The following is a 115,343-nucleotide window of genomic DNA, read 5'->3' as shown; positions in this document are numbered from 1 at the left end:
CCTTGTTTCCTCTATCGAAAGTTCTTCACAGCCTTTATAAATTGGTGCTAATTCTACATCTTTTAATACCATTCTATCATTAGAATCATAATTTGCTAATCCATCATTATGGGATACTATACTGCATAAACTTAACAAAGCTTGCTCTTCATTTTCTGTAATATTTCCTTGCGCCATAATCTGCTCTTGTACAGCATTGATTTTTATTATTAATTCGCTTTCCATTTTATTTGTAGAGCTCGGAGTTTCATTACAAGAAAAACACGCAAGAATAATAGCAAATACTGACAAAATTATTGAACCAAGTAATCTTCTTCTTTTTAAATAAAATTTCATAAGACTTCTTTTAGTTGGTTTCATTTGGTTTTAAACTCCATTTATAAGTCAAAATACCTATACGTGCCACTGTAAATGAAAATAACCCAAATGTAATGGTCAGTAAAGACACTTTTAGACCACCTGAAAATAATGCTGGATTTACATCTCCAAGGGCTTCTACCATATCAAACAACTGTATAATTCCTACAACTGAAGCTAAGCACCCAACTACCAAGGCTATGAGACTACACTCAGCAGCGAGACTAATCATCTTTTGAGCTACTAAACTGTCTTTCTTTCGTTTTACGAAGGCGATAACGACAAAGGTTAACGAAAGCAGGAAGACTAATAATATAATATACATTGCTGGCCCACCTTCTTGCAAGCGATTTCCTAAAAGAATTAATGAAAACATATTTTTTTATTTAATGGTTAAACTTAAAACAAACCTACAAGAAGTATAGTCTCAAAAATTTAAAATGCGACGAATTACCATTTTAGTTATGGTTATAACCTTAATGTTAAAACCAGCCCTAAATCTGTCATTCGTCTACAAAAGATAGTTTCTATTTAAATTTAGGTTATTATTGTAATATCATCATTATTTGAGCATTGAACAGCGTCCTTATCTATAGAATAAAACAAGTACTCCTGCACATTATATTTTGGATTTTAGTGCTTTTACTTTTTGCTTCAGTATTTGATGTTGATAATTCTCTAGATAGCAAAGTTATCTATTTCTCAATGTTTTTAATGCCTGTAACTATTGCAACAACCTATGTATCTATCTATAAGCTTATTCCAGACTATTTAATTACTAAGCGTTATTTACATTTCTGCATTTATAGCTTGTACACTGTAATTATTTCGATTTTTGGCATATGCCTTTCTATATTTTTTGCTTTAGCATATCTCACAAATTTTAAATTTGAAAAGGTGAATACCATAGGCAAAAGCGCTTTGTTTATTATTACAAGTATTTATTTAATAGTTATTGTAGTGAGTGCCTTCAAACTTTTAAAACTCAACTTAAAACAAAGTCGAATTACAAAAAGCCTAGAAACAAAAATTTTAGAAACCCAACTAAAACTAAAAGAGCAGGAACTCAAATATTTAAAAATGCAGATTCATCCTCATTTTTTATTCAATACATTAAATACAATGTATGGTTCTGCGTTAAAAAAATCTGATGATACACCAGAAATGATTTTAAAATTGTCTAATCTCCTAGACTACCTACTCTATCAAGTTGATAAGCCTTTTGTAAGTTTAGAGGACGAAATACATCATATTGAAGATTATATTGCGTTAGAAAAAACACGCTTTAGCGACACCTTAAATGTTTCATTTTCAAAGGATATTCAATCAAAAACTATTCATATTGCTCCAATGTTATTTATTCCTTTTGTAGAGAATAGTTTTAAACATGGCACTTTAAAAGATGGCGTTTTAACCATGAATATAAACTTAGTTGCAACTGCCAAAACTATTGTTTTTAAAATCAGCAACAGTAAATCTAATACAAACCATTACAATGAAGGTATTGGATTACAAAACATAAAAAAACGATTAGAACTGTTATATCCAAACAGATACAATTTAAATATCATTCAGGATGATTCTATGTTTTATGTAGATTTAAAGCTGAATATAAACTCTAAGCCCACAAATGACTAAACCTATCTCTTGTATAATAGTTGATGATGAAAGTATGGCTAGAGACATCATTGCCACACACTTAGCTCAAATACAAAATATTGAAGTCATTGCACAATGCAAAAATGCCATTGAAGCGTTCAATTTTATAAATAATAATGACGTTGACTTGATTTTTCTAGACATCAATATGCCAGAAATCTCAGGTATTGCCTTTGCTAAATCCATTAACAAAAACATAAAAATAATTTTTACAACCGCTTACAGAGACTATGCTGTAGAAGGCTTTGATCTTCAAGCTGTAGATTATTTATTAAAACCTATACCTTTTGAGCGATTGCTAAAAGCTGTAAATCGTTATTTTGAAGTTAAAACAATTCAGTCAGGCATTGAATTAAAACCTACAGACAATATTGACTTTATTTTTGTGAGGTCTGACAGACGTATGCTAAAAATTACTTTTAGCGATATTCTATATATCGAAAGTTTGAGCGATTATATTAAAATTCACCTAAGAGATCAATGCATTGTTACCAGAGAAACCATAAGTGCGATTGAAGCTAAACTACCTCAAAAGGATTTTTTAAGAATTCATCGATCATATATTGTAAGCTTAAACAAGATTGAATCTTTTACAAATGAAGAGATTACAGTTAATCGAAAAGCATTACCTATTAGTCGAAGTTACAAGAAAGATGTTTTAAATCATCTCGAAAATTATTAACTTTAGGTAAATAAAAGTCCAAATCTATCGTTATCATAGTCTCTAGACTATGTTATTAACCGCTTAATGAGTACACATCTTCATAATACCATCCCTAATTTAAAACCGTTTGATTACGATCGTCATCACGATTCTCACTTTATAAATCAGCAATGGGTTTTAGTAAATGGTATTTCTAAAAAGAAGGCTATTTATACGTTTAGGGAAGATAATATCTTAGAAATTGAGAGGAAAGATGCTACTATTACAACATCTTGGACTATAAGCATTCAAAACATTTTTACTATAGAAACTGAAGACGGTGTTATTACTGTTAAGGCTTATTTTAAGGACGATGATATTTTAGTTTTAAATCATCAGGACAAGGAAGAGTTTGCCATGTATATAAATACTACAAATTACTCTGAAGAACTAAATTCTATTGAAGACATTCAGGAATACTTAAAAACAAAATACAAAAAGAAGGTTAATAAGGTTATACACAAACACGAATTCTACTACATTTCTAAATCTAAAGAATTTGGCCCAAACACAGTTGAAGAACTGAAAGAAAAGGTAGAAAACGAAGCTATTAGCGCCTATTGTTTTGTTAGAGATGTTAACGAAGACAGCTATGCCAAGCGATTAAGAATTATTGATTTAATGCAAGAGTTATAATCCTTTTACTTTACTTAAAGCGTTTACTGGAAAGTATTTGTTTAGCTTTATTCTTAACTCCGCTACTTGCACCTGATTGCATTAATGTTTCCACAATAACTTTTGAAACATCTGCACAATCCAGAATTAACTCTTGAAGTTTTTTATGGTTAGACGACAATATTTTTTCTGCAATTTCTTCTGTTAAACCATTGGTTAAAAACTCTTGTCTTATAGCTTCATTAGGCTCATCTACAACACCAGGTTTTAGCAAAATGCGTGTATCTGTATAAGGCTTTAAATAAAACAGTAGATGATTTAACTTATCAACTAGTTCTAATCGGTTTTTGGTAGAAAATTCTAACTCTGGTGCCTCCCAGACACCTTCATAATCAAGTGTATTGGTTTTTGTATTGAATTTTGGAAGTAAATAAATAACCTGTAGTTGGTATGCACCGTTAATGTCTCCCTCTGGCCGCCATGATACATCAATAGCTTTTAGTCGTGTATGCGAACTGATAAGCAATAAAGAACTACCCGTAAAGTCGTGTATAGTGTCTTCTGTTGGATTTGTATCGGTTAACAAATTCCAATCAACTGACCATCCTGATGGTATTTTTAAGGGTTGAAGGTTCATTTGTAAAAAATTAATAACAAAAAAGCGAACTATTTTGAGTCCGCTTTTTTGATTCTGATCAATTTTAAATGATAATATTTCTATTTAAACATGTAACGCTCTATCGTCTGTTGCTGCTAATGCTGCTTCTTTAACAGCTTCTGCAAAGGTTGGATGTGCGTGAGAATATCTAGATATATCTTCTGCAGATGCTCTAAACTCCATTGCTGTTACTGCTTCTGCTATTAAATCTGCACAACGTGCACCAATCATGTGTACGCCTAAAACTTCGTCTGTAGTTTTATCTGCTAATATTTTTACAAAGCCATCAATATCTCCACTTGCTCTGGCTCTTCCTAAAGCTCTAAACGGAAACTGACCTACTTTATATTCAGTACCTGCTTCTTTTAATTCTTCTTCTGTTTTACCTACTGCTGCAACTTCTGGCCAAGTATAAACTACTCCTGGAATTAGGTTGTAATCTATATGCGGTTTTTGACCTGCTAAAGTTTCTGCTACAAAAACACCTTCTTCTTCAGCTTTGTGTGCTAACATTGCTCCTTTAACAACATCTCCTATTGCATAGATGTTAGACACATTGGTTTGTAAATGCTCATTAACTTCTACTTGTCCTCTGTCGTTAAGTTTTACACCAGCTGCTTCTGCGTTTAATCCATCTGTATATGGACGACGACCAACTGATACTAAACAGTAATCTCCTTTAAACTCTACAACTTCTCCTTTTTTGTTTTCAGCCTTAACTACAACTTCATCTCCATTACGTTCTACAGACTGAACTTTATGAGACACCATCATGCTGCATTTTGCTTTTTTAAAGACTTTATTAAGCTCTTTAGACAAACCTGCATCCATGGTAGGTAGAATTCTGTCCATATACTCAATTACAGTCACCTCAGCACCAAGACGACGGTAAACTTGTCCTAGCTCTAAACCAATTACTCCACCTCCAATAATCATCAAATGCTTTGGTACTTCTTTTAATTTTAAAGCTTCTGTAGATGTGATAATTCGTTCTTTATCAATATTGATAAAAGGAAGGTTTGATGGCTTAGAACCTGTGGCTATAATGGTATTTTTAGCTTCTATCTCGCCAGCATCTTTTCCTTCAATTTTAATATGTGTAGCATCTTTAAAAGATCCTAAACCTTCGTAAACATCAATATTATTTTTCTTCATTAAGAAATCTATGCCTCCTGTTGTTTGGTCAACAACAGCTTGCTTACGCGCTATCATCTTTTCAAGATTTACTTTAATTTCTCCTGGTATTTCTATACCGTGTTCTTCAAAGTGTTTTGTAGCTTCTTCGTAATGGTGCGAAGAACTTAATAAGGCTTTACTTGGAATACATCCTACATTAAGACATGTACCTCCTAGTGTAGAATATTTTTCAATAATTGCAGTTTTCATACCTAGTTGCGCACAACGTATTGCTGCCACATATCCACCAGGACCAGAACCTATTACTGCTACATCGTATGATTTCATAAGTGTTTTTTTGATGTTAATTTTATCTTACACAAAAATACAATATTGATTAATGATTAACGAAAAGTATAGGACTATTTTTAATTATGGAGCTGTTAATAAAAAAGCCCATTATTAAAAGATCAAAATCTAATTAAAATGGACTCTTTATTCCCTAAAAGTTAATAGCATTCAAAATTGGTGAATAACTGACATACTTACAATACTCAATTTGAGTATTTTTTCTATAACCAATGTGGATTTAGCTTTAAAATCCCAACCAATTCGCCTGTAGATGTTATATCTAATTTCTTTAGAATATTACGTCTGTGGGTATCTACAGTATGAGAGCTAATATTTAATTTTTCTGAAATTTCTTTACTGGTTTTATCTAAAATTAATAGACGAATAATATCGCGCTCTCTGTTGGTTACGCCATCATGTAATAGCTTTTGAGAAAAGCTATTAAAATAAATGGTTTCATATTCTTGTTCACTATTAAGTAGCTTAGCCGAAGCCGTAATATCTAATTTTACATCTGGATGCAAAACGGTATAATGCGCCAAACCAATGATGGGTTTGTTTTCTGAATCAAAAATTAATGGAGTCGTATTTTGAATAATATTAACGTATGTACCTTGTGCGTTTTTAAACCTAAAATTCCAAGTGTAACTTGCATCCTTTCTTTTCTCTTTTGGAATTTCACTTAAGGTAAATTTCATAAGACTATTTAAGGCCTGCAACCAAGATTCTATATCCTCTGGATGTATTCTACTCCAGAAATAACGCATCCCCTTTTCCTTTATTTCTTTAGCATCTAAACCCAAACATGCATTATAGTTTTTACTCACATACTCAAAGGTTAAATCTTGAGTATTTGTAATACAAAAAAAAGTTGAACTATAAGGTAGAAACTGATCCATCTCTATGATTTTTTCTATATGCTTTTGTAGAGATGGCTTGTCATAAGACTCAAATATAAATCTATATAATTCTTTTATTTTTGAATATTTCATAACCTATCGATTCTTTTAATTTGGGAATCCCAACATCTCACCCATACCTACCGTAAATAACCAACTGCCATAAATAGCATGTTCAATAGAAACCAAAAGTGTTGACTTTGTTTTTTTGAATGTTAGCGCAAACAAAATACCTCCTATAAACGTTAAAATCATCACCAAAGTATTCTTAAAAAAGATATGTGCTAATGAAAATAACGCTGCGTTTACCATTATAAACAATGCATTACTTCTAAACAAGGATTCGTAACGTTGAAAGAAAAATGTTCTGTAAACCAATTCTTGTGGATATACCGAAAAAACAGAATATATAAATAAAATTATTGCCCATAACAAGGGTTTAGACTTTATAACAACGAACAGATTTTTATAATCTATAATATACATGTACCCAATAGTAACAAGAGCTATTACCAGAAACTTAATGGTTGTTCGTTGCCAAAACTGTGTCCAGTTAATATGTTGCCTTATTTTAAACTTATTATTTTCTACCTTAAGAAGTACGTAAATCACATAAATAAAGCCTGATACACCAATAGCTAGCTTAACCCATAACTGAAAATTAAACACAAAACTCATCGGTATTAAAACAAATACAACAAAAAACTCAATAAGTCTATACCTTATGCTTTGCATATTATAATGTTATTGCTGTAGTATACTTTACTTCACTAATCATAAACATACTGTGTGTGCTACCTATATGGTTTATATTGGTGAGCTTCTTAACCATAAATTCTCTAAATGCTTCCATATCCTCAACCAGTACTTTTAACAAGTAATCGTAGTCTCCACTGATATGATAACATTCTAGTACTTCGTCTAATTTACGAACTTCTCTCTCAAATTTCATAACATAGTCTTGAGAATGCTGTACTAATTTTACATGGCAAAAGGCAACAAAAGCCTTATTTACCTTTTTTTTATCTATAAGCGCAACATATTTACTTATAATTCCATTTTTTTCCAGCTTCCTAATACGCTCATATACAGCTGTAACAGACAATCCTAAAGCATGAGACAGTCCTTTATTAGTTTGCTTACTATCGTTTTGAAGAAGTTTTAGTAACTCTTTATCTATATGATCTAACATTAGCTTAATATTTTTCGGAATCTATCAACGTTTGAGCAAAAATAAAGATTATTATTCCACAAAAACAACTATAAACAAAATAATTATCTACAAAATATATTATAAGTTGATTTTTATTCTAATAGTTTTCAAATTTGTATATACCAATTTTAAATATTTCAAAAATGAAATTTAAACCTGCAAATAACATACAAGACTTACAGTACTTTGGAGAGTTTGGTGGTGTAAATCCATCGATTTCCGACTCTTCAACATACACTTTTTTATCGGCAAAGACTATGTTTGATACGTTTGAAGGTAATGCTGATGGTTGTTACTTATACTCTCGTCATTCATCCCCTTCAAATTTATATTTAGGCGAAGCACTTGCTGCAATGGAAGGCACAGAAACTGCAACAGTTACAGCCTCTGGAATGGGAGCTATTACACCTGTATTAATGCAATTGTGTAAAGCTGGTGAGCATATTGTAAGTAGCAGAACAATCTATGGAGGTACTTATGCATTTTTAAAAAACTTTGCTCCAAGACTAGGCATTGACACAACGTTTGTAGATATCACAAAGTTAGACGTTGTAGAAGCTGCCATTACACCAAAAACAAGAGTACTTTACTGCGAGTCGGTTAGTAATCCATTGCTTGAAGTTGCTGATATTAAAGGTTTAGCAGAATTAGCAAAAAAACACAACTTAAAACTGGTTGTTGACAATACATTCTCACCGCTATCTATATCTCCAGCAAATTTAGGCGCTGATATTGTTATTCATAGTTTAACAAAATTTATTAACGGTTCTTCTGATACTGTTGGTGGAGTTGTATGCGGCACACAAGAGTTTATAGATCAGTTAAGAAATGTAAACGATGGAGCTGCTATGTTATTAGGCTCTACAATGGATAGTCTGCGTTCTGCTTCTGTATTAAAAAACTTAAGAACACTTCATATTAGAATGCAGCAGCACAGCCATAACGCAAATTATCTTGCTGAAAAATTTGAAAAAGATGGACTTAAAACCGTTTATCCTGGTTTAGCATCTCATCCATCTCATGAGTTATTTAAATCTATGATGAATTACAAGTATGGTTTTGGCGGAATGCTAACTATTGATGTAGGCTCACTCGACAAAGCAAATGCGCTAATGGAATTAATGCAAGAGCGCAACTTAGGTTATCTTGCTGTTAGCTTAGGATTCTACAAAACATTATTTAGTGCGCCAGGAAGCTCTACATCATCAGAAATACCTGAGGACGAACAAATAGAGATGGGATTAAGCGATGGACTTATTCGTTTTTCTATAGGCTTAGATGCAGATATACATCGTACCTACGAAATGATGAAGTCATGCATGGAGGAACTAAATATTCTGGAAGTTGAGTTGATCTAAAAAACGAATATTTATAAAAAAGCCTGATTTTAAAATCAGGCTTTTTTGTATCGCTAAATATTTCTATTAAACTTTTAATGACGGCAAAATTTAAATTGAGTTAATATCTAGTTGTTTATATTTATTTAAAATCTTTGTATTTCTTAATATTTGAAGCTCAATACCTTCTTTTAGCTTATTAATTTCCTCTAAACGCTTTGGATCTTTAATTATATGCACATCTGCTCTTAAAAGCGTAATGTAGTTTAGAGTTCTTAAATTTCTTTTTAGCTGTTTTTGTTGTTTTTCTATCCCTTGCTGAATCTCTAATTTTTTTCTTACCATGTTCTCTTTACCTTCATTACATTTTGATGTGGAAAAAAGTGAGGCATTAGAATTAGATTTGGTATTATAAATATCCAAACTCTTTTCAGAAGAATCACCATTAAAAGCTATTGGATTTAATTCTATAAATATAAAATAAGCACCAATTGAAAATACTAATAATGTAAAAATTATAAAATAAGTAACTAAAGACATAACACATTTAATATTTGGATTAGATGCTTATAAGACACAGATAACCATATCCTTAGTCACTACTTTTCGATGAAATACACACTATACATTTTAAAATGATTAAAATCATAGATGAACTGCAACAATTATGAATTTTTGATATAAGTAATGAAAGTTGTAACATTACAGAGATAAATAAGATAATCTATGGAGAGTCAAAATATTAAACCAAGACAACCACAAGACGAAAATATAGTAGAAAATAAAGAGCTTAATATTTGGGAAGCTTTATTACCTGTGTTTGCATTGGTTGGCATGTTAGCCTTTAATGTATATGTTTATGGCGATAATGCTTTAAATGGCAGCAATCAATTTATATTATTATTAGGCGCTGCAGTAGCAGCAGTTGTAGGCTTTTTTAATAAAGTTTCATTTAATCAAATGGTTGAAGAGGTTGCTGAAAACATAAAATCTACAGCAGGCGCAATTTTAATTCTATTAATGGTTGGTGCTTTAGCAGGTACATGGTTAATTAGTGGTATAATACCTGCTATGATATATTATGGCTTACAAATTCTAAACCCTACAATATTTTTAGCGGCTTGCGTTATAATTTGTGCTATTATATCAGTTGCAACTGGTAGCTCTTGGACCACATCAGCTACGGTTGGTATCGCATTAATAGGGATTGGTGAAGCTTTAGGAGTTCCGATGGGAATGACTGCTGGCGCTGTGCTTTCTGGCGCATATTTTGGAGATAAAATGTCGCCTTTAAGTGACACCACAAATTTAGCTCCTGCTATGGCTGGAGGTGAATTATTTTCACATATAAAATATATGACCTACACCACAGTTCCAACTATTATCATTACGCTTATTGTATTTGTTATTTTAGGGTTTACCCAGAATACTGAAGGCGCAGCTGAAACCTCTACCTTAATTAACGATATTGATAAAACTTTTAATATTTCGGGTTGGTTATTTCTGGTCCCAATATTCGTTATATTCTTAATAATTAAGAAAACCTCACCTCTAATTGCATTACTGATTGGTACCATTTTAGGAGGCATCTTCGCTCTAATTTTTCAACCTCAAATTGTAGCACAAATTGCAGGTGTAGAATCTTTAACGGTTAAATCCGCTTACCAAGGAGTAATGGATGCTATTACTGTAAGCACTACTATTGAAACAGACAATGAAACTCTAAAAAGCCTATTCTCAGCTTCTGGAAAAGGTATGAAGGGAATGCTTGGTACGATATGGCTAATTTTATGTGCTATGACGTTTGGCGGTGTGATGGATGCTATTGGCGCACTTGCTAAAATTAGCAAAGCACTTTTAAGCTTAGCCACTTCAGTATTTGGACTATTTGCTAGTACAGTAGCTAGCTGCTTAGCATTAAACGTTACTGCATCTGACCAATACTTAGCACTTGTTGTTCCGGGTAAAATGTTTAAAAAAGCATATGAGGATAAAGGTCTAGCTCCAGAGAATCTTAGTAGAACACTAGAAGATTCTGGTACTGTAACCTCTGTTTTGATTCCTTGGAATACTTGCGGTGCTTATCAAAGTGGTGTTTTAGGAGTTGGAGTTGCCGAATATTTCTTTTATGCTATTTTTAATTGGCTCAGCCCATTTACGACTCTACTTTTTGCTGCATTTAGGATTAAAATTAAATATTTATTGAAAAAGTAAAAATTTATTTTTCAAGTAAAATGGACCTATTTTAAGAGGTTCGTATTTTACGCTATCCTATTTTATCATTATCATAAATTTAAAGGTGCTTTTTTGAAGCCATACACTTACACTATAATTGCATTGATTTATAATAAATAATTGCTATAAAAACATACTCAGGTAATAGGTACTTTTGTAGTAAACTATTAATAAATTAAAAAATATACAATGGCATTTGTAGGAAAACAATTCCCAGATTTAAACGTAAACGCAATGAACGAAATGGGTGATACTTTTAAGCTCAACGTTCTTGAAGAAGCAAAAAACAACAACAAAAAAGTAGTATTATTCTGGTATCCGAAAGATTTTACTTTTGTATGCCCAACTGAATTACATGCCTTTCAAGCTGCTTTAGGTGAATTTGAAAAACGTAACACAATTGTTATTGGAGCATCTTGTGATACTGCAGAAGTTCACTTTGCTTGGTTAAGTACCGCAAAAGATAATGGTGGAATTGAAGGTGTAACATACCCTCTTTTAGCCGATTCAAATAGGAACTTAGCATCTACTCTAGGTATTTTAGACATCTCTAACGAAACTTACAATGAAGAAACTGGTGTTGTAACTGTAGACGGAGATAACGTTACTTACAGAGCTACTTACATTATTGATGAAGAAGGTGTTGTACAACACGAAAGCATCAACAACATGCCTCTTGGTAGAAATGTAAATGAGTACTTAAGAATTATTGATGCTCTAACACACGTGCAAGAAAAAGGAGAAGTTTGTCCTGCAAACTGGGAAGAAGGTAAAGATGCAATGCAAGCTAACGCACAAGGTACTAGAGAGTATTTAAAAGCACACTTAAACTAATTACTGGTTATGATTCAAGAATTAGATCAAGATAATTTACAAAGCTTAGTTTCTGAAAACGAAACTGTTGTTGTACAATATTCAGCAACATGGTGCGGAAACTGTCGTATAATGAAGCCTAAGTTCAAGAAATTAGCAACAGAGAACGAAAATGTAAAATTTGTTATTGCTGATGCTGAAAAATTTCCTGAAAGCAGAAAATTAGCAACAGTAGATAACTTACCTACCTTTGCTACTTTTAAAAACGGTGAGTTCAAAAATCAAGTACAAACAAACAAGTTTGACGTATTAAAAGACCTTGTTTCTGAAGTAATTTAAATATGAAATTACCTGTAATAAAACAATTAACCCAGTTTATCGAAGAAAACGATGAAGACTACGTAATTGAAACTATTGAAACCTTAGAAAACCTAACTGAAGTACCATCCTTAAAAGATGAAGAGTTAGATGTTATAGGCGAATTAATTTCTAATATGTATGGTGCAATTGAAGTACATAAAATGGTAAAAGATGGCACACCAAAAAAGGAAGCTTTAAATTCATTTATGTCTCGTGTTCTCGGATCTATTGATAAGTAAAAGTATTAATTGAAAAAGAAGAATAAAAAACCACTTCTAAATTTAGAAGTGGTTTTTTGCTTTTAATTAAGTAGCTCAATTATCTCGTTTAATTCTTTTTCTTTAGCATAATCTAATGCTGTTTTTCCTTCATTATCTTTAATGGTTTTATCAGCATCATGTCTTAGCAACGTTTCTACTATAGTTTTTTGATTGTACTGTGTAGCAAAGGATAATGCAGTTGTTCCGTTTTTATTCTGAATATTTACACTAGCATTATGAGCTAAAAGCAAATCTACTAAATCTTTATTACCCTTAAAACTTACTCCAATTAAGGCTGTATTTCCTGATGCATCTTTTGCGTTTATGTCAGCACCTTTTTCAATTAACAATTTTGCAATCTCTTCTTGACCAAAATACGTTGCAAATATTAAAGGAGTAAATCCTCTAGAATCTTTAATATTGGCCAAATCTGGATCTCTATCTAACTGAAGTCCTAAATTTTCAACATTGCCTGATTGTATTGTTCTAAAAAACAGTTCGTTTTCGTTCATTTTTTTTCATTTAAAAAAAAGGAATGTGCTAAAACACACATTCCTTTTTCATACTCTATTAACTATCAATCAATTATTATTTCAAATCAAATCTATCAGCATTCATTACTTTAGTCCATGCTGCCACAAAATCGTTTACAAACTTCTCTTCTGCATCATCAGCTGCATAAACTTCACAAACCGCTCTCAGCTCTGTATTAGAACCAAAAATTAGGTCTGCTCGCGTTCCTGTAAATTTCACTTCACCTGTTCTACGATCTCTACCTTCAAAGTGCGTTTCTTCTTCTGAAGTTGCACTCCACGTGTAGGTCATATCTACAAGGTTTTTAAAGAAATCGTTAGTCAGATGACCAACATTATCAGTAAATACACCATGTTTTGAACTGTCATAATTAGCACCTAATACACGCATACCTCCAATAAGAACAGTCATTTCTGGTATTGACAATGCCATTAAATTGGCTTTATCAATCAATAAGTCTTCAGCTTTTACACTAACATTAGCGTTCATATAATTTCTAAATCCATCTCCAATAGGTTTTAAATAATTGAATTGCTCAATATCTGTCTGCTCTTGTGTAGCATCTCCTCTACCTTGTGCAAATGGTACCGATACACTATGACCTGCATTACTTGCCGCTTCTTCAATAGCTGCATTACCTGCCAATACAATTAAATCTGCCATAGAAACTTCGCCACTAAATTCTTTCTGAATGCCCTCTAAAACACTTAATACTTTATCTAACTCTTCAGGATTATTGACTTTCCAGCTTCTTTGAGGCTCTAATCTTACACGTGCACCATTTGCGCCACCACGCTTATCAGAATCTCTATATGTTGAGGCTGAAGCCCAAGCTGTTCTTACCAATTCTGAAATAGTTAACCCAGAAGCTAAAATCATTTTCTTTAATAATTCAATATCAGAGTCACTTAATGTGTAGTCTACTTTTGGAATTGGATCTTGCCAAATTAAATCTTCTTTTGGCACCTCTGGACCCAAATAACGATCTTTTGGCCCTAAATCTCTGTGCGTTAATTTATACCAAGCACGTGCAAAGGCATCTTCAAAAGCTTTAAAATCTTTATGAAACTTTTGAGAGATTTTTAAGTACTCTGGATCTGTCTTTAATGCTATATCTGCAGTTGTCATCATTAAAGCTTGTTTTCCATTTGGATCACCAGCTTTTGGAGCCATACGTGCTTTAGATTCTGCCGTTGGTGTCCATTGATGCGCTCCTGCAGGACTTTTGGTCAACTCCCAATCATAATTTAAAAGTACATCAAAATAATCTGCATCCCATTGTGTAGGATTTGGCGTCCAAGCGCCTTCAATTCCACTTGTAATGGTATCATCTAAGACTCCACTTTTATACGTATTTTTCCAACCCGTACTCATTTCTGCCATAGGTGCACCGTGTGGCTCAGCACCAACATATTTTCCTGGATCTGCTGCTCCGTGCGCCTTACCAAAAGTATGACCACCTGCTACTAAAGCAACAGTTTCTTCATCGTTCATTGCCATACGACCAAAAGTTTCTCTAACATCTTTAGCAGAACCCATAGGATCTGGCTTACCATCTGGACCTTCTGGGTTTACATATATCCAACCCATCATTACAGCCGCTAGAGGATCTTCTAAATCTCGCTCCGCATAATTATCGCTATTTCCGTAACGCTCTTCATTTGCTCCCCATTCTGTTTCACTTCCCCAATAAACATCTTGTTCTGGCTCCCAAATATCTTCTCTACCACCTGCAAAACCAAATGTTGGGAATCCCATTGATTCTAAGGCTACATTACCAGCCAAAATCATTAAATCTGCCCATGAGATTTTGTTACCATATTTCTTTTTAATTGGCCACAAAAGCAACCTAGCTTTATCTAAATTTCCATTATCTGGCCAGCTATTAATTGGCGCAAATCGCTGATTACCTGTACCTGCACCACCTCGTCCATCACCAACTCTGTATGTACCAGCACTGTGCCAAGCCATACGTATCATAAAACCACCATAATGTCCATAATCTGCTGGCCACCAATCTTGAGAATCTGTCATCAACTTCGTTAAGTCCTGCTTTAATTCATCATAATTGATACTATTGAATGCCTTAGCATAATCAAAATCTTCACCGAGTGGATTAGATTTAGCAGCATGTTGTCTTAAAATGTTTAATTTTAATTCGTTTGGCCACCAATCTCTATTCTTAACACCGCCTCCTCCGACAGTTGTTTGCTTACCACTTAAGAATGGGCATTTACTTGCATCGCTTTCGTTAAGCTCAAATGTGTCTGTGTTGTTATTATCCATTATTTTAGTTTTTGATTGTAATTTTCACAGTTTAAAGTTAATAAATTATAAATTCAATAATAAGTCTAATTATTTTTTAAACTTATCTTAATATAGATTAAGTCTATGATTAATCATTTTTTAATAATTAAAAATTATTTTAATGATTTTTAATAGTTTATTATTGAAAAAAAAACGTAACTTATATAAGATTTTAAATCCTATAAATATGAGCACATCAGAATACACAAAAGTTTACTCAGGCAACTTTATTCTTGTAACCAGAGTTAAAGACGAATTAGAAGCTAAGGGCATTATACCTATAATTAAAGACGAAGGTGAATCGCAAAGATTAGCAGGATATGGCTCCTTGAATCAAGGCTTTCAGGAAGTATTTGTTCATAATGACGAACTAAATAACGCTCTTGCTATTGTTGAGCAGGTTAAATCTGAGATGGAGTCTACCTCTTCTGAATAAAAAAAAGTTTTGTTATGTAAACACATAACAAACCTTTTTTGGTATGACAAAAAACAATTGACTATTAAAAAATTGTCTTTATTAAATTTAAGAGGACTTATTAAGCAGTAACACCATACATCTTCTCTCTCTGCTCCTTAATCTTCTTATCACTCATATATTCATCAAATGTCATGTAACGATCTATTACTCCATTTGGTGTTAATTCTATAATTCTGTTACCAACGGTTTGTGCAAACTCATGATCGTGCGTAGTTAACATTACTGTGCCTTTAAAGTTTTTTAATGCATTGTTAAATGCTGTAATACTTTCAAGGTCTAAGTGGTTTGTTGGTTCGTCTACCATAACAACGTTTGCTCTCATCATCATCATACGGCTAAGCATACAGCGCACTTTTTCACCTCCAGATAATACATCTGATGTTTTTAAAGCTTCTTCACCACTAAATATCATTTTCCCTAAGAATCCTCTAATGTATACTTCTTCTCTTTCCTCTTCTGTTGTTGCCCATTGACGTAACCAATCTACTAAAGTTAGTTTATTATCAAAGTATTCACTGTTATCTAACGGTAGATAAGACTGTGTTGTTGTTACTCCCCAAGCATATTTACCAGCATCTGGGTTTTGCTTACCATTTATAATTTCATAAAACGCAGTTGATGCTCTGGAATCTTTAGAATAAATAACGACTTTATCCCCTTTTGCCAAGTTTATATCTATTCCTTTAAACAAAACCTCTCCATCGATACTTGCGGACAAACCTTCAACATTTAAAATTTGATCTCCTGCTTCGCGCTCACGCTCAAAAATAATTGCTGGATAACGACGACTACTAGGTTTAATATCAGCGATATTTAACTTATCTATCATCTTTTTTCTACTTGTTGCCTGCTTAGATTTTGCAACGTTAGCTGAGAAACGACGAATAAATTCTTCTAATTCTTTCTTCTTCTCTTCTGCCTTTTTGTTTTGTTGTGCACGTTGCTTTGCAGCTAACTGAGACGACTCGTACCAAAAAGTATAGTTACCAGAGTAATGGTTAATTTTTCCAAAGTCAATATCAGAAATATGCGTACAAACAGCATCTAAAAAGTGACGGTCGTGAGATACCACAATAACACAGTTATCGTAATTAGCCAAAAAGTTCTCTAACCACGAAATTGTTTCGTAATCCAAATCGTTGGTTGGCTCATCCATAATTAACACATCAGGATTACCAAATAAGGCCTGCGCTAATAATACACGTACTTTTTGCTTACCATCTAAATCTCCCATTAAAGAATAATGCAAATCTTCTTTAATACCTAAGTTTGAGAGCATAGCTGCAGCATCACTGTCGGCATTCCAACCGTTCATTTCTTCAAACTCTACTTGTAGCTCACCTATTTTCTCAGCATTCTCATCTGTATAATCTGCATACAGCGCATCAATCTCTGTTTTTAACTTATATAAAGGCTTATTACCCTTTAGAACAGTTTCTAAAACGGTATCTTCATCATGCTTATTATGGTTTTGCTCCAATACAGACATACGTTTGCCTGGCTCTAAATGTACATGACCAGATGTTGGATCCATTTTACCTGCCAAAATCTTTAAAAAAGTAGATTTCCCTGCTCCATTAGCACCTATAATCCCATAACAATTTCCGTTGTTAAAGGTGGTGTTTACTTCATCAAAAAGGACACGTTTTCCAAATTGAACCGAAAGATTAGAAACTGATAACATAGTTTATAATTTTAGTCTTTATTACTATTCGAATTTTGAGAGTGCAAAAGTAGAAAAATTAAGCGATTGAGCGAAATAAATGATTAGTATAACAAGATTTAACTAGGTATTAACAAGACTTAAAGTTTTCATCATATATTTTTGTTTGCAATCTTTAGATAAATCCCCATGTTTTCTAGATATATTATACTTTCACTATTACTGCTGTCCATGTCATTTGGTTGCAAAGTAAACACAAATGATGGCAGCTATGCCTATGTTGGTGGTGAAATTGTAAATCCAAAGAACAATAGTATTATTCTTTTTAATACTAAAGGTAAGGTTGTAGATTCTCTTACGCTAGATAGTAACAACAGATTTATCTATAAAATAAAAGATCTGAATCCTGGATTATACTCCTTTACTCATGGTGGTGAATATCAGTTGGTTTTATTAGAACCAAATGACAGTGTTATGTTTAGATTAAACACCTATGATTTTGATGAATCTTTGGTTTTTACAGGGAAAGGTGCCAGAAAAAACAATTATCTCATAGAAACATATTTAGCTAATGAACAACAAGCATCAAAGCTAGTACACTATGCTAAAATGGAACCTGAAGAATTTAATGCGTTTGTAGAAGAAAGACGTAAAAAAGAGTTGACCAAGTTTCATAATTTCCTTCAAGATAAAGAAGAATCTGAGTTGTTTAAATCTATCATTGAAACCAATATCAATTATAATTCTTATGCAGATAAGGAAATATATCCTTTTGCGTACTTTGGTAATAACAAGCTTATACATATAAAAGATTTACCCGAAGATTTTTATGATCACAGAAATTATGTAGATTATAATGCCGCTCATTTAAGTCATTTATATGCTTATAATCGTTTTTTATTTTCGCATATAGATAATCTTGCTGCACAAAATTATTACAAGAAACATAATGTTCATAGTACGTTTGACAGGCATGCTGCGGACTACAACAAATCTAAATTAGATTTAATAGATAGTATTATTTCTAATGAGACCATAAAAAATAGTCTTCTAAAATATAAAACCAGAGATTACGTAAGTTATAATCATACCGAAGCTGAAGCGGATGAAATGCTGAACTACTATCTTCCTAAAAGTACAAATGAAGAAGATAAAGAAAGCATAAAGGAACTAGTCTGTTCTCTAAAATTACTGAGACAAGGCAATCCTATTCCAAATATAGAAATAGTAAACTACGATAACAGCGAGCACAATTTAAACTCTATTATAGAGAAGCCTACCATTATTTACTTTTGGTCCTCCAATTCTAAAATGCAATATAGAAACAGCCATTATAAAGTAAAAAGCTTAAAATATGCATTTCCACATGTAGAATTTGTTTCAATAAATCTTAATTCTAATGATGATAAATCATGGAAAAGTATTATTAACAATTATGATTTTCCTACTAAGAATGAATACAAATTCAAACATCCTCTAAAAGCAAGAAAAATATTAGCTGTAAATTACCTTAACAAAGCCATTATAGTTAATGAAAACGGTATGATTTTACATCCTAATGTAAATATCTTTAAATCTGACTTTACAGAAATGCTAGGAGACATGCTACAAAAAAGGCACCTCATTGCTAAACAATAAGATGCCTAAAATAAACTCTTCTAAAAAGTTCTGTTAGTTTCCTTTCTTATAATCTGCCAAGAATTTTTCTAAACCTATATCTGTTAAAGGATGTTTTAATAATCCTGTGATAGAACTTAGAGGTCCTGTCATAACATCTGCACCCAATTTTGCACAATCTATAACATGCATTGTATGACGCACAGAAGCCGCTAATATTTCTGTATCGAAAGCATAGTTATCAAAAATATGACGAATCTCTGCAATAAGATTTAATCCATCTGTTGAAATATCATCTAAACGACCAATAAAAGGAGACACATAAGTAGCACCTGCTTTTGCTGCTAATAATGCTTGTCCTGGAGAGAATACTAATGTTACGTTAGTTTTAATTCCTCTGTCTGAAAAATATTTACATGCTTTTACACCATCCTTAATCATAGGAAGCTTAACAACAATCTGATCATGTAACTCAGCCAAAGCCTCACCTTCTCTAACCATACCATCAAAATCTGTAGAAATAACTTCTGCAGATACATCTCCTTCTACAATATTACAGATATCTACGTAGTGTTTCATAATATTGTCTACACCTGTAATACCTTCTTTTGCCATTAGTGACGGGTTTGTAGTAACACCATCTAAAATACCCATGTCCTGAGCTTCTTTAATCTGGTCTAAATTGGCTGTGTCAATAAAAAATTTCATCTAAAATAAATTTGATTTGTTGTGTTTTTAGTTATCGCGATTTGTTGTGTTTTTAGTTATCGCGAATTTACAACTATTACAGATGAGGACTTCAAATAATTCAATAAAATATATTAACAAATTACTAAAAATAGAACCTAAACCTATTCAATAATAAGTGTGTATGTTTTTGATGTACCATAGTTACACAACACATCAGGATCATCATAATCATTTCTAAAAGGTCCTTCAACATCAAGGTAAATAATAATATCAAAAATACCTGACACTTCAGGCGTACCTTCTAGACTAATCGTTCTGTAGTTTACAAAATAATCCATTCCTGCAGGAAGACCTACAACATCAAAATAATAATCGTAGTCATTATCTCTGGGTTCGTTATTAATTTCAGCACTCAGATCTACGTAATAATAACTCTCTGTGCTACCAATAGGAAATTCTTTATTGGGCAATTGCGGTTCTTTAGGAAAAATACATAATGGCTCATCGCAACCAAATACAAATGCCAAAAACAGAAGTGTAATGAGTAGAGGTTTTTTCATAATAGCTAATTTAAATTTCAAACCTCAAATAATGTACCAAAATGATTTACAGCATATAATGATTCATTAGAAGTTTTTCGTACATCTTGTCTGGCAACACACGCTTAAGCACAATAGAAAACTTTTGCATAAACGCACCTACCTTGTAATGAATCTTAGGCGATTTAGTTTCTATTATTTTATAAATAGCCTCTGCCATCTCTTTCGGATCACCACCTTCGTCAACATGTTGGTCCATAGTTTTTAAAGAATGTCCGTACTTTTCTTTGTATGGAGAATTTTCTAAAACAGGTGCGTGATATCTACCAGCAGCAATATTAGTTGCAAAATCTCCTGGAGCTACATTAGTCATTTCAATATTAAAATCTTTGAGCTCCATTCTAAAGGCTTCGGTTATAATTTCTAAAGCGCCTTTACTGGCACTATAAACGCCTCTAAATGGCAAACCCATATAACCTGCAATCGAAGTTATGTTAATAATTAAACCGGAGTTTTGAGCTCTCATGGTAGGCAAAGTTGCCTTTATTACATTTATAGGACCAAAAAAATTAGTTTCAAAATTTCGTTTTATTTCTTCATCCGGAATTTCCTCAACTGGTCCTGTAATACCTGCTCCTGCATTATTTATTAGGACATCTATTCGGTTTTCTTGTTTTAAAACTTCAGCAATACAAGACGAAATCGTTTCGGGCTTTGTAACGTCTAAAGCTACTATTGGAAATTTACTGTTTGGATAATTCTTAGGATTTCTACTGGTTCCGAATACTTTAAACCCTTTTTGTTGCAAAAATTCTCCTATTGATTTACCTATTCCTGAAGATCCTCCGGTTATTAAAACAACTTTAGACATAATAATAAAATGTGTGTTTTGAAGCTAAAAGTACAAAGTTTAAGAATATGTTATATTTTGTACCTAAAAGCGCTTTCACTTTAGCGCATAAAAAAAGGCAAGCTACCTACATCACACCGCTACGACCGCGTACCTTTGCTACGTTCCCGTCCTGGAGGATTAAGCAGGAGCTGGTTGTGTAGGACTTGCCCGGCTGCAAAGATACAACCTTTTAATACTTTCGCAATGATTTTTAAACTGAATTTTATTTAATACCTTTCCTAAAAATTCTAAGATATTCATGCAATTTTACAAGTACCTCATTATCTTTTGCTTAAGCCTGGTTTTAATTAACTGCGGAGAGAAAAACACTGCAAATCAAACTGGCTTATCTATTAATCTTAATACAAAATCTCTGTTATTAGGTGATACATTAAACCTTACTATTGATAATCCTAAAAAGCTAAACATCACAAATGTCAGTTATCAATTAGATGGTAAGCCAATTGCAAAAGATGCTGTATTAGAAAATGTAACCTTAGGAGAAAAAACTTTGGTTGCTACAATTAATTATGATGGTAACTCAGAGACAATCGACAAAACCATCATCATTTATAATAATATCATTACACCCATGTATAATTATGAAATTGTAAACACCTATCCTCACGACATCACATCTTACACGCAAGGATTAGAATTTCATAATGGAGAATTGTACGAAAGCACAGGACAGTACAAGGAGTCTAAACTTAGAAAAGTAAATTTTGAAACTGGCGAAGTTTTGAAAAATATTAACCTTGATGACAACTTTTTTGGTGAAGGCTTAACAATTTTAGATGAAAAAATATATCAACTTACATGGAGAGCAAAACGTGGTTTTGTATACGACGTAAACACGTTTGAAAAATTAAAAACTTTCAATTACGGTACAAGCCAAGAAGGTTGGGGAATTTGCAACGATGGTAAACAACTATATAAATCTGACGGTACCGAAAAAATCTGGATTCTTAATCCTGATAATTTGGCTGAGGGCAACCATATTGAAGTGTATACCGAAAAAGGCAAAATCCCAGCATTAAATGAACTGGAATGGATAGACGGTAAAATATTTGCCAACATTTATCAAAAAAACGGAGTGGTTATTATTAATCCTAAAACAGGAGGTGTAGAAGGTGTTATTAACTTTAAGCCTCTTAGAAAATTAGTAACACAGCACAACGAGCTAGATGTTTTAAATGGTATTGCTTACCATCCTGAGCGCAAAACTATTTTTGTAACAGGTAAAAACTGGGACAAACTTTTTGAGGTAAAAATTAAAAAGCAATAAGCAGACTTTGCAAACTTTTGAAAAAACCATCACTGTTTCTAAAGACGACTTAGACCAACTCAACCACGTTAACAATGTGCGTTATGTGCAATGGGTACAAGATATTGCGGAAGCACATTGGTTAAAAAATGCACCTAAAACCATTTTAGACAACTACTTCTGGGTAATGCTAAGTCATAATATTCAGTATAAAGGTGAAGCTTTATTAGGAGATGAGTTAACTATAAAAACCTTTGTTTCAAAATCAGAGGGCCTCACTTCTATTCGTCATGTAGAAATAACTAACAACACTAATAACAAGCTCATTGTTACATCTGAAACAAAGTGGTGTTTTATGAATACGGCAACCAAAAAGCCTGCGAGAATCCCTACAGAGGTCGCCAAACTATTTGATTAACATTTCTTTAGGTTAAAGTTTTTTTAATCTTAACTTCAGTTTAGCTGATAAAGTGTTTCTTTAAAGCACTAATCAATCAATAATGCGTTTTTTACTGACCTTTTTGCTCTTTTTGTCTTTCTATTATAACTTATCTGCGCAAACCTTGTCTGGTAAAGTTTACGACACCAAAACGGTTGTTAAGGATATGAAAGTCATCAATAAAACCCAGAATATCCTAACAGTAACAAATAAAGATGGTGATTTTAATATAACAGCCAAAGTCAATGACACTATTTCGTTTCAATCGATTTTTTACCATCCTTTAGAAGTTGTACTAAAGCAATCGCATTTTGATGATATTAATGTTTTTGAAGTTGAAGAAATTGTAAGTGAACTCGATGAAGTAGAAATTCAATCAGAACCAGAGCAACCCGTTTTCGAAGAGGAAACATATAACAGAGAACTCAATAACTTAATAAAAGAGGATCTAAAACGAAATCCGCATTTATATAGACCCGAAAACTCTCAATATGGTGGAAACATCTTAGGTATCATAAGTTTGGTAGTTAAACTATTCAAAAAGAAAAACAAAGAGAAAAACAAAAATAAACCACCAACATATCCACCTTTGAAATATGAGCAAATCGATTCTTTATTTGATAAAAGTTCATTCTTCAACAAAAGTTTATTAACTAAAAATCTTAAAATCCCAGAAGACAAAGCCAAACTCTTCTACGATTTTTGTTCTGCTAAAGGCATAAGTTCAGAATTATTAAAGGACGAAAACAAAATGCAGCTTTTAGAAGAATTGGTAGTCAACAGTCAGTTATTTCTCATACTCCTTGAAGAATATGGTGAAGAAACCGTAAATAAAGATTAAATATTACCTATGCGCTATTTTATTATCATTACGGCTTTGTTTTTTTACCACAATCTTAGTTTAGCACAAACCATTAAAGGGAAGGTTTTTGACACTAAAAATGTGGTTGAGGATATGAAAATCATCAACAAAACTCAAAACATCCTTACCTTTACAAATAAAGACGGAAACTTTAGTATAGAAGCCAAAGTCAACGACACACTCTCTTTTCAATCCATTTTTTACCACCCTTTAGAAGTCGTTGTTAAACAATCTCATTTTGAAAACCGAACTGTTTTTGAAGTCGATGAGATAGTTAGTGAGCTAAATGAAGTTAAAATCATTAATGAAAAGAAGAATAAGTTTGACTCTATATCTTATTACTCTACCATAAAAACTGAACAAAAAAACCTATCAAAGAAACCATTGGTAAAAAGTGGAGATAATTTAATGCCAACTTTAGATCTTAAATTACTTTATAAAGGCATTTCAAAACTTTTTAGAAAACGAAAAAACAAAAACCTAGAGAACAAAATTCCAGTAGACTATCAAGAATTAGAATCATTTTTTGCAACGAATGATTTTTTTAATAAAGAGCTATTTACTTTAGATTTAAAAATTCCCGAAAACAAAATCAGCCTTTTTATCGATTATTGTACCGAGAAAGGTATTAGAAAAGAATTATTAAAGGACGAAAACAAAATGCAGCTCTTAGAAAAATTGGTAGTTAACAGTCAATTATTTCTTATTCTTCTTGAAGAATATGGTGAAAAAGCTACGACAAAAGACTAAATTACAATAGAGAATTCCTATAATTCATAATAAATCATAACTTCAAAAGTTATATTTTTAAGCCAAATTATATTTATCTCTTATGAAGCGATTGTTATCCTTCCTTATTTGTTTTATTGTTCTATTATTCTGGAGTTCTTGCCGTAAAGATTTTGAATTCTCTCCAAGTACAGGAAATTTAGAATTTGCAAAAGACACGGTTTACCTAGATACTGTATTTACAAACATTGGCTCTAGTACATATAACCTAAAAGTATATAACCGAAGTGATGAAGATATTGTAATACCAACCATTCAATTAGAAAATGGAGTCAACTCATTTTATAGAATGAATGTAGATGGCACCACTGGTTTAGAGGGAGATCAAGAAGGCAAGTTTTTTGAAAATGTAGAACTTTTGGCAAACGATAGTTTATTTATTTTTATTGAAACAACCATTGATATTTCAACGCTATCCACTTTAGAAAATCAATTTTTGTACACCGATAAAATATTATTCGATTCTGGTAGCAATCAGCAAGACGTCGACCTCGTAACTTTGGTAAAAGATGCTGTTTTTATCTATGCCAATAGAGATGAAGATACTGGTATTATTGAAACACTAACTTTTGATGTTGATGGTGATGGCACACCAGACGAAACCTCACTACAAGGTCGCTATTTAGAGAACGACGAACTTACCTTTACCAATGAAAAACCTTATGTAATTTATGGCTATGCTGGTGTTGGCGCAGGACAAACCCTAACGATGGAACCTGGTGCTCGCGTGCATTTTCATGCAGATTCTGGAATTATTGTTACCGAAGGAGGAACACTAAATATCAATGGAGAACTTAGCGCAGATCAAGACGCTTTAGAAAATGAAGTCATTCTCGAAGGAGATAGATTAGAACCTCTCTATGAAGATATACCAGGTCAATGGGGAACCATTTGGTTATTTGATGGTAGTGAAAACAATACCATTAATTACGCAACTATTAAAAATGCAACCATTGGTGTATTATCAGAATTTGGACAGAACGACACTAATGATAAATTAAGTATTTCTAACTCTCAAATCTATAATTCTAGTGCTTTTGGTTTATTGGGAAGAGCCACCTCTATCACAGCAGAAAATCTAGTGATTAATAACTCTGGGCAATCTTCCTTTGCAGGTACTTTGGGCGGAAAATACAATTTTACACACTGTACCATTGCCAATTATTGGAATAGCAGTTTTAGACAATATCCTTCACTTCTACTTAACGATTTTGCAGTAGGAGAAAACAACACAATTTTTACTAATACTACCGAAGCTGAATTTACAAACTGTATTATCTACGGTAATGATGACCCAGAAATTCTATTAGAAAACGAAGGAGATGACTTTAACTTTAAATTCACCAATTGTCTTATAAGATTCAACAACTCTAACTTAGAAGGCACCGGAAATTATGTGTTTAGTGATGCAACACGTTACGAAGGTATTATCCGTAATGTAGATCCAGATTTTGAAGATCCTTTTGAAAATCTAATGCGTATTGGAGAAGACTCTGGTGCTAATGGACTTGCAGATTCAACATTTAGCACATTTGCTGATATTTTGGGAACTTCTCGTAGTGCAGATGCAGATTCTGGCGCTTACGAAAGTGTAATTTTTGAGGAATAATCTATCATAAATTTTTATCTATATGAAAAACCAACTCATTGCTCTACTATTAGTCATTGTAACATATACCTCTTACGCACAAAGTAAATACGAAAAAGAAATTAATGCAGAAATAGGTTTAGGATTAACTTCGCCTTATGAAAGCACTACCGATATTGTTAGCACAGGATTCTTTATACAAGGCGAGTATGTTGTAAAAATTAAATCATGGCTAGAACTAAGACCATATGCTGGGTTTATTACAACAAGTTCTAATGGAAAAGACATAGATAATAATCCAACTAATGAAAAAGTTGAAACCAAAGCTTTTTTACTAGGTGGTAAAGCTAGGCTAAGAGCACCTATTCCTTGGGTTGCACCTTACCTTGAGGTAGGTATAGGTGGTTCTATTGGTAAATTTGAAACTTTTACAGATTATACTAATATCGAAAAAAGTGGTTTTACTTATCACATTCCCATTGCATTTGGACTAGAATTAGGTAAAAATAATGGTGTTGATATTGGTTTTAGATATTTTTTCCTCCCTTCTGCCGAACAATTTGCAGGTGCATTTGCCGTTGGTATTTCATTTCCTTTAAAATCTTAAAGAATAACAAAAAGCCTTTCAATTTAGTATGAAAGGCTTTTTATTATTGTACTGCTGAACTTGATTAAGCATCTAATTTACATTATTAGATTCTGAATCAAGTTCAGAATGACACAGTTTCTATTAAGCATTAAACAAAGGTCTACCTCCCATAAGTTCATTTACTTTTTCAGCAACACCTTTTAACACCGTTTCATTTTCGAAATTATTGATAACCTCATCAATTAAATCCACAACATATGCCATATCAGTTTCTTTTAAACCTCTTGTAGTAATGGCTGGTGTACCTACTCTAATACCAGAAGTTACAAAAGGAGATTCTGTGTCAAATGGAACCATATTCTTATTCACCGTAATATCAGCTTTTACTAAAGCATTTTCAGCATCTTTACCAGTAATGTTTTTATTTCTAAGGTCTATAAGCATCATGTGGTTATCTGTACCACCAGAAATCAAGTTATAATCTTTAGCTACAAAAGCTTGTGCCATAGCATCAGCATTCTTTTTAACTTGTAGCATATAATGTAAAAACTCGTCTGTTAATGCTTCACCAAAAGCAATCGCCTTAGCAGCAATAATATGCTCTAATGGTCCACCTTGGTTACCTGGGAACACACCAGAATCTAATAAGCCAGACATTTTACGAAGCTTACCATTCTTTAAAGTAATACCAAATGGATTATCAATATTTTCTCCCATCATTATCATACCTCCTCTAGGACCACGTAACGTTTTGTGCGTCGTTGTAGTTACCACATGGCAATGAGGCATTGGGTCGTTAAGAATACCCTTTGCTATTAAACCTGCAGGATGCGAAATATCTGCTAAAAGCACAGCACCAACACTGTCTGCAACCTCTCTAAACTTTGCAAAATCTATATCTCTAGAATATGCCGAAGCACCAGCTATAATAAGTTTTGGTTGTTCTTTTTGTGCTTGGTCTGCCAACATATCATAATCTATGTAGCCTGTATCTTTCTTTACACCATAAAATGTAGGTCTGTATAATTTACCTGAAAAATTAACCGGAGAACCATGTGTTAAATGACCTCCATGAGATAAATCGAAGCCTAAAATAGTATCACCTGGTTTTAAACACGCATGAAAAACAGCAGTGTTAGCCTGGCTACCAGAATGAGGCTGAACATTAGCATAAGCAGCACCAAACAATGTTTTAGCTCTATCTATAGCAATCTGCTCCACTTCATCTACAACTTCACAACCACCATAATAACGCTTACCAGGATAGCCTTCAGCATACTTGTTTGTTAACACAGAACCTGCTGCTTCCATAACCTGATTACTTACAAAATTCTCTGAGGCAATAAGTTCTATTCCTTCGGTTTGGCGTTCTTTTTCGGCTTGTATAAGTTCAAAAATTTGTTCGTCGCGTTGCATAATTAGTGTCTTTGTTAAATGAATACAAAAATAAGCATTACATTAGTTTTAGTATTAAAAATTATGTAGGTTTGAATAGAAAATAATGAACATTTAATCAACAAAAGATATTATGCCAATTTCAGCCAACGACCCAAATAGAACATCGTGGTTATACGTTAATAAATACTCAGACTTCCCTATTCAGAATATTCCTTTTGGTGTGTTTTTAACCAGAGAAGACATTATTACTATAGGGACACGTATAGGTGATACAGCAATAGACCTTGGTGCATTACATCAGTTAGGGTATTTTGAAGGAATTCCTTTAACTGACGATATTTTCCTTCAAGATTCATTAAACGATTTTATAGCAGATGGTCGTAAAACATGGCGTGCTGTGCGTAATCGTGTTGCTGAAATTTTTGATTCTAACAATGATGAATTAAAAAACAACACCAAGCACAAGGAGATTATTTGTTTCAGATTGGATGAAATTGAAATGCAAATGCCTGTGCATGTTGGTGATTATACAGATTTTTATTCTAGTAAAGAACATGCTACCAATGTAGGTGCTATGTTTAGAGATCCAGATAATGCACTTTTGCCAAACTGGCTGCATATTCCGGTTGGCTATCATGGTCGTAGTTCTTCAATTGTAACAACACATATTCCAATTCACAGACCACAAGGGCAAACAATGCCAGAAGGTGCAGACAAACCTGTATTTGGCCCAAGTAAATTGGTAGATTTTGAATTAGAAATGGCATTTATCACCACAGACGCTAACGATCTTGGAGAACCTATTCCTGTTGAGGAAGCTGAAGAATACATCTTCGGATTGGTTGTTTTTAATGATTGGTCTGCCAGAGATATTCAAAAATGGGAATACGTGCCATTAGGACCTTTCCTAGGAAAGAACTTTGCATCGTCTATGTCTCCATGGATTGTAACCCTAGATGCCTTAGAGCCATTTAGAGTAGCAAGTCCTAAGCAAAACCCTAAACCTTTAGAATATTTACAAACAAAGGGGAAACATAGTTTTGATATTCATTTAGAAGCCGGAATTATCCCTAAAGGTGGTAAAGAAACTACAGTTTGTAAAACCAACTTTAAATACATGTATTGGAACATGGCGCAGCAATTAGCGCATCATACGGTTAATGGTTGTCCTGTAAATGCTGGAGACATGATGGGAAGCGGTACAATTTCAGGTCCAACGGAAGATTCTTATGGCTCTATGTTAGAGTTAACCTGGAAAGGTACTAAACCTGTGAAACTAAAAGATGGTACTGAGCGTAAGTTCATCAACGATTACGATACTGTTGTAATGCGTGGCTATTGCGAAAATGATGATGTTCGTATTGGTTTTGGCCAAGTAAAAACACAGTTACTTCCTGTTTTTAATCCTAAAAAGAAAAAATAAGATTTAATCACATAACTACTTACATAAAGCGCTATTAATTAGCGCTTTATTTTTTTGGCACGAAGATTGGATTATACTTTGTATAACCAATAAATACAAGATTATGAAACGATTTTTACTATTTACAGTCCTTGTTTCGGTACTCGTATCTTGTAGTGCCAAAAAACAAATTGAAGAAGCCATCAGCCATGGTAATTATGACCAAGCCATTTCTGAAGCGCTTAGAAAGCTAGAAAACAACAAAGACAAAAAGCGTAAGCAAGACTATGTAATTATGCTAAAAGAAGCTTATGATAAAGTCTTAATGGAAGATTTGGCACAAATTGAACATCTAAAAAAAGATGGCAATCCTGAGTTATACAAAACTATCTATGAAAGCTATTCCGATTTAGAAGCGAGACAAAATGCTATAAAACATGTAATGCCTCTAAAAATAAATGGTAAAACTATTAGCTTTAGTTTTAACGATTATAGTAACGAGCTGGTTGAGTACAGATACAAAACCTCAGACTATTTGATGGATAAAGGCTTGGATTTGCTAGATACTGAAGATAAATTAAACGCACGTGAAGCCTATAGCCTTTTTGATTATGTAGATAGCATTAACCCAAATTTTGAAGATGTTAGAGACTTAATGCAAGAAGCACATCTTAAAGGTATGGACTATGTACAGGTATCTATTTTAAACGAAACGCACCAAATAATACCACAGCGTTTAGAAGCAGAACTTTTAGATTTTAACACCTATGGTCTTAATCAATTCTGGACAACATATCACGCTATTGCAGACAATACCATAGACTATGATTTTGCTATGGAACTGCAATTAAAGCGTATAAACATATCACCAGAGCGTGTTAACGAAAGACAGCTATTAAGAGAAAAACAAATTGTTGATGGTTGGGAGTACCTTTTGGATGACAACGGTAATGTAGCTAAAGACAGCTTAGGCAATGATATTAAAATAGATAAGATTGTAAATGTTAGAGCGAGATTTTTTGAAGTATTACAAACCAAATCATCTCAGGTTATTGCAGATGTGGTTTATAAAGATTTAAAACAAAACCAGGTTATTGATGCCTTTACCATAGATAGCGGATTTACCTTTGAAAATGTTTTTGGACGTTTTAAAGGAGATAGAAGAGCACTTAACAGAGACGATGTAAACCTATTAAGACAAAGACAAGTACGTTTCCCAAGTGATGAGCAAATGGTTTACGACTCTGGTGAAGACCTAAAACTGAAACTAAAAAACATTATCAGTTCGTATCGTTTGAATAGTTAGTAATAAAAAAACCTCTCAAATTTTGAGAGGTTTTTTATTGATTACGCTTATCGGTTTTGAATATGAAAAGTAGCGGATTCTTATATACTAACTTTTCGGATTATAACAGACCTTTTATTTATTCATTTTCTTTAAAATAAGCGATTAAACCGCTATTTTTTATATACGTTGTTCGTCATCGTATTTTTTACTTTTCTTTAAATGGTTTTTTATCTGAAGTAGTCATTTTATAATGTTCCAAAGCCTCTTCCAGAGTAAGATCTGTTGGCATATTTTCAATGAATGTCATAACTGATGTAAATATGAACGGTATGTAGCTTCTTGAAATAAAATCAGATTTTGTTGCAATGTCATCTAATTGATCGGCATTCCATTTTTTTCTTATTTCATTAGCTCGCTCATATTTTTCCTTATTCAAATTTACAAGCCATATTTTGTTATTTAGAGAATCTGGCAACAAGTGATGTCTATATTGCCAAGTTGAGTAAACTTCAAAATCACTCTTATCCTTATCATTTTGGAAATGCAAGTACGAGATTGCCTGTTCAGGATCAAATCGTCCCTCATTTACTGCCTTGCAAAGAATTGGCTCAAGATCAATTATGTTTTTATCGCTGCTTCTTCTTTGGGATGTATGAACTAAAACCACATCATGATTTTGCCCTCTTAAGGATTTTCTAAAACCAAGCTCTATCTGAGAAGGGAAGCCAAGAGAATCAGTTATTGAAAGTATCCTGTTCATATTTATTATTCGATTAGCTTGAATAGTGTCATCATGAGTATCGTACATTGGTCTGAACAATTGATCTCTTTCCCAGATTGATTTGAATTCATTTCTTAATCTTGAGTCGTAGTCAGTCGTTCTTTTCTCTACAAAAGAATTCCAAAGGTTTTCATCTATATATGTATTGACGAAAATTGACTTTAGCGTACTTAAATCATCTGAATTATTTATTAGTAGTTGAAGATTTAAATTTCTTTCATCTAAATTATTAGAGAGATGATTTGAAAGTGCGGCATTATAAACATCATGACCAAATGGTTTTTTGATTTCTTTAAAGGCCAATGAGTAATTTTTGGATGCTCTATCGAAATCACCATCACAAATTGCAATTTCAGCTTTATTAGTTAGAATGTGATATTTAGTAATTGCTTCATTCTTGCAGTTGCATTTCGTTAATTCAGTGATGGCAGAATTTTCAGACTTAATATTCGTCTCATTACGGTTTTTACAACTTACTTGAATTGTCAGAATAACTAAAATGATTGTTATTCTCATTTTTTAAATTTTATGGTGACTAACGTTAAGATATAGTTCCGTTTCAATACTGAAATAAATTCAGCACAAGTGAACTATATTGATTGATAAGCGAAGTTAGCCTTATTATCCCGTCAAGTCAATACGTAAACTTACGTAGTTTTAATTTATTGTGCTTTCTTATTTATATTAATTTCCAAACAGAAAAAACAACTGTTAAATGAGTTTATTTATATTTGGCTATGTCTTTAATCAGTTGCAAAGAATGTAATAACATGATAAGCGATAGAGCAACAAAATGTCCTCATTGTGGTGTTGTTTTAAAAGCGGACAATGCAGGGTGTATTTTAGCATCTGGTTGCTCAGGTACATTAGTGATCATCATTATTCTTTTATTAATTTTTATTTATGGTATTTTCGCTTTCTTCTTTGATTTTATAAAAGAAATATGGAATGCCATATATGGCTAAACAGAACTTATGTGCTGTGGATTACCCTTAAAGATATACAGTTTTAGACAAATTTAGCCAAATCCATGTCGTTGATAGCGCCATGGCTGGCATGTGCTACGACTACACCGTTTTTTATTACCAAAAGTTGAGGAGACTCATGCATTACCTGAAATTTATAACCTACCTCGTTAGAGACATCTCTATAACTCAATAGATCTAAATAATACAAATCTGTATTGAGATCTAGATTGTAAGCAGCAACAAACTGGTTCATTACCATACGGCTAATACCACAACGCGTAGAGTGCTTAAAAATAAACTGCGTTTTGGTTGCCGAGGCTTTGGCTATAGCTTCTAACTGATTAAGATCGGTTAATGCTATCCATGGCAGTAGTTTCTCTTCCTTTGGTTCTGAACTTCCGAATACGTTTTTAAAAAAACCCATTAATATTATAGTGTTATGCAGCGTAATGTTTTTTAATAATATCTTTTAGTACCGCAGACTTTAATGGCTTGGTTACATAATCTATAATGCAATCAAATTTATTGGCCGTTTCTATATCTACAGGATCTACTGACGAAGATATCATATAAATAGCAATACGTTGCTTAATCTTGGATTTTAATTTGTTATAAGCTTCTAAAAATTGAAAACCGTCCATTATTGGCATATTAATATCTAACAGCAACACATCTGGCAGACTACTTTGGGTGTTTATTTGCTTTTCAAAATATTCTATCGCTTCCTCACCATCAGAAAATGTGATAATTTGTTTTGGTACATCCTCCATGGATTTTAAAATACGCCCCATAGCAAACTGATAAATATTATCGTCATCTACAATACAAATATTTAAAACGTCATTTCTCATAATCAACTTAGTGTTACTATAAATTCTGTACCTTCATTTACTGCACTTTTTACAGTAATATTTCCTCCCATGGCTTCTACTTGCATTTTGGTTATAAACAAGCCTACTCCTTTTGCTTCTGGGTGTCTATGAAACACTTTGTGCAATCCAAATAGTTTATGCCCATATTTTTCTAAATCCATTCCCAACCCATTATCTTTAAATGATAATATGGTTTTGTTTTCTTCCTTGTAAGCCGAGATTAACAATTCTGGCTGACGCTCTTTTGAGGCATATCTTATGGCATTAGATATAAAATTCTCAAATATATTTTGAAGATACTGTTTATTATATTCTACTTTAATAACAGTTCTAAAATCAGTTAAAATTTTTGCATTAGAGTTTGCAATCTCTAGTTGCAATTTACGTTCTGCGCTTTTATATATGGTCTCTAAGTCTAATATTTCTTTTTCTACTGAATTATTTTTTACTTTCAATGCTTCAGCCAAAGTATCTAAGGTAAGACTCACACGCTCTGTAACTTCCTCTAATTTATTAAAAATTTCATTCTTGTCTTCTATAGAGTCGGAAAAATGATATAATTCTACCAAAGATGTAAGGTTGCTAATTGGTGCTCTTAGGTTATGTGATGTGATGTGAGCAAATTCCTTAAGCTTAACATTTTGATCTTGAAGTTTTTCTGTTAATACTTTTAGATGCTCATTAGCATCTAAAATGCGCTGTTTAGATTTTATCTGCTCTGTTATATCGCGCATGGTAGCAGAAACTAAAAGTCCATCTTCGGTTTCAAGCGGACTCAAACTAATTTGTACAGGTATTTTGTGACCGTTTTTATGATTAGCATAAAGCATTTTGCCATCAATTTCCTGCAGCCCTTTGGCATTATTGAGATACTCTAACCTATTTTCATCTGGCATTAATTTATAGTCACTTGGCACTAAAATATCTGCGTGCACACCAATAAGTTCTTCCGATTTATAGCCAAACATTAATTCTGCCTGTGTATTTACGATTTGTATTATTTTATCTTCATTAACAATTACCATGGCATCTGGAGCCGACTCTAACAACGCTTTAAACTTTGCCTCCTCTAGTACCTGTTGCGTAACATCTTGATTAGTTCCTATGATTTCAGAAATTTCATTTTCTTCATCTAAAATGACTCTTCCTACCACACGTATATGCTTTATATTGCCTTTAGGACATATTATTCGGTGTATTAAATCTTTGCCATATTTTTTGTTTTTCATTGTTTCCTCCATGTGCTTTTTCAATTTCAACCTATCGTCTGGGTGTGTCATTGAAAAAACATTTTCCATAGATAATTCAAATGAATCAGGACTAAGATTAAATATCTTATAAAGGCTTGAAGACCATTTTAGTTCATTGGTTTTAACATTCCATTGCCAGTGTCCCATTTTGGTAATTTGCTCTGCAAAATTCAAGGCTTCATTTTGCCGCAATAAAGTTAATTCCGCTTCTTTTGAAGCCGTTATATCCTGAAAAATCCCATAAATTCTAGATACTTTAACATCTTCAAAGTCCGCTTTTCCAATTTCTCTAATATACTTTGTCTCACCTCTTTTATTAATGATTTCAAACTCTAAATCAAAAGGTGTTCCTTGTTTCATCAACTTTTCTATTGCCTTTCTTGCCTTCTCCCTGCTTATACCTGGCTTATAAATATCAAAGGCTTCAAAACCTATAATTTGTTCTCCTTCTCTAAGTCCTAAAATTTCTCTTGCTACGCTGCCAAAATGAAAAATACCATCACTAAGATCTACTTCCCAAGTACCAATACGAGATAGCTCTTTGGTTTCTCTTAATATTCGACCTATTTTTTGACGCTCTAATCGTTCTTGTCGTTTCTTGGTAATATCGCCAGTATACATTAATAATCCACCAACACTACCATCACTAGCATACCATGGTCTTACATCCCAAAATATCCACTGTACTGTACCATCTGCTCTTACAAAAACGGCTTCATCACATTTATCTATAGCTCCATTTAAACACCTTTGATGTTGCGCTTTCCATTCCTTACCAATTTCGGGAAAAACATCATAATGACTAAAACCTATAACTTCTTTATCTTCTAATTTATAATCCTTTAACCACTGCTCAGATACAGCTATGTATTTCATATCTTTATCTAACATTGCAATAGAATTGGGTGATTGCTCTATAAAAATCTTATTGTATTTTTCCTTTTGTTGTAAGTCGTCTTTTAATAACCTGAGACTTTTGTTTTTATCAATTACTTGTTTTAACGCTGGTATTAACAATACACCAAAACCACCTAAAACCGATATCCCTAAGAATATAGCTAGCCATGTAATAAAACGCGAGAGTTCATTAAGCTTTTCTTTGCCTACAATGTTATGATGATCTATGAGTGTTCGCATTGCCCCTTCATAAGTCTTCACCAGTCTATCTAATTGCTCATCATCAAGATCGTAGCTATTAAAGTTATTTAAAACAGAGGATGACACCTGATTTAATTCAACAAGCTGTTTGTTAATTACAGTAAATAAAGAGTCTACAAAACGTGCATTTTCTTTTGGTATAGCTTTAAAATGACTCTTACACACCTTATGTATTTCCTCTTGCGCAGTGAAGAAGTTGTCATTAAATTTTACAAACTTTTGTAAATCAGAAAAATTATTGGGGTTTTCGTAATTGTAAGCAATGTGTTTTAGCTTTTCAGACACCTCATGTACATTCATAATCTGTCCGCTTGCAGAATCAATAAGGTCTGCAATTCGTTTCTGTTGACTCAGATATTGCTGAAGCAACGCAACAGAAGCTAGTATAGAGATTACGATTAATACAACAAAGATAAAATACCGTCGTTGTACCTTTTTTTCAATGTCTTCCATTCTATAGGTTTCAAGTTAGGGTTGGTTGGCCGAAAATAGAAGATTATTAAATATAATTTTTAATTTCAATAAATCATAATTATGAATTAATTAATCCGTTATTTAGTTTTATTACAAACAACAACAGACAAAAAGTCATACAACCAACCTGAGAAATCAGTCATTTTGACATTATTTAAATCTTATAATGAATTGGTAAGATAATTGACTAATACTTACCAAACTGAATAAGAAAAAAAACAAATAAAAAGATGAACTTTAATAACTATACAATAAAATCGCAAGAAGCCATACAGCAGGCACAGCAGCTTGCGCAAGGCTTTGGTCATCAACAAATAGAAAACGAGCATATTTTTAAAGCGCTCTTTGAGGTTGATGAGAATGTGTTACCATTCATCCTTAAAAAGCTGAATGTTAATGTGTCTTTATTACAACAAATATTAGATAAAGAACTACAGAGCTTTGCTAAAGTCTCTGGCGCTGAATTAATGATTTCTAGAGAAGCCAGTAAAGCCCTAAATGAAGCGTCTATCATTGCAAAAAAGATGAATGACGACTACGTATCTATTGAGCACTTAATCTTGGCTATTTTTAAGTCTAAAAGTAAAGTTGCTCAAATTTTAAAAGATCAAGGAGTTACTGAAAAAGGTCTTAACTCAGCCATTGAAGAATTACGAAAAGGAGATAGAGTGACGTCTCAAAGTCAAGAAGAAACCTATAATTCTTTAAATAAGTATGCTAAAAACCTCAACCAATTAGCACAAGATGGGAAATTAGACCCAGTTATTGGTCGCGATGAAGAAATTCGTAGAATACTTCAAATTCTGTCTCGTCGAACAAAAAACAACCCAATTTTGGTTGGTGAGCCAGGTACTGGTAAAACAGCCATTGCCGAGGGTTTAGCACACAGAATTATTGATGGAGATGTTCCTGAGAACCTAAAAGACAAACAAATCTTTGCTTTGGATATGGGAGCCTTAATTGCAGGTGCGAAATATAAAGGTGAGTTTGAAGAACGTCTCAAAGCCGTGATCAAAGAAGTAACCACAAGTGAAGGTGATATTGTCCTATTCATTGACGAAATCCACACCCTTGTTGGTGCAGGTGGTGGTCAAGGTGCAATGGATGCCGCAAACATCCTCAAACCTGCTCTAGCTCGTGGAGAGCTGAGAGCCATTGGCGCAACCACTTTAGATGAATACCAAAAGTATTTTGAGCAAGACAAGGCCTTAGAAAGACGTTTCCAAAAGGTAACAGTTAATGAGCCAGATACAGAGAGTGCTATTTCCATACTTCGTGGTATAAAGGAAAAGTATGAAGCACACCACAAAGTACGTATTAAGGACGAAGCTATTATTGGTGCAGTCGAATTATCAAACCGATACATTACCAATCGTTTCTTGCCAGACAAGGCGATTGACTTAATGGACGAAGCCGCTTCTAAATTACGTATGGAAATCAACTCTAAACCAGAAGAGCTAGATGTTCTAGACCGTAAGATTATGCAGTTAGAAATTGAGCACGAAGCCATTAAACGCGAGAAAGATGAAACTAAACTAAAGTCCCTAAAAGCTGAATTAGCTAATCTTAAAGAAGAACGTAATGAGCTAAATGCCAAGTGGAAGTCTGAAAAAGAAACGGTTGAAAACGTTCAGAGTATAAAGCAAGAAATTGAAAACTATAAGCTTGAAGCTGAACGTGCAGAGCGTGAAGGTGATTATGGTAAGGTTGCTGAAATCCGCTACGGAAAGATAAAAGAAGCCACAGAGAAGCTAGAGGAGTATCAAAAACAACTGGCAGAACAGCAAGAAACAGCCTTAATTAAAGAGGAAGTTACTTATGAAGATGTTGCTGATGTTGTAGCGAAGTGGACAGGAATTCCTGTAACTAAAATGATACAAAGTGAACGCGAAAAGCTTTTAAAACTTGAGGATGAATTACACAAACGTGTTGTTGGCCAAGAAGAAGCTATAGAAGCGGTAAGCGATGCAGTACGTAGATCTAGAGCTGGTTTACAAAACCCAAATAGACCAATAGGTTCATTCCTATTCTTAGGTACAACTGGTGTTGGTAAAACAGAACTAGCAAAAGCATTAGCAGAATACTTGTTCGATGATGAAAACGCTATGACACGTATTGACATGAGTGAATATCAAGAGCGTCATGCGGTGAGTAGATTGGTTGGTGCGCCTCCAGGATACGTTGGCTATGATGAAGGTGGGCAATTAACAGAAGCTGTAAGACGCAAACCGTATTCAGTAGTCTTGTTAGATGAGATTGAAAAAGCACATCCAGATACCTTCAACATATTATTACAAGTGTTAGATGAAGGGCGTCTAACCGACAATAAAGGTCGTATTGCAGATTTCAAAAACACTATTATTATCATGACGTCTAATATGGGAAGCCACATTATACAAGAGCGTTTTGAAGCTACAAAAGATGTTGAATCTGCCATGGAAGCAGCTAAGGTTGATGTTTTAGGCATATTAAAACAAAGTGTAAGACCAGAGTTTTTAAACCGTATTGATGATACTATAATGTTTACACCTTTAACTAAGGAAAATATTATTGAAATTGTTGATTTACAGCTTAAAGGCATCACAAAAATGATTGCACAACAAGGGATAACATTCGATGCTACACCAGAGGCAAAAGCATATTTAGCTGAAAAAGGTTACAATCCTGAATATGGTGCAAGACCTGTAAAACGTGTGATACAAAAAGAAGTTTTAAACCAGTTGAGTAAAGAAATTTTAGCTGGTAAAGTCACTACAGACAGTATTATTCTTCTAGATGAGTTTGATGGTCAATTGGTTTTTAGAAACCAAGGAGATTTAGTTGTAGAAGAGCTATAAACAGACTGTAACAAAAAAGTCTGTAAAGAGTCTTTATATTGATTGGTTGGTTAAAGCAACACTGAAACAAATTCGAAAAGCTATCGAGTTTTGGACGTGTTGCTTTCCTTTTTGTAACAAATTGTTCTGTAAGACTACAAACAATTTAAAACATTCTGTTTAAATCATATATTATGAAACGTATTTTATCATTACTTGTTGCAACCACACTTTCTGTTTTTTCAATTACGGCTCAAGAATTAGAAAATTCTACTTTATGGAAAATTGAAGGTAACGGATTAGAAAATCCGTCTTATTTATTCGGAACCATACATATAACCTGCGATGCTACACTTGAAGGTGATGTAAAAAAAGCACTAGATGAAACCACACAAATTGTGATGGAACTAGACATGGACGACCCTAATATGCAGATGAAAATGATGAAAGGTATGTATCTAAAAGATGGCAAAACGTTAAAAGATTTTGTGTCCGAGGAAGAATATAAGACGATTGATTCTCTTTTTATAAACAATATGGGAATGTCGGTAAAAATGATGGAAAATATAAAACCTTTCTTTCTTAGCTCTATGTTTTATCCAAAAATGTTAGATTGTCCTATGCAATCCTTCGAATTAGAACTCACAAAAATCGCTAAAGAGCAAAAAGAAGAAATTTATGGTCTTGAAACTATAGAAGAGCAAATAAAAGTCTTTGACAATATTCCTTTAGAAGATCAGTATGCTGATTTAATACGTATGGCAGAGAATAACCTGGAAGATGATAAAGACATCTTTGCAAAAATGTTGAAAGTTTACAAAGAAGAAAATATTACAGCGCTATTAGACATGATGGATGATGATAAAAACAAAACAGTTTCAAACCATCAAGACAAATTATTAAACGAAAGAAATGAAAACTGGATTTCTAAGATAGGTAAATATGCCAAAGATCAACCAACATTTTTTGGTGTTGGTGCTGGGCATTTAGCAGGAGATAATGGTGTAATTAATCTTCTCAGAGATGCAGGTTATACAGTAACTGCTATTGTAGAATAAACAAAAAAGAGCCTTGTAAGACTCTTTTTTGTAATAAATAATTGTTTATAGCTAGAACTTCATACCAACACCAAGCCCAATAATTAGTGGGTCGATATTTACTTCTGATGTGTCTGGATCTCCATTTACGGTTACATCTGTTTTAAGGAATAATTTCTTAATATCTAAATTTAAAAACCACTTATCATTTAAGTTGTAATCTAAACCAGCTTGTAAAGAGAAACCTAAAGCATTGTCATATTCTATATCATCTAAATCACCTTCATCAACACCATAGAAAATAGTATAATTAATACCTGCACCAACATATGGTTTAAAATCGTCAGCATAAAAATGATATTGTAAATTTAAAGTTGGAGGTAATAACCAAACGTGACCTAAGTCTACAGATCCACCACCATCAATATTTAAATCTACATCATGCTTTGCTGTACCGAGTATTAATTCAGCTGCCCAATTTTTAGAAAAGAAGTAAGTGAAATCCAATTCTGGTACAAAAGCTGTGCTTAAATCTACATCAGCACCGTCAATATCATCACCTGGAGAAGGTATTACTGAAATTAGCCTTAAACGTGCTTGCCACCTATTATAATCGTCCGTAGCATCAGTATCTTGTGCGTTTAGGTTAAATGTTAACCCTATTAATAAAGCAAATAATAATAAATTTTTCATGTTAAAATATTTAAGTTTCCGCCAAAAATAAAGGCTTAAAAAGGCTTAAATACTGATATTTATCATGCAAACTTTAGATTATCTTTTTTAATAAAACACACTAACAAATTCAAGTTGTTCAAATAGAAGTATTTGTAAGAAAATTTGATTTTTTTCGATGAAATACATAATTAATTTCAAATTAGATGATGCATTTTAACGGATTTATTCCTAATTTTGTCGAGCTATTTAATTCCAACCATACTTAAGAATCGATTTATCTTGTTGTAATTTTCCCTCTAAAACAAGGGAATTACTATAGTTAAATATTGAATAAACCCTACTTATAAAACATGGAATTGAACAGATATATAGATCACACCTTACTAAGTCCCTCAGCAACCGAAACTGATATTCTTAAACTCTGCGAAGAAGCCTTAAAATATAATTTTTATTCTGTTTGTGTAAATAGTTGCTACGTTCCTATTGCCAAACAAGCTTTAGGTCGTTCAGAAGTAAAGGTTTGTACAGTTGTTGGTTTTCCTCTTGGCGCTATGTCTACAGAAGCTAAAGTTTTTGAAGCTAAAAAAGCGATAGAACAGGGAGCAACTGAGATAGACATGGTAATGAATATTGGCCGTCTTAAAAGCAAAAATTATGTAGCTGTACTTAAAGACATTAGCGATGTTAAGCGTGCTATTGGATTAATACCTCTAAAGGTTATTTTAGAAATTAGTGAACTTTCTAAAAACGAAATTGTAAAGGCTTGCGAAATCTGCATAGACGCCAAAGCTGATTTTGTAAAAACTTCTACCGGATTCTCTAAAAGTGGTGCTACCCTTACAGCTGTAAAGATTATGAAAAAGACTGTAAGAGATCAATTAAAAATTAAAGCTTCTGGAGGCATTAGAGATGCCGAAACAGCCATAAAATATATAGAAGTTGGTGTTCATAGAATTGGTGCTTCATCTGGCGTTGCCATGATGACAAACTTAACTTCGAATTCTGCTTACTAGTTTAAAACGCTTTGCTTAACTTTACAGCATGAGTGTACACATTGGCGCCAAAAAAGGCGATATAGCAGAAACGATTTTATTACCAGGAGATCCGCTAAGAGCAAAATGGATTGCTGAAACTTTTTTTGAAAATCCTATTTGTTTTAATGAAGTAAGAGGCATGTATGGTTACACAGGCACTTACCAAGGTAAACGTGTATCTACTATGGGCTCAGGCATGGGTATTCCAAGTATTTCCATCTATGCCAACGAACTTATTAAAGATTTTGGTGTAAAGAACTTAATTAGAGTGGGTAGCGCAGGCTCTTACCAAAAACATGTAAAAATTAGAGATGTTGTTTTAGCCATGGCAGCATCTTCCACTTCTGGTGTTAATGAATTGCGTTTTGGTGGTGCAGATTATGCACCTACAGCAGATTTTGGTTTGTTCCTAAAGGCTGTGAAAGCCGCTGAAGCCAAGAATATTCCCTTTCACGCTGGAAATGTTTTGTCTTCAGACGAATTTTATGAAGACAATATAGAATCCTACAAAAAGTGGTCTAAATTTGGAGTGCTCTGTGTAGAAATGGAAGCTGCAGGACTTTATACCGTTGCTGCAAAACACAACGTAAACGCACTTGCAATTTTAACGATTTCAGACTCCCTCGTAACTGGCGAGAAAACCACAAGTAAAGAACGGGAGACAACATTTAAGAGCATGATTGAGATTGCTTTGGAACTAGCTTAAAAGAGGCTTTTAACATACTTTTTCGAAATAAATGAGATTTTCTAACTTATTTTTGAGAGGTTTAACCAATCATCTTTCAAAATGAAATCTCTATTTTTTAGTCTGCTATTTTTACTTTCTTTCAACATTTTTGCTCAGGAGACTCTTGAAAAAGAACAGAAAGTCACAACCTACTACCTTATTAGACATGCAGAAAAGGACGAATCTGATAAAACAAATAAAGATCCACATTTAACAGAAGAAGGCGAAAAGCGTGCAGAAAACTGGACAACAGTTTTTGGAGATGTTAAGTTTGATATGGTCTACTCTACCAATTATAACAGAACTAAAGAAACGGCAGAACCTACAGCCAAAGCAAATAATGTAGATATTACCTTTTATGATCCTAGAAATTTAAAACTTGAAGATTTAATAAAGGAAACTGAAGGAAAAACGGTTTTAATTGTTGGTCACAGCAATACTACACCTATGCTAACTAATGCTCTACTCAACGAAAAAAAATATAACCAGATAGACGAAAGCAACAATGCCAACCTTTACATTGTAACCATAACGGATTATACAAAGAGTTCTACACTTCTAAAAATTGAATAAAATTCACCTCTATTTATCCTATATTTTTGCATTTAACCTATTTACCGTAAATAGTATCAATACACAGATAAAAAAATTAATTTCTAAAAATAAATAACTAGTTTTGAGAACATTAATTAGAAAAGATTGATTTAAACTATTTATGAAAACTGTAATGTTATTAGGCGGCACCAAAGGTGTTGGAAAAGAAATACTTAAGGCCAGCTTAAAAAAAGGATATAACGTAGCTTTTTGTGGTAGAAATACAGAAGAAGGTAACGAAATTATAGAATCCTCTAATAACAAAGACCAGTTATACTTTCATAAAATTGATCTTACATCTATAGATGGCATAGAAGATTACTACAAAGAAACCATAAAGCGTTTCAAAAAAATTGATGCTTTAATTTTATATGCTGGCATTACACCTGTTGCCTCGTTAATAGATACAGATGAAGATACTTATGACAAAGTATTTAATGTTAATCTTAAAGCACCATATTTTTTACTGAAACATGTTTTAAGGTCCATGATAGAACAAAAAGGTGGTTCTGTTTTATTTTTTGGGTCAGCGCATATGGACTATGGTCAAGAAGATCGCACAGCATATGCTTTAACCAAAGGAACATTATATACGCTTTCTACTCATGTCGCACACCACTATGCTAAATATGGCATTAGATCCAACTATTTGGTAATGGGCTGGACCAATACAGAAGGGGAACTTCGCCTTCGCCAAGAAGAAGGTATAAGCGAAGAGCAATTAAAAGACGAAGCAAGTGAGATAATCCCTATGGGACGAATGCTTACACCTCAAGACCCAATACCTGCCGTTATGTATTTTATTTCGGATGATTCTGCTATGACAACAGGTTCAATTATGAGAGTAACAGGAGGAGAATTTATTTAAGCAATATATAATGACAAAACACTTAATTTACTTCTCCCAATCTGCCCAACTATTTGAAGGTCCAATTTTCGATTCAAAACATCAACTATTATATTTTGTTTCAATCCTAGATGGTCTGGTGTATTGTTATAATCCTAACACCAAAGAAATTTTAAGCATAAAGTTAGACTCACCTACAAGCAATGTTTATGTTGTTTCTAAAAAAGTTGTTCTAGTAGCTTCGAAAAATGGATTTTATGAAGTAGATTTTAATAATTTAAAATCCTCTTTCAAATTCCAAATAAGTATTGAAGACAATGTGCGATATAATGATGGTATAGAAGATGCTGTAGGTCGATACATTATTGGCACAATGGGTTATCCTGAAGTCATTGATGGAATAGGTAATGTTTATTCTTACTATAATGGTGAATCTAAAGTGATTATAGAGAGCACTACTATTTCTAATGGATTAGCGTTTTCTGACGACAATAAAACTCTTTATTTTATTGATACACCAACAAAGAAAGTTGCTAAGTACAACTATAACATTGAAACAGGAAATGTTGAGTTTGTTGATTACGTCATAGAGTTTAATGGAGATGGAAGTCCGGACGGAATGTGCATAGACAAAAAAGGCATGCTATGGATTGCAGAATGGGGAGGCGCTTGTGTTTCGCAATGGAATCCTTCAACAGGAAAAAAAATTAATGAAATAACACTTCCATATACAAACGTTACATCGTGTTGTTTTGATAATAAATCAAATTTATACATCACAACGGCGAAGAATGACGATGATAATAGCTTTGAAAATGGTAGTGGGTTATTTTACATAGAAATAAATCAAGATATATAAGTATGAGCTCTATAAAAATTAGTGTTATTGTTCCTATTTATCGTATAGAAAAATACTTAGCGCAGTGTATTGAAAGTCTATTAGAGCAATCATTTAAAGACTTTGAATTAATATTGGTAGATGATGGCAGTCCTGATAATTGCCCTCAAATTTGCGACGATTACGCAAAGAATGATAGCAGAGTCAAAGTAATTCATAAACCAAACGGAGGTTTATTATCAGCCAGAAAAGCCGGATTAGAAGCGTCTACAGGGACACATATTGCTTACGTAGATGGTGATGATTGGGTAGATCATTTTTATTTAGACACACTGTACAAACTTGCCATAGCCAATGATGCTGATTTAGTTGTAACTGGTCATTTTAGAGAGTTTGATGGTAAAATAGAAACCATAAAACCCAAAAATCCTGGGTTTTATGATGAAAGCAAAATTAAATCTGAAATTTTACCAAAAGCCATATTTAATGGAGAGTTCTGTGAGCATGGCATGTCTACTTATGTTTGGAATAAACTCTTTAAAAAAGAGCTTTTAGAGAAAGTACTTTACGATGTTCCTAACGATGTTGTAATGGGTGAAGATGCTGCTATTGTATATTCTTACTTAGCCTTTACGAAGCGATTAGCAATAAGTAAAATTCCTCTTTATTATTATAGACAACGTCACGACTCTATCGTAAAATCTATTGAAAATCCAAAGACAGAATATTACAGACTTGGACTTTTAATGAATTTCCTTAAAACTAAATTAAGCAATGTTTTAGATGAGGAAAATCTAAACACGCAAATAACATATTACCTCTATTCGCAAATACTGGTAAGGTCTGGCGGACTTATATACAATAAGAAAAACGACACTTGGTTTAATCCGTTTTTAAATACCCAGAAAGATTCAAAAATTGTAGTATATAGTTCTGGTTCTTTTGGTCAACACATACTTTCTACCAATCTAAAAACAAATTATTTTAAAATCGTAAAATGGATCGATGTAGATTATCACGATTTAAAAATTGGAGAAAACACAGTTAATCCTATCAGTAGTATTTATAATGATGAGTTTGATTATTTAATAATAGCAACTATTAATCCGTCTATACATAAGTCTTTGAAAGAAGAATTAGAACTGATGGGTATTAATCAATCTAAAATTGTTAAAACAAATACAGACGAAGAGAAGATCAAAAATCTACTAAAAGACATAGGTTTTGATAAAGATTTCATATTTAATAAATAATAATAATAATTCCCTCATACATAAAGTTAATAACCCTTAAAATCAACAACAATGAAGAAAATAATTATACTAGGTGGTAACCCAGAAACAGGTGTTTTGGTTGAATTTGCCAATAACATGGGACTGCACACAATTGTCATAGACCCAAACCCAGATGCACCTGCAAAAAAATTCGCTGCCGAAACCTTTGATATTGACGGTTTTGATATAGATGGTATTGTGAAAGTTGCCAAAGATAATAATGTTGATGCTGTGCTTGTTGGTGTTGCTGATATTTTGGTTAAGCCCTATAAAGAAATTTGTGACAGACTTGGATTACCTTGCTATGCAACAGATGGTACTATTGAAGCTTTTTGCAGTAAAGATGGGTATAAACGTTATTGTGAAAAATATGACGTACTAGACATACCAGGAATCTACTTAAAAAAAGATGAACCTATTAGAAAACCAAAAAACGTAGATTTACCTTTAATGGTAAAACCTGTTGACAGTGGCGGAGGTGTTGGAATGAAGATATGTAGAGACGAAGAGGACTATAATGAAACTGTAAAGAATGTTCTAAAATTCTCAAAGAAAGGAATAGTTTTAGTAGAAAAATATATGGATTCTAGCTGTCATGATATGGCTGCTTACTATACTTTTAAAGATGGTGTTCCTTATTTATCTGCTGTATACGATAGAACACTAACCAGATTACAAGGTAACTCTAGCCCAATTGGCTTAGCTACATTATATCCGTCAAAATATGCACAACAATTTGTTGATACTGTTCACCCTAAACTCAGTGAGTTATTTAAAGCTACTGGAGTTCAAAACGGTGTTTTAAATGTTCAGTTTTTTGTTGAAAATGGTATATTCTACAGTTACGATCCAGGATTTAGATTACAAGGAGAAGCACCTCATATTCATTTAGCTCATATCAACGGTTTTGACCACAGAAATATGCTATTAAATTTTGCTTTAACAGGTGTATTTGGTGATGAAAATTTTGCTGAACAAAACGATTATATGCTACGAGGTAAAAAAGCGTGTTCAGTTTGGGTACTTTTAAAAGCTGGAAAAATCACATCTATAAAAGGTTTAGAAGAACTTAAGAATCATAAGAATGTAATTTTTGTTGTGGAGCGATTTAAACAAGGAGACGAAGTATTACCTGCTATGATTGGTACAGAAAGACAAGTACTATATAGAATTTACACAGTTTCTGACTCGGTTGCAGAAACCAATCAAACCATTTTAGACATTCAAAACATACTAGACATTCGAGACGAAAACGGCGAGGATATGGTATTAGAATGGACAAGCTTATGGGATACAGATGAGTATAGTCATCATTAACTATAAAATCAAACTATCAATCAACCAGAAAAAATGAGTATTAACATTTTAGAAAAATTTAGTTTAAAGGACAAAAAATCCATTGTTGTCGGAGGTGCTGGAGATCTCGGTAAAGCTATGGTAGAAGCTCTTGCAGAAGCTGGAGCGCAGGTTGTTGTCATAGATATTGACGACAGAATGTACGATTTATGCAATGACTTAAAAGCTAATGGTTTCAATGTAGAGCCTGTAAAAGCTGATGTTAGCAAAATTGAAGACATCAAAAGCTCTTATAAAAAGGCTTTAGAAATTCTTGGTGGCAAACTGGATATTTTAGTGAATTCTGCAGGAATACAGCGACGCTATCCTAGTGAGCAATTTCCAGAAGAAGAATGGAGCAAGGTTATTGCTATTAATCTCGATGCTACATTCTACTACTGTAAATATGCAGCCAATACAATGCTAGAAGGTAATGGAGGAAAAATTATTAATGTAGCATCATTAATGAGCTTCTTAGGCGGAATTACAATTCCTGCATATGCAGCATCAAAAGGTGGTGTTGGCCAGTTAACAAAGGCATTATCAAATGATTTAGCAGCTAAAGGTATTTGTGTTAATGCCATTGCACCTGGTTACATGGACACACAATTAAATGCTGGCATCATCAATGACAAAAAACGAACTGACGAGGTCTTTATGCGTGTGCCAATGAAGCGTTGGGGAACTGGAGAGGATTTAAAAGGGCTTACAGTCTTTTTAGCTTCATCTGCTAGTGATTACGTTACTGGTACTATAATCCCTGTTGATGGTGGTTATTTAGGTCGATAAATGATTATTTTAATAAAGAAAAAGAAGCTGTTGTCTTAAAAAATCTCAAAATTGTCATTCTGAATTTATTTCAAAATCTTGTTGATTTAATTTACAAGAATCTGAAACGAGTTCAGATTGACAAAAAAACATGAAGCTTAAGACAACAGATTCTTTTTTTTATTGATTGAGTAATTCAACCTGTATATTTTTCAACTCAATTTTAGATAATAATTTCAGCTTCTTTTCTTCAAAAGCTTTGCCCAAATCAAATAATTCTAACTTGTTGTCTTCAGCCTGATAGTTATTGTAATCTACAAACCTAATTTCTTCAACATATCTCTCATTATACGCTTCTCTAAAGCGCATGCCTACACCATCCTCTTCATTATAAGAATAGGCCAAATAGTCAACTTTGAAGTTTTTACAATCAAACCAATACACAAACACATCTTCATAGTCCTCACCGCCTCCATCAGGATTAAATGTTACTTTAATCTTATAGTAATCTTTATTTTTAATTTTTTCGATACCTAATAGTGTTTTGTTAACGGCTTCAGCATTTAAACCATACGGTAAAACCGAAAAATAATGCACAGAATTCACAGATGCCGAAAACTTAGACTTCATACTATCTTCTAGAATAACACGACTGTCATTTATAAAACGATCAAAATTGTTATTGGTCAACAAATCGAAAACAGAATCGTTACCATCTTTAAACATTCGTATTAATGAATATTGACCTTTATCACGCCTAGCTACATAAAATTTATCTCTAAAATCGAATCGTATTACAGAATTATCAAAAGCTTCACCTCCAGATTTTTCTATTGATTTGGTTACAATCTCATCTGCAGAAAGTTTGATCTCTGCCTTTTCTTCTTTGCAGTTAAAAAGCATTAATCCAAATAAAACCAAGCATAAATATTTCATGATATTGATTTAGGTAATTAAAGTCGTAAAGCTAAGTAATAGTTTACAATAAAACATACTTGATGCTTTTGTACTTTGTACTTGATACTTTCTTATTATCTTTGCCAACTATGCAAAAAAAGGTAAACATACTAAACAAGAAGGCTAAATTTCAGTACGAGATACTAGATAAGTACACAGCCGGAATTGTTTTAACTGGTACCGAAATAAAATCTATTAGAGCCAGTAGAGCTTCTATTGCCGAAAGTTTTTGCGAATTTAATGAGCGTGGTGAACTCTTTGTTATTAATATGACCATAGAAGAGTATGCCTTTGGCAACTACTACAACCACAAACCTAAAGCAGAGCGTAAATTATTGCTTAATAAACGTGAACTTAAAAAGCTTGAAAAAGAAGTTAACGTTAAAGGAAATGCTATTATTCCGCTTCGTTTATTTGTTAATGAAAAAGGACTAGCAAAACTAGAAATTGCTTTAGGAAAAGGTAAAAAACTCTACGATAAGCGCGAAACGATAAAAGATCGTGACAACAAGCGTAATTTAGACCGTATTAAGAAAAGTTTTCGATAACTTTAGGATTGCTATAACTTTTACATATTTCATTTTGCTCTAAGTTTGATGCAGTTGCAGGCAACCATTAGTGGTAAAATAGCGTCTGTAATTATAAAGGTATGTTTTTTGTGCAACAAAATCTATGTCTAAGTTTAACCATCAATCAATATCTATGAATCTAAAATTACACGCTCTTTTTTTACTTTTCTTTTGCACTTTTGCATCTGCACAAATCACAGGAACTATTACAAACACTAAAGGAGAACCACTACCCTTTGTAAATATTCTTGTAGAAAACACTTTTAAAGGCACTACCAGTAATGACGATGGTTATTATGAACTCTCCGTTTCAGAGAAAAAATCATATACCATAGTTTATACATATTTAGGCTATAAAACAGTTAAGAAAACTGTTGATGTAACTTCACTTCCTTTTAAAGTTGATGTTACTTTAGAAGAAGAATCGGTTTCTCTAAATGAAGTTGTTGTAGCATCAGAAGACAATCCTGCGAACGCAATAATTAGACAAACAATTGCCAAGCGCAAAGAAAACCTTGAAAAAATTGAATCTTTTAAAGCCGACTTCTATTCTCGTGGATTAATTAGAATAAAAGATGCTCCCGAAAAAATCCTAGGCCAAGAAATTGGCGATCTTGGAGGTGGCTTAGACTCTACCAGAAGTGGTATTATTTACCTTTCTGAAACCATTTCAAAAATTCAATATTTAAGACCAAATCAACTGAAAGAAAAAATTACAGCTTCTAAAGTTAGTGGAGACGATAATGGTTTTAGTTTTAACAATGCACAAGATGTAGATTATAATTTTTATAACAATACAATTGAATTTGGTAACCAAATCGTGTCACCAATAGCTAACAATGCCTTTGGTTATTATCGCTATAAATTAGAAGGTATCTTTTATGATGAACATGGCAACCTCATCAATAAAATAAATGTAATTCCTAAGCGCGAAAATGACCCTGTATTTTCAGGTACCATTTACATTGTAGAAGACCAATGGACACTTTATGCTATTGAACTAGACATTACAGGAACACAAGCCAGAATTCCTGCTGCAGATATCATCTCTTTAAAACAAAGTTTTTCGTATTCTAAAAATGATGATTTATGGGCTCTAATATCACAAAGTATTGACTTTAAATATGGCATTTTTGGCATTAAAGGAGATGGTCGTTTTACTGCTGTTTATAGCAATTACGAATTCAACTCTAATCTTACTCAAAAAGATTTTGGTGCAGAGCTTGTTTCTTTTGAAAATGAAGCTAATAAAAAAGATTCTTTGTTCTGGAAACAAATACGACCTGTGCCTCTAACTGAAGAAGAACGTACAGATTATGTAAAGAAAGACAGTATACAAATTGTACGTGAATCTAAAACGTACTTAGATTCTGTAGATCGCGAAAAAAATAAATTCAAACTTGGAGATGTTTTAGGTTACACTTATAACAATTCGTACAAAAAGTATAGTCTTGGGTATGACATCCCTTTTAGTGGAGTGCAGTTTAATACTGTACAAGGATTTACAACACAACTCAATTTGTTTTACACCAAACAACTAGACGAATTTAAACGCTATTTTAATGCAAGTGCAAGCGTGCAATATGGTTTTTCGGATGAACGCTTACGAGCTACAGCATCATTACGATATAAGTTTAACAACACTAACAGACGTTTCTTAACTTTATCTGGAGGTACAAAGGTAGAACAGTTTAATCCTGCCAATCCTATTTCTCCAATAGAGAACTCGGTTGCCAGCTTATTTTTTGAAGAAAACTACATGAAATTATACGAGCGTCGATTTGTTCAACTTAATTATTCTGAAGAATTGTTTAACGGTTTTAATCTATACTCTAACATTTCTTACGAAAACAGAACTGCGCTTTTCAATACAACAGATCAGGCATTTTACCCAAGAGGAGATCAGGAATATTTAAGCAATAACCCAATAAATCCAACAAGTACAGATGCGCCATTTGAAAACCATAACATTGTAAAATTTAATGTTACTGGTCAGATTAATTTTGGTCAAAAATATTTGAGTTATCCAGATAGTAAATTCAACATTAACTCAGAGAAATATCCAACTTTAGTATTGAGTTACGAAAAAGGTCTGGGAGCTACAAATAGCGATTATAATTATGACCAAGTTAAGGCAAGACTCTATCAAAGCTTTACCATAGCTGATAAAGGGCGTTTTAATTACAATATTAGAGCAGGCAAATTCTTCAATGCAGACGATATTGCGTTTATGGATTACCAACATTTTAATGGTAACCAATTAGCAATTAGCCAAAGAGGTAATTACACCAACGTCTTTAATAACCTAGGTTATTACGATTTAAGCACCAATGACAGTTATCTAGAAATGCATGCCGAACATGATTTTAACGGTTTTATTTTGGGTAAAATTCCAGGTTTAAATAAGTTAAATTTCAACCTTATAGTAGGTGCACATAACTTAGCAACGCCAGACAACAAACCGTATCAAGAATTTACAATTGGAATAGATAATATTGGCTGGGGAAAATGGCGTTTCTTAAGGTTTGATTATATTCGCTCTTACCAAGGAGGATTTCAAGGAGATGCTATTTTATTTGGCTTGAAATTCTTTTAAAATTAACTTTAAAAAATGAAAGTTCAGATCTTATCATTATTATTTATTTTTAGTTTAACTCACTCATTTGCTCAAAAAAATAGTGAAATGATAACACCTGAAAACGCTAACAATTTATTTAAAGAATTTATTGCAAAGGAAAAGTTTATAAAGGAAGGAACTTATCCAGGCATTTCAGATGAGAAACTGAAACCAACATTAACAGAAAAAATAAATAGTGTTGCCAAAGACTTTCAAAAAGTTTCTGAAAGTAAAAAGCCTAAAAAAGAAAATTATCTCAATGTCATAAAAAGTGGATTAGCTAAGTTTCCTGAAATTGAACTTGGTTATGATTCAGAAGATAGGGAACGTATTTGTTCTTATTTTGAAGAGCTTATGGATATTGTAAATTTAGAAAGTTCAAACGGATTATTAAATAAATTCTACTATGGTTTCAACCCAAACAATTGATATGTCAAAATATAAATTATTACTACTAATTATTTTTCTAGGGAGTTCGCTAAATATCATAGCCCAAGAAGAAAAAAAAGATTATAGCAAAAATGTAGCTACATTAGATAGCACCATTGAAACTCTTTACACCGTCATTTCTGGCGACAAAGGCTTTGAACGCGATTGGGCTTTATTTAAGCATTTGTTTCACAAAAATGCAAAGCTAATTCCTACTGGTAAGAACAAAGAAGGAAAACAAATAGCGCGCTACATGACACCTGACGATTACATTAGTAGCTCAGGAAAATGGTTAGTGGAAAACGGATTTCATGAAGTTGAAATTAACAGAGAAGTACAAACATTTGGAAACATTACACAAGTGTTTAGCACATACGAGTCTTTCAAAAATAAAGACGATGATAAGTCTTTTATGAGAGGTATTAATAGTATTCAGTTACTAAATGATGGCGAACGTTGGTGGATTATCAATATTTACTGGATGCAAGAAACCAAAGACAACCCAATTCCTGAAGATTATTTGCCAAAGAATTAATCTTATTTTTATCAAAAAGTAAAAACAACATCATGCTAAAAACACTCAAATTCAATTTCATTCTAGCGCTTACAATGGCTTTTTCTTTGCAAAGCTTTGCTCAAGATACAACAGAAAAAGCAACACCTATTTTCAAAGATGGAGAAGCACAAATTGTTGAAGCCTTTAACAGTCCCGAGAAATGGATACATCACGACCTATGGGTAGAAACCGAGTTTGATACAGATGGTGATGGTGATTTAGACAGAATGCATGTTTCTGTTACCAGACCAGAACAAACTGATACCGAGGATTTAAGATTACCTATCATATATGTTACAAGTCCTTATTTTGCAGGAGTGGCTGGTGATACACCAGGTATTATGTGGGATGTAGAAAGAGAATTAGGTGGTAAATCTAAACAACGTACACATCCTGAAGTAAAAAGACGTGCAGCGCAAAGACCAATGATTTCATTTTCTCATATTAAAAAATGGTTACCTAGAGGCTACATTGTTGTACATTCATCTTCACCAGGAACAGGTTACTCTGATGGTGCGCCAACCTGTGGAGGTCCTAATGAATCTTTGGCACCTAAAGCCGTTATAGATTGGTTATGTGGCAGAGCAAAAGGTTATACTAAACGCAATGGAAAAAAAGAAGTAAAAGCCTATTGGTCTACCGGAAAAGTAGGTATGACAGGTACTTCTTATAATGGTACTTTGCCTCTAGCTGCAGCAACTACAGGTGTTGATGGCTTAGAAGTTATTATTCCTATTGCACCTAACACCTCGTATTATCATTATTACCGTTCTAACGGTTTGGTGCGTTCACCTGGTGGTTATTTGGGAGAAGATATTGATGTGCTTTACGATTTTATTCACAGTGGTGACGAAGAAAATAGAGCTCACAACAACAAAGTGGTTAGAGATACTGACATGTTGAACAATATGGATCGTCAATCTGGTGATTATAGCGATTGGTGGGCAGCCAGAGATTACCTCAACCAAATGGACAATATGAAAGCTGCACTACTAATGTCTCATGGTTTTAACGACTGGAATGTGATGCCAGAACACAGCTACAGAATCTACAAAGCTGCAAAAGACAAAGGGCTTCCTACTCAGATTTATTACCATCAAAACGGTCATGGTGGTCCACCTCCAATTTCAATGATGAACAAATGGTTTACTAAATATCTTCATGGTGTAGATAATGGAGTTGATAAGGAAGAAAACAAAGCATATATCGTAAGAGAATATGACGATCCTTCAAATCCTACGGCTTATAAAGATTATCCAAACCCAAATACACAAGACATTGTTTTGCATCTTGATGCAGGAGGAAATACAAGTGGAAGTTTAACTTTAGACAAGCCTAATTCTGAAACAACAGAATCTTTTGTTGATGATGTATCTTTTTCTGGCGAAGATTTAGCAAAAGCAAAAAACTCAAAAAACAGATTACTTTACGTAACACCAAAATTGCAGAAAGACATTCATATATCTGGAGTTCCTAAATTAACCATCACATTATCAAGTAGCAAACCTGCTGCTAACCTTAGTGTTTGGCTGGTTTCTCTTCCATGGGATGATAGTGCATCAAAAATTACAGATAATATTATAACACGTGGTTGGGCAGATCCTAAAAATCACAAGTCAATATCTAAGGAAGAAGATTTAAAACCAGGTAAATTTTACACTGTTAGTTTTGATTTACAACCAGACGATCAAATTATAAAAGCAGGACAACAAATTGGCTTAATGATTTTTTCTAGTGACAAAGAATTTACTATTCACCCAAAACCTGGAACCGAACTAACAGTTGAGTTGCACAATACAACATTAACCTTGCCTGTAGTAAAAGGTGAGGACTATTATAGAAAGTTTGTAAACTAATTTTTGTCCTCTAACATAGGTACAAAACGGAATTCACCAAACTCATGTTTTTCAAATTCTTTAGGCCCTTTTCTTATGAAAAGGGTCATTGTTTGTACATCATCTCCAACAGGAATTACAAGCCTACCTCCTATCTCTAATTGACTTAATAATGGTGTTGGTACAAAAGGCGCTCCAGCAGTTACAATAATACTTTTAAAAGGTGCCTCTTCAGGCAGACCTTTATAACCATCTCCAAAGATTAACTTTTTAGCTCTGTATCCTATTTTTGGTAAGAATTTAGATGTTTTTTTAAACAATTCCTGCTGACGCTCTATACTATAAACTTTTGCACCAAGATCTATGAGTACAGCACATTGGTAACCACTACCAGTACCGATTTCAAGAACTTTATCACCAGGTTTTATTTGTAATAATTCAGATTGAAAAGCTACAGTGTAAGGTTGAGAAATCGTCTGATCTGCCGCAATAGGAAACGCCTTATCAACATAAGCATGGTCTATAAAGCCAGAATCCATAAATAAATGTCTTGGTATTTTACCAATGGCATTCAATACCGCTTTATCCTTTATTCCCTTTTCAATAAGAGTATCAACAAGTTGTTGACGCATCCCTTTGTGCTTAAATGTATCTTTCAAATCTTAGTTTAGTTTCAGGCTAAATTACTTCAAACAAAAGCAAAATGCAATTGCAATTTTCAATTATTAAATTCTCATTATTTTAGATTTTCTTTCTTAAATATCTCGTTCAAATCAATTATTTTTGAAAAAAACAGAAAAACATGCTAAAAGCTGGTGTTTTGGGTGCTGGTCACCTAGGAAAAATACATTTAAGACTGCTCAATCAATCCAAAAAATATGACCTTGTTGGATTTTATGATGCCGATCCTGAAAATGCGAAACGTGTTGTAGAAGAGTTTGGTTACACGTATTTCGATTCTATTGATGCATTAATAGATGCTGTAGATGTTGTAGACATTGTAACTCCTACCCTTTCGCACTATGATTGTGCCAAGGAAGCCATAAAAAAAGGAAAACATATTTTTATAGAAAAGCCAATTACTAATACTGTTGAAGAAGCTGAAGCCATTAGAACTTTAGTTGCAGAACATGGTGTAAAAGGACAAGTTGGCCATGTAGAGCGTTTTAATCCTGCATTCATCGCAGTTAAGGATAAAATAGAAAATCCAATGTTTATTGAAACACATCGTTTGGCTGAATTTAATCCTCGTGGCACAGATGTTCCTGTGGTTTTGGATTTAATGATTCATGATATTGACATTATTCTTAGCGTTGTGCAGTCGCCTGTAAAACATGTTTCTGCAAGTGGTGTTTCTGTCGTTAGTGACACACCAGATATTGCTAATGCGCGTATTGAATTTAAAAACGGATGTGTTGCAAACCTTACTGCAAGTCGTATTTCATTAAAAAATATGCGAAAAACACGTTTCTTTCAAAAAGATGCCTACATCTCTGTAGATTTTCTTGAAAAGAAATGTGAAGTCGTAAAGATGAAAGATGCACCAGAAAATCCTGGTGATTTTGATATGATTCTTCAAAATGCTGAAGGTATAAAAAAGCAAATCTATTTTGACAATCCTGAAGTAGCAGGTAACAACGCCATTTTAGACGAACTTGAAACATTTGCAGATGCCATTAACAATAACACAAAGCCAATTGTAACATTACATGATGGTACAGAAGCGCTACGTGTTGCCACAATGATAATTAATCAGTTTTAATTCCCGTAAAAACGGGAATCTTACTATAAAAAATTAATTAATATAAATAGATTCCCACTTCCGTGGGAATGAAATAAAATTTCAATGAAAAACATAGCAGTTATAGGAGCAGGAACAATGGGAAACGGAATTGCCCACACCTTTGCTCAATCAGGATTTAAAGTAAATCTTATAGATATTAGTGAAGCGTCTCTAGAACGTGGTTTGGCTACAATTTCTAAGAATTTAGACAGAATGGTAGCTAAAGAAAAAATCACAGAAAACGATAAAGCAGAAACCTTAGGAAACATTACAACCTATACAAACACTGTAGATGGTGTTAAAAATACGGATCTTGTGGTTGAAGCAGCTACTGAAAATGTAGATTTAAAACTAAAGATTTTTAAGCAGCTTGATGAAGCTTGTGATGAAGCTACAATTTTGGCTACAAATACATCCTCAATCTCAATAACACAGATTGCAGCTGCAACATCGCGTCCAGAGAAAGTGATTGGTATGCACTTTATGAATCCTGTGCCAATCATGAAATTGGTAGAGATTATTCGTGGATACAACACAAGCGATGAAGTAACTAACACCATTATGGAGTTATCTAAAACGCTCGGTAAAGTACCAACTGAAGTTAACGATTATCCTGGTTTTGTTGCTAACCGTATTTTAATGCCAATGATTAACGAGTCTATCGAGACTTTATATAATGGTGTTGCTGGTGTTCAAGAAATTGATACCGTAATGAAATTAGGAATGGCACACCCAATGGGACCATTACAATTAGCAGATTTTATTGGTTTAGATGTATGTCTTTCAATCTTAAATGTAATGTATGACGGCTTTAAAAACCCTAAGTATGCTCCTTGCCCATTGTTAGTTAACATGGTACAAGCAGGTAAATTAGGGGTAAAGTCTGGAGAAGGTTTTTACGATTATTCAGAAAGCCGTAAAGCAGAAAATGTATCTAAGCAGTTTTTATAGTGTGAAGTGTAAAGTCTAAAGTGTGAAGTATGAAAGTTCAAGATTTAATAGTTTATCGAAAGGGTTTTAAACTAGCGATGAATATTTATGAAATTTCAAAATCTTTTCCTAAAGAAGAAACTTACTCACTTACAGACCAAATAAGACGTTCTTCTAGAAGTGTATGTGCCAATTTATCAGAAGCTTATCGCAAAAGACGCTATCCTAAACACTTTATTAGTAAGCTTACAGATTGTGATGCCGAAAACGGAGAAACTCAAACATGGTTAGAGTTCGCAGTTGCTTGTAAATACATTTCTTCAAAACAATTCGAATTATTAAACGAAGAATCTTTTGAAGTTGCTAAACTCTTAAATTATATGATACTAAATCCTGAAAAATTTGGTTCAAAAAAAGAATCATAAACATTTAGTAATAGGCGTCAAAAATTTGCCACTTCACACTTATTACTTTACACTTTAAACTAAAAGATGGCTAAAATAATTCCTTTTAAAGCGGTTAAACCAACCAGAGCTATTGTTGGTCTTGTAGCAGCACGTCCTTATCAAAGTTATACTTTAGACGAACGTGAATCTAGAATGGGTTATAACCCTTATAGCTTTCTTCATATTGTTAATCCAGGTTATAAATACGACCAGGAAGTTACAGGTAAAGAACGTTATAGACTGGTAAGAAGCCGTTACGAAGAATTTAAGGAAGATGGCATTTTTGTTACCGAAAACAAACCGTCACTTTATGTTTATAAAATTGTAAACAGATACGGACAGGAATTCAACGGAATTATTGCTGCAACAAGTGCTGAAGATTACGAAAAAGATGTTATAAAAAAGCACGAGGATACCATTGCTAAACGCGAACAAACCTTTAAAACCTATCTACAAACCGTAGGCTTTAATGCAGAACCTGTGCTCCTCACCTATCCTGATAATACGGTTATATCAGACATCATAAAAGAAACTCAAAAAGGATATGCTGAATTTGAGTTTACTATGACCTATAGAGACACACATTATTTATGGAAACTAGATAATGACGAGTCTATCAAAAAGGTTCAAGAGGAATTTAAAAAAATGGAAACCATTTATATTGCAGATGGTCACCACAGATCGGCTTCATCATATTTGCTATACAAAGATGAAAAAGACAAAAATCCAAACCATAATGGTTCTGAGTCTTACAACTTTTTCATGTCTTATTTAATCCCAGAATCCGATTTAGTGATTCAAGAATTTAACCGATTAGTAAAAGATTTAAACGGATTAACAAAAGAAGAATTTTTAATAAAACTAGATGCAGTTTACAGAATTGAAAACAGAGGCATAATGCCTTACAGCCCATCTAAACCACATCATTTTAGCATGTATTTAGATGGAGAATTTTATTCGTTATATTTAAGAAAAACGAATTATAATTTTGAAAATGCGCTTGACAAACTTGATGCGCAGCTCTTGTACAGCACAATTTTAGATCCTATACTTGGTATTAAAGATTTAAGAAACGATAATAGGATTGAGTACGTACACGGCAAACACGAAATGATAACCATTAAAAGCAGTGTGGATAGTGGGAAGTTTAAAGTTGGTTTTGGCATGTGTCCTGCAACTGTACAACAAATGAAAGAAATTGCAAACGAAGGCCTTACAATGCCTCCAAAAAGCACCTATATTTTACCAAAATTAAGAAGCGGAATTACGATATATGAGTATTAAAGACAATCTTCAAAATATAAAATCAAGCATACCAGAACATGTTACTCTAGTTGCGGTTTCTAAAACCAAACCTGTTAGTGATTTAATGGAAGCTTATAATGCTGGTCAGCGAATTTTTGGCGAAAACAAAATTCAGGAAATGGCTGAAAAGTATGAACAAATGCCAAATGATATACAATGGCACATGATTGGCCATGTGCAACGAAATAAAGTAAAATATATGGCTGAGTTTGTGAGCTTAATTCACGGTGTTGACAGTTTCAAACTCCTTAAAGAAATTAATAAACAAGCTAAAAAGCACGATAGAGTCATCAGCTGTCTGCTTCAAATAAAAATTGCTGATGAGGATAGTAAATTCGGCATGTCTGCAAATGATGCTACTACCCTTTTACATTCTGATGAGTTTTCAGAATTAAAAAATATTAAAATTGTTGGTCTCATGGGAATGGCTACATTTACAGAAGATATGACACAAGTAGAGAGTGAATTTAAGTTCCTTAAAACTACTTTTGACCAACTTAAAACTGAGAACTCAGAACTCAAAACATTAAGTATGGGTATGAGTGGAGATTATAAACTCGCCATAGAATGTGGTAGTACTATGATACGCGTAGGAAGTAGTATCTTTGGCGCAAGAAATTATCAGTAGACAGTAAACAATAGACGAAGATTACACTTTTAACTTTTAACTTTTAACTTTTAACTTTTAACTTTTAACTTTTAACTTTTAACAAATTTACGCAATACTAGACATAGAAACTACTGGAGGAAAGTACAATGAAGAAGGCATTACTGAAATTGCCATTTACCGTTACGATGGTCATAAAGTAACCGATCAGTTTATCTCTCTAGTAAATCCTGAGCGCGAAATTCAACCTTTTGTGGTTAATCTTACTGGTATTAACTCTAACATGCTTAAAAATGCTCCAAAATTCTATGAGGTAGCAAAACGAATTGTTGAAATTACAGAAGATTGCATTATTGTCGCTCACAATTCAGATTTTGATTATCGTATTCTAAAAACTGAGTTCAGACGCTTAGGTTTTCCCTTTAAGCGTAAAACATTATGTACAGTAGAATTGTCTCAACAGCTTATTCCAAATATGGAGTCTTATAGCTTAGGCAAATTAACCAGAGCTTTAGGAATTCCTGTAAGTGACAGACATAGAGCTAATGGTGATGCTTTAGCAACTGTAAAATTGTTCAAAATGTTACTTAATAAAGACTCTGATAAAAAGATTATTAAGCAAGCTGTAAAAGTTGAACAAAAATCTAAGTTGGCACCAAACCTAAAAGAGATTATTGAAGCGTTACCGAGTGAAACAGGTGTTTACTACATTCATGATGCCAATGGAGATATTATTTATATTGGAAAGAGTAATAACATAAGAAAACGTATAACACAGCACTTTACCAACAAAAACTCAAAATCTAAAAAAATTCAGGTAAAAGTAGCCGCAGTAACCTATGAAAAAACCGGTAGCGAACTCGTTGCACTTTTAAAAGAAAGTGAAGAAATAAAAGCTAATAAACCTATTTTAAACAGAGCGTTAAAACGAAATCAATTTACGCAAGGACTTTACAGTTTTATTGATGATAATGGTTATGTAAATCTTCGAATAAGTCCTATAAAAAAAGACGACAAACCAATTACCACTTTCACCAATAGAAAAAGTGGAATTTCATTTTTGAATAAAATGGTTGAAACCTATGAGCTCTGTGCTAAACTTTGTGGTCTTGAGAAAACAGTATCTAGCTGTTTTAACTATGGCATTGAAGAGTGTTTTGGTGCTTGTATACAAAATGAACAACCAGAATTATATAATAAACGAGCCAATGCAGTGATAGAAAAAAACACTTATGACAATAAGGATATGATTCTCATCGACCGAGGGAGAGATATTGATGAAAAAAGTGTTATTCTAATCGAAGATGGTGTTTTTAAAGGGCTTGGTTTTTTTGATTTAAATCATCAAATTAATAATAGGGAGATTTTAGAATCACTTATTACACCAATGCAAAATAACCGAGACACCCAACATATTATTCAAAGTTATATGCGCAGAAATAAGCGTCTTAAAATTATTTATTTATAAAAATATGGTAAAAAAAATAATTACATCCTTTGCCCTCTTCTTAATCTCATTGCTATGCTTTTCTCAGGATTATAATGCAGATATGAAAGTTACCAGAGATGACTTAAAATCTACATCTTACGCAAAAGATTCTATTGCTAATGCTCTGATTATATACGATTATGGTAATGCTTTTATTGACAGAGAAACCTTTATGTTAACATGTCAAATTAAACAAAAAGTAAAAATCTTAAAAAAAGAGGGTATTGATTTAGGTGTCATAGAGGTAAAATTATATAAAGGCAAATCGTCTAGCGAAAAGATAGAAGATATTAGAGGAACAACTTATAATTTAGAAAATAATGAGATTGTCAAAACCCAACTAAAACCAAGTGCTATTTTTGAAGAAGAAAATGAGAAATACACTCTTGTAAAATTTGTCTTACCTAATCTGAAAGTTGGTAGTGTTTTCACAATCAGTTACGAAACAAGATCTCGTTTTATTACAAAATATCAGCCATGGTATTTTCAAAGTTCCAATCCTGTACTTTATAGCGAATATAATACCAGTATACCCGGAAACTATAAATACCATGTAAAACTTGTCGGTGGATTTAAGTTAGATGTTAATGAATCTAAAATAGAGCATAACTGTCTAGAAGTAGCCAGAGGTGGCTCTGCAGATTGTGTTGTTAGCAAATATGTAATGAAAAATATTCCAGCTTATAAACCTGAAGGTTACACCACCACAGACTTTAATTATATCTCAAGAATAGAATATGAGCTTAATGAAATTTTATATTTTGATGGTCGAGTAGATAAAATTTCAAAAACATGGAAAGATGTCGATAAAGAGCTGAAAACTGATGCTAATTTTGGCAGACAAGTAAGCAAAAAAAGTTTAGTTAAAAAAGTACTTCCTAAAGACATCTCTGATATTAGTGATAAACTAGAAAAAGCTAAAGCCATATATCAATTTGTCCAAAATAATTATAAATGGAATGAGAAATATGACAGGTATGATGTATCAGTAAAACAAACTGTTAAAGAAAAAATAGGAAACGCTTTTGAGATTAACCTATTATTAGAAAACCTATTAACTAATGAAGGATACACTGTTTACCCTATTATGATTTCTACTCGAGCCAATGGCTTGCCAACCAAGATTTATCCAGTTCTAACAGACTTTAATTATCTAATTCTGAAGGTGACAATCGATGGTGAAGATTATTATTTAGATGCCACAGAATCCTATCTATTTTTTGGAGAGCTACCTTATAGATGCTTAAATCAATATGGAAGGTTAATGGATTTTGAAGACGGAAGCTACTGGGAAGATATTAAGCTAGATGAATATTCTACCATATCGCATAAAGTATCTCTTAAAGCTTTTTCTGATGACGAATTTAAAGGTTTAATTGGAAGCAAATTTTCCAGATATCACGCACATAACCCAAAAAATACATATCAGCAAAATTCAATTAGTTATAAAGAAAACAAAGCAAATAATTACAAAAACATTATAATTGAGAATCATGATGTTATAGACACTGGTACTGATAGTGAAAACTTTGAAGAGACCATCAATTTCTCCCAAGAGCCAGAGTTAATAGCTGATAAAATCTACTACAATCCCTTTATCGTAAAATTCTTTGAAATTAATCCATTTAAATTACAAGAACGAACATATCCTATAGACTTCGGATACAAAGATTCTTATACTTACATACTAAATATAGACTTGGGCGAAAAACTAAAAGTTGTAGAATTGCCAGAGCAAGAAAATTTAATTCTCCCTAACAATACAGGTTCTTTCGTTTTCAATGTAGATCTTACCGATAATAAATTAACTTTAATCTTTAAGTTGAAATTTGACAAAATCATTTATGAACCAGAATATTACAATTACCTAAAAATGTTTATGAGTAAAGTGGTTAAAACTCAAAATAATACTGTAATAGTATTTGAAAAAACATAAAATCTACTTTTTGTATTTTTAAAACGTGGAATCGGAAAACAAACATACCTGGCGAACAAGACTACATGAAATAATTTATGAAGCAGATACTCCTGCAGGAAAATTGTTTGATGTTGTTTTACTTATAGCTATTCTAGCCAGCATTATTTTAGTGATGCTAGAAAGCGTAAGTAGTTTTGATGATAAGTACCACAACTTATTGAATATTGGCGAATGGATTATTACTGTTTTGTTTACAATAGAATATATTCTAAGAATTGTAACCGTAAATAAGCCCATAAAATATATTACTAGCTTTTATGGTATAATAGATTTACTATCTACCATACCAAAATATTTATCTTTAATATTTGTAGGAACTCATGCTCTTGTCGCACTTCGTGCATTACGTTTAATAAGAATTTTCAGAATTTTGAAATTAGCACGTTATTTAGGTGCCTCTAATCAACTAGCGAATGCTATAAAAGCTAGCAGAGCCAAAATTTCTGTTTTCCTATTTGCAGTACTAATAGCCTCTGTCATTTTCGGAACCATTATGTACATGGTAGAAGGTGCAGATAGTGGTTTTACTAATATACCCAAAAGTGTTTATTGGTGTATTGTAACAATGACTACTGTAGGATTTGGAGACATAGCTCCCGTAACACCATTAGGCCAATTTATAGCAGCTGTTATTATGATTATGGGTTATGGTATAATTGCTGTACCAACAGGCATTGTTTCTGCAGAATACACAAAAGCTTCTGGTAGCGATAAAAAAGTATCTGATGAAGAACATAAGCATTTACAAACCGTTGTATTAAACTCCCAATGTTGTATTAACTGCTTGGCAGAAAAGCATCAAGATGATGCTATATATTGCCACAAATGTGGGTGTAAACTTCATCATGACTAAAACCCTTATTTCTATAGTTGGCCCAACAGCCATTGGCAAAACTGCGCTTAGTATAAAGCTAGCACAATACTTTAACACCGAGATTATCTCGGCAGATTCTCGTCAGTTTTTTAAAGAAATGAATATTGGAACTGCTGTTCCTTCCACTGAAGAACAAAACGCAGCAAAGCATCATTTTATTCAACATATATCCATAAAAGACAATTATAGTGTAGGTGATTTTGAACGTGATGCTATATCAAAAATTGAATCAATTCATAAAAATAATGATATAGCGATAATGGTTGGTGGCTCTGGTCTTTATGTAAAAGCCGTCACCAAGGGTTTAGACAACTTTCCAAATGTAGATGAGAGCATACGAACTGAGTTAAATAAAAGACTTATAGATGAAGGCATTGAAGCACTTCAAAAGAAACTAAAGTCATTAGATCCTAAAGCTTATGAATCCATTGCAATAGATAATCCTCAACGATTAACAAGAGCTTTAGAAATTTGTATTGGCTCTGGGCAAGCTTATTCATCTTTTTTAACAAATCCTGAAAAATCCCGACCTTTTAAAACCATATCTATAGGTTTAAATGCAGAACGATCTACAATCTATGATAGAATTAATCAACGTGTAGATATTATGGTAAAAAATGGTTTGGTAGAAGAAGCTAAAACGCTATTAAAACACAAAGATTTAAATGCCCTTAATACAGTAGGTTACAAAGAACTCTTCAACTATTTTGAAGGTGAATGGACGCTTGATTTTGCAATCTCAGAAATTAAGAAAAATACCAGACGATTTGCAAAGCGACAGCTAACGTGGTTTAGAAAAGACGATACTATAAAATGGTTTGATTATACAACTGATATTAATAATATAACCGAGTACATCGAAAAAAACTTATAAAAAAAATCCGATGTTTAAAACATCGGATTTTTTATATATAAAAGAATTAACTTTCTTTTCCGTTGACTACTAGCCTAAACCCTTCTCCGTGAATATTCAAAATTTCAACTTTTGGATCTGGCTTTAAATACTTACGTAATTTAGCAATATACACATCCATACTACGAGAGGTAAAGTAATTATCATCTCTCCATATTTTTGTTAATGCTAATTCTCTTGGCATTAAATCATTTTCATGTAAGGCTAATAAGCGTAATAGTTCGTTTTCTTTTGGCGATAATTTTGTTGGCTCTCCTCCATCAAATTTTAAGAAACGAAGCTTAGAGTTAAGATCAAAACGACCAATTTTAAACTCAAACTGCTTACTATCTGCAACAGAATCTGTAGCCTTACGCTGCATAATTGCTTTTATTTTCATTAAAAGCACTTCGCTATCAAAAGGTTTGTTAAGATAGTCGTCTGCACCAACTTTGTACCCTTTAAGTACGTCTTCTTTCATTGCTTTAGCAGTTAAGAATATAATTGGCACGTCTGTGTTTTTTTCTCGTATTTCTTTGGCTAGAGTAAATCCGTCTTTGTAAGGCATCATTACATCTAAGATACAAAGATCGAAATCGTCTTTTTTGAACTTCTCAAAACCTTCCATTCCATTTTTGGCATGGACAACGTCGTAATCGTTCATCATTAAATAATCTTTTAAAACGGTTCCAAAATTTGGATCGTCTTCTACCAAAAGAATTTTCTTGTTTTGCTCTTCCATGATTCGTTTTTATGATATTAACGGTAGCTTTATTATAAAAGTACTACCCTTTCCTTTTTCGCTTTCTACTGATATATGACCTTGATGGTCGTCTATTATTTGTTTTACATAGGCTAATCCTAACCCATGACCTTTTACATTATGTACATTTCCTGTATGTTCTCTATAAAATTTTTCAAACACGCGCTTTGCCACTTGCTTAGACATTCCGTTACCTTGATCGGCAATTTTTAAGATAACATTGTTTCCAACATTTTCTGTATAAACATCTATTTTTGGCTCGTCGTCTGAATACTTAACAGCATTATCTAGAATGTTTACAATAACATTTGTAAAGTGCGACTCGTTTGCTAAAACAGAGGTTTGAGTTGCATTTAGATGTGTCTTTACATATCCTTTTCTGTCTTCTACTATTAACTCTATGTGAGTTACCGCGTCTTCAACTAAGTCGTGTAACTCTAGGCGCTCCTTACTTATATTAAGTTCGTTTTTTTCTAGTTTAGATATACGTAATACATTTTCTACTTGTGCATGCATACGTTTGTTTTCATCCTTAATCATACCTAGATAACGTTTTACTTTATCTTGGTCTGCTATAATTTTTGGATTTTTTATAGCATCTAATGCCAGATTAATAGTAGCTATTGGTGTTTTAAACTCGTGCGTCATATTGTTAATAAAATCTGTCTTTATCTGCGATATTTGACGTTGCCTTATTAATTGGTATATGGCACTAGAATAAGCTAAAATGATAACTCCTGTAAATACTATAGATAACACTATCATTTTTAGTATTGTTGACAATAGAAATCGCTTTCGTTCAGGAAAATCTACATAAAGTCTATAACTACTTTCGTTATTAGTGTCTAAAAATATTGGGACACCTAAAAAGGCATTATTTTTTTCAAAATTTCTTGTTTGCACCTTTGTTGCTAAATCATCATCATAAATAGCAAATTCAAAATTGGTATCTATCCCTTCATCCTTTAAGTGTCTCTTTAGCAAAGTTTCAACCTGCAAAGCAGTAACTCGCTTATATATAGGCACTTCTCTTAAAAAGGTTTTAAAAGTATCTTCATAGGCCTTTTTATCTATTTCAGAAAGGTTTGAAAATTCTACAAGAGTCTTTGTTGGCTTAATACCTTGATTACCATCTAGCGTATTCCTATCAAAATATTCTGTTGTACGCTCGCTAGTAAAATTACTAATATCTATACTGTCCGTATCAATTTCAAAGAACAATGAAGGCACTTTAAAGCGCTCTTCTAAAATAGTATTACGATGAATTATTGTTTGATCATTAACAACATCTTCTGTCGTAATATACAATTGTCTTATTGCTGTGGAATCTGGCTTTCTATTGTTTGCAATGTAAGGCTGAATTAAACCATAAAACTTTCTAATTTCGTAATCTTGAATATCTCTAGACACAAAACTTAAAGCCCTGGTTACGCTTCGAGTAAAATTATCCTCCTCATTTTTTAAACTATTATTAATAAAAAATGATTGCACAAAAATGATACCGATGAGCGAAAGGCTCATTAAAACCACCAATAAGATGAATAGTTTTTTACTCATCAGCCAAATTTAACATTTTAACATTTAGCACAAATTATGTTTAACCTTACATTAACAAACGGAAGATTATTGTGCTTTTGACTTTTTTAATAAAATTTGATGAATAGAAAGGGCTTGTTCCTTAGCTTCTTCTAGCTTATTATTATTAATTACGAAGTGAGATTTTTTAATCTTCTCTTCATCAGAAAGTTGATTACTTATAATAGACTCTACTTTTTCTTTTGAAGCGTTGTCTCGCTTCATAACGCGCTCTATTCTTAAAGCTTTGTCTGCAACGACTGTGATAATATAATCGTATTGATATTCTAGGTTGTTTTCAAAAATAATCGCTGCTTCTTTTATGACATAAGGAGAATCTTGCTTTTTTAACCATCTGTTAAAATGCGATCCAACCTTTGGATGAACAATTGCATTCATTTTAGACAACAACGTTCTGTCATTAAAAATTTTTGAAGCCAAATATTCTCTATTTAATTTACCTTCCTTATACGCATCTTCGCCAAAGAGTGCGGTTAGCTTTCGCTTTATTACTTTAGAGCGATTCATTAAAGCTTTAGCCTCTTTGTCTGCAATATACACAGGTATTCCTTGAGATTGAAACCACTTTGCTATTGTAGTTTTTCCACTTCCTATACCGCCTGTTAAACCAACTACCATCATTACAATCTTATAAAATCTATGCGTTTTTGTTTTATGTTGACACGTTTAACAAACTCAGGCATCTTAGCTATCTTCGGCACAAAATACGTCTGATTATTATTAATTAGACTATAATCGCACTCTACAGAAAATGCTGATGGCGTAATAGAATTAAAACTTTCTAAATCCACATAATACGAAAGGGTTACTGTCTTGGGAAAGTAATTAATTAACACATTTTCTGGCTTGTTAATTATGGTTAATGGCACCTCAATCTTACCTTCGGTAAAGCGTTTTACTGTTGCCTCCACGTCTATAGATTTAGGAAAAACCTCAACATCTTGAATTTTATTAATCATAACCGAGGTCTTAATGTCTGTATTTACCTCTGTTAATTTTAACTGATTAGTGGTTACAAAACTAATGTCTGCAATTTTATCTGTTGGTCCTACAATTTTTACACTATCGTTACTTAACGTAAAATTGCCATACAAATCATATCCTGTTGCATATTTTATATCAGAATTTAGCTTAACACGCACAAACTTAGATGCTCTTTTAGAATAAGATATATGTAATAAATCTGGCTTTAACGACCGTATTTTATAAGAGGATCCGAGTTGCTCTTCTAATAGAAAACTATTTTTTTGCACCTCGAAAACAAACTCATTTTCATTAACAATTACATCTTCATTAGCATTTAAACTAATGGTTTCAGAATTATTAAAAATATAAGGTATTAGTGCAAACCCCTTGGCTTCTACAACAGCTTCAATGATATCAGAGGAGTCTGACTTAATTATTATTTCTTCTGCCAAGTCTGTAAACTTTACTTTTACATTAATCGGCTGGTTATAATCACTAGAAAGTTTAGAAAATATCAAAAAAACAAAAGCTATACCCAAAAAGACACCAAAACGATTAATATTTCGTTTTTTAAGTATTTCTAATATGTTAGCCTTTTTTTTTGAACACATTTTTAACTAAAGAATAAATGAGGAAAAGCTTTCTCTGGTTGCTTTCTTAATATTACAAGACTAATGGTAGACTTTATAAAACCGTAGCCATAACCAAAAAACTGAATCAGAACAGCTACTAAAGCCAATAAAGCTACAACTAAATTCTTGCTACTTAACAAAGCAAGTATAAAAGCTATGCTAAAATAAACCACATATAAATATATTAGCAACATAATACCAAATAAACTAAGTACACTCGCTATTATTAAACCAATCACAAATAACGTTGGTAACCAATATGTAATACTTTTTGAGGTAGGATGCCATTGATTAAGTATTGGTCTTACCATACCAAACTTATTTACTTGCTTATAAAACTTAGACCATGATATGCGTCTTTTATGAAATACAAAAGCATTTTTTATTAAAGTGGTCTTAAATCCCAATTTTAATAATCTAAGTGATAAATCTGGATCTTCGCCTGGATGAATTTTCCCAAAACCTCCTGTTTCTAAAAATGCTTTTTTAGACAAGCCCATATTAAAACTTCTAGGCTGAAAATCTTCAATTTGCTGTTTTCCACCTCTTATACCTCCAGTTGTTATAAAAGAGGTCATTGCAAAATTAATTGCTTTTTGAAGATTAGAAAATGATGTATGTGCGGCGTCTGGTCCGCCAAAGCAATCATAGTATTTTTTTGAAAGAAAATTGTTTACTTCTATCAAATAATTAGAGGGTAGAATAACATCAGAGTCTAATATTATAAAATAATTTCCCTTAGCATGATTCATTCCAAAGTTTCTGGAATCTCCTGGCCCTGAATTTTCTTTAAAGAAATAAGAAATATTCAAATGACTCTTGAAACTATCAGCAATATCCTCAGACTTTATAGTAGATCCATCTTCTACAATAACAATTTCATAGTTTAGATTGCCCTCTAAATTCTTAAAACTATCAAGAAGTTCCTTAATCTCGTCTGGCCTATTATACACAGGAATTATAAAAGAATAATATATCTTTTCCATAGCTACAAAAGTAACTAAAGAAAACACAAAAGCCACCTATATAGGTGGCTTTTGATAATATATAATTGTCTAAAATTATTGCTTAATTACTTTTATTGTTTTAGTAATATTAGCGATAGTAACCTTAACAAAGTAAGCACCATCTTGTAAGCTAGACATGTTTAATTCACTATTAACAGTATTTGGTGTAGCTCTTAATACTTCTTGACCAAGCATATTATACATTGTAACATTCTCAATAGTATTTTGAGCATTTAATGTTAAACTTCCTTTCGTTGGATTAGGATAATAAGTAAATGCCGCTTCATCTTCAAAACTATCAACACTTAAAGGATTACAAAAAACATTTGCTACCCAACCTGGTCGTGTTACAGAACCATCTGAAGTGAATACAAATGTTATACATCCAGAAGGATCAGTAGATGTGATTGTCATACCTTGTAAATCACCCGTACCTACAGCTGGCACATCATTTCTATCCCAACACCATATTGTTCCACCTCCTGGAGGGTCTATAGTTGTTGCAGTATTATCCGGACCATCATAGATTGTTAAACCATCATAACAAGCTGAAGTACCATTGTTTTCTGTACTAAAAGATGTGAAATCTACCGAAACAACATCACCAGGACTATCTGGACAAATGGTATAAGTAATTGTTTCATTGTTTGAATAACTACCACTCTGTCCACCTGAGTCTAAAAAGATACCGCTTGTACAATCTGGTGCTACAGCAACATAAGGTGTTGCAAAAGCAAATGGACCAGCCCAAGCAGACACTCCATCCACCCCACAATCAGTTTGTACATAAAACTCATAACTATTATCTCCAACAAGTCCTGTAGCCACGTAAGGGTTAGTAGTAACTCCAGATACCGTTGGTGTTCCTGTAACAGTACCTCCAGCAGTTAAATCTACAATTTCTATATTCCACATAGTAGCAGTACCATTTTCTGTCCAACTTAATTCAGCAGTTGTTTCTGTAATGTTTGCGGCACCTAATGCTGAAGGTGTAGGACATGTTTCTAAAGTTGTAAATGAGAAAGGACCAGCCCAAGCTGAACCACAATCTGCACGAACATAAAAATCGTAAGCAGTATTTTCTGTTAATCCCATAGCGCCGTATGGATTACTAACACCAGCAGCCGTTGGAGTACCCGTTGGAGTAAATCCATCAAGACCAAGCTCAACATCCCAAGCAGTTGCAGAACCGTTTTCTGTCCATCCTAAATCAGCTGTAGTATCTGTAATATTAGTAGCTGTTAAAGCGTTTGGCGTAGCACAAGCTGGAAATTCTGTAAATGATATATTATCTATAGCTATATCACCTTCAAAACTACCTGCACTTGTAGCTCTTAACGTTATAGTAACAGTTTGACCTGCGTAAGCTGCTAAATCAACTACAGCAAGTTCCCATGGAGTTGTTTCTGTTGCTTGTTGTTGACCAGAAAGAGACCAAACATTATCAGTTCCGTTAACTATAACATCTAGAGTACCTATTTGACCACCAAACATATGATAATTAAATAATATTGCTGGATCTGTTAAAGATGTTAAATCTACTAATGGTGATACTAACTCGGCAACATCACCAACGCCAGCACCTGATGCTTCTGTAAAGAAATAATTACCTGTAGTAATAGTAGGCGAAGGTCCTGTACCACCTGAAGACGTATCTGTACCCGCAGCTGATTCCCAATAAAAACTACCACCTGTATTTGATCCCGACCAACAGTTTTCTCCACTAAAAGGAGCCGTTGAAACAGTAAATGTCTCAAAGTCCTCTGTGTAAGCAGCAACAGGCGCACAAGCAGTGGTGAACGTAAAAGGTCCTACCCAGTTAGAAGTACCTACACCACCACAATCGGCTTGTACGTAAAAATCGTAAGCTGTTTCAGCTGTTAAGCCTGAAGCCGCATAAGGATTTGCTACACCAGAAGCTGTTGGAGTTCCTGTAGCAGGCGAACCATTTGTTACAACCTCTACATTCCATGCTGTTGCTGTACCGTTTTCCATCCAACCTAAATCGGCAGTAGTATCGGTTATACTTGTAGCAGATAACATAGAAGGATCTATACAAGATGGTGGAGTTTCAGACATAATTGTTGGAGACTCTACACACCAACCATATTGCCAACCAGTTTGATCGTCATAAGAAACTCTGTATTGGAACCCAGACAATTGAGTAGCTGTGTAACCAGAGATGTCTAATGGAGGAGTTGTGTAAGCTTCAGAAATTACACAACCTTGATAATCCGCTACTGTAGTTGTATTACCAGTAAATTGATAAACCTGTGACCAAGTCATAGCATCTGCATCGTATACTTCAATAGCTAACACATCACCACCTAAGGCGTAGTAAGTAAAGTTACCACTCACAGTAATCCAAGTTTCACCTGCACCAGCTGCTGCTGTTAAATCTATAACAGGCGAAGTAGCTTCAATGGTGTCTGCAGATCCATTACCAGCAGCATCATCATCAAAAATAAAGTTTGCACTTGCAGTTGTAGGATCTCCTGCAAGTCCACCTGGTGTATAGCTACCAGAAAGCGTCCAAGCTGCGTTAGGCCAACCAGCTGGTTGGTTTAAAGTCTGTGAAACACTCACAAACGTACCTAACATAAACATTATTACAAAAACATTAATTGTAATTTTTTTCATATAAACATAAATTTTAAGTTAGTAATATGTTAAAAATATGTCAATATTTTACAATACACCTTATCATTATTTACTAATCGACAAAAAACAAAAAACATCGCTAAATCGCATGCGATGTTTTAACTATTTATTTTAAAAGAGTTAATACTTGATAAATCTTTTTAAAGATTGTTTATATGAATTTTTTAATTTAATGAAATAATGTCCAGAAGTCAAATCTTTAATGTTTACGTATCCTGAACTATCTATTTTACCACGCAAAAATACCCTTCCGCTGAGGTCTAAGATTTCATAGGTAATATTATATGCGCCAAAAGCATTAATATACAAGTAATCATTTACTGGATTAGGATAAATATTAACATTAAAATTATTAAAATCTCTAGTATTTAAAGAATTAGAACCTTCTGTTATTGAGAGCAATTGATTTGGACTGACATTGTACAAAATATCTTGCATACCACTTAGCCAAGTAACCTTAACATAATCAACAATAGTATTTAAACCTAATCCAAAAAACTCAGTACCACTATTTTGCCCCATATATCCTTCACCACAAAGTGTATATCTATATTGCTTTTGCCCATTGACACTTATCTCTATTCTAGACCCTATACCTTGCTTATTACTAGTTGTTCCCTCTAACTTTACTTTTAACCAGTTATTTGTAGTAGTTGTTAGATTTTTCCAAAGAAATAAATCTTCATTATTGGAATTACTAACAATAATTTCGGGATAACCATCATTATCAATATCTCCCATAGCATTGGTATAACTTTCTAGGTTATCATTACTAAAGCTACCATTGCTTAAAATAGTAAATGTGTTACTGCCTTGATTTTCATAGAAAGCAGCCGATAAAAATTGTGGATCTGCTCCGTTAGCCTGGGCACTTACATAAAGATCTAAGTCCCCATCATTTTCAGCATCAAGAAATACTGAACCCCAAGCCGAACTATTGAATGTGGTTCCAGAATCTTGAGCCATATCGGTAAAAGTCCCATCCCCATTGTTTCTAAAAAGTATATTACCATCTGGTCCATTTGTTATATATATATCAAACCAACCATCATTATCATAATCTCCAATAGTTGTACTCATCGCATCTATAGCCACATTGGTACCAGAAGATTCTCCTATTTCAGTAAATGTGCCATCTCCATTATTGTGATATAGCAGGTTTTGTGTTTGCGTCTTGTCGTTAGCTACGTATAAATCTTGCCAGCCATCATTGTTGTAATCAAAAAAGGCTGCACACAATGATAAGTAACTCCCTAACCCAATCCCAGAATTGATATTAACGCTAATAAAAGTTCCATCACCATTATTTTTAAATAAAAAATTAGGGATTTGAAAGTTGAGATCTCTATTACATATAAAGACGTCCAAAAACCCATCATTATTATAGTCTCCCCAAGAAGCTCCAAATGTGAATAGATTGTCTAATGGAAGTCCCGCGGAAATGGTGATATCCGTTAGGCCAACGACATCATTTCTATAAAGTCTATTTCCATTGGTATTACTAGTAATGAATAAATCATTATCTCCATCATTGTCAAAATCAACCCAAACAACCTGCTTGTGCTGAAAATTATTAGACGGGTTTAATACTGTCTCTTGTATAAAAAAACCATCTTGAGTGTTCTTGAATATTTTTAAATTGTCACTGTTTTCTGTAGCAAGAGTTATATCGTCCCAACCATCATTATTATAATCATAGAATGAAATGCCGCCTCCATAATTTATAATACCACAAGAGGAACCTACACCTCTTGCTGAAGCTTGATTTTGAAAATTTATTTGACAATAAATACCCTCAAAACCTAACATACAAAACAGAATAGTTAACAAGTTTAATAATGATCTCATATACTATCAACTAATTTTTAATCAATTTAACAACTTTTTTTACCGAGCCTTCAAACTCTAGTTGGCAAAAATAAATACCACAATTTAGACTGCTCAAGTTTATGGTTAAATTTTTATCATTAGTTTTTCCTTTTAATACTTTCTTTCCAAGGTTGTCAGAAATAATATAAGCATCAATATTAATAGATGATTGTATATTGAAAAGCTCATTTACCGGATTTTTATAAAAAATCTTTGGATCACCATTGTATTCGGTAAGTGACAAAGTAGATCCTTCGACAATATTTAATGTTTGATTAACTGGTACATTATACAAAATATCTACTAGCCCACTAAGCCAAGTTACTTTAACATAATCAACTATGGTATTATGCTCTGTTCCAAAAAACTCTGTTTGAGAATTTTGTGACAAGTAACCTTCTCCACAATGCGTATATCTATACTGTTTTTCGCCATTAATGGAAATTTCTATAAATGAACCAATACCTTGTTTGTTACTTACTGTTCCTTCAAGCTTTACTTTTAGCCAATTATTAATGTCTGGAGTATTATTTTTCCAGAGAAATATGTTACTATGACTTATATTGTTTACAACTATTTCTGGATAACCATCATTATCTGTATCTCCTATAGCATTGCTATAACTATATGCAAAATCATTAGGAACTGCATTATTATACAAACTAAAATTACCATTATTATCATTAACATAAAACCCAGAAGACAATAAAGTTGTATTGCTTCCATTACCCTCACCACTAATGTATAAATCTAGATCTTTATCATTATCTGCATCTAGAAATACAGCACCCCAACTGGTACTATTAAAAGTAACATTATAGGATTGAGCCATATCAGTAAATGTACCATCTCCGTTATTAATAAAAAGAACATTATTATTAGGATCATTAGTAATGTACATATCTAACCATCCGTCAGCATTAACGTCGTCTACTGTTATCGTCATTGCATCAATACTTATATCTGTACCTGTTGCTTCAGCTACTTCAGTAAAAGTACCATCACCATTATTTCTGTACATTAAATTACGAACCACATACTTATCGTTAGAAACATAGATATCTTGGTCTCCATCATTGTCATAATCTAAAAAAGCAGAACAAAACGACATATAACCAGTGTTAAACAAACCAGCTTCATTATTTGCCAGAGTAAATGTATTGTCGCCATTATTTTTATATAAGATATTTGGAATAAAATTGTCTCTAATGCTTAAAAAAACATCTAAATACCCATCATTGTTATAATCACCCCAAGAAGCACCATAATACGGAAATTCATCTAGTAACATACCGCAAGTTTCAGAAATATCTAGCATTATCATGTTACCTGTATTCTCATAAATTCTAATACCAGAATTGTCACTTGTAATAAACAAGTCGTTATCTCCATCGTTGTCTATATCTACCCAATTTAACTGTTTTGCATTGAGATCATTTGTTGCTATATTAAGATTATGCGGAACAAAATTTCCATTAATATTTTTGTAAAAATAAATTGGGTCTCCATTAGCTGAGGCAATAGAAATATCATCCCATCCATCATTATCATAATCATAAAAACTTATTCCACTACCTAAATACGTATAGCCACAACTGGCAGTTACACCTAATTGTTGTGAACTTTCTGTGAAGGATATCTGTGCTACTGAAAAATTAAATGCTACTAAAGTCCAAATCCATATTCTTTTCATAACCTGCAAAACATATTCTATAACGGAGAACCATTCTACCTAAGACCAAAATATAATATTAACAACTATTTAACAAAAAAAGCGCAGCTTTTTTAGAGTTGCGCTTTCATTATTGAATTATTGTTTAAAAACAAACTATTCCTCTGTGAATTTCTCCATAACAGCGTCACTTACTCCCATATTACTAAATCCTCCATCGTTATAAAGGTTTTGAAGTGTAACACGACGTGTTAAATCACTAAACAATGTCACTGTGTAGTTTGCACAATCCATTGCAGTAGCATTACCTAATGGAGACATTTTTTCTGCATAAGAAATAAAGCCATCAAAACCTTTTACTCCACTTCCTGCAGTAGTTGGTGTTGGTGATTGTGAAATCGTATTTACACGGACTTTTTTGTCGCGACCGAAGAAATAACCAAAACTACGAGCAATACTTTCTAAGTAAGCTTTATTGTCTGCCATATCATTATAATCTGGAAATACGCGTTGCGCTGCCATATAAGTAAGAGCAACAATGCTTCCCCATTCATTCATAGCATCAGCTTTGTAAAGTGTTTGCATAACTTTATGGAATGACATTGCAGACACATCAGTTCCTTTCTGAGTCCAATCATACTTTTGATCTGTATAATGTCTTCCTTTTCTAACATTAATAGACATACCGATAGAATGCAAAACAAAATCTAATTTACCACCCAAAATCTCCATTGATTTTTCTACAAGGTTCTGTAAATCTTCTTCTGATGTTGCATCTGCAGGAATTATTTGAGAACCTGTTTTTTCTGCCAATGCATTAATTTGCCCCATACGCATTGCTACAGGAGCATTAGTTAACACAAACTCACCACCTTCTTCATGCACGCGCTCTGCGGTTTTCCATGCTATTGAGTTCTCATCAAGAGCTCCAAAAATGATTCCTTTTTTTCCTTTTAATAAGTTATACATAGTGTATTATTTTAGTCAGTTTTAATGCTGTAAATATAGTATTAATTCAACAATTGCTTTGCATGAGCCATGGCAGATTCTGTAATATCTGCTCCACCTAACATTTGCGCTATTTCAACAATACGCTCTTCTTCTGTTAAGCGTTTTAAGTTGGTCTCTGTAATGTCGTTATTATCTGTTTTATATACTTTGAAATGCGAATTTCCTTTAGCCGCTATCTGTGGTAAATGAGTAATAGCAAATACTTGCATTCTTCCGCTCATCTGCTTCATAATATCTCCCATCCTATTTGAAATTTCTCCCGAAACCCCTGTATCAATTTCATCAAACATTATAGATGGCAACTGAATATATTCTGACAATATTGATTTAATAGCTAACATTATTCGAGATAACTCACCGCCTGATGCAGATTTCTTAAGCTCGTTATAACTAGAGCCTTTATTAGCCATAAACAAAAACTGTAGACTATCTTTTCCGTTTGGCAAAAATCGGTCTACTTCTGCTAAGTCTATTTTAAATTTAGCATTAGGCATCCCTAAATCCGACAACAAACTTTCAAGCTTTTGAATTAAAATTGGCACTACAGATTGTCGTTTTTTAGAAATTTGAGCTGCTAATTTATTTAGGGTCTGTTCTACATTAGACAACTCTATTTCCTTTTCTTTTATAGCCTCATCTAAACCTTCTGTATCGGATACTTTAGATGACAACTCATTTTTAATAGAAATTAAATCTTCTATCCGAGAAACCGAATGTTTTTGAAACAGGTTATTTATAATTTGAAGCTGAGAATTTATACGCTCTAACTCTTGAGGGTCGGTAGACAAAGCCTCTTCCAAATCATCTAACTCCAGCAACAAATCATCTAATTCTATATGAACGCTTGCTATTCGCTCAGCCATGACTTCATAGGCTTTTCCAAAACCAGAGATTTTATTAAGTTCTTGTTTTACGGTATTTAACTGATCAACAACTCCTTGATCCTCCAAGCTTAAAATGCCTTTAGCATTAGCAAGCTTCTCTCCTATTACTTCTACATTGTTAAGCTGCTCATACTGTGCCTCTAAATCTTCTAGATTAATAGATTCTAACTTTGATTCATTGAGCTCATTTACCAAAAAGAGATTGTAATCATATTCTTTAATTAACTCTGCTTTAGAGTCCTTTAAAGTCTGTAACGCTTTCTGTAACGCTTTATAATCTGACAGTTTCTTAGAATACAATTCTAAGTTCTCTTTATGACCTGCAAGAGCATCTATAACCCTAAACTGATAATCATTCTCAACCAATTGTTGTGTTTGGTGTTGCGAATGAATATCTATAAGATGAGAACTTAAATCAGACAATGCATCTAGCGTTGTTGGTGTATCATTAATAAAAGCACGAGACTTGCCTGATGGTAAAATTTCCCGTCTTATTATGGTTTGTACGTCATAATCTAAGTCTAACTCCAAGAAAAGCGGTTTTAGATTATAGTTAGCTATATCGAAGCTAGCTTCAATTATACATTTTTCGTCTTTATCTTTTACCTGGCTTAAGTCTGCGCGTTTGCCTAAAACTAAAGACAAGCCTCCTAATAAAATGGACTTACCTGCTCCTGTTTCACCAGTAATAATAGTTAATCCATTATTAAATTGAACATTGAGCTCATCTATTAGAGCATAATTTTTTATGTAAAGAGAGGTTAGCAAAAATCTATAATTTGTTTTTTACAAAAATATAGAATCTCTGTTAAGTTAAGAATGGCTATTGAAAAAATAAATAGAAAATTAAAACTTAATATTTCGCCATTTCTGAGAGTGCATTGGCGCAATTTTATTGAGTATATCTACAGCTTCGGCAATGTTAACACTTGGTCCTCCAGAGAGAATATCCATTATCTCATCTGATTTTGCATCAAAAAACACGCGTAGCAAGTATGAGTTAGGTCTCCTCTTATGAATTTTTTGTAACTCTGATAATGTGGAGATAACTTCAGATTTACCTTTTTTAGCATCGTCTGCCATAACATCCATACCTTGCATATGATAATTATACATGGTTGTTCTTATTTCTTTAAATGTTGGCGAAAGCAGGTTATCTATTAAAGCAAAACGCGATTGTAAACCATCTTCCAGTTTCCAGCCTTGTCCATTTAATTGCTGTGAATAATTAGCTATAGTTTGCGCTTGAGAAAAGTATTCATCACCTCCATTTAATTCAAACGAATCTGCATCCATACCCAAAATCATGAATACATGAAACGAAAGAACAGACACTAAATTAGACTCAAACTGCAGTGGATTAAATACCATATTTTGATATTCAATATACTGAAAATTGAAATCCTTATCATTATAATTGTAAACAGGTGAGCTGTACGTAGAATTAAAAACAGGCCTTGATGATGACACCTGCAAAGTTGCACTAAAATTATCGTTCTCGTATGCCGTTACATTAATAACCATACTACAGTTAATACGCTCTTCTGCGCCAAAGCTTTTTTCGGTCCATTTGGTGTTGTTAATAAACTCATTCAGCTGCTTTTCTAATGTTTTAAAAACAACATTATTATCATTACCTGTTTGTTGAGCTATAACATTAACGGTACAATTCAACTCTTGCGAAAACACAACGGCTGAACATAAAAAGGCGAATAAAACTAGTAATTTACGCATTTAGCTGTTTTAAGATCTGTTGCATTAAATCTTTAGCAACTTCAGCCTTAGATTTAAGCGGATTTTCTATAACATCGTTAGTCGATGTGATAAATGTAACTTTATTTGTTGATACTCCAAAACCTGCTCCCTTATCTTGCAATGAATTGAGAACAATTAAATCTAAATTTTTAGATTGTAATTTTCCTTTAGCATGCTCTAACTCATTATTGGTTTCTAGTGCAAAACCTACAAGTAGTTGGTGTGCTTTTATGGCTCCTAAAGATTTTAGAATATCTTTTGTTTTTTCTAACTCTATACTAAACGTAGCATCCTTCTTTTTTATTTTTTGACTCGCTACATTTTTTGGTCTGTAATCTGCAACAGCTGCAGAAAGAATTGCTATATCTGAAGCTTCAAAATGCTTGTGAACTTCATTATACATGTCCTCTGCACTTACAACAGGCTTTACTGTAACTAAACTGTGTGTAATAGTTTGATGCGTTGGTCCTGACACAAGAACAACCTCAGCTCCAAGATTTGCTGCTGCTTTTGCAATTTCAAAACCCATTTTTCCGCTAGAATGATTTCCAATAAATCGCACAGGATCTAATGCCTCATAGGTTGGTCCTGCAGTAATAAGTACCTTTTTACCATATAATGGTAATTGGCTTAAAATATCTTTTTCTACAAAACTTACAATATCTTCTGGTTCTGCCATACGACCTTCTCCTACCAAACCACTGGCTAATTCTCCGGTTCCTGCTGGAATCATTTTGTTACCATATGTGGTTAGTTTGTCAAAAGACGTTTTTGTAGACTCGTGTTTGTACATATCTAAATCCATAGCAGGAGCAAAATATACAGGACACTTAGCAGAAAGATAAGTTGCTAAAAGGATATTATCGCAAATACCATTAGCCATTTTTGCCATAGTATTTGCTGTGGCAGGAGCTATTATAAAATAGTCTGCCCATAATCCTAATTCTACATGATTGTTCCAAACCTCATTATCATCATCTTCGTCAACAAAAGATGAGTATACAGGATTCTTAGATAAGGTTGAAAGTGTAAGTGGAGTTATAAAATCTCTAGAAGCAGGCGTCATAACAACTTTAACGTTAGCGCCTGCTTTAATGAATAATCTGACTAAACTAGCAGATTTATATGCGGCAATACCTGCGGTAATGCCTAATAAAATATTTTTGTCTCTTAGAATAGACATCTAAGGATTATTGTTTAGAATCCTCAGTGTTTCTGTGGTAAATTTTACCATCTAACCACTCTTTTACTGCTAATGCATGTGGCTTTGGTAATTTTTCGTAAAACTTAGAAACTTCGATTTGCTCTTTGTTTTCAAAAATTTCTTCAAGACTATCGTTGTAAGTTGCAAACTCTTCTAGCTTGTCTATTAACTCACGTCTTATGTCTGTGTTAATTTGCTCAGCACGCTTAGAGATAACCGAAATCGCTTCGTAAATGTTATCTGTTGCAGCATCAACTTCATTTCTGTTATACGTTACAGTTGAAACAGGTGCATCTGTCTTTTTTAAATCCATCGTTATAATGATTAACTTTTAGTAAATGTACTTAATTCTTGTTCTAATTCTTGATTCATTTTAGTAGCGTCTTCCATAAATTCTGAATTTGGATACGCTTTTTTAAATGAATTATAATATCCTATAGCATCTTTTAGTCGCTCTTCTTTTAGTTGATCGATACTTAAAATTGCTAAGTTGTATGAAGCGTCAAATCTGTAAAACATTGCTTCATCTCTTAGCGATGTACCTGGAAACTCAAGCAAAAAGTTGTTGAAAGATTTAATTGAAGCTTTATAATCTGTTATAAGATCGTATTGTTTTGCTATTTCAAAAGCTTTCTTTTCTAGTTTAAAATCTAGCTCCTTAACCAATGTGTTAGCCTCTGCTAAATACTGAGATTCTGGATATTGATTAACAAACAACTGTAATTTTTCAATAGCTTCGATAGTTTCCTTTTGCTCCTTAGAATATACTGGCGAATTGAAATAATACCCTTTTGCTGCTTTAAAAGCTGCTTCTTCAGCCTTTTCACTTTGTGGATATATATCCGTAAACTTATCAAAATGATAACTTGCAATGTAATAATCACCCATTTCGTAAGAGCAGTTAGCATGCATGTATGTTAACTTCTCTGCTTGAGGCTTTCCTCTATACTTAGGTAGAATTTGATCTAAAAGTCTCTTAGACTTACTCCATTTTCCAGCTTCGTACAATTCATCAGCCATAGTAAATTTCTTTGCAACATCTTCAGATTTTAAGGCTTTCTGAAAATCGCTACATGAGACTAATAAAAGTGTTGCGAAAAGTATGTAAATTCCTTGCTTCATAAATTTTAAACAGGATGCAAAAGTACGCATTATTAACGGATTTTAAAAACAAAAATTATACGCTAAAATAATGGTTGTTTTAGATGCGCTCTGTAATTTAAACTAAGTTTAACTTTTGCCTAAATCTTTTAAGGCACTTTTAATATCATTTTTAAGCTGATCTGTTGCCTCTACTAATGGTAAACGCACATAAGATTTAGAAATATCTAGTGCTTCTAAAACTGCTTTTATACCTGCAGGATTGTTTTCAGAAAAAATTAAACGTGTTATTGGCATTAAATCGAAATGAACTTTATAGGCTTCTTTAGCTTTACCTGCAATACCTAAACGAATCATTTCAGAAAATTCTTTTGGCAATGCTTGCCCTATAACCGAAATTACTCCAGAACCTCCTGCTAACGCAACACCTAATGCTAAATCATCATCTCCAGATAATACCAAGAAATCATCTGGCTTGGTTCTTAGTAATTCTAGATATTGATGAACATTATTACCTGCTTCTTTAACTGCAATGATGTTTTCAAAATCCTTTGCCAAACGCAATGTGGTTTCTGGCAACATATTAGACGATGTTCTTCCAGGAACATTATATAAAATTATTGGTTTTGGTGATACCTCTGCAATGGCTTTAAAGTGTTGATAGATGCCCTCTTGTGTTGGCTTACTATAATACGGAGACACTGATAATATAGCATCTATATCAGACAAGTCTGTAGTTTTAATTTCATCTACTACAGATGCAGTGTTATTGCCGCCAATACCAAGTACTAAAGGCACTCTTTTATTATTTACTTTAGATACAAATTCTACTAACGTTTTCTTTTCTTCTGCAGTAACCGTAACACTTTCGCCTGTGGTACCACTAATTACTAAGTACTCTGTACCGTTCTTTATATTATACTCTACCAATCGCTCAAGCCCTTCAAAATCTATACTTAAATCTGCATTAAATGGTGTAATTAGAGCTACTCCTGTTCCTATAAATTTGGTCATTATAATTTGTTTAAAATGTTTAAATATTTTTTTAGTTCGTTTTTAAATGTTTTAATGTCTTTTGGGTTTACATCTATAATTAAATCATACAGGCGTTCATCCTTTCGGCTTAATCCAACTTTTAAATTTGCTTTAGAAGCTGCTGCTATTAAATTCAACTCAGGTGTTTCATTCTTATAATAACTTACCAATACATCAAAAGGCTCATCTATAAATGCTTGCAAGTCGATATTGTTTATTTTACCCTTCCAACCAAAATGCTTTGGTGAAAAGTACGTTTCCCATTGACTCCCTTCGTACTTATCATCTTTTGTAAAAGCAACTACTTTATGTTTAGGAGATGTGAGGTTTAATTCTTTAAAATAATTTCTAAAAGCCTCAAAATCTACAAATTCATTAGCGTTAAATAAAACTGCAACTACCTTAACCTTATTATTATGTATAGTAGCTTTACGAGCAGACAATAATTTGTTTACATATTTTTGATTTGATTTTTCCTTAAATGCTTTTAAAATCATTTATCTTTAGCCTTTGTGCAAATTTAACAAAAGCCCAAACATTATTTAATGACTATTTCAACTAAATCAATGATAAAAAACACACTTTTTATAATTCTATTTTTAAGCTTGGTTTATTCTTGCCAGGAAGTACCAAATAGAATTGAAGGTAATCGTCTGGATATTGACGAAAACATCTCAACAAACAAAGAGATTGAAGATTTTATAGCTCCTTACAGATCTAACGTAAACAAAAATTTAGATAGTGTCATTTCTTATGCTCCAGAAACCTATTCTAAATCTAATGGAGAATTGAACACTGCAATTGGCAATCTAATGGCTGACGCTGTATTTGCTGAAAGTAATCCAATATTCAATAAACGTACAGGTAAGAATATTGATTTTGTGATACTAAATCATGGTGGTATCAGAGCTATAATTTCTCAAGGAGAGATTACATCAAGAACCGCTTACGAGGTAATGCCTTTTGAAAATTCTGTTGTAGTTGTTGCATTAAAAGGAAAACAAATCAATGAACTTTTTGACTATCTTTCTAAAGCTAAGCGCGCTCACCCTGTTTCTAAACAAGTTGAATTACTTTTAGACAAAGACTATAATATAAAAAAAGCACTTGTTAATGGTAAATCTGTTTCAGAAGATGACACCTACTACATAGCGACTAATGACTATTTATATAACGGCGGAGATCGCATGACGTTTTTCCACCCAAACGATAGTTTATACACACTTGATTACAAAATTAGAAACGTCTTGATTGATTATTTTAAAAAGCACGACACTATTAATCCTAAAATTGATAATCGTTTCACAAAGTTAACAGCAGAATAATGAAAAGAAGACATTTTATACAACAAACAACAGCTGCAACAGCATTAGCTGGTTTAGGAGCATTAAATCTTCAATCTTGTGTATCAAACAGAAAACACATTACGATTCTGCACACTAACGATGTACATAGTCATATAGATCCTTTTGGTCCAAACGACAAAAGAAACGCAAACAAAGGAGGTGTTGCAAGACGTGCTACTTTGGTTGAAAACATTAGAAAAGAAAACCCTAACACATTATTGTTAGATGCTGGTGATATTTTTCAAGGTACTCCGTACTTTAATTATTATGGAGGTGAACTAGAGTTTAAACTAATGAGTATGCTTAATTACGATTTGGCAACTATTGGAAACCACGATTTTGACAATGGTATTGATGGACTTTATGCTCAATTACCACATGCAAAGTTTGAGTTTGTTTCTGCAAACTATGATTTTTCTAATACAGTAATGGACACACATGTAAAACCATATAAAGTTCTTGTAAAAGATGGTGTTAGAATTGGTGTATTCGGTTTAGGTATTCAACTTGAAGGTTTGGTTGATAAAAAAATGTACAAAGAAACGGTTTACCACAATCCTATTGAAGTTGCGCAAGATATGTCTAGAATTCTTAAAGAAGAAGAATCTTGTGATTTAGTAATTTGTCTATCGCATATTGGATATGACTACAAAAACAGTCCAGACAGGGTTTGTGATTTACACCTAGCTAAAGCCACAAAAGACATAGATTTAATAATCGGTGGGCACACGCACACTTTTTTACCAAAGCCTACCGTAGCACAAAATAGTGCAGGTAAAAACGTATTGGTAAATCAGGTTGGAGCTTACGGATTATATTTAGGTAGAATTGACTTTTATTTTGAAAAAGGTAAACCTCTTTATTCAGATAGTACTACAATAATTGTTTAGTGATTAATGTAAGTTTCTAAAAATGAAACGTCTAAGATTTCAACTAAACCAAAGTTTATGAAATCTAACAAAATCATTCTTATACTAAGAATAGCTGTAGCTGTTATATTAATTCAAACACTTCGCTTTAAGTTTACCGCACATCCAGATAGTGTCTATATTTTTGAAACCGTTGGTTTAGAACCTTATGGGAGAATTGGAATTGGACTATTAGAGTTAGTTGCAGGAATTTTATTATTAATACCAAAAACCGTTTGGGCAGGTGCTCTTTTAACTTTAGGTCTTATAGGTGGCGCAATAGTAATGCATTTAACACAACTAGGTATTGAAGTACGTGGAGATGGTGGAGTACTATTTTTTACAGCAATAATCACATTTTTGCTAAGCGTCATTATTCTTTATTATTTCAGAAAAGATATTCCGATTGTTGGCAAGAAATTAAGCTTCTAATTGCTCGTCCATATCTAAATATGTAGGCTGTGGACCCGTATGATCAATTTGCGATTGTAAATAGAAGAATACAAAGGCTACAACTAAGAAAAATGAATAAATAAATCCTAAATTTTTATCTTCTAAAATGTAATAATAAGCTAATTGTATTATTTCAGAAAAAACTATACAAATAGAGCCTAATAGAAAAAGCATAGATTTATTATCATTTCTATACATATAATCTATTAAAGCCACAGATAACAGCGCCATTATAACACCATTATAAACAAACTCTAAAATATACTCATAAGTAGTAAGTGAATTTCCGGTAGCATCTGTTACAATAATTACACAAAACACATCTAACACAACAAGAATTATAACAGGAATTAATAACTCTCTAAAAACCTTACCAACGTTAATTGAAGTTAAAACTTTGATAATCAGAAACAAGTAGGCTATAATAAAAAGAATGTTAGCACTATAATAGTGGATATCAAATTGATCTACCTCTAACAAAGGCATAAACCAACCTGAGTAACTCAAAAGATGACCTACTGCAAAAATTACAAGAAACCAAAAGAAATGCCAAGATTTTTCTGCCGTCCACCCACAATATAAAATTGTCAATAACACAAGCATTAAAGCACTTACAGCGGCACCTTCAACTTCATAGGCTAAACCTTGAAGTATTATAAAAATACCACCTAAAAGCAATAGCAATACTTTTAAGATTTTATTCACTAACATTAATTAATCCCTTATTAATAAGGCGAATATATAAAAAAATTACAATTAAACGATAAAAAAATGCTTTTTATCGATAAAAAGTTGACTTTTTTGTAAGAATTTATTTCAAAAAAGACAAAAACTCTTGTTCAGTAAGGATAGTGATACCCAAAGTTTCTGCTTTTGTACGCTTACTTGGACCCATTTTATCACCAGCCACTACATAACTTGTTTTAGAAGATATAGATGATGATACTTTTCCACCATTATCTTCAATTAGTTTTTTAAGCTCGTTTCTGGAAATGGATTCAAACACACCCGAAACTACAAAAGTTTGTCCTTTAAGTTTTTCTGTTTGGTTAGCTAATTTCTCCGCAGAGATTTCTAATTGCACTCCGTATCCTTTTAAGCGCTCTACAATTGTTTTATTTTCTTCAGAAGAAAAGAACTCTACAACACTTTCTGCAATACGCTCGCCTATTTCATCTACAGTTACCAAGTCCAAAACTGAAGCAAACATTAACGCATCAATAGATTTGTAATGCTTTGCTAATTTTTTAGCAACAGTTTCTCCAACATATCTAATACCTAAAGCAAATAAAACACGCTCAAACGGAATCTGTTTTGAAGCTTCTATACCTTTGACCAAGTTCTCCGCACTCTTCTCTGCCATACGCTCTAAAGGAATGACTTGTTCCGCTGTCAACTCATATAAATCAGCATAATTTGAAATTAAGCCTTCTTTTACTAATAACGCTACAGTTTCACCACCTAAACCTTCAATATCCATAGCTTTTCTAGAAATGTAGTGCTGAATACGACCTACAATTTGTGGTGGACAACCATTATAATTAGGACAGTAATGTTTCGCTTCCCCTTCTGGTCTTATCAATTCGGTTTGACATTCTGGACAATGCGTAATATAGTTTGTTGGCTGAGAATCCGCAGGACGTTTTGCAAGATCTACCGCAATAATCTTTGGAATAATTTCGCCACCTTTCTCAACAAAGACCTCGTCACCTTCTCTAATATCTAACTTTTCAATCTGATCGGCATTATGCAAAGACGCACGTTTTACAATAGTACCAGCTAATTGCACTGGCTCTAAATTGGCTACTGGAGTAATAGCACCTGTACGACCAACCTGATAAGTAATTTCGTTTAATCTCGTTGAAACTTGTTCAGCCTTAAACTTATAAGCCATTGCCCAACGTGGTGCTTTGGCTGTATAGCCCAATTCATCTTGCTGAAACAAACTATTTACCTTAACCACCACACCATCTATTTCATATGGTAAGTTATGTCGATGCTCATCCCAATAATTCACATAGTCTAAAACCTCATCTATAGAATTGACCAATTGCGCTTCTTTAGGCACCTTAAAGCCCCAAGCTCTGGCCTTTTCTAAACCTTCAAACTGTGTAGAAATATTAAGATTATTACCTTTTATACTGTATAGAAGACATTCTAAAGGTCGTTTTGCCACCTCAGAACTATCTTGAAGCTTTAAACTTCCTGATGCTGTATTTCTTGGATTTCGATAGGGTTCTTCATCATTAGCAATACGCTCTTCATTCATCTTTAAAAACCCTTCAATAGGCAAAATGATTTCGCCTCTTATATCAAAACGCTCAGGATAATCTCCTTTTAACTGAAGTGGTACCGTATTAATGGTTTTTACATTAGCCGTAACCTCATCACCTTGTACACCATCTCCTCTGGTCACTGCTCTTACGAGTTTCCCGTTTTCGTAGGTTAAGTTCATGGATGCACCATCGTACTTTAGCTCACACGTGTATTGCACATCTCCTTCTACCATTTTTTTGATGCGCTTTTCCCAATCCATTAAATCTTCTTTAGAATAAGAATTGTCTAAAGAATACATTCTGAAATCGTGCACAACCGTATTAAAATTCTTAGTAATTGTACCACCTACACGTTTTGTCGGCGAGTTTTCATCATAAAATTCCGGATGTGCTTCTTCCAAAGCTTGAAGTTCTTTCAACTTCATATCAAACTCATAATCGCTAATGGTAGGATTATCGAGTATGTAATAATTATAATTGTGTTGACGAAGTTCGTCTCTTAAGGATTGTATTTTTTGTTGTGTGTTCATTTAACTATTAATTTCTTCTATGATAATTAGCTAATAATGATAAACCGCCAAGAAGAATACTCACAGCAATTCCTATAAAAAAAATATGATTTATTTCTCCCGATTTAATTGTACGATTAACAAACATATAGACCGCAAATATTGATATCACCATTGACATAAATCCAAAAATAAATTTGAAAAGCCCACCAAACAAAGGCCAAGCTAAATTCCCTTTGCCTTTATAATTTTCAATCATCTTAAAGAAAAAGTAAAACATAATAAAGCAAATATTAATACTAATAAAACCAAAAATCTTTTCTGCCAACCCAGCGTCTCCTAGTAACAAAAAGAAAACACTCAATATAAAGTTTAAAACACCAAATACTTTATATAATTTATTAATGTAATCTTCGGATACTTCTTTAAACATAAAACGCAATGTATATAGTAAGATTTATATTTCTAATTGAATGCCTTCCTATAATCCTTCTTTATTCAACCATTTTGGAGCTGGCAACGGTTTGTAATTATTCATTTTATCTAAAAGTCCTTCTATTGTTGTATCTATAACAACAGCATCTAAATTTTCTTGTTTTAAAAAGCCTCGTTCTACCATCACTTTGCATTGTTCTATCAAAGCATCGTAATAACCATTGATATTTAAAATCCCAATAGGTTTGGTGTGTAAGCCTAATTGTCCCCAAGTTGTGATTTCAAAAAACTCATCCATTGTACCAAAACCACCTGGAATAATAATAAAGCCATCGCTTTTTTCATACATAATAATTTTTCTATCATGCATATTGTCTGTCGTAATCAATTCTGTTAGTTGAGTATGAACGATTTCTTTAGTTTTAAGAAAGGTTGGAATAACTCCTATTGTTTTACCACCATTTTCTATAACACCTTCTGCCACCTTTCCCATGATACCAATCTTAGCCGCACCATAAACAAGCGTTATATTTTTTTGAGCAAATTCTTTGCCCAAAGCATAAGCTGTTGTGATAATTTCGTTGTCATTTCCGTCGCTACTTCCGCAAAAAACTGATATACTTTTCATATTTATTTCCCATTAAAATGGGAATCTTTTTAGTTTAGATTCCTGCCTTACTTCGACTAAGCTCAGCACAGGTCGCAGGAATATCATTCATGTTACTTTTTTATTCCTTTTAGCATTCTGTCATTACCATTTAAATCTTCTCTCAATTCAACCGCTTTAAATTCGGCATCAACTAAAAGTTGCTTTGTTTCTTGTCCAAGATACTGGTTAATTTCAAAATAAAGTGAGCCATTAGACTTCAACTTATCAACAGCAAAATCAGTTATCGCTTTATAAAAAATCAATGGATTATCGTTTTCTACAAAAAGTGCTAAATGAGGCTCATTATCGAGAACGTTTGGCTTTATTTCTTGCTTTTCGAGCTCACGAACGTAAGGTGGATTTGAAACGATGATATCGAAAGAGCCCTCCTGTCGAAAAGCGACATCTTCCCAAAGGGAAGACTCTAAAATATCAGCTTTAATAAACTTAACCTCAACACCATTGCTATCCGCATTCTCTTTAGCTATTTCTAAAGCAGACTCTGATATATCAACTGCAAAAATCTGAGCTTCTGGCAAGTGCTTTGCCAACGAAATTGCAATACAACCAGAACCTATTCCTATATCTAAAATCTTTATTCCATCAGAACTTTGAATTTTGGATTTTGAATCCTTTATAATCCAATCTACAAGCTCTTCGGTTTCTGGTCTTGGAATGAGTACATTGTCATTCACTTTAAATTGTAATCCGTAAAACTCAGTTTCTCCCAACAAATATTGAATTGGTTTTTGCTGTTTTAACCCTTCTAAAATTTCAAAAAAGAAATCAGCTTCAGTTTTAGATAAGGTAAACTCAGGCTCTAATTGCAACTGAATTCTGGCCACATTAAGATGGTGCTCTAAGCATAAATAAAAAAAGCTTGCCACCTCATCTTTTCCATAAATTTGGTTTAATTCTTTATGAAATATGTCTTTTAAATCCTTTGCTTTCAAAATTAAAATGTTTTAAGCATCCATACAGTACACGAATAATGACCTGTATTGCCAAGTGGTTTTTCTAAAAATTCGAAACCAACTTTTTTGTATAATTTTCTGGCATCATCCATATATGGCATGGTTTCTAAATAACAACTTTCAAAACCAGCGTTTTTGGCAAATTCTAAGCAAGCATTCATCATTTTAGTTCCTAATCCTTTTCCTCTTGCCTCTGGCATAAAATACATTTTTTGCAACTCACAAACATTGCCTTCGTAGTGTTCTAAAGGCGCAATACCAGCACCTCCGAGAATCTCTTCATTCTGAGCTAAAACAAAATATCGGGATTTAGGATGACTATACGTTTCTGTCATACAATCTAACGACGCATCTTCGTAAGCAGTACCAACTTTTGGCACTCCCATTTCTATTAAAACACTTCGTATAGCCTTGGCTATTTTAGGATTATCCTTTTGTTCTATTTCTCGAATAACTATGGTATCTTTACCCACCTTTTTAAAACTTTTATACCGTTTTTTTCACGGTATGAAGATAGTTATTATTACGTTTTTATGAAGAAAAGCATCGTATTCATTTTAGTAATTTGTTCACTTGTTTTTAACTGTACAGTGAAAGAAAAACCTCAATTTATTGGTATTGATAACATCAAGGTTTTAGATTCTAATATTGAGAACATTACTCTTAGTGCAGATGCTGAGTTTAGCAACCCAAATAATGTTGGTGGCACGCTTCAAACAGATGCATTAAAGGTGCTTGTTAACAACAGAGAGGTGGCCACATTTACATCCAAAGAATTTAAAGTACCTTCTAAAGACAAGTTCAAAATTCCGCTTACGGTTTCTATCGCTACAGATAGCATTATTAACAAAGGTAATCTTAGTGGTTTATTGGGTAGTTTATTATCTAAAAAACTAAAAGTGCAATATATAGGAGATATTAAGTACAAGATTTTTGGCTATTCTTCTACCTATAATATTGATAAAACTGAAGACGTAAAAATTAAATTATAAGTGCAAACACACGAGTACTATATAAAACGTTGCTTACAAATTGCCAAAAATGGATTGGGAACCACTAGACCAAATCCTATGGTTGGTGCTGTTATTGTGCATAACAACAGTATTATTGGAGAAGGTTTTACCAGCGCTTATGGAGGACCACATGCCGAAGTTAACGCTGTAAATTCTGTTAAAAACAAATCCTTATTAAAAGAAAGTACAATGTATGTGCTTTTAGAACCTTGTAGCCATTACGGAAAAACACCTCCTTGTAGCGACCTCATTACACATCACAACATCCCAAATGTAGTAATTGGCTGTGTAGATGATAATCCTGAAGTTGCAGGAAAAGGCATTGCCAAATTAAAGACACATGGTTGCAATGTTATTGTTGGTGTTTTAGAAGCAGATTGCAAAGCGCATTTAAAACGTTTTTTTGCCTATCACAATAAAAAACGACCATATATAATTTTGAAATGGGCCGAAACCGAAGATGGTTTTATTGCACCAGAAACTAAGGATGAACAAAAACCTGTTTGGATTACAAACACTTACTCAAGACAATTGGTACACAAATGGCGCGCTGAAGAGCAAGCCATTTTAGTAGGAACTAATACAGTTATAGAAGACAACCCAAGTCTTACTGTTAGAGATTATACTGGCGAAAATCCTATTAGAATTGTTATAGACAAGACTAACAAACTTGATGAGAGTTATAAAATTTTTGACTCCTCAGCTAAAACCATTAAACTCACTAAAACTGAGCTTAATTTTGATAGTCCTTTGGCTTCTCAGATTTGTAATTATCTACACCAACAAAATATAAACTCTGTGATTATTGAAGGTGGTGCTAAAACGCTTCAAACTTTTATTGATGAAAATTTATGGGACGAAGCCCGAATTTTTATTGGCAAAACTGAATTTAAATCAGGTACAAAAGCACCACAACTAAATGGTAGATTAATTTCTGAAAAAAAATTAAAAGAAGATCGAATAAAATTCTACATAAATGATTGATACGCTTATTTTCGACTTTGGAGATGTCTTTATTAATCTAGACAAGCAAGGCGCAATGCAAAATGCACTTAATTTGTTTAAGCTAGATACGTTTGAAGAAGACATGACTAACACCAATATATTGTATGAAGTTGGCAAAATTTCAACGGAAGAGTTTATTGCGTTTTACAGTTCTAAATTTCCTCACTTAACGAAGCAACAACTCATTGATGCCTGGAATTTTATTTTAAGAGATTTTCCAAAATATCGCTTAGAGTTTCTTCAACAACTTGCAAAAGAACAACGCTATAAACTCATATTATTAAGCAACACCAACGATATGCATATAGATTTCATAAAATCTAACGTTAGTTTTTATGAAGACTTTAAAAGCTGTTTTGATCAGTTTTACTTATCACAAGAAATTCATCTTAGAAAACCCAATAGAGATATTTTCGATTATGTTTTAGAAAGCAATAATCTAAAACCAGAACAGTGTTTTTTTGTTGACGACACCAAAGACAACACTGATACCGCTAAATCTTTAGGCATTGAAGTTTGGAACATAGATGAGACGCGTGAGGATATAATCAACCTTTTTAACCTTAATAGTACATACTTTTGATTTTTTTAATACTTAGCATTTTATCGTCTACGGCTATTTTTGTGCTTTTTAAACTTTTCAATAAGTACAATATAAATACACTACAGGCTATTGTATTTAATTATATAACAGCATTTACTTGTGGGATTTTGCTTTATAACAAACCTATTAACATTGACAGCTTCATATCAGAAACTTGGTTTTTTGCAGCTTTAGGTTTAGGTTTTTTATTCATTAGTATTTTTAATGTAATGGCACTTACCGCTCAAAAAAACGGCCTGTCTGTAGCTTCTGTGGCTAGCAAAATGAGTGTGATTATTCCTATAGTGTTTGGAATTATTGTTTATAACGAAAGTATTGGCTTCCAGAAAGTGATAGGTATAATATTAGCACTTTTAGCTGTTTACCTTACTTCAATAAAACCAAAATCTAACGTAGTACTGACCAAAGCTATTTACCTACCAATTATTTTATTTTTAGGTTCTGGAATTATTGACACTAGTGTTAATCATTTTGCGCCAGATGGGAATATGCCTTTGTTTCTGGCTATTATTTTTGGAAGTGCTTTTTTAATCGGCTTGGTTTTAATAATATTAAAAACCAAACAGACTAAACAAAAATTCAATCCTAAAAGCATTCCGTTTGGTATTGCCCTTGGCTTGGTCAATTACAGCTCTATGTACTTTCTTTTGAAAGCCTTGCGAGTAGACGGATTTGAAAGCTCTACAATTTTTACAATAAACAATGTTGCTATTGTTGCTGTATCTTGTTTAACAGGACTATTACTTTTTAAAGAAATAATATCCTCTAAAAACTGGATTGGTGTAGGCCTAGCTTTAATTTCTATAATATTAGTAACCTTATAATTTTGACTGAAGACATATATAAAACCATTTCTAAACCTTCGATCGGAGAGTTATTTAAAGATAAAAACAGCAAATTTATTGGCTATGCTTTCCCTGTAGAAAACGAAGAAGATGTAAAAACACATATTGAAGAGGTTAAAAAAGAGCATCACTCAGCAAGACATTGGTGTTATGCTTACCAATTAGGCACAGAAAACATAAGTTTTAGGGCAAATGATGATGGTGAACCTAACAATTCAGCTGGAATGCCAATTTATGGTCAGATACAATCTTTTGAAGTAACAAATGTTTTAGTTATTGTTGTTAGGTACTATGGAGGAGTAAAATTGGGAGTAGGCGGATTAATTAATGCTTATAAAACCGGAGCTCAGTTAGCCCTTGAAGCTTCAGATATTATAGAAAAAACAATTAATAAGCATTTTACACTCAAGTTTGAATATAAAAACATGAGTAAGGTGATGCGAATTCTTAAAGAGCATCAGATTGAAATAACAAAACAAACTCTAGAACTTGACTGTTTGTTGGAAATATCTGTCAGAAAAGGTAACATTTCTAAAATATTTGAAATATTTGACCAGTTTTATGGTGTTGAAATTGATGAATTATAACGAATAATTTTGCAGTTTATCTAAAAGATATTTTGGACATCTGGTAGGTCTATTTCGATTCATATCTATAAATGCCAAAACAGTGTTACCTGTTGCCAATAATTCACCCTTACTATTTATTAATTCGTAATCAAATTCTATTGAAGCAGTTGGCATTTTTTTTAACTTAGTTTTTACTTTAAGAACATCATCATAACGTGCTGAACTTTTGTAATTTATACGCAATGAAATAACAGGAAGCATTATACCTTCCGCTTCCATAGTACTGTAACTAAGACCAAACTCGCGTAACCACTCAGTTCTACCTACCTCAAAATAAACAGCATAGTTAGCATGATATACAACTCCCATCTGATCAGTTTCGCCATAGCGAACACGTATTTCTGTTTCGTTATAATTCAAAATTTTGAACGATTTTAAATAAAAAATTTGTAGTTTTAAAGGATTTTAAACATGGGAAAAAAAATCTTAAAATTCAATTAGAATTGATTTTTTTTTTAAAAATTTTGTTCACATATTTGTCATGTTCAAAACGCTAAGAGAATCCTAATTCTCTTTTTTTTTGCTAATCTAACTAACAACATAAAATCTAAATTTAACTAATGGAGATCACAGCGGAATCTGTATGGAGTAATTGTCTCTCATTTATAAAAGATAACATACAACCTCAAGCCTACAAAACATGGTTTGAACCCATACAAGCTGTAAAACTTACCGGTAACGCCTTGAGTATTCAGGTACCTAGTAAGTTCTTTTATGAGTGGTTAGAAGAGCATTACGTAAAAATCCTTAAAGTAGCTCTTACTAAAGAGTTAGGTGACGATGCCAAGCTGGTGTATGTTATTAAAATGGAAAACACCTATGGTAACAAACAACCTTTTACAGAAAAAATTCCGAGTTCTAATAGAACACCTGTAAAATCTCAAGATGTAGATGTACCTTTTAACAACAAGAGTCCAGAACTTAAAAACCCGTTTATAATTCCTGGAATTAGAAACGTAAAAATTGAGTCGCAACTTAACCCAAGTTATACTTTTGAAAATTTCTTGGAAGGAGACTCTAACCGTCTAGCCAGAAATGCTGGAATTGCTGTTGCTAACAAACCTGGCGGAACATCTTTTAATCCACTTTTAATTTTTGGTGGAGTTGGATTAGGAAAAACACACTTAGCACACGCTATTGGTGTAGATATAAAAGACAAATATCCTGAAAAAACAGTTCTTTATATCTCTGCTGAAAAATTTACGCAACAGTATATTGATTCTGTAAAAAAGAATAACAGAAATGATTTTATTCATTTTTATCAAATCATTGATGTTTTAATTATAGACGACGTACAATTCTTATCTGGTAAAACAGGTACGCAAGATGTATTCTTCCATATCTTTAACCACTTACACCAAAACGGTAAGCAAGTTGTATTAACAAGTGATAAGGCACCTGTTGATATGCAAGATATTGAGCAACGTTTATTATCTCGTTTTAAATGGGGACTTTCTGCAGAGTTGCAAACTCCAGATTTTGAAACCAGAGTTTCTATTCTTAAAAACAAACTTTACAGAGATGGTGTAGAAATGCCAGATGAAATTGTAGAGTATGTTGCTAAGCACATAAAAACAAATGTTAGAGAACTTGAAGGTGCTATCATTTCTTTAATAGCTCAATCTTCTTTCAATAAAAAAGAGATTACAATAAACCTTGCTAAGGATATTGTAGATAAGTTTGTAAAGAACACTAAGCGCGAAGTATCTATAGACTATATTCAAAAAGTAGTTTCAGATTATTTCCAGATGGATGTAAGTACACTTCAGTCTAAGACGCGTAAACGTCATATTGTACAAGCACGTCAGTTAGCTATGTTTTTTGCAAAGAAATATACTAAAGCGTCTTTGGCAAGTATTGGTTCTCAAATTGGGCAGCGCGATCATGCTACAGTTTTACATGCATGTAAAACCGTTGACAACTTATCTTCTACTGATAAACAGTTTAGAAAATATGTTGAGGATTTAGCCAAAAAATTATCGCTTTAAACAACTAAAACATGACTAAGATTTTAATGGTGTGCCTTGGCAATATTTGTCGTTCACCATTAGCTCATGGTATATTAGAATCTAAACTTAATACTTCTCAATTTTATATTGATTCTGCTGGCACAGCAGCCTATCATGTTGGTCACCAACCAGATCGCAGATCTATTAAAGTAGCAAAAAACAACAACATAGATATTAGTCACCAAACTGCAAGACAATTTAAAGCTTCAGATTTTGATAGGTTTGATTACATCTATGCAATGGACTCTTCTAATTACACTAACATTATTAGTCTAGCAAGGAACAATTCAGACATTGGTAAAGTGAAACTATTTCTAGAAGAAAATCCTAATATCTCCAACAAAAATGTACCTGATCCTTATTACGGAGATATGAGTGATTTTGAATATGTGTTTGATTTAATTGAGAACACTTCAATTATTATTGCAAAAAGGCTTCTTGAAGAATAAAACCAAGTCTTTGATTTTTCGTAACTTAGAAACATTATCACTTCCAAAAAGCCTAAGCTATGAAAACTACGACTACTATTCTTTGCATTTTGTGTTTTTACTTTTCTTTTTCTCAAGATATAGAGTTAGAATCTTTTGCCACAGGATTTAATCGACCTGTTAACATTAAACATGCTGGTGACGACAGACTATTTGTGGTTGAGCAAGATGGTATTATCAAAATCGTAAATTCTGATGGCTCAGTAGAAGCAACTAATTTCTTAGATATTGATACCATTGTTGGTAGCAACGGAAACGAACAAGGGTTACTTGGTCTGGCATTTCATCCAGATTTTGATACGAATGGCTATTTTTTTGTGAACTATACTAACAATTCAGGAGATACTGTTATTTCGAGATTTTCAAGAATTGGAGTTAATCCTACCATTGCAGATCCTAATTCTGAATTAATAATACTAACGTATTCTCAACCTTACAGTAACCACAACGGTGGTGAATTACAGTTTGGACCTGATGGCTACTTGTATATTTCTAGTGGTGATGGAGGTTCTGGTGGTGATCCTCAAAACAATGGTCAAAACCTCAACAGCTTATTGGGAAAACTATTAAGAATAGATGTTAACAATGCTTCTGCTTCAAATCCTTACGATATTCCTGCCGATAATCCTTTTGTTGGTGACACAAACGCAAGAGATGAAATTTGGGCTTACGGCCTACGGAATCCTTGGAAATTTTCTTTTGACAGTATGAATAACGACTTATGGATTGCTGACGTTGGTCAAAATGCTAGAGAAGAAATTAACCAAGTAGTATTAACCGCAGCCGGACTTAATTACGGCTGGAGATGTTACGAAGGAAATAATAATTATAATACAAGTGGTTGCCCAAATAGCAGTACGCTAACTTTTCCTGTTTCAGAATATTCTCATTCTGGCGGACGCTGTTCTATCACTGGAGGTTATGTATACAGAGGCTCTAATTATCCTAATCTGGTTGGTACTTATTTATTTGGCGATGTATGTACTCAAGAAATTGGCTATTTAAAATTTGAAAACGGTAGTTGGAATTCAACTTTTGAAAGCTTTTCCGGCAACTGGGTAGCCTTTGGAGAAGATATAAATGGTGAACTCTATGTATCTGGTCTTGGTGGCACCATATACAAGATTACGGACTCATTACTTAGTATTGATGAAAACACCCAAAATTCTTTATCAATTTATCCAAATCCAGCAAACACTATTTTGAATATTGACCTTCCTGATAGTACTCCTGGAAACTCAACAACTTTTAATATTTATGATGTTCAAGGAAAGTTAATAAAGTCTATTTTAAAAGATAATAATGATATCTTTACAAGCATAAATATTTCAGATCTAAAAAGTGGTTTTTATATCCTTGAAGCAAAGTTAGACGAGGATGGAAAAATCACTAAAAAATTCGTGATAAATTAAAATGACAAGCTCAAAAGGCCAACTTTTTCTTATTCCTACTCGATTAGGAGACAATCCTCCTCTAGAGGTGCTACCTATTTCAATTAAAAAAGTAATTGAAGACATTGACTATTACATTGTTGAAAACGAAAAAACTGCACGCAGATTTATAAAACGTATTTCTCCAAGTAAGTCTCAGCCTTCACTCAAACTAAGTGTACTTAATAAATATACAACCGAAGAGGAGCGTAATACGTTTTTAAATCCATGTTTAGAAGGCCACACAATTGGACTACTTTCTGAAGCTGGATGTCCAGCAATCGCAGATCCAGGCTCTGATGTTGTTAGTTTAGCGCATAGTATGAATATAAAAGTTGTTCCTTTAGTTGGTCCATCTTCAATAATATTGGCTTTAATGGCTTCTGGAATGAATGGACAAAGCTTTTGTTTTAATGGTTATTTACCTATTGATAAAGCTGAAAGAAAAGCTAAATTAAAAAGTCTGGAACGCTTATCATCAGAGCACAATCAATCTCAAATTTTTATTGAAACTCCTTACCGAAACACTAAAATGTTAGAGGATTTATCTAATGTTTTACATCCAGAAACTAGAGTATGCGTGGCTTGCGATATTACATTGCCTAGTGAGTTTATAAAAACTCGACCTGCAAGAGATTGGAAAAACAATAAAGAAGACCTGCACAAAAGACCAGCAATCTTTATTATTCAAAAAGATTAGATTTTGGCTTTCGCTTTTTTATTTGGTTTAACGATAGTTGTGTCGTAACCCGAAAACTTTTTCATGTAGTACTTTACTGTAGATCCATACGCATCAGAAAGATTATAGTCGCCATAGCTACGTAAAAACTTTTTTACTGTACCAGGACCAGCTAAATGTGCAGCTGCAAGAATACCTGACTCTGTCACCTTTACACCTGCTATAAATTTACCTTCAAAACGTTTGATATCTTTTCTTAAAATCCATTTGTTTCGAGAGGCGTTAGCCATAAATGCTTTTTCTTGTAGTTCTGGATTGTATAAAAAATGATTTGGATTGTAAATACCAATCAACTTCAAAGTCTCAGCCCCAAATTGATATTTACCCAAATAGCCTAAAGTATTTACAGTAAAATAATCACCTCTAGATTCTTTAAAAGCTAAAGCTTCTTTAAAACCTTCAAAAGACTTTCCAAGGTGCGGAGTAAAAATATCTGGTTTAGATAAATCTGATCCCTCTGCCATCGCTAAATCAGACTTAATGTTGTAGTTTAAATCTAATCCATCTGTAGAATACAAGTCTGTATTTAAAGAGGAATTTGGATAAAGTGCCAAAGCAACTACTATACAAATTGAAAATGGCAACAAGTAATTCTTAACGCTATTTTTTATCATAACAGCCAATTTTTAACTGATAAAACTTTCCCCATAAGCTTTTATCAAAATCGCGTGCAAATATACAACTTTTATTTAAATATTGAAAATCAACATGTTAAGGTTTGTTAAAAGTTATCAGTAGTAGATATAATGCATCTTAAAACGTCCTTTACTATTTAATTCTAATGCTGGGAAAGGTACCTTAATTACGTTTAAAACATCAAAAATGGTTTTTAGAAAATGAGATTTTGTTTTAATCCTACTTAAATCTATATCGAGACTTAGATAATACTGCCTTGTTCTATTTTGATTTATAAATAAAGGATCGTTTGGCTCACCTGTTAACATACCATCTGCTCCATAGCCAACCGCAAGATTTAACCAATTTGGAATATTATCGGTTTTTAAAAACGAATTAATATTAGCACTTAACCAATAGGTCTGACCATTATAATCTTTTAAGAATTCTTCTGACAATCCATTTCCTAATTTATCTGGTCGTTGCTTTGCAAACTCTGTTTGATGAAACGAATATTTTAAATGTATACGTTGCTCTTTCCATAACAATTCTTGACCAACAAAAAGTCCCGAACCTAAAGTATTGGCGGCCATATCTGTCCAAGAAAATCCCCATTCTTCAGAAAAACCATCCATAACCTCAACAGCTGTTAAAAACCCTAAGCCAAGTGTAGAGGCATAAATGATTTGATTTTTTTTACTCACACCGGCCCAATTAAGTGTATTTGCACCCAACCTACCTAACTGATAAGAAGAAAACACATGACCCAACTTATCCATCTGCAACCACTCTCCACTATCGTCTAGCGTCTTAAATTTTGATCGTGCATAATCAGCATACCATAACTGGTCTAAACCAATGAGTGCAGTAGTAGCTAATGATACTTCAGAAATAAGAACGGTATTTCTTCGAGACTTATTGAGAGAGTCACTTGGTTTTAAAAATTGATTAATCTTAGATTGTGCAAAAAAAGATCCACTAACACAAAGCAGAAATATGATATGTGTTATAGCCTGCCTCAAACCCTAACCTTATCTATTAATTCCTTGCGAAGATAAATACCTTTGATATTCTTTAGCATTATTATTATGCTGCGCCAAAGTTTTGGCAAACTTATGATAACCTAAACGTTTTGCATCTGCAGCAAAATATAGATAGTTGTGTTTTTCTGGGTTTAAAACAGCCCTTATTGCAGACAAATCTGGCATTGCAATAAGTCCTGGAGGCAAACCTAAATTCTTATATGTATTGTAAGGAGAGTCTATTTCTTTATGAATATTTAAAACTCGTCTTATCACTGTATTCTTATATTTTGGCAGTTGATAAGCTGCAAATTTTAAGGTTGGGTCTGCTTGCAATGGCATACCAATTCGTAATCTATTGAGATAAACTCCAGCAACTCTTGGCTGTTCATCGGCTTGTTTAGATTCTTCGTGAACAATAGAAGCCAAGGTCATTACTTCATTTGGAGATAAGTTTAATTGCCTTGCTTGTTCTAGTCTAGATTCGTTCCAAAAACGATTGTATCTGGCTAACATTTTATCTCTAAAACCCTCAGCAGACGTATTCCAAAAAAACTCGTAGGTATCTGGCAAATACATACCTAATGCGGTTGCTTTTCTAAAACCATGCTTCTCTAAGAAGTCTTCATCTGTCATAGCATTTAACAATGAAACACTATCAGCTTCAATTTGCTTGCTAATTCTTCCTGCTAAATCTTCAAGACTATGCTGATTATTGAAAGCTATTTTTACGGGAAGGTTTTTGCTTCGGATAGAATTAATAATCTCGTTATTATTCATTCCTTTAGAAATAGCAAATCGACCTGCTTTTATGTTGGATATATACTTTTTTTGTTCAGCAAGCGCATCAAAGGAATCCATGTCATCTAGCAAAGGCTCTAATTGCTGTCTTACCTGAATATAATTAGCGTTGGTTGGTATAAATACGTAAGCTGTTTCATTTTGAAATTTTGTATTTGGTTGAAACATGGCACCATAAATATAGTATGCTATACCACCAAAAATTAATAAACCCATTATGGCTACTGCCCAAAGTATCTTTTTTATATACATATATTAATTGTTAATTCGCTGTAACATATACTCGTTTGAAAATTTTTGACCATCAAAACTCCAGTCCTTTTTTAAACCTATTTTTTTGAAACCATTGTTTTCAAACAGCGCTAAACTTGCTGCATTAGTTTCTGAAATATTAGCATAAACCTGATGCAAATGAAGCGTTTTAAAACAATAATTTACCAACAAGTTTAAAGCTTCTTTGCCATAACCCTTATATCGATTGGATTGGTCTTTTATTAAAATACCAATACCTGCACGCTTGTTTTTAATATCAAAATCAAACACATCTATTAAGCCAATTGCTCCATCATCAGTAGTACAAATAACTAAGCGCAATTGTTTAGCTTCAAAAATATCTTGCTGCGCGTTTTCTAGGTATTGCTTTATTAAAAATCGAGAATAAGGTGTTTGTGTATCGCTTAGTACCCATAGTGAAGTATCGTTTTCTATTTCATAGATAAAATCGAGATCCTCAGGTTCTAAAGCGCGCAAAAAAATGTGTTCACCTTTTAAACTTACCATTCTATTTCACCTTTAAAAACTTGTTCTGCAGGACCAATTAACCAAATATCATTATAGCCTTCAGGACTTTTACTAAAGTGCACTTTAAGTTCTCCTCCTTCAACTTTAAGCTCAACTTCATTTCTTGTAGTCTTTTTATTATGATGCATAGCTAGTGCTACAGCTGTGACACCAGTACCGCAAGACAAGGTCTCATCCTCTACTCCTCGCTCATAAGTTCTAACAGCAAATCGGTTATCTGCCAATTGCTCAACAAAATTAACATTACTTCCTACTTCATTATAAGGCTCACCATATCTAATTGCCGACCCTTTAGACTTAACATTCAATGTTTTACTATTAGATACCATTTCTACATGATGTGGAGACCCAGTATCCAGAAATAAATGATTGTCATAAACTTCAATCGTTTCTACATCTTGCATATGTAAATGCACAATACCATCTTTAACTTTAGCCTTGTGCAAACCATCTATCGCTAAAAATTCGGTTTCATTTTCAATAATACCAAGAAACTTTGCAAAAGCTACAATACAGCGACCACCATTACCACACATAGTACTTTCATTACCATCCGAATTGTAGTAAACCATCTTAAAATCAGAAGAATTGTCATTTTCTAATAGTATAAACCCATCTGCCCCAATGCCAAAACGTCTGTCACACAATTCTGAAATACGTTTGGTATTGTTTTTGTCTATTTTTTGTAAACGATTATCTACAATAATAAAATCGTTACCTGTACCTTGATATTTATAAAAAGTCATAGTCATAATTCTACGCAAATATAAGAATTAAAGACTGTAACTAGCGATGTTAAAAGGCAGTTAAAGTTGGCGTTAAATAGTCGTTAAAATGAAAATTAAAATTCAATATATATATAAATTTAAACGTTAAAAAGAAAACTTAAATCCTGAAAAATTATGAAGAAGATCCTATCATTAGTTGGTGTTTCGGTATTAGGTGGTCTGCTAACCCTTGGTGGTTATAAGCTTTTTATTGAAAAACAACAACCAGAGCAGTTAGCTGTAGAGCAAGTTTCTGACTTACCTGTATACGTACCCACAAACACAACACTTAACAATTCTGCTGAAATAACTCCAAACTTTGTTGAAGCAGCAGAAAAATCTTTAGATGCAGTAGTGCACGTAAAAAACACTGCTATTGTTTCTGCACCTATAACAATGGGTGATTACTTCTTTGGAAGATCTCAACCTCGTGCGCAAGTTGGTACAGGTAGCGGTGTTATTATTTCTCCAACAGGCTACATTGTTACTAACAACCACGTCATTCAAAATGCTAACGAAATTAGCATCACTCTAAACAATAACAAAACTTACATGGCAGAACTGGTTGGTACAGATGAAGCCACAGACATTGCTCTCATAAAAATTGAAGCAGATGAGGATTTACCATTTTTAGCCTTTGGAGACTCAGATAGTGCTAAAATTGGTGAATGGGTTTTAGCCGTTGGTAATCCGTTTAATCTCAACTCTACTGTAACTGCTGGTATTATTAGTGCAAAATCGAGAGACTTAAGTGGTAGAAATACGCAATCTTTTATTCAAACCGATGCGGCAGTAAATCCAGGTAATTCTGGTGGTGCCTTAGTAAATACTAATGGAGATTTAATCGGTATTAATACCGCAATATCATCGCGAGATGGATCTTATATTGGGTATTCGTTCGCTGTACCTAGTAATATTGCTCGTAAAATTGTTAATGATATCATGGAGTACGGAAATGTACAAAATGGTATACTTGGTGTTGTCGGCAGTGCTTTAAATAGTCAAACAGCAGAACAAATAGGTACTGATATGACAGAAGGTTTCTACGTTAGTGATGTTACAGAAGATACAGGTGCTGAAAAAGCAGGAATTAAATCTGGAGATATCATAAAGAAAATTGATAATGTTGAAATTAATAAGTTCTCAGATTTAGCAGGCTACTTAAAAACAAAAAGTCCAAACGACGAAGTTATTGTAACCATAGTGAGAGACGGTAATGAAGAAATTGTACCAGTTACACTTTTAAAACCTTCCCAAACCGTAATAGAAACCATTGGTATGGTAAAAAATGCTACAAAATCAGATTTAAAAAAATATGACACTGACTATGGTCTAAAAATATATGAATTTGATGAGCGCTACGAAGCCTATTGGAATAGAGAAGGTATAGAGGAAGGAAGCCTCGTTACACGTATTAACGGTAAAAAACTATACTCAGTAGATGATGCTCAAAATGCTATTAAAACAAGAAATATGAATGAGCCTCTTCAAATTGAAGTTATAAATAAGCAAGGTGAAAAAGTAGTCTACAACTTTAGATAAAAAAATTTAAAAATAGATTAAAGCCACCCTTCAAAGTACAATTCTTTGAAGGGTTTTTATTTTCGGTAAAAAGTGCTACGAAAACGTTTGAAATATGTATTTTTGCGCAAAATCTAAAAACACTAAACCAATAAAAAATGGGTTTTAACGACACTTACGAAAAAGAGTTAGCGTTTCAGGCAGACCGTCGCAGAGCTACGGTCGAATTTATTAAAACAGTAAGCGACCTTTGGTACGATAATTCCATTGAGCTTGTTTTATTCAGAAACCAATTAATTGACAGAAAAGTGAGCGAAATTTTAAACTTGCACGAATATGCAGGCGAATTTGTTCAGAAACCGATTTCAATCTTTGACTCTGTAGAAATTGCTCAGGCTATTAAAAAATTAAATTTACCTCCTGCTAAATTAGACATTGGTAAATTAACGTACGAGTATCACTTAGAAGATCAGAAGTATGATAATGCCACTGCTTTTGTTGCTGCTAAATTAAAAGATGCAAATAACTCTAAGGAGTTAGAACCTAAAGATGTTATTCTTTATGGTTTTGGTAGAATCGGTAGATTAGTAGCACGTGAGTTAATGACACGTACTGGTAAGGGTAATCAACTGCGATTAAGAGCTATTGTAACTCGCGGTGAGGTTAACAAAACTGTATTAGAAAAACGCGCATCGTTATTAAGAAACGATTCTGTACACGGAGATTTCTCTGGTATGGTTGGTGTTGATGCAAAAAACAGCGCGCTTATTATAAATGGTACAACAGTTAATATTATTTCTGCTAATGCACCAGAAGATATAGATTATACAAAATATGGTATAAACAATGCTTTAGTAATTGATAATACTGGAGCATTTAGAGATGATAAAGCTTTAGGGAGACATTTAAAATCTAAAGGTGTAGAAAAAGTTCTTTTAACAGCGCCAGGAAAAGGAGTACCTAATATTGTGCATGGAGTTAACCACTTAGAACATAATCCTGATGAAGTTAAAATTTTCTCTGCCGCTTCTTGTACTACTAACGCCATTACACCTGTTTTAAAAGCTGTTGAAGATTCTTTTGGTGTAAAATCTGGTCACTTAGAGACCATTCATGCTTACACGAATGACCAAAATTTAGTAGATAACTTTCACAAAAAATACAGACGTGGTAGAGCTGCTGGTCTTAACATGGTAATTACAGAAACTGGTGCTGGTAAAGCAGTAAGTAAAGCATTACCATCACTAGAAGGCAAATTAACATCTAATGCTATTAGAGTACCTGTACCAAATGGTTCTTTAGCAATTCTTAATTTAGAATTAGAAAAAGAAACTTCTGTAGACAGCATGAATACAATCATGAAAAAATACGCGCTTGAAGGTGATTTAGTTGAGCAAATTAAATACGAAATGAGTGACGAACTTGTTTCTAGTGATATTGTTGGAAGCTCGGCACCATCAATCTACGATAGTAAAGCAACCATTGTAAGAGCAGATGGTAAAAATGTTGTCTTATACATTTGGTACGACAATGAGTATGGTTATAGCCATCAAGTTATTAGACTTGCAAAATATGTTTCTAAAGTAAGACGCTATACTTATTATTAGAATCTTTTGAAAAGGGAAAAAGAAAAAATCTTGTCGTTTGGCAAGATTTTTTTGTTTTAAAAACATCCAAAGCAACACTAAGTGCGTATATGAACTGTTGAGTAGAATTGATGATGTATTTGTTTTACAAATTATTGAAACTAATGCCCATAAAATCATTATCTTGGCACCTAATTAATCGAACACAACCAAAACAATTACAATATGAAGTTTTTAGCTAAAGTCGCTGTAATTCTTATAGTTACCTTTAACCTACAAACCTTAATCGCACAAACTCAGCAAGATGATGCTGATGAACAATACTCATTAAGCAGTGGTAATATTGATAGTCAATTTGAGTATGTTTTTAGAAAATCTGGAAACTTTAAAGGTACAAACGGGCAACCTTACGAAGCTGTAAAACAAGCTTGGTTATTAAAACTAAAAGCCAATGTTTTAGATTCGCTTAAAACAACTTACAAAGATTTAGCTAATTCTGAAGCTACAGTTGCCAACCAAGTTAAAGAAATAGACGATCTTAAAGCAAAACTTGGTAACACACAGACCACCTTAAACGAAACCAACGAAGAAAAAAACAACATGGCATTATTAGGTATGCAAACCAGCAAAACCAATTATAATGTTATTATGTGGACGATTATTGCTGCTCTTACTGCATTATTGTTGTTCTTTATATACAAGTTTAAAAACAGCAACTCATTAACCAAAGAAGCAAAACACAAACTTGAAGAAGTAGAAACAGAGTTTGAAGAACACAGACGCACTGCGCTAGAACGCGAACAAAAAGTAAGACGTCAACTTCAAGATGAGATTAATAAAAACAAGGCTTAATAATTACCTTTTATAAATATTGAAAATCCGCAATACTAATTGCGGATTTTTTGTTTATTGATTTTTAATGATTTACATTTACTAATGTTTGTTGCAACTAGGTATGGGAAAGAAAAAAGAAAAGAAAAAAAAGAGTAAAGTTGAGTTTAACGATCGAGAATCTTTCAAGCAGCAAAAACCATCAAAGCTACCTCTTTATTTATCAATTCTTGCAATTTTAATAAGTTTTGGACAGTTAGTGTTTACAGTTCCAATTGTTTTGAAATATTTTGATAGAGTTGAAATTGAAGCCAAAGAACTTGGAATAGCTAAACCTATCAATGAAGATTTTATTAAATCATCCTTCATAATTAGAAATACAGGAAATAATACGGCCGAAAATGTAGAGCTACATTTACGAATTCTTGATGATGACAATGTTGTATTCATTCCTGACGTATTTAGATTGGTTAAAGATGATAATAGAGATGGGATTACGAAAAACTTAATTTATAAATGTGATGAGTTAGTTCCAGGAGAACATGTTAGAATCTCTGTTTTTTCTAATTTTGTGGATTATCTAAAAATCAATAATATTGATACACTATATTTCAATAAACCCATTAAAAGACCTGAATTCAACTTTGGACCTTACATTAGTGGTTTAAAACATTCTTTGAATAAAGTTAAAGTTGAGGAGAAAGACTCTCTATATTTAAAAGAAATTAGGTATTTGAATCAATAGATTGAATTTTTATAATTTGGATATCCCTTCACAATCAAAATCTCTTAATTAAACCTACCTTTGCACACAATTTAGAAAGACCATGCGCATAGATATCATCACCGTTTTACCAGAACTTTTAAAAAGTCCGTTTGAAGCTTCAATACTTAAACGTGCCATAGAAGCAAATTTGGTAGAAGTTCATTTTCATAACCTTAGAGATTATACCACAGACAACTATAAATCTGTAGACGATTACCAATTTGGTGGTGGAGCAGGTATGGTAATGATGATAGAGCCAATAGATAAATGTATTTCTGGTTTACAAGCAGAGCGTAACTATGACGAAATCATATATATGACCCCAGATGGTGAGTGTCTTAACCAAAGTATAGCCAACCAAGTATCGCTAAAAGAAAACATCATCATACTTTGTGGTCATTATAAAGGTGTAGACCAACGTGTGCGCGATAAATTTATCACCAGAGAAATCTCTATCGGAGATTATGTGTTGTCTGGTGGCGAATTAGGTGCAGCTGTGCTGTGCGATGCGGTTATTAGATTAATACCAGGTGTTTTGGGCAATGAGACTTCTGCCCTGACCGATTCGTTTCAAGATAATCTGTTAGCACCACCAATTTATACAAGACCGAGAGACTATAAAGGAATGAAAGTCCCTGAAGTATTGTTTAGTGGTAACTTTGGTAAAATAGAAAAATGGCGAGAAGAGCAAGCCTACCAACGTACCAAAGAAAGACGACCAGATTTACTGGAAGAATAATCTTCTTAAAATTATTAATTATTAATTGCCAATTACCAATTAATAATTATCTTTGCACCCACTTTTGGATTAACCTCTGGCGAAAACCGTGAATGTTGATTTGAAACAACCATTATAAAAGAGAAAACATGGATTCTTTAGTAAAATTTGTACAAGACGAATTTGTAACCAAAAAAGACTTACCAGAATTTAGTGCTGGTGATACTATCACAGTATACTACGAAATTAAGGAAGGCAGTAAAACACGTACACAGTTCTTTAAAGGTGTTGTATTACAACGTAAAGGAAGTGGAGCTTCAGAAACATTTACAATCCGTAAGATGTCTGGTACGATTGGTGTAGAGCGTATCTTCCCAATTAACTTACCAGCTTTGCAAAAAATTGAAGTGAACAAGCGTGGTAAAGTACGTAGAGCACGTATATTCTACTTTAGAGGTCTTACTGGTAAAAAAGCAAGAATTAAAGAAGTTAGAAGATAATCTAACACACATAACATTAAAAAAGCCTTCATTACTGAAGGCTTTTTTAGTTATTAACTTTTGTTAATAACTACAGTTTATAAATTGTGTACATCTAAATTGTTAAAAAATTTGCTTATTCGAAATATAAGCATATTTTAGCTAAACAATCAACAACAAACAGTGTTTGGTTTTAAAAGAAATTTTAGATTTATGTTAATTGTTTAAAGTAACGTTCTTTAAAATTAATAAGATTGTTTTTTGAGGGTAGCGAACCGCTTGTGTAGGCAAGTGTTGGGTAGTTAACCATGAAGCTTAAGTTTTATAATATGCTTGCAGATTAGAAAGCGTAAGTGGAAAGTTTTGAAAAAGTAACGGAATCGAAAGTGAACGCGAAAAGGATGAGCAATGTTTTTGGACGTGTAGGACACGCAAGTGAAGAACAAAGAAGAAATCATCAAGAAAAACAAGTCTTATGAAGCTTAGTAGTATCAGGTCAATACATTTTGAAAGGTATGAAACGTTTCATTTGAAGTAGGAACACTTGAACTGAAAAAGATGATGATGAAAATCATACAGCTGAGTTAGTGAAAGCTAAATAGGTCACGTTAGTACTGTTTCAAAAAGAAGCCATGTCAGAACAGTTTTACTGTAGTGATATGGCTTTTTGTTTTTCTACTCATTTTTATTCACTATTTTAGTTAGATGAAATTTATACTAGTATTCATATTCTGCTTTTTAAGTTTTTTAAGCTATGCTCAAATCGATACTTTAAGCATTCTACACAAAAATATATGGACACCCAAAAAGCATATTTATACACATTGGCTAGAAAGAGACACTATCAATCTTAAGTCTCTTAAGTATTATAAAAAAATTGAAGACTCTATATTTAAGAAAGAAGATTTAAGTCAAGAAGATATTAATGATTTAATAGCATCTGTTAGGTTTGAAAATGAGAAAATTAAATTTGATTCTATAAATAATCTAAAACATATTCTATATATGTCTTGCCCTGTTGGTGCAACTATGTATAATTTAAAAAGTTTAAAATATAAGAATGGTCAAGTTGATCTCAATTATTCTGTTAGAAATTGGAGCCAGAATGAAAAAACAAAACATTATTCTTTCAATTATAAAGTTATAATATGGAATGATGATGAGATTCTTTTAAGCAGAATTAAAATATGAACTTACAAAGCATATCTGACCAAAACTTCAGTAATAAAGACTACACCACTAACCTACTTCCAAAAGCAGAATACAGCTATTGCACCTTTACAAACTGTAATTTTGAAAATTCAGACATTTCAAACAACGTCTTTTTAGAATGTGAATTTGTGGATTGTAACTTTAGCAATGTCAATGTAAAGCATACTACATTTAATGATGTAAGTTTTAAATCTTGTAAGCTCGTTGGTATTAATTTTAAAGATTGTAGTGAATTTCTACTAAACTTCAGCTTTAGTAATTGTAATCTTAATCTTAGTTCTTTTTCTGATATGAATATCAACAAAACACGTTTTACAGATTGTAAACTACATCAAGTAGATTTTACATATACAGAAGCAAAAGAATCCGAGTTTACCCAGTGCGATTTATTCAACACAATTTTTAATAACACTAACCTCGAAAAAGCGGATTTTTCGACAGCGTTTAATTTCAATATCAATCCTGCTGAAAACAATCTTAAAGGTACTCAGTTTTCAAAGAATAATATTGAAGGACTTTTAAATACCTTCAAAATAAAAATTAAATAAAAAATCCATCCAATTTAGTATTCCTCCCAAGAAATTCCCAAAATTTACCATCAATTACTAGCAATCTCGCAATCGCTAAACCCTATCTATTTTGTATATTTGCACAGCTTAAAAATAAGCTTAAGCATATTCACATTATATTTAACAACCTATGACCAAAATAGCAAAGATTGTTTACACAAAAACAGACGAAGCGCCAGCTTTAGCAACACGTTCTTTTTTACCAATAGTTCAATCATTTACCAAATCTTCAGGTATAACTATTGAAACAAAAGACATCTCATTAGCAGCAAGAATTTTAGCTGTATTTCCAGATTTTTTAACAGAAGAACAAAAGGTAGCAGATGCACTTACAGAACTAGGAGAATTAGCAAAAAAACCAGAAGCTAATATTATTAAATTACCTAATATTAGTGCTTCAGTTCCTCAATTAGAGGCTGCTATTGAAGAACTTCAAGCTAAGGGGTATAACCTTCCAAACTATCCAGACGAACCAAAAAATGATACTGAAAAAGAAATCAAGGCTCGTTACGACAAAGTAAAAGGTAGCGCTGTAAATCCAGTATTAAGAGAAGGAAACTCAGACAGACGTGCACCAAAAGCTGTTAAGAATTATGCTAAGAAAAACCCACATAGTATGGGAGCTTGGTCAGCAGATTCTAAAACGCATGTGGCAACAATGAGTGAAGGAGATTTTGCTCATAATGAGAAATCTTACACTACTCCTGCTGCAACTACTGTTAAAATAGTTCATACAGACACAGAAGGCAATACTACTGTATTAAAAGATAACTTAGCATTACAAGCCGAAGAAATTATCGACGCTACGGTAATGAGTAAAAAAGCGCTTTTAGCTTTCTTAGAAAGAGAAATAAAAGATGCCAAAGCACAAGGCGTATTAATGTCTTTGCACATGAAAGCTACCATGATGAAGGTTTCTGACCCTATCATTTTTGGTCATGCTGTAAGAACATATTTCAAACCTGTTTTTGAAAAACATGCTGATACTTTTAAAGAAATTGGTGTTGACGTAAATAATGGTTTTGGAAACTTAATAGAAAACCTTGAAGAATTGCCAGAAGTAAAACGTAAAGAAATCCAAGCTGATATTGATACTGCTTTTAGCGAAGGTCCGGATTTGGCTATGGTAAATTCAGATAAAGGTATAACCAACTTACACGTACCAAGCGACGTTATTATTGATGCTTCTATGCCTGCAATGATTCGTACTTCTGGCCAAATGTGGAACAAAGATGGTAAACAACAAGACACAAAAGCTATCATTCCAGATAGTAGTTATGCTGGTGTTTATACAGCTACAATAGACTTCTGTAAAAAGCATGGTGCTTTTGATCCGACAACCATGGGAACTGTTCCAAATGTTGGTCTTATGGCTCAAAAAGCGGAAGAATATGGTTCTCATGATAAAACCTTTGAAATAATATCAAACGGAAAGGTTGAAGTTATTGACGCTAACGGAACTGTTTTAACAGGCCATAACGTTGAAACTGGTGATATTTGGAGAATGTGCCAGGTTAAAGATGCGCCTGTACAAGATTGGATTAAATTAGCAGTTACAAGAGCAAGAGCATCGCAAACACCTGCTGTGTTTTGGTTAAATGAAAAAAGGGCTCATGATGCAGAATTAATCAAAAAGGTAAATAAATATCTTCCTAATCACAATACTGAAGGTCTAGACATTAGAATTCTTGCACCTATTGAAGCTACTAACTTTACGTTAGAACGTATCAAAGAAGGTAAGGATACAATCTCAGTAACCGGAAATGTTTTAAGAGATTACCTTACAGATTTATTCCCAATTTTAGAATTAGGAACTAGTGCAAAAATGCTATCTATTGTACCTCTAATGAATGGTGGAGGTTTATTTGAAACTGGCGCTGGTGGATCTGCACCAAAGCACGTACAACAGTTTGTAGAAGAAAATCACTTAAGATGGGATTCTCTTGGAGAATTTTTAGCACTTGCTGTTTCTTTAGATCATTTTGCTGAAGTTAATGACAATACTAAGGCACGTGTGTTAGGTGAAGCTTTAGATGAAGCAACAGAAAAGCTGTTAGAAAATAAAAAAGGTCCTTCTCGTAAAGTAAACGAACTAGACAACAGAGGTAGTCACTTCTATTTAGCGTTATATTGGGCTGAAGCTTTAGCTAATCAAACTAAAGATAATTCTTTAAAAGAAGAGTTTTCTACAATTTTTAATGCACTTTCGTCAAAAGAAGAGCAAATCGTAGCTGAACTTATAGATTGTCAAGGAAGCCCTGTAGAAATTGAAGGATACTATTTCCCTAATGAAACTCTAACAAGCAATGCGATGAGACCTAGTAAAACACTCAATTCCATATTAAGTTAAACTTAAAAATGAGCTTCATTGAAAAATGAAGCTTTTTTTATACTTTTAGTTTATATAATTTCTTTTGAAAACTAACAGCAAATGTCATTTATAAAAACAACAGAACAAGATTCATTATACAATGACTTAGAAAAAATGTCTGTAAAAGAAATAGTTTCTAATATAAATATTGAAGATAAAACTGTACCGTTAGCTGTAGAAAAGGCAATACCTCAAATAGAAGCTCTTATTAATCAAGTTATCGCTAAATTAAAAATAGGTGGAAGACTATTTTATATTGGAGCAGGAACAAGTGGTAGATTAGGTATTTTAGACGCATCAGAGTGTCCTCCTACTTTTGGAGTATCTCACGACATAATTATTGGTTTAATTGCAGGAGGTGACACAGCTATAAGAAAAGCTGTAGAAAATGCTGAAGATTCTACAACACAAGGTTGGGAAGACTTAAAATCATTTAATATATCTAAAAAAGATATTGTTATAGGAATCGCAGCATCAGGAACTACGCCTTATGTTATTAGTGCTTTAAAAAAATGTAATCAAGAAAACATCACTACAGGTTGTATAACTTGTAATAAAAATAGTCCTTTAAGTATAGAAGCACTGTATCCTGTTGAAGTAGTGGTTGGTCCTGAATTTCTCACAGGAAGCTCAAGAATGAAAGCAGGAACCGCTCAAAAACTAGTTTTAAACATGATTACCACCACTTCTATGATACACTTAGGAAAGGTAAAAGGAAATAAGATGGTAGACATGCAACTAAGTAACGATAAATTAGTGAAAAGAGGTGTAAGAATGATTATGGATGAATTGAGTATATCTAAAGAAGAGGCAAGCAAACTACTAAACACACATAAAAGCGTAAGAAAAAGCATAAATCATGGAAGAACAAAGCAGAACAGATAAGAACATTTTAAGAAAAGGGATAAAACGATTAGTAATCTGCTTGGTATTAATGTTCCTTGGCCCCACACTTGTACACTTAACTCTTAGTAATGATGACAAGCCTTTATATATCCCTCTTTTAATTGTTTCTATACTTCTTTGCATTTTAGCAATAGTAATGCTATTTATTGGACTAAACACAATAATGGATAGTATGTTTAAAAGAAATAATTAGCTTACCAAAGAAATAATAAACAACAAAAAAACCCTTACTATTAACTAGTAAGGGTTTTCAAAAAAGGCGGCGACCTACTCTTCC

Annotated in this window: 116 protein-coding genes and 1 other RNA gene (1 of these 117 running past the window's edge); 66 read left to right on the top strand and 51 right to left on the bottom strand. The window is 33.0% G+C overall.

Annotated features, from left to right (window positions below; all coding sequences use genetic code 11):
- A protein-coding gene (locus V1468_RS10100; RefSeq protein WP_331810123.1) for a hypothetical protein crosses the window boundary here: on the bottom strand, positions 1–225 show its 5' end (the start). 336 nt of this gene lie to the left of the window's left edge; only the first 225 of its 561 coding nucleotides appear in the window; it begins with the start codon at positions 223–225; its stop codon lies off the left edge, out of view.
- Between the two features lie 121 nt (positions 226–346).
- A complete protein-coding gene (locus V1468_RS10095) occupies positions 347–733 on the bottom strand; it encodes a hypothetical protein (protein ID WP_331810122.1) in 387 nt (128 codons plus the stop codon).
- A 260-nt stretch (positions 734–993) separates the two neighbouring features.
- Between V1468_RS10095 and V1468_RS10090 the strand changes: the two genes are divergently transcribed.
- The 3 genes from V1468_RS10090 to V1468_RS10080 all read left to right on the top strand — a co-directional run bounded on the left by V1468_RS10090 (position 994) and on the right by V1468_RS10080 (position 3,355).
- Positions 994–1,995 carry a sensor histidine kinase gene (locus V1468_RS10090; RefSeq protein WP_331810121.1) on the top strand — a complete coding sequence of 334 codons (1,002 nt, stop codon included), beginning with the start codon at positions 994–996 and terminating at the stop codon, positions 1,993–1,995.
- Complete coding sequence (locus V1468_RS10085) at positions 1,988–2,698, top strand: LytR/AlgR family response regulator transcription factor (RefSeq protein WP_331810120.1); 711 nt, start codon at positions 1,988–1,990, stop codon at positions 2,696–2,698. The genes V1468_RS10090 and V1468_RS10085 overlap by 8 nt, the downstream gene beginning before the upstream one ends.
- A gap of 66 nt (positions 2,699–2,764) precedes the next feature.
- A complete protein-coding gene (locus V1468_RS10080; protein ID WP_331810119.1) occupies positions 2,765–3,355 on the top strand; it encodes a hypothetical protein in 591 nt (196 codons plus the stop codon).
- Between the two features lie 10 nt (positions 3,356–3,365).
- Here the strand turns inward: V1468_RS10080 and V1468_RS10075 are convergent, their stop codons facing one another.
- From V1468_RS10075 to V1468_RS10055, 5 genes are all read right to left on the bottom strand, one after another.
- Positions 3,366–3,971, bottom strand: coding sequence for a hypothetical protein (locus V1468_RS10075; protein WP_331810118.1), 606 nt, complete (start codon positions 3,969–3,971; stop codon positions 3,366–3,368).
- An 84-nt stretch (positions 3,972–4,055) separates the two neighbouring features.
- Complete coding sequence (gene lpdA, locus V1468_RS10070) at positions 4,056–5,456, bottom strand: dihydrolipoyl dehydrogenase (protein ID WP_331810117.1); 1,401 nt, start codon at positions 5,454–5,456, stop codon at positions 4,056–4,058.
- A 224-nt stretch (positions 5,457–5,680) separates the two neighbouring features.
- On the bottom strand, positions 5,681–6,451 hold the full coding sequence (locus tag V1468_RS10065) for a LuxR C-terminal-related transcriptional regulator (protein ID WP_331810116.1): 771 nt from the start codon (positions 6,449–6,451) through the stop codon (positions 5,681–5,683).
- A 15-nt stretch (positions 6,452–6,466) separates the two neighbouring features.
- A complete protein-coding gene (locus V1468_RS10060; RefSeq protein WP_331810115.1) occupies positions 6,467–7,093 on the bottom strand; it encodes a CPBP family intramembrane glutamic endopeptidase in 627 nt (208 codons plus the stop codon).
- Between the two features lies 1 nt (position 7,094).
- The gene (locus tag V1468_RS10055; protein ID WP_331810114.1) at positions 7,095–7,550 is read right to left on the bottom strand and encodes an Lrp/AsnC family transcriptional regulator; all 456 of its coding nucleotides are present in this window, start codon (positions 7,548–7,550) and stop codon (positions 7,095–7,097) included.
- 164 nt (positions 7,551–7,714) lie between these two features.
- Here V1468_RS10055 and V1468_RS10050 point away from each other — a divergent pair, with 164 nt between their 5' ends.
- Entirely contained in the window at positions 7,715–8,929 is a 1,215-nt protein-coding gene (locus tag V1468_RS10050) for an aminotransferase class I/II-fold pyridoxal phosphate-dependent enzyme (protein WP_331810113.1), read from the top strand.
- Between the two features lie 90 nt (positions 8,930–9,019).
- Here V1468_RS10050 and V1468_RS10045 read toward each other — a convergent pair whose 3' ends face one another.
- The gene (locus V1468_RS10045) at positions 9,020–9,448 is read right to left on the bottom strand and encodes a hypothetical protein (RefSeq protein WP_331810112.1); all 429 of its coding nucleotides are present in this window, start codon (positions 9,446–9,448) and stop codon (positions 9,020–9,022) included.
- 186 nt (positions 9,449–9,634) lie between these two features.
- On the opposite strand from V1468_RS10045, the gene nhaC reads away from it, so the two are divergent.
- The 4 genes from nhaC (at position 9,635) to V1468_RS10025 (ending at position 12,555) form a co-directional block, all read left to right on the top strand.
- On the top strand, positions 9,635–11,122 hold the full coding sequence (nhaC, locus tag V1468_RS10040) for a Na+/H+ antiporter NhaC (RefSeq protein WP_331810111.1): 1,488 nt from the start codon (positions 9,635–9,637) through the stop codon (positions 11,120–11,122).
- Positions 11,123–11,332: 210 nt separating this feature from the next.
- Positions 11,333–11,977, top strand: a complete 645-nt coding sequence (locus V1468_RS10035) for a peroxiredoxin (protein ID WP_331810110.1) — start codon at positions 11,333–11,335, stop codon at positions 11,975–11,977.
- A 9-nt stretch (positions 11,978–11,986) separates the two neighbouring features.
- Positions 11,987–12,295 carry a thioredoxin family protein gene (locus V1468_RS10030; RefSeq protein ID WP_331810109.1) on the top strand — a complete coding sequence of 103 codons (309 nt, stop codon included), beginning with the start codon at positions 11,987–11,989 and terminating at the stop codon, positions 12,293–12,295.
- Positions 12,296–12,297: 2 nt separating this feature from the next.
- The gene (locus V1468_RS10025) at positions 12,298–12,555 is read left to right on the top strand and encodes a DUF6952 family protein (RefSeq protein ID WP_331810108.1); all 258 of its coding nucleotides are present in this window, start codon (positions 12,298–12,300) and stop codon (positions 12,553–12,555) included.
- 62 nt (positions 12,556–12,617) lie between these two features.
- Here the strand turns inward: V1468_RS10025 and V1468_RS10020 are convergent, their stop codons facing one another.
- Both V1468_RS10020 and katG read right to left on the bottom strand, forming a co-directional pair.
- Positions 12,618–13,088 carry an ankyrin repeat domain-containing protein gene (locus V1468_RS10020; RefSeq protein WP_331810107.1) on the bottom strand — a complete coding sequence of 157 codons (471 nt, stop codon included), beginning with the start codon at positions 13,086–13,088 and terminating at the stop codon, positions 12,618–12,620.
- Positions 13,089–13,164: 76 nt separating this feature from the next.
- Entirely contained in the window at positions 13,165–15,396 is a 2,232-nt protein-coding gene (gene katG / locus V1468_RS10015; protein ID WP_331810106.1) for a catalase/peroxidase HPI, read from the bottom strand.
- 208 nt (positions 15,397–15,604) lie between these two features.
- On the opposite strand from katG, the gene V1468_RS10010 reads away from it, so the two are divergent.
- The gene (locus V1468_RS10010; protein ID WP_331810105.1) at positions 15,605–15,853 is read left to right on the top strand and encodes a putative signal transducing protein; all 249 of its coding nucleotides are present in this window, start codon (positions 15,605–15,607) and stop codon (positions 15,851–15,853) included.
- Between the two features lie 100 nt (positions 15,854–15,953).
- Here V1468_RS10010 and V1468_RS10005 read toward each other — a convergent pair whose 3' ends face one another.
- Positions 15,954–17,579, bottom strand: coding sequence for an ABC-F family ATP-binding cassette domain-containing protein (locus V1468_RS10005; RefSeq protein WP_331810104.1), 1,626 nt, complete (start codon positions 17,577–17,579; stop codon positions 15,954–15,956).
- A 168-nt stretch (positions 17,580–17,747) separates the two neighbouring features.
- Between V1468_RS10005 and V1468_RS10000 the strand changes: the two genes are divergently transcribed.
- On the top strand, positions 17,748–19,196 hold the full coding sequence (locus tag V1468_RS10000) for a hypothetical protein (RefSeq protein WP_331810103.1): 1,449 nt from the start codon (positions 17,748–17,750) through the stop codon (positions 19,194–19,196).
- A 33-nt stretch (positions 19,197–19,229) separates the two neighbouring features.
- Here the strand turns inward: V1468_RS10000 and fsa are convergent, their stop codons facing one another.
- The 4 genes from fsa to ffs all read right to left on the bottom strand — a co-directional run bounded on the left by fsa (position 19,230) and on the right by ffs (position 21,466).
- The gene (gene fsa, locus V1468_RS09995; protein ID WP_331810102.1) at positions 19,230–19,883 is read right to left on the bottom strand and encodes a fructose-6-phosphate aldolase; all 654 of its coding nucleotides are present in this window, start codon (positions 19,881–19,883) and stop codon (positions 19,230–19,232) included.
- Positions 19,884–20,026: 143 nt separating this feature from the next.
- Positions 20,027–20,425, bottom strand: a complete 399-nt coding sequence (locus V1468_RS09990; RefSeq protein WP_331810101.1) for a hypothetical protein — start codon at positions 20,423–20,425, stop codon at positions 20,027–20,029.
- Positions 20,426–20,471: 46 nt separating this feature from the next.
- Positions 20,472–21,275: an SDR family oxidoreductase gene (locus tag V1468_RS09985; protein ID WP_331810100.1), complete on the bottom strand. Its 804-nt coding sequence runs from the start codon at positions 21,273–21,275 to the stop codon at positions 20,472–20,474.
- 92 nt (positions 21,276–21,367) lie between these two features.
- An RNA gene (ffs, locus tag V1468_RS09980) (signal recognition particle sRNA small type) lies at positions 21,368–21,466 on the bottom strand.
- An 89-nt stretch (positions 21,467–21,555) separates the two neighbouring features.
- On the opposite strand from ffs, the gene V1468_RS09975 reads away from it, so the two are divergent.
- The 6 genes from V1468_RS09975 to V1468_RS09950 all read left to right on the top strand — a co-directional run bounded on the left by V1468_RS09975 (position 21,556) and on the right by V1468_RS09950 (position 26,848).
- The gene (locus V1468_RS09975) at positions 21,556–22,584 is read left to right on the top strand and encodes a glutaminyl-peptide cyclotransferase (protein ID WP_331810099.1); all 1,029 of its coding nucleotides are present in this window, start codon (positions 21,556–21,558) and stop codon (positions 22,582–22,584) included.
- Between the two features lie 7 nt (positions 22,585–22,591).
- Positions 22,592–22,981 carry an acyl-CoA thioesterase gene (locus V1468_RS09970; RefSeq protein ID WP_331810098.1) on the top strand — a complete coding sequence of 130 codons (390 nt, stop codon included), beginning with the start codon at positions 22,592–22,594 and terminating at the stop codon, positions 22,979–22,981.
- A gap of 82 nt (positions 22,982–23,063) precedes the next feature.
- Positions 23,064–23,843, top strand: a complete 780-nt coding sequence (locus V1468_RS09965; protein ID WP_331810097.1) for a hypothetical protein — start codon at positions 23,064–23,066, stop codon at positions 23,841–23,843.
- Positions 23,844–23,852: 9 nt separating this feature from the next.
- Positions 23,853–24,614 (top strand): carboxypeptidase-like regulatory domain-containing protein, encoded by a 762-nt coding sequence (locus tag V1468_RS09960; protein ID WP_331810096.1) that lies wholly within the window; start codon positions 23,853–23,855, stop codon positions 24,612–24,614.
- Between the two features lie 82 nt (positions 24,615–24,696).
- Positions 24,697–26,262: a right-handed parallel beta-helix repeat-containing protein gene (locus V1468_RS09955; RefSeq protein ID WP_331810095.1), complete on the top strand. Its 1,566-nt coding sequence runs from the start codon at positions 24,697–24,699 to the stop codon at positions 26,260–26,262.
- 22 nt (positions 26,263–26,284) lie between these two features.
- Complete coding sequence (locus V1468_RS09950) at positions 26,285–26,848, top strand: outer membrane beta-barrel protein (protein WP_331810094.1); 564 nt, start codon at positions 26,285–26,287, stop codon at positions 26,846–26,848.
- Positions 26,849–26,971: 123 nt separating this feature from the next.
- Here V1468_RS09950 and glyA read toward each other — a convergent pair whose 3' ends face one another.
- Positions 26,972–28,246 (bottom strand): serine hydroxymethyltransferase, encoded by a 1,275-nt coding sequence (gene glyA / locus V1468_RS09945; protein WP_331810093.1) that lies wholly within the window; start codon positions 28,244–28,246, stop codon positions 26,972–26,974.
- Positions 28,247–28,358: 112 nt separating this feature from the next.
- Here glyA and fahA point away from each other — a divergent pair, with 112 nt between their 5' ends.
- The gene (gene fahA / locus V1468_RS09940; RefSeq protein ID WP_331810092.1) at positions 28,359–29,651 is read left to right on the top strand and encodes a fumarylacetoacetase; all 1,293 of its coding nucleotides are present in this window, start codon (positions 28,359–28,361) and stop codon (positions 29,649–29,651) included.
- 103 nt (positions 29,652–29,754) lie between these two features.
- A complete protein-coding gene (locus V1468_RS09935) occupies positions 29,755–30,936 on the top strand; it encodes a hypothetical protein (RefSeq protein WP_331810091.1) in 1,182 nt (393 codons plus the stop codon).
- 187 nt (positions 30,937–31,123) lie between these two features.
- Here V1468_RS09935 and V1468_RS09930 read toward each other — a convergent pair whose 3' ends face one another.
- Positions 31,124–32,215, bottom strand: a complete 1,092-nt coding sequence (locus tag V1468_RS09930; RefSeq protein WP_331810090.1) for a hypothetical protein — start codon at positions 32,213–32,215, stop codon at positions 31,124–31,126.
- 254 nt (positions 32,216–32,469) lie between these two features.
- Here V1468_RS09930 and V1468_RS09925 point away from each other — a divergent pair, with 254 nt between their 5' ends.
- A complete protein-coding gene (locus tag V1468_RS09925; protein WP_408647362.1) occupies positions 32,470–32,664 on the top strand; it encodes a hypothetical protein in 195 nt (64 codons plus the stop codon).
- Positions 32,665–32,707: 43 nt separating this feature from the next.
- Here V1468_RS09925 and ytxJ read toward each other — a convergent pair whose 3' ends face one another.
- From ytxJ to V1468_RS09910, 3 genes are read right to left on the bottom strand one after another with little or no spacing between them, the layout of a single operon-like run.
- Positions 32,708–33,091, bottom strand: a complete 384-nt coding sequence (gene ytxJ / locus V1468_RS09920) for a bacillithiol system redox-active protein YtxJ (RefSeq protein WP_331810088.1) — start codon at positions 33,089–33,091, stop codon at positions 32,708–32,710.
- 13 nt (positions 33,092–33,104) lie between these two features.
- The gene (locus V1468_RS09915) at positions 33,105–33,518 is read right to left on the bottom strand and encodes a response regulator (protein ID WP_331810087.1); all 414 of its coding nucleotides are present in this window, start codon (positions 33,516–33,518) and stop codon (positions 33,105–33,107) included.
- A gap of 2 nt (positions 33,519–33,520) precedes the next feature.
- The gene (locus V1468_RS09910) at positions 33,521–36,400 is read right to left on the bottom strand and encodes a PAS domain S-box protein (protein ID WP_331810086.1); all 2,880 of its coding nucleotides are present in this window, start codon (positions 36,398–36,400) and stop codon (positions 33,521–33,523) included.
- 251 nt (positions 36,401–36,651) lie between these two features.
- On the opposite strand from V1468_RS09910, the gene clpB reads away from it, so the two are divergent.
- On the top strand, positions 36,652–39,258 hold the full coding sequence (clpB, locus tag V1468_RS09905) for an ATP-dependent chaperone ClpB (RefSeq protein WP_331810085.1): 2,607 nt from the start codon (positions 36,652–36,654) through the stop codon (positions 39,256–39,258).
- Between the two features lie 173 nt (positions 39,259–39,431).
- Positions 39,432–40,295 carry a TraB/GumN family protein gene (locus V1468_RS09900; RefSeq protein ID WP_331810084.1) on the top strand — a complete coding sequence of 288 codons (864 nt, stop codon included), beginning with the start codon at positions 39,432–39,434 and terminating at the stop codon, positions 40,293–40,295.
- 51 nt (positions 40,296–40,346) lie between these two features.
- Here the strand turns inward: V1468_RS09900 and V1468_RS09895 are convergent, their stop codons facing one another.
- The gene (locus V1468_RS09895; protein ID WP_331810083.1) at positions 40,347–40,967 is read right to left on the bottom strand and encodes an OmpW/AlkL family protein; all 621 of its coding nucleotides are present in this window, start codon (positions 40,965–40,967) and stop codon (positions 40,347–40,349) included.
- Between the two features lie 332 nt (positions 40,968–41,299).
- Here V1468_RS09895 and deoC point away from each other — a divergent pair, with 332 nt between their 5' ends.
- From deoC to V1468_RS09855, 8 genes are all read left to right on the top strand, one after another.
- On the top strand, positions 41,300–41,962 hold the full coding sequence (gene deoC, locus V1468_RS09890; RefSeq protein ID WP_331810082.1) for a deoxyribose-phosphate aldolase: 663 nt from the start codon (positions 41,300–41,302) through the stop codon (positions 41,960–41,962).
- Positions 41,963–41,990: 28 nt separating this feature from the next.
- Positions 41,991–42,689: a purine-nucleoside phosphorylase gene (gene deoD, locus V1468_RS09885; RefSeq protein WP_331810081.1), complete on the top strand. Its 699-nt coding sequence runs from the start codon at positions 41,991–41,993 to the stop codon at positions 42,687–42,689.
- Between the two features lie 81 nt (positions 42,690–42,770).
- Positions 42,771–43,283 (top strand): SixA phosphatase family protein, encoded by a 513-nt coding sequence (locus tag V1468_RS09880; RefSeq protein WP_331810080.1) that lies wholly within the window; start codon positions 42,771–42,773, stop codon positions 43,281–43,283.
- A 142-nt stretch (positions 43,284–43,425) separates the two neighbouring features.
- On the top strand, positions 43,426–44,172 hold the full coding sequence (locus tag V1468_RS09875; protein WP_331810079.1) for an SDR family NAD(P)-dependent oxidoreductase: 747 nt from the start codon (positions 43,426–43,428) through the stop codon (positions 44,170–44,172).
- A gap of 10 nt (positions 44,173–44,182) precedes the next feature.
- Positions 44,183–45,010, top strand: a complete 828-nt coding sequence (locus V1468_RS09870; protein WP_331810078.1) for an SMP-30/gluconolactonase/LRE family protein — start codon at positions 44,183–44,185, stop codon at positions 45,008–45,010.
- Positions 45,011–45,012: 2 nt separating this feature from the next.
- Positions 45,013–46,242 (top strand): glycosyltransferase family 2 protein, encoded by a 1,230-nt coding sequence (locus tag V1468_RS09865; RefSeq protein WP_331810077.1) that lies wholly within the window; start codon positions 45,013–45,015, stop codon positions 46,240–46,242.
- A gap of 51 nt (positions 46,243–46,293) precedes the next feature.
- Entirely contained in the window at positions 46,294–47,580 is a 1,287-nt protein-coding gene (locus tag V1468_RS09860) for an ATP-binding protein (RefSeq protein WP_331810076.1), read from the top strand.
- Between the two features lie 33 nt (positions 47,581–47,613).
- Positions 47,614–48,387: an SDR family oxidoreductase gene (locus V1468_RS09855; RefSeq protein WP_331810075.1), complete on the top strand. Its 774-nt coding sequence runs from the start codon at positions 47,614–47,616 to the stop codon at positions 48,385–48,387.
- 159 nt (positions 48,388–48,546) lie between these two features.
- Here V1468_RS09855 and V1468_RS09850 read toward each other — a convergent pair whose 3' ends face one another.
- The gene (locus tag V1468_RS09850) at positions 48,547–49,302 is read right to left on the bottom strand and encodes a DUF6503 family protein (protein WP_331810074.1); all 756 of its coding nucleotides are present in this window, start codon (positions 49,300–49,302) and stop codon (positions 48,547–48,549) included.
- 110 nt (positions 49,303–49,412) lie between these two features.
- On the opposite strand from V1468_RS09850, the gene smpB reads away from it, so the two are divergent.
- The 5 genes from smpB (at position 49,413) to V1468_RS09825 (ending at position 55,350) form a co-directional block, all read left to right on the top strand.
- Entirely contained in the window at positions 49,413–49,871 is a 459-nt protein-coding gene (gene smpB / locus V1468_RS09845) for an SsrA-binding protein SmpB (RefSeq protein ID WP_331810073.1), read from the top strand.
- 124 nt (positions 49,872–49,995) lie between these two features.
- On the top strand, positions 49,996–52,488 hold the full coding sequence (locus V1468_RS09840; protein WP_331810072.1) for a DUF5686 and carboxypeptidase regulatory-like domain-containing protein: 2,493 nt from the start codon (positions 49,996–49,998) through the stop codon (positions 52,486–52,488).
- Between the two features lie 15 nt (positions 52,489–52,503).
- Positions 52,504–52,938 carry a DUF4844 domain-containing protein gene (locus V1468_RS09835; RefSeq protein ID WP_331810071.1) on the top strand — a complete coding sequence of 145 codons (435 nt, stop codon included), beginning with the start codon at positions 52,504–52,506 and terminating at the stop codon, positions 52,936–52,938.
- Between the two features lies 1 nt (position 52,939).
- Complete coding sequence (locus tag V1468_RS09830; RefSeq protein ID WP_331810070.1) at positions 52,940–53,473, top strand: hypothetical protein; 534 nt, start codon at positions 52,940–52,942, stop codon at positions 53,471–53,473.
- 32 nt (positions 53,474–53,505) lie between these two features.
- On the top strand, positions 53,506–55,350 hold the full coding sequence (locus V1468_RS09825) for a Xaa-Pro dipeptidyl-peptidase (RefSeq protein ID WP_331810069.1): 1,845 nt from the start codon (positions 53,506–53,508) through the stop codon (positions 55,348–55,350).
- Here the strand turns inward: V1468_RS09825 and V1468_RS09820 are convergent.
- Complete coding sequence (locus tag V1468_RS09820; RefSeq protein ID WP_331810068.1) at positions 55,347–55,988, bottom strand: protein-L-isoaspartate(D-aspartate) O-methyltransferase; 642 nt, start codon at positions 55,986–55,988, stop codon at positions 55,347–55,349. The two genes, V1468_RS09825 and V1468_RS09820, sit on opposite strands and share 4 nt — an antisense overlap.
- A gap of 143 nt (positions 55,989–56,131) precedes the next feature.
- Between V1468_RS09820 and V1468_RS09815 the strand changes: the two genes are divergently transcribed.
- The 9 genes from V1468_RS09815 (at position 56,132) to miaA (ending at position 65,615) form a co-directional block, all read left to right on the top strand.
- Complete coding sequence (locus V1468_RS09815) at positions 56,132–57,091, top strand: Gfo/Idh/MocA family protein (RefSeq protein WP_331810067.1); 960 nt, start codon at positions 56,132–56,134, stop codon at positions 57,089–57,091.
- An 84-nt stretch (positions 57,092–57,175) separates the two neighbouring features.
- Positions 57,176–58,063, top strand: a complete 888-nt coding sequence (locus V1468_RS09810; RefSeq protein WP_331810066.1) for a 3-hydroxybutyryl-CoA dehydrogenase — start codon at positions 57,176–57,178, stop codon at positions 58,061–58,063.
- Positions 58,064–58,092: 29 nt separating this feature from the next.
- Complete coding sequence (locus V1468_RS09805; RefSeq protein WP_331810065.1) at positions 58,093–58,467, top strand: four helix bundle protein; 375 nt, start codon at positions 58,093–58,095, stop codon at positions 58,465–58,467.
- 66 nt (positions 58,468–58,533) lie between these two features.
- Positions 58,534–59,772 (top strand): DUF1015 domain-containing protein, encoded by a 1,239-nt coding sequence (locus V1468_RS09800; protein ID WP_331810064.1) that lies wholly within the window; start codon positions 58,534–58,536, stop codon positions 59,770–59,772.
- Positions 59,762–60,421 carry a YggS family pyridoxal phosphate-dependent enzyme gene (locus V1468_RS09795; RefSeq protein WP_331810063.1) on the top strand — a complete coding sequence of 220 codons (660 nt, stop codon included), beginning with the start codon at positions 59,762–59,764 and terminating at the stop codon, positions 60,419–60,421. The genes V1468_RS09800 and V1468_RS09795 overlap by 11 nt, the downstream gene beginning before the upstream one ends.
- A gap of 85 nt (positions 60,422–60,506) precedes the next feature.
- Positions 60,507–61,868 (top strand): exonuclease domain-containing protein, encoded by a 1,362-nt coding sequence (locus V1468_RS09790; RefSeq protein WP_331810473.1) that lies wholly within the window; start codon positions 60,507–60,509, stop codon positions 61,866–61,868.
- Positions 61,869–61,872: 4 nt separating this feature from the next.
- The gene (locus tag V1468_RS09785) at positions 61,873–63,825 is read left to right on the top strand and encodes a DUF3857 domain-containing protein (RefSeq protein WP_331810062.1); all 1,953 of its coding nucleotides are present in this window, start codon (positions 61,873–61,875) and stop codon (positions 63,823–63,825) included.
- Positions 63,826–63,850: 25 nt separating this feature from the next.
- Positions 63,851–64,720 carry an ion transporter gene (locus tag V1468_RS09780; protein ID WP_331810061.1) on the top strand — a complete coding sequence of 290 codons (870 nt, stop codon included), beginning with the start codon at positions 63,851–63,853 and terminating at the stop codon, positions 64,718–64,720.
- The gene (gene miaA / locus V1468_RS09775) at positions 64,713–65,615 is read left to right on the top strand and encodes a tRNA (adenosine(37)-N6)-dimethylallyltransferase MiaA (RefSeq protein WP_331810060.1); all 903 of its coding nucleotides are present in this window, start codon (positions 64,713–64,715) and stop codon (positions 65,613–65,615) included. Before V1468_RS09780 ends, miaA begins: the two co-directional genes overlap by 8 nt.
- Positions 65,616–65,661: 46 nt before the next feature.
- Here the strand turns inward: miaA and V1468_RS09770 are convergent, their stop codons facing one another.
- The 16 genes from V1468_RS09770 to V1468_RS09695 all read right to left on the bottom strand — a co-directional run bounded on the left by V1468_RS09770 (position 65,662) and on the right by V1468_RS09695 (position 84,286).
- The gene (locus tag V1468_RS09770) at positions 65,662–66,375 is read right to left on the bottom strand and encodes a response regulator transcription factor (RefSeq protein ID WP_278006678.1); all 714 of its coding nucleotides are present in this window, start codon (positions 66,373–66,375) and stop codon (positions 65,662–65,664) included.
- 9 nt (positions 66,376–66,384) lie between these two features.
- The gene (locus tag V1468_RS09765; RefSeq protein WP_331810059.1) at positions 66,385–67,953 is read right to left on the bottom strand and encodes a sensor histidine kinase; all 1,569 of its coding nucleotides are present in this window, start codon (positions 67,951–67,953) and stop codon (positions 66,385–66,387) included.
- A gap of 66 nt (positions 67,954–68,019) precedes the next feature.
- Complete coding sequence (gene coaE / locus V1468_RS09760; protein ID WP_331810058.1) at positions 68,020–68,610, bottom strand: dephospho-CoA kinase; 591 nt, start codon at positions 68,608–68,610, stop codon at positions 68,020–68,022.
- A 2-nt stretch (positions 68,611–68,612) separates the two neighbouring features.
- Positions 68,613–69,569 (bottom strand): YbbR-like domain-containing protein, encoded by a 957-nt coding sequence (locus V1468_RS09755; protein ID WP_331810057.1) that lies wholly within the window; start codon positions 69,567–69,569, stop codon positions 68,613–68,615.
- Positions 69,570–69,571: 2 nt separating this feature from the next.
- Complete coding sequence (locus V1468_RS09750) at positions 69,572–70,576, bottom strand: glycosyltransferase (protein ID WP_331810056.1); 1,005 nt, start codon at positions 70,574–70,576, stop codon at positions 69,572–69,574.
- Between the two features lie 75 nt (positions 70,577–70,651).
- A complete protein-coding gene (locus V1468_RS09745) occupies positions 70,652–73,237 on the bottom strand; it encodes a T9SS type A sorting domain-containing protein (RefSeq protein WP_331810055.1) in 2,586 nt (861 codons plus the stop codon).
- 141 nt (positions 73,238–73,378) lie between these two features.
- Positions 73,379–75,106: an FG-GAP-like repeat-containing protein gene (locus V1468_RS09740; RefSeq protein ID WP_331810054.1), complete on the bottom strand. Its 1,728-nt coding sequence runs from the start codon at positions 75,104–75,106 to the stop codon at positions 73,379–73,381.
- 10 nt (positions 75,107–75,116) lie between these two features.
- Positions 75,117–76,820, bottom strand: a complete 1,704-nt coding sequence (locus V1468_RS09735; protein WP_331810053.1) for an FG-GAP-like repeat-containing protein — start codon at positions 76,818–76,820, stop codon at positions 75,117–75,119.
- A gap of 135 nt (positions 76,821–76,955) precedes the next feature.
- Positions 76,956–77,768 carry an enoyl-ACP reductase FabI gene (locus V1468_RS09730; protein ID WP_331810052.1) on the bottom strand — a complete coding sequence of 271 codons (813 nt, stop codon included), beginning with the start codon at positions 77,766–77,768 and terminating at the stop codon, positions 76,956–76,958.
- 41 nt (positions 77,769–77,809) lie between these two features.
- Positions 77,810–79,462: a DNA repair protein RecN gene (gene recN, locus V1468_RS09725; protein WP_331810051.1), complete on the bottom strand. Its 1,653-nt coding sequence runs from the start codon at positions 79,460–79,462 to the stop codon at positions 77,810–77,812.
- A gap of 78 nt (positions 79,463–79,540) precedes the next feature.
- A complete protein-coding gene (porD, locus tag V1468_RS09720; RefSeq protein ID WP_331810050.1) occupies positions 79,541–80,428 on the bottom strand; it encodes a type IX secretion system protein PorD in 888 nt (295 codons plus the stop codon).
- The gene (gene coaBC / locus V1468_RS09715) at positions 80,421–81,632 is read right to left on the bottom strand and encodes a bifunctional phosphopantothenoylcysteine decarboxylase/phosphopantothenate--cysteine ligase CoaBC (RefSeq protein ID WP_331810049.1); all 1,212 of its coding nucleotides are present in this window, start codon (positions 81,630–81,632) and stop codon (positions 80,421–80,423) included. The genes porD and coaBC overlap by 8 nt, the downstream gene beginning before the upstream one ends.
- 7 nt (positions 81,633–81,639) lie before the next feature.
- Positions 81,640–81,966: a DNA-directed RNA polymerase subunit omega gene (locus V1468_RS09710; protein ID WP_278006691.1), complete on the bottom strand. Its 327-nt coding sequence runs from the start codon at positions 81,964–81,966 to the stop codon at positions 81,640–81,642.
- A gap of 11 nt (positions 81,967–81,977) precedes the next feature.
- On the bottom strand, positions 81,978–82,775 hold the full coding sequence (locus V1468_RS09705; protein ID WP_331810048.1) for an outer membrane protein assembly factor BamD: 798 nt from the start codon (positions 82,773–82,775) through the stop codon (positions 81,978–81,980).
- Between the two features lie 108 nt (positions 82,776–82,883).
- A complete protein-coding gene (gene dapA / locus V1468_RS09700) occupies positions 82,884–83,768 on the bottom strand; it encodes a 4-hydroxy-tetrahydrodipicolinate synthase (RefSeq protein ID WP_331810047.1) in 885 nt (294 codons plus the stop codon).
- Positions 83,768–84,286, bottom strand: a complete 519-nt coding sequence (locus V1468_RS09695) for a DUF6913 domain-containing protein (protein ID WP_331810046.1) — start codon at positions 84,284–84,286, stop codon at positions 83,768–83,770. Before V1468_RS09695 ends, dapA begins: the two co-directional genes overlap by 1 nt.
- 48 nt (positions 84,287–84,334) lie before the next feature.
- Between V1468_RS09695 and V1468_RS09690 the strand changes: the two genes are divergently transcribed.
- The 3 genes from V1468_RS09690 to V1468_RS09680 are packed head-to-tail and all read left to right on the top strand — an operon-like array spanning position 84,335 to position 86,475.
- The gene (locus V1468_RS09690) at positions 84,335–85,114 is read left to right on the top strand and encodes a 5'-nucleotidase (protein WP_331810045.1); all 780 of its coding nucleotides are present in this window, start codon (positions 84,335–84,337) and stop codon (positions 85,112–85,114) included.
- Complete coding sequence (locus V1468_RS09685; RefSeq protein WP_331810044.1) at positions 85,114–86,025, top strand: bifunctional metallophosphatase/5'-nucleotidase; 912 nt, start codon at positions 85,114–85,116, stop codon at positions 86,023–86,025. Before V1468_RS09690 ends, V1468_RS09685 begins: the two co-directional genes overlap by 1 nt.
- 57 nt (positions 86,026–86,082) lie before the next feature.
- On the top strand, positions 86,083–86,475 hold the full coding sequence (locus V1468_RS09680; protein WP_331810043.1) for a DoxX family protein: 393 nt from the start codon (positions 86,083–86,085) through the stop codon (positions 86,473–86,475).
- Here the strand turns inward: V1468_RS09680 and V1468_RS09675 are convergent.
- From V1468_RS09675 to V1468_RS09650, 6 genes are all read right to left on the bottom strand, one after another.
- Complete coding sequence (locus V1468_RS09675) at positions 86,464–87,201, bottom strand: hypothetical protein (protein ID WP_331810042.1); 738 nt, start codon at positions 87,199–87,201, stop codon at positions 86,464–86,466. The genes V1468_RS09680 and V1468_RS09675 overlap by 12 nt on opposite strands.
- A 106-nt stretch (positions 87,202–87,307) precedes the next feature.
- Positions 87,308–89,302 carry an NAD-dependent DNA ligase LigA gene (ligA, locus tag V1468_RS09670; RefSeq protein WP_331810041.1) on the bottom strand — a complete coding sequence of 665 codons (1,995 nt, stop codon included), beginning with the start codon at positions 89,300–89,302 and terminating at the stop codon, positions 87,308–87,310.
- A 7-nt stretch (positions 89,303–89,309) separates the two neighbouring features.
- Positions 89,310–89,714 carry a hypothetical protein gene (locus tag V1468_RS09665; protein WP_331810040.1) on the bottom strand — a complete coding sequence of 135 codons (405 nt, stop codon included), beginning with the start codon at positions 89,712–89,714 and terminating at the stop codon, positions 89,310–89,312.
- A 48-nt stretch (positions 89,715–89,762) separates the two neighbouring features.
- On the bottom strand, positions 89,763–90,344 hold the full coding sequence (locus V1468_RS09660; protein WP_331810039.1) for an LOG family protein: 582 nt from the start codon (positions 90,342–90,344) through the stop codon (positions 89,763–89,765).
- Positions 90,345–90,436: 92 nt separating this feature from the next.
- Positions 90,437–91,318 carry a peptide chain release factor N(5)-glutamine methyltransferase gene (prmC, locus tag V1468_RS09655; RefSeq protein ID WP_331810038.1) on the bottom strand — a complete coding sequence of 294 codons (882 nt, stop codon included), beginning with the start codon at positions 91,316–91,318 and terminating at the stop codon, positions 90,437–90,439.
- Between the two features lie 2 nt (positions 91,319–91,320).
- Positions 91,321–91,812, bottom strand: coding sequence for a GNAT family N-acetyltransferase (locus V1468_RS09650; RefSeq protein ID WP_331810037.1), 492 nt, complete (start codon positions 91,810–91,812; stop codon positions 91,321–91,323).
- Positions 91,813–91,872: 60 nt separating this feature from the next.
- On the opposite strand from V1468_RS09650, the gene V1468_RS09645 reads away from it, so the two are divergent.
- The 5 genes from V1468_RS09645 to V1468_RS09625 are packed head-to-tail and all read left to right on the top strand — an operon-like array spanning position 91,873 to position 95,393.
- Positions 91,873–92,331, top strand: coding sequence for a hypothetical protein (locus V1468_RS09645; RefSeq protein ID WP_331810036.1), 459 nt, complete (start codon positions 91,873–91,875; stop codon positions 92,329–92,331).
- Positions 92,332–93,336: a bifunctional diaminohydroxyphosphoribosylaminopyrimidine deaminase/5-amino-6-(5-phosphoribosylamino)uracil reductase RibD gene (ribD, locus tag V1468_RS09640; protein WP_331810035.1), complete on the top strand. Its 1,005-nt coding sequence runs from the start codon at positions 92,332–92,334 to the stop codon at positions 93,334–93,336.
- Positions 93,329–93,940: an HAD family hydrolase gene (locus V1468_RS09635; RefSeq protein WP_331810034.1), complete on the top strand. Its 612-nt coding sequence runs from the start codon at positions 93,329–93,331 to the stop codon at positions 93,938–93,940. The genes ribD and V1468_RS09635 overlap by 8 nt, the downstream gene beginning before the upstream one ends.
- Positions 93,937–94,785 carry a DMT family transporter gene (locus V1468_RS09630; protein WP_331810033.1) on the top strand — a complete coding sequence of 283 codons (849 nt, stop codon included), beginning with the start codon at positions 93,937–93,939 and terminating at the stop codon, positions 94,783–94,785. The genes V1468_RS09635 and V1468_RS09630 overlap by 4 nt, the downstream gene beginning before the upstream one ends.
- Entirely contained in the window at positions 94,785–95,393 is a 609-nt protein-coding gene (locus tag V1468_RS09625; RefSeq protein WP_331810472.1) for an IMPACT family protein, read from the top strand. The genes V1468_RS09630 and V1468_RS09625 overlap by 1 nt, the downstream gene beginning before the upstream one ends.
- Here V1468_RS09625 and V1468_RS09620 read toward each other — a convergent pair.
- Complete coding sequence (locus V1468_RS09620) at positions 95,388–95,795, bottom strand: acyl-CoA thioesterase (protein WP_331810032.1); 408 nt, start codon at positions 95,793–95,795, stop codon at positions 95,388–95,390. The two genes, V1468_RS09625 and V1468_RS09620, sit on opposite strands and share 6 nt — an antisense overlap.
- A 200-nt stretch (positions 95,796–95,995) precedes the next feature.
- Between V1468_RS09620 and dnaA the strand changes: the two genes are divergently transcribed.
- The 4 genes from dnaA to V1468_RS09600 are packed head-to-tail and all read left to right on the top strand — an operon-like array spanning position 95,996 to position 100,062.
- On the top strand, positions 95,996–97,423 hold the full coding sequence (gene dnaA, locus V1468_RS09615; protein ID WP_278006709.1) for a chromosomal replication initiator protein DnaA: 1,428 nt from the start codon (positions 95,996–95,998) through the stop codon (positions 97,421–97,423).
- A gap of 11 nt (positions 97,424–97,434) precedes the next feature.
- Positions 97,435–97,893, top strand: coding sequence for a low molecular weight protein-tyrosine-phosphatase (locus tag V1468_RS09610; RefSeq protein WP_331810031.1), 459 nt, complete (start codon positions 97,435–97,437; stop codon positions 97,891–97,893).
- Positions 97,894–97,952: 59 nt separating this feature from the next.
- Positions 97,953–99,344: a PQQ-dependent sugar dehydrogenase gene (locus V1468_RS09605; RefSeq protein WP_331810030.1), complete on the top strand. Its 1,392-nt coding sequence runs from the start codon at positions 97,953–97,955 to the stop codon at positions 99,342–99,344.
- Between the two features lies 1 nt (position 99,345).
- Complete coding sequence (locus V1468_RS09600) at positions 99,346–100,062, top strand: SAM-dependent methyltransferase (protein ID WP_331810029.1); 717 nt, start codon at positions 99,346–99,348, stop codon at positions 100,060–100,062.
- Here V1468_RS09600 and V1468_RS09595 read toward each other — a convergent pair.
- The 5 genes from V1468_RS09595 to dapF form a co-directional block, all read right to left on the bottom strand.
- Positions 100,059–100,715 (bottom strand): peptidoglycan-binding protein LysM, encoded by a 657-nt coding sequence (locus V1468_RS09595; protein ID WP_331810028.1) that lies wholly within the window; start codon positions 100,713–100,715, stop codon positions 100,059–100,061. The two genes, V1468_RS09600 and V1468_RS09595, sit on opposite strands and share 4 nt — an antisense overlap.
- Before the next feature lie 117 nt (positions 100,716–100,832).
- On the bottom strand, positions 100,833–101,738 hold the full coding sequence (locus V1468_RS09590) for a DUF2279 domain-containing protein (RefSeq protein ID WP_331810027.1): 906 nt from the start codon (positions 101,736–101,738) through the stop codon (positions 100,833–100,835).
- Positions 101,739–101,747: 9 nt separating this feature from the next.
- Entirely contained in the window at positions 101,748–102,791 is a 1,044-nt protein-coding gene (gene mltG / locus V1468_RS09585) for an endolytic transglycosylase MltG (protein WP_331810026.1), read from the bottom strand.
- Between the two features lie 3 nt (positions 102,792–102,794).
- Positions 102,795–103,319 (bottom strand): GNAT family N-acetyltransferase, encoded by a 525-nt coding sequence (locus V1468_RS09580; RefSeq protein WP_331810025.1) that lies wholly within the window; start codon positions 103,317–103,319, stop codon positions 102,795–102,797.
- Complete coding sequence (gene dapF, locus V1468_RS09575; protein ID WP_331810024.1) at positions 103,313–104,092, bottom strand: diaminopimelate epimerase; 780 nt, start codon at positions 104,090–104,092, stop codon at positions 103,313–103,315. Before dapF ends, V1468_RS09580 begins: the two co-directional genes overlap by 7 nt.
- A 150-nt stretch (positions 104,093–104,242) precedes the next feature.
- Here dapF and V1468_RS09570 point away from each other — a divergent pair, with 150 nt between their 5' ends.
- The 11 genes from V1468_RS09570 to V1468_RS09520 all read left to right on the top strand — a co-directional run bounded on the left by V1468_RS09570 (position 104,243) and on the right by V1468_RS09520 (position 115,259).
- On the top strand, positions 104,243–105,649 hold the full coding sequence (locus V1468_RS09570) for a S1C family serine protease (protein ID WP_331810023.1): 1,407 nt from the start codon (positions 104,243–104,245) through the stop codon (positions 105,647–105,649).
- Positions 105,650–105,786: 137 nt separating this feature from the next.
- Entirely contained in the window at positions 105,787–107,235 is a 1,449-nt protein-coding gene (locus V1468_RS09565; protein ID WP_331810022.1) for a glyceraldehyde-3-phosphate dehydrogenase, read from the top strand.
- A gap of 204 nt (positions 107,236–107,439) precedes the next feature.
- Entirely contained in the window at positions 107,440–108,066 is a 627-nt protein-coding gene (locus tag V1468_RS09560) for a tRNA (guanine-N1)-methyltransferase (protein WP_278006720.1), read from the top strand.
- Positions 108,067–108,169: 103 nt separating this feature from the next.
- Positions 108,170–108,790 carry a hypothetical protein gene (locus tag V1468_RS09555; protein ID WP_331810021.1) on the top strand — a complete coding sequence of 207 codons (621 nt, stop codon included), beginning with the start codon at positions 108,170–108,172 and terminating at the stop codon, positions 108,788–108,790.
- A gap of 82 nt (positions 108,791–108,872) precedes the next feature.
- Positions 108,873–109,550 (top strand): tRNA (guanosine(37)-N1)-methyltransferase TrmD, encoded by a 678-nt coding sequence (gene trmD, locus V1468_RS09550; RefSeq protein WP_331810020.1) that lies wholly within the window; start codon positions 108,873–108,875, stop codon positions 109,548–109,550.
- A gap of 128 nt (positions 109,551–109,678) precedes the next feature.
- A complete protein-coding gene (gene rplS, locus V1468_RS09545) occupies positions 109,679–110,029 on the top strand; it encodes a 50S ribosomal protein L19 (protein WP_076616552.1) in 351 nt (116 codons plus the stop codon).
- A 684-nt stretch (positions 110,030–110,713) separates the two neighbouring features.
- Entirely contained in the window at positions 110,714–111,199 is a 486-nt protein-coding gene (locus V1468_RS09540) for a hypothetical protein (protein ID WP_331810019.1), read from the top strand.
- A complete protein-coding gene (locus tag V1468_RS09535; protein ID WP_331810018.1) occupies positions 111,196–111,768 on the top strand; it encodes a pentapeptide repeat-containing protein in 573 nt (190 codons plus the stop codon). The genes V1468_RS09540 and V1468_RS09535 overlap by 4 nt, the downstream gene beginning before the upstream one ends.
- Before the next feature lie 151 nt (positions 111,769–111,919).
- Positions 111,920–114,139 carry an NADP-dependent isocitrate dehydrogenase gene (locus V1468_RS09530; protein WP_331810017.1) on the top strand — a complete coding sequence of 740 codons (2,220 nt, stop codon included), beginning with the start codon at positions 111,920–111,922 and terminating at the stop codon, positions 114,137–114,139.
- A gap of 81 nt (positions 114,140–114,220) precedes the next feature.
- On the top strand, positions 114,221–115,045 hold the full coding sequence (gene murQ, locus V1468_RS09525) for an N-acetylmuramic acid 6-phosphate etherase (RefSeq protein ID WP_331810016.1): 825 nt from the start codon (positions 114,221–114,223) through the stop codon (positions 115,043–115,045).
- The gene (locus tag V1468_RS09520; RefSeq protein ID WP_331810015.1) at positions 115,020–115,259 is read left to right on the top strand and encodes a DUF6095 family protein; all 240 of its coding nucleotides are present in this window, start codon (positions 115,020–115,022) and stop codon (positions 115,257–115,259) included. The genes murQ and V1468_RS09520 overlap by 26 nt, the downstream gene beginning before the upstream one ends.
- The last annotated feature ends 84 nt before the right edge of the window (positions 115,260–115,343 follow it).

The organism is Winogradskyella poriferorum, assembly GCF_036553625.1.
Lineage (GTDB): Bacteria > Bacteroidota > Bacteroidia > Flavobacteriales > Flavobacteriaceae > Winogradskyella > Winogradskyella poriferorum.
The sequence above is the reverse complement of the archived record's forward strand: the minus strand, read 5'-3'. Positions and strand labels throughout refer to the sequence as shown.

Coding starts and splice junctions, on each gene's coding strand:
- murQ (WP_331810016.1), top strand. CDS start 114,221: ATGTCATTTATAAAAACAACAGAACAAGATTCATTATACAATGACTTA.
- V1468_RS09660 (WP_331810039.1), bottom strand. CDS start 90,344: ATGAAAAGTATATCAGTTTTTTGCGGAAGTAGCGACGGAAATGACAAC.
- deoD (WP_331810081.1), top strand. CDS start 41,991: ATGAGTGTACACATTGGCGCCAAAAAAGGCGATATAGCAGAAACGATT.
- V1468_RS09750 (WP_331810056.1), bottom strand. CDS start 70,576: ATGGAAAAGATATATTATTCTTTTATAATTCCTGTGTATAATAGGCCA.
- V1468_RS09710 (WP_278006691.1), bottom strand. CDS start 81,966: ATGGATTTAAAAAAGACAGATGCACCTGTTTCAACTGTAACGTATAAC.
- V1468_RS09695 (WP_331810046.1), bottom strand. CDS start 84,286: ATGATTTTAAAAGCATTTAAGGAAAAATCAAATCAAAAATATGTAAAC.
- mltG (WP_331810026.1), bottom strand. CDS start 102,791: ATGTATATAAAAAAGATACTTTGGGCAGTAGCCATAATGGGTTTATTA.
- V1468_RS09565 (WP_331810022.1), top strand. CDS start 105,787: ATGGGTTTTAACGACACTTACGAAAAAGAGTTAGCGTTTCAGGCAGAC.
- V1468_RS09860 (WP_331810076.1), top strand. CDS start 46,294: ATGAAGAAAATAATTATACTAGGTGGTAACCCAGAAACAGGTGTTTTG.
- V1468_RS10050 (WP_331810113.1), top strand. CDS start 7,715: ATGAAATTTAAACCTGCAAATAACATACAAGACTTACAGTACTTTGGA.
- V1468_RS09645 (WP_331810036.1), top strand. CDS start 91,873: ATGAAGAAAAGCATCGTATTCATTTTAGTAATTTGTTCACTTGTTTTT.
- V1468_RS09730 (WP_331810052.1), bottom strand. CDS start 77,768: ATGTATAACTTATTAAAAGGAAAAAAAGGAATCATTTTTGGAGCTCTT.
- V1468_RS09770 (WP_278006678.1), bottom strand. CDS start 66,375: ATGGAAGAGCAAAACAAGAAAATTCTTTTGGTAGAAGACGATCCAAAT.
- V1468_RS10025 (WP_331810108.1), top strand. CDS start 12,298: ATGAAATTACCTGTAATAAAACAATTAACCCAGTTTATCGAAGAAAAC.
- V1468_RS09985 (WP_331810100.1), bottom strand. CDS start 21,275: ATGTCTAAAGTTGTTTTAATAACCGGAGGATCTTCAGGAATAGGTAAA.
- V1468_RS09745 (WP_331810055.1), bottom strand. CDS start 73,237: ATGAAAAAAATTACAATTAATGTTTTTGTAATAATGTTTATGTTAGGT.
- V1468_RS09925 (WP_408647362.1), top strand. CDS start 32,470: ATGATAAGCGATAGAGCAACAAAATGTCCTCATTGTGGTGTTGTTTTA.
- V1468_RS09765 (WP_331810059.1), bottom strand. CDS start 67,953: ATGAGTAAAAAACTATTCATCTTATTGGTGGTTTTAATGAGCCTTTCG.
- V1468_RS10030 (WP_331810109.1), top strand. CDS start 11,987: ATGATTCAAGAATTAGATCAAGATAATTTACAAAGCTTAGTTTCTGAA.
- smpB (WP_331810073.1), top strand. CDS start 49,413: ATGCAAAAAAAGGTAAACATACTAAACAAGAAGGCTAAATTTCAGTAC.
- fahA (WP_331810092.1), top strand. CDS start 28,359: ATGCCAATTTCAGCCAACGACCCAAATAGAACATCGTGGTTATACGTT.
- V1468_RS09950 (WP_331810094.1), top strand. CDS start 26,285: ATGAAAAACCAACTCATTGCTCTACTATTAGTCATTGTAACATATACC.
- ligA (WP_331810041.1), bottom strand. CDS start 89,302: ATGAACACACAACAAAAAATACAATCCTTAAGAGACGAACTTCGTCAA.
- V1468_RS09805 (WP_331810065.1), top strand. CDS start 58,093: ATGAAAGTTCAAGATTTAATAGTTTATCGAAAGGGTTTTAAACTAGCG.
- V1468_RS09855 (WP_331810075.1), top strand. CDS start 47,614: ATGAGTATTAACATTTTAGAAAAATTTAGTTTAAAGGACAAAAAATCC.
- V1468_RS10010 (WP_331810105.1), top strand. CDS start 15,605: ATGAGCACATCAGAATACACAAAAGTTTACTCAGGCAACTTTATTCTT.
- porD (WP_331810050.1), bottom strand. CDS start 80,428: ATGCGTAAATTACTAGTTTTATTCGCCTTTTTATGTTCAGCCGTTGTG.
- V1468_RS10060 (WP_331810115.1), bottom strand. CDS start 7,093: ATGCAAAGCATAAGGTATAGACTTATTGAGTTTTTTGTTGTATTTGTT.
- V1468_RS09570 (WP_331810023.1), top strand. CDS start 104,243: ATGAAGAAGATCCTATCATTAGTTGGTGTTTCGGTATTAGGTGGTCTG.
- V1468_RS09895 (WP_331810083.1), bottom strand. CDS start 40,967: ATGAAAAATTTATTATTATTTGCTTTATTAATAGGGTTAACATTTAAC.
- V1468_RS09755 (WP_331810057.1), bottom strand. CDS start 69,569: ATGTGTTCAAAAAAAAAGGCTAACATATTAGAAATACTTAAAAAACGA.
- V1468_RS09800 (WP_331810064.1), top strand. CDS start 58,534: ATGGCTAAAATAATTCCTTTTAAAGCGGTTAAACCAACCAGAGCTATT.
- katG (WP_331810106.1), bottom strand. CDS start 15,396: ATGGATAATAACAACACAGACACATTTGAGCTTAACGAAAGCGATGCA.
- V1468_RS09900 (WP_331810084.1), top strand. CDS start 39,432: ATGAAACGTATTTTATCATTACTTGTTGCAACCACACTTTCTGTTTTT.
- V1468_RS09830 (WP_331810070.1), top strand. CDS start 52,940: ATGTCAAAATATAAATTATTACTACTAATTATTTTTCTAGGGAGTTCG.
- V1468_RS09605 (WP_331810030.1), top strand. CDS start 97,953: ATGAAAACTACGACTACTATTCTTTGCATTTTGTGTTTTTACTTTTCT.
- V1468_RS09535 (WP_331810018.1), top strand. CDS start 111,196: ATGAACTTACAAAGCATATCTGACCAAAACTTCAGTAATAAAGACTAC.
- V1468_RS09635 (WP_331810034.1), top strand. CDS start 93,329: ATGATTGATACGCTTATTTTCGACTTTGGAGATGTCTTTATTAATCTA.
- V1468_RS09795 (WP_331810063.1), top strand. CDS start 59,762: ATGAGTATTAAAGACAATCTTCAAAATATAAAATCAAGCATACCAGAA.
- trmD (WP_331810020.1), top strand. CDS start 108,873: ATGCGCATAGATATCATCACCGTTTTACCAGAACTTTTAAAAAGTCCG.
- V1468_RS09815 (WP_331810067.1), top strand. CDS start 56,132: ATGCTAAAAGCTGGTGTTTTGGGTGCTGGTCACCTAGGAAAAATACAT.
- V1468_RS09850 (WP_331810074.1), bottom strand. CDS start 49,302: ATGAAATATTTATGCTTGGTTTTATTTGGATTAATGCTTTTTAACTGC.
- V1468_RS09540 (WP_331810019.1), top strand. CDS start 110,714: ATGAAATTTATACTAGTATTCATATTCTGCTTTTTAAGTTTTTTAAGC.
- V1468_RS09555 (WP_331810021.1), top strand. CDS start 108,170: ATGGGAAAGAAAAAAGAAAAGAAAAAAAAGAGTAAAGTTGAGTTTAAC.
- V1468_RS09810 (WP_331810066.1), top strand. CDS start 57,176: ATGAAAAACATAGCAGTTATAGGAGCAGGAACAATGGGAAACGGAATT.
- V1468_RS09610 (WP_331810031.1), top strand. CDS start 97,435: ATGACTAAGATTTTAATGGTGTGCCTTGGCAATATTTGTCGTTCACCA.
- V1468_RS09740 (WP_331810054.1), bottom strand. CDS start 75,106: ATGAGATCATTATTAAACTTGTTAACTATTCTGTTTTGTATGTTAGGT.
- V1468_RS09955 (WP_331810095.1), top strand. CDS start 24,697: ATGAAGCGATTGTTATCCTTCCTTATTTGTTTTATTGTTCTATTATTC.
- coaBC (WP_331810049.1), bottom strand. CDS start 81,632: ATGTCTATTCTAAGAGACAAAAATATTTTATTAGGCATTACCGCAGGT.
- V1468_RS09880 (WP_331810080.1), top strand. CDS start 42,771: ATGAAATCTCTATTTTTTAGTCTGCTATTTTTACTTTCTTTCAACATT.
- dapF (WP_331810024.1), bottom strand. CDS start 104,092: ATGACTATGACTTTTTATAAATATCAAGGTACAGGTAACGATTTTATT.
- V1468_RS09785 (WP_331810062.1), top strand. CDS start 61,873: ATGGTAAAAAAAATAATTACATCCTTTGCCCTCTTCTTAATCTCATTG.
- dnaA (WP_278006709.1), top strand. CDS start 95,996: ATGGAGATCACAGCGGAATCTGTATGGAGTAATTGTCTCTCATTTATA.
- lpdA (WP_331810117.1), bottom strand. CDS start 5,456: ATGAAATCATACGATGTAGCAGTAATAGGTTCTGGTCCTGGTGGATAT.
- V1468_RS09595 (WP_331810028.1), bottom strand. CDS start 100,715: ATGATAAAAAATAGCGTTAAGAATTACTTGTTGCCATTTTCAATTTGT.
- coaE (WP_331810058.1), bottom strand. CDS start 68,610: ATGGTAGTTGGTTTAACAGGCGGTATAGGAAGTGGAAAAACTACAATA.
- V1468_RS09960 (WP_331810096.1), top strand. CDS start 23,853: ATGCGCTATTTTATTATCATTACGGCTTTGTTTTTTTACCACAATCTT.
- V1468_RS09865 (WP_331810077.1), top strand. CDS start 45,013: ATGAGCTCTATAAAAATTAGTGTTATTGTTCCTATTTATCGTATAGAA.
- glyA (WP_331810093.1), bottom strand. CDS start 28,246: ATGCAACGCGACGAACAAATTTTTGAACTTATACAAGCCGAAAAAGAA.
- rplS (WP_076616552.1), top strand. CDS start 109,679: ATGGATTCTTTAGTAAAATTTGTACAAGACGAATTTGTAACCAAAAAA.
- V1468_RS10075 (WP_331810118.1), bottom strand. CDS start 3,971: ATGAACCTTCAACCCTTAAAAATACCATCAGGATGGTCAGTTGATTGG.
- V1468_RS10095 (WP_331810122.1), bottom strand. CDS start 733: ATGTTTTCATTAATTCTTTTAGGAAATCGCTTGCAAGAAGGTGGGCCA.
- ytxJ (WP_331810088.1), bottom strand. CDS start 33,091: ATGGGTTTTTTTAAAAACGTATTCGGAAGTTCAGAACCAAAGGAAGAG.
- miaA (WP_331810060.1), top strand. CDS start 64,713: ATGACTAAAACCCTTATTTCTATAGTTGGCCCAACAGCCATTGGCAAA.
- V1468_RS09665 (WP_331810040.1), bottom strand. CDS start 89,714: ATGTTTAAAGAAGTATCCGAAGATTACATTAATAAATTATATAAAGTA.
- V1468_RS09975 (WP_331810099.1), top strand. CDS start 21,556: ATGCAATTTTACAAGTACCTCATTATCTTTTGCTTAAGCCTGGTTTTA.
- V1468_RS10020 (WP_331810107.1), bottom strand. CDS start 13,088: ATGAACGAAAACGAACTGTTTTTTAGAACAATACAATCAGGCAATGTT.
- deoC (WP_331810082.1), top strand. CDS start 41,300: ATGGAATTGAACAGATATATAGATCACACCTTACTAAGTCCCTCAGCA.
- V1468_RS09935 (WP_331810091.1), top strand. CDS start 29,755: ATGAAACGATTTTTACTATTTACAGTCCTTGTTTCGGTACTCGTATCT.
- V1468_RS09705 (WP_331810048.1), bottom strand. CDS start 82,775: ATGAAGCAAGGAATTTACATACTTTTCGCAACACTTTTATTAGTCTCA.
- V1468_RS09990 (WP_331810101.1), bottom strand. CDS start 20,425: ATGAAAAAACCTCTACTCATTACACTTCTGTTTTTGGCATTTGTATTT.
- dapA (WP_331810047.1), bottom strand. CDS start 83,768: ATGACCAAATTTATAGGAACAGGAGTAGCTCTAATTACACCATTTAAT.
- clpB (WP_331810085.1), top strand. CDS start 36,652: ATGAACTTTAATAACTATACAATAAAATCGCAAGAAGCCATACAGCAG.
- V1468_RS09580 (WP_331810025.1), bottom strand. CDS start 103,319: ATGGTAAGTTTAAAAGGTGAACACATTTTTTTGCGCGCTTTAGAACCT.
- nhaC (WP_331810111.1), top strand. CDS start 9,635: ATGGAGAGTCAAAATATTAAACCAAGACAACCACAAGACGAAAATATA.
- V1468_RS10005 (WP_331810104.1), bottom strand. CDS start 17,579: ATGTTATCAGTTTCTAATCTTTCGGTTCAATTTGGAAAACGTGTCCTT.
- V1468_RS10055 (WP_331810114.1), bottom strand. CDS start 7,550: ATGTTAGATCATATAGATAAAGAGTTACTAAAACTTCTTCAAAACGAT.
- V1468_RS09685 (WP_331810044.1), top strand. CDS start 85,114: ATGAAAAGAAGACATTTTATACAACAAACAACAGCTGCAACAGCATTA.
- V1468_RS09690 (WP_331810045.1), top strand. CDS start 84,335: ATGACTATTTCAACTAAATCAATGATAAAAAACACACTTTTTATAATT.
- V1468_RS09530 (WP_331810017.1), top strand. CDS start 111,920: ATGACCAAAATAGCAAAGATTGTTTACACAAAAACAGACGAAGCGCCA.
- V1468_RS10000 (WP_331810103.1), top strand. CDS start 17,748: ATGTTTTCTAGATATATTATACTTTCACTATTACTGCTGTCCATGTCA.
- V1468_RS10080 (WP_331810119.1), top strand. CDS start 2,765: ATGAGTACACATCTTCATAATACCATCCCTAATTTAAAACCGTTTGAT.
- V1468_RS10035 (WP_331810110.1), top strand. CDS start 11,333: ATGGCATTTGTAGGAAAACAATTCCCAGATTTAAACGTAAACGCAATG.
- V1468_RS09835 (WP_331810071.1), top strand. CDS start 52,504: ATGAAAGTTCAGATCTTATCATTATTATTTATTTTTAGTTTAACTCAC.
- V1468_RS10085 (WP_331810120.1), top strand. CDS start 1,988: ATGACTAAACCTATCTCTTGTATAATAGTTGATGATGAAAGTATGGCT.
- V1468_RS09915 (WP_331810087.1), bottom strand. CDS start 33,518: ATGAGAAATGACGTTTTAAATATTTGTATTGTAGATGACGATAATATT.
- V1468_RS09600 (WP_331810029.1), top strand. CDS start 99,346: ATGACAAGCTCAAAAGGCCAACTTTTTCTTATTCCTACTCGATTAGGA.
- V1468_RS09735 (WP_331810053.1), bottom strand. CDS start 76,820: ATGAAAAGAATATGGATTTGGACTTTAGTAGCATTTAATTTTTCAGTA.
- V1468_RS09560 (WP_278006720.1), top strand. CDS start 107,440: ATGAAGTTTTTAGCTAAAGTCGCTGTAATTCTTATAGTTACCTTTAAC.
- V1468_RS09930 (WP_331810090.1), bottom strand. CDS start 32,215: ATGAGAATAACAATCATTTTAGTTATTCTGACAATTCAAGTAAGTTGT.
- V1468_RS10045 (WP_331810112.1), bottom strand. CDS start 9,448: ATGTCTTTAGTTACTTATTTTATAATTTTTACATTATTAGTATTTTCA.
- fsa (WP_331810102.1), bottom strand. CDS start 19,883: ATGAAATTTTTTATTGACACAGCCAATTTAGACCAGATTAAAGAAGCT.
- V1468_RS09680 (WP_331810043.1), top strand. CDS start 86,083: ATGAAATCTAACAAAATCATTCTTATACTAAGAATAGCTGTAGCTGTT.
- V1468_RS09870 (WP_331810078.1), top strand. CDS start 44,183: ATGACAAAACACTTAATTTACTTCTCCCAATCTGCCCAACTATTTGAA.
- V1468_RS10065 (WP_331810116.1), bottom strand. CDS start 6,451: ATGAAATATTCAAAAATAAAAGAATTATATAGATTTATATTTGAGTCT.
- V1468_RS09825 (WP_331810069.1), top strand. CDS start 53,506: ATGCTAAAAACACTCAAATTCAATTTCATTCTAGCGCTTACAATGGCT.
- V1468_RS09520 (WP_331810015.1), top strand. CDS start 115,020: ATGGAAGAACAAAGCAGAACAGATAAGAACATTTTAAGAAAAGGGATA.
- V1468_RS09875 (WP_331810079.1), top strand. CDS start 43,426: ATGAAAACTGTAATGTTATTAGGCGGCACCAAAGGTGTTGGAAAAGAA.
- V1468_RS09965 (WP_331810097.1), top strand. CDS start 23,064: ATGCGTTTTTTACTGACCTTTTTGCTCTTTTTGTCTTTCTATTATAAC.
- V1468_RS09840 (WP_331810072.1), top strand. CDS start 49,996: ATGTCTAAGTTTAACCATCAATCAATATCTATGAATCTAAAATTACAC.
- V1468_RS09910 (WP_331810086.1), bottom strand. CDS start 36,400: ATGGAAGACATTGAAAAAAAGGTACAACGACGGTATTTTATCTTTGTT.